The sequence below is a fragment of the Myxococcota bacterium genome (assembly GCA_041389495.1).
In the GTDB taxonomy this organism is placed as follows: Bacteria; Myxococcota_A; UBA9160; order UBA9160; family UBA4427; genus JAWKRT01.
In genome coordinates this window covers 1,827,890-1,943,232 of the sequence record JAWKRT010000001.1, presented here as the reverse complement: position 1 = coordinate 1,943,232, position 115,343 = coordinate 1,827,890, and the positions used below count along the sequence as shown (strand labels likewise).

General features: G+C 74.4%; 91 protein-coding genes (2 of these 91 running past the window's edge). 41 read left to right on the top strand and 50 right to left on the bottom strand.

What is annotated here, in order from left to right; all coding sequences use genetic code 11:
- The 4 genes in view from R3E88_08580 to R3E88_08565 are tightly spaced (at most 46 nt apart) and all read right to left on the bottom strand, a layout consistent with a single transcriptional unit that may run on beyond the window.
- Nucleotides 1-1,373 carry the 5' portion of a lactate utilization protein B gene (locus R3E88_08580; protein ID MEZ4216519.1) on the bottom strand. 61 nt of this gene lie to the left of the window's left edge, so 1,373 of the gene's 1,434 nt are visible here — the first part of the coding sequence; the start codon lies at nt 1,371-1,373; the stop codon falls past the left edge of the window.
- Complete coding sequence (locus R3E88_08575) at nt 1,370-2,197, bottom strand: (Fe-S)-binding protein (GenBank protein ID MEZ4216518.1); 828 nt, start codon at nt 2,195-2,197, stop codon at nt 1,370-1,372. Before R3E88_08575 ends, R3E88_08580 begins: the two co-directional genes overlap by 4 nt.
- Before the next feature lie 46 nt (nt 2,198-2,243).
- Entirely contained in the window at nt 2,244-3,011 is a 768-nt protein-coding gene (locus R3E88_08570; protein MEZ4216517.1) for an ABC transporter permease, read from the bottom strand.
- A gap of 4 nt (nt 3,012-3,015) precedes the next feature.
- Nucleotides 3,016-4,008: an ABC transporter ATP-binding protein gene (locus tag R3E88_08565; GenBank protein MEZ4216516.1), complete on the bottom strand. Its 993-nt coding sequence runs from the start codon at nt 4,006-4,008 to the stop codon at nt 3,016-3,018.
- 167 nt (nt 4,009-4,175) lie between these two features.
- On the opposite strand from R3E88_08565, the gene R3E88_08560 reads away from it, so the two are divergent.
- Nucleotides 4,176-4,712, top strand: coding sequence for a hypothetical protein (locus R3E88_08560; GenBank protein ID MEZ4216515.1), 537 nt, complete (start codon nt 4,176-4,178; stop codon nt 4,710-4,712).
- A complete protein-coding gene (locus R3E88_08555) occupies nt 4,709-5,890 on the top strand; it encodes an NAD-dependent epimerase/dehydratase family protein (GenBank protein MEZ4216514.1) in 1,182 nt (393 codons plus the stop codon). The genes R3E88_08560 and R3E88_08555 overlap by 4 nt, the downstream gene beginning before the upstream one ends.
- On the opposite strand, the gene R3E88_08550 is transcribed toward R3E88_08555, so the two are convergent.
- The 4 genes from R3E88_08550 to R3E88_08535 form a co-directional block, all read right to left on the bottom strand.
- Nucleotides 5,883-6,956 carry a Zn-dependent alcohol dehydrogenase gene (locus R3E88_08550; GenBank protein MEZ4216513.1) on the bottom strand — a complete coding sequence of 358 codons (1,074 nt, stop codon included), beginning with the start codon at nt 6,954-6,956 and terminating at the stop codon, nt 5,883-5,885. The two genes, R3E88_08555 and R3E88_08550, sit on opposite strands and share 8 nt — an antisense overlap.
- A 124-nt stretch (nt 6,957-7,080) precedes the next feature.
- Nucleotides 7,081-8,298 (bottom strand): cytochrome P450, encoded by a 1,218-nt coding sequence (locus R3E88_08545; protein ID MEZ4216512.1) that lies wholly within the window; start codon nt 8,296-8,298, stop codon nt 7,081-7,083.
- A gap of 8 nt (nt 8,299-8,306) precedes the next feature.
- Nucleotides 8,307-10,037, bottom strand: coding sequence for a D-aminoacylase (locus R3E88_08540; protein MEZ4216511.1), 1,731 nt, complete (start codon nt 10,035-10,037; stop codon nt 8,307-8,309).
- Between the two features lie 142 nt (nt 10,038-10,179).
- The gene (locus tag R3E88_08535) at nt 10,180-10,791 is read right to left on the bottom strand and encodes a hypothetical protein (GenBank protein MEZ4216510.1); all 612 of its coding nucleotides are present in this window, start codon (nt 10,789-10,791) and stop codon (nt 10,180-10,182) included.
- A 219-nt stretch (nt 10,792-11,010) separates the two neighbouring features.
- On the opposite strand from R3E88_08535, the gene R3E88_08530 reads away from it, so the two are divergent.
- Entirely contained in the window at nt 11,011-12,108 is a 1,098-nt protein-coding gene (locus tag R3E88_08530; protein ID MEZ4216509.1) for a DUF2889 domain-containing protein, read from the top strand.
- Nucleotides 12,105-13,328, top strand: coding sequence for a cytochrome P450 (locus R3E88_08525; protein ID MEZ4216508.1), 1,224 nt, complete (start codon nt 12,105-12,107; stop codon nt 13,326-13,328). Before R3E88_08530 ends, R3E88_08525 begins: the two co-directional genes overlap by 4 nt.
- A gap of 7 nt (nt 13,329-13,335) precedes the next feature.
- Here the strand turns inward: R3E88_08525 and R3E88_08520 are convergent, their stop codons facing one another.
- The 13 genes from R3E88_08520 to R3E88_08460 all read right to left on the bottom strand — a co-directional run bounded on the left by R3E88_08520 (nt 13,336) and on the right by R3E88_08460 (nt 29,722).
- Nucleotides 13,336-15,747: a TonB-dependent receptor gene (locus R3E88_08520; GenBank protein MEZ4216507.1), complete on the bottom strand. Its 2,412-nt coding sequence runs from the start codon at nt 15,745-15,747 to the stop codon at nt 13,336-13,338.
- 193 nt (nt 15,748-15,940) lie between these two features.
- Complete coding sequence (locus tag R3E88_08515; GenBank protein MEZ4216506.1) at nt 15,941-17,149, bottom strand: acyl-CoA dehydrogenase family protein; 1,209 nt, start codon at nt 17,147-17,149, stop codon at nt 15,941-15,943.
- Between the two features lie 67 nt (nt 17,150-17,216).
- Nucleotides 17,217-18,296, bottom strand: a complete 1,080-nt coding sequence (locus R3E88_08510; GenBank protein ID MEZ4216505.1) for an acyl-CoA dehydrogenase family protein — start codon at nt 18,294-18,296, stop codon at nt 17,217-17,219.
- A 107-nt stretch (nt 18,297-18,403) separates the two neighbouring features.
- Complete coding sequence (locus tag R3E88_08505; protein MEZ4216504.1) at nt 18,404-20,353, bottom strand: DUF3604 domain-containing protein; 1,950 nt, start codon at nt 20,351-20,353, stop codon at nt 18,404-18,406.
- Nucleotides 20,350-20,745: a hypothetical protein gene (locus R3E88_08500; protein ID MEZ4216503.1), complete on the bottom strand. Its 396-nt coding sequence runs from the start codon at nt 20,743-20,745 to the stop codon at nt 20,350-20,352. Before R3E88_08500 ends, R3E88_08505 begins: the two co-directional genes overlap by 4 nt.
- 6 nt (nt 20,746-20,751) lie before the next feature.
- The gene (locus R3E88_08495; GenBank protein ID MEZ4216502.1) at nt 20,752-22,497 is read right to left on the bottom strand and encodes an amidohydrolase family protein; all 1,746 of its coding nucleotides are present in this window, start codon (nt 22,495-22,497) and stop codon (nt 20,752-20,754) included.
- Between the two features lie 55 nt (nt 22,498-22,552).
- Complete coding sequence (locus R3E88_08490; GenBank protein ID MEZ4216501.1) at nt 22,553-24,832, bottom strand: DUF3604 domain-containing protein; 2,280 nt, start codon at nt 24,830-24,832, stop codon at nt 22,553-22,555.
- A gap of 84 nt (nt 24,833-24,916) precedes the next feature.
- Nucleotides 24,917-25,570, bottom strand: a complete 654-nt coding sequence (locus tag R3E88_08485) for a hypothetical protein (GenBank protein ID MEZ4216500.1) — start codon at nt 25,568-25,570, stop codon at nt 24,917-24,919.
- A 69-nt stretch (nt 25,571-25,639) separates the two neighbouring features.
- A complete protein-coding gene (locus tag R3E88_08480) occupies nt 25,640-26,554 on the bottom strand; it encodes a 3-keto-5-aminohexanoate cleavage protein (GenBank protein ID MEZ4216499.1) in 915 nt (304 codons plus the stop codon).
- Between the two features lie 48 nt (nt 26,555-26,602).
- On the bottom strand, nt 26,603-27,448 hold the full coding sequence (locus R3E88_08475; GenBank protein MEZ4216498.1) for a thioesterase family protein: 846 nt from the start codon (nt 27,446-27,448) through the stop codon (nt 26,603-26,605).
- A gap of 2 nt (nt 27,449-27,450) precedes the next feature.
- Nucleotides 27,451-28,278: a crotonase/enoyl-CoA hydratase family protein gene (locus R3E88_08470; protein MEZ4216497.1), complete on the bottom strand. Its 828-nt coding sequence runs from the start codon at nt 28,276-28,278 to the stop codon at nt 27,451-27,453.
- A gap of 11 nt (nt 28,279-28,289) precedes the next feature.
- Nucleotides 28,290-28,751: a TIGR03618 family F420-dependent PPOX class oxidoreductase gene (locus tag R3E88_08465; protein ID MEZ4216496.1), complete on the bottom strand. Its 462-nt coding sequence runs from the start codon at nt 28,749-28,751 to the stop codon at nt 28,290-28,292.
- Nucleotides 28,752-28,819: 68 nt separating this feature from the next.
- Complete coding sequence (locus tag R3E88_08460; protein MEZ4216495.1) at nt 28,820-29,722, bottom strand: MBL fold metallo-hydrolase; 903 nt, start codon at nt 29,720-29,722, stop codon at nt 28,820-28,822.
- Between the two features lie 335 nt (nt 29,723-30,057).
- Here R3E88_08460 and R3E88_08455 point away from each other — a divergent pair, with 335 nt between their 5' ends.
- The 3 genes from R3E88_08455 to R3E88_08445 all read left to right on the top strand — a co-directional run bounded on the left by R3E88_08455 (nt 30,058) and on the right by R3E88_08445 (nt 32,835).
- Nucleotides 30,058-30,705, top strand: a complete 648-nt coding sequence (locus tag R3E88_08455) for a DUF3313 family protein (protein ID MEZ4216494.1) — start codon at nt 30,058-30,060, stop codon at nt 30,703-30,705.
- The gene (locus R3E88_08450; protein ID MEZ4216493.1) at nt 30,702-31,613 is read left to right on the top strand and encodes an alpha/beta fold hydrolase; all 912 of its coding nucleotides are present in this window, start codon (nt 30,702-30,704) and stop codon (nt 31,611-31,613) included. The genes R3E88_08455 and R3E88_08450 overlap by 4 nt, the downstream gene beginning before the upstream one ends.
- Before the next feature lie 280 nt (nt 31,614-31,893).
- Nucleotides 31,894-32,835, top strand: coding sequence for a sigma 54-interacting transcriptional regulator (locus R3E88_08445; protein MEZ4216492.1), 942 nt, complete (start codon nt 31,894-31,896; stop codon nt 32,833-32,835).
- Nucleotides 32,836-32,866: 31 nt separating this feature from the next.
- Here the strand turns inward: R3E88_08445 and R3E88_08440 are convergent, their stop codons facing one another.
- Genes R3E88_08440 through R3E88_08430 form a run of 3 tightly spaced genes read right to left on the bottom strand, consistent with a single transcriptional unit; the run spans nt 32,867 to nt 35,503 of the window.
- Entirely contained in the window at nt 32,867-33,673 is an 807-nt protein-coding gene (locus R3E88_08440; protein ID MEZ4216491.1) for an SDR family NAD(P)-dependent oxidoreductase, read from the bottom strand.
- Nucleotides 33,674-33,686: 13 nt separating this feature from the next.
- Nucleotides 33,687-34,208, bottom strand: coding sequence for a nuclear transport factor 2 family protein (locus tag R3E88_08435; GenBank protein ID MEZ4216490.1), 522 nt, complete (start codon nt 34,206-34,208; stop codon nt 33,687-33,689).
- 29 nt (nt 34,209-34,237) lie between these two features.
- Nucleotides 34,238-35,503, bottom strand: a complete 1,266-nt coding sequence (locus tag R3E88_08430) for a cytochrome P450 (GenBank protein ID MEZ4216489.1) — start codon at nt 35,501-35,503, stop codon at nt 34,238-34,240.
- Nucleotides 35,504-35,583: 80 nt separating this feature from the next.
- Between R3E88_08430 and R3E88_08425 the strand changes: the two genes are divergently transcribed.
- Nucleotides 35,584-36,444, top strand: coding sequence for a class I SAM-dependent methyltransferase (locus R3E88_08425; GenBank protein ID MEZ4216488.1), 861 nt, complete (start codon nt 35,584-35,586; stop codon nt 36,442-36,444).
- On the opposite strand, the gene R3E88_08420 is transcribed toward R3E88_08425, so the two are convergent.
- The 7 genes from R3E88_08420 to R3E88_08390 all read right to left on the bottom strand — a co-directional run bounded on the left by R3E88_08420 (nt 36,441) and on the right by R3E88_08390 (nt 45,831).
- Nucleotides 36,441-37,505 (bottom strand): dihydrodipicolinate reductase, encoded by a 1,065-nt coding sequence (locus tag R3E88_08420; GenBank protein ID MEZ4216487.1) that lies wholly within the window; start codon nt 37,503-37,505, stop codon nt 36,441-36,443. The genes R3E88_08425 and R3E88_08420 overlap by 4 nt on opposite strands.
- Before the next feature lie 47 nt (nt 37,506-37,552).
- Nucleotides 37,553-39,196 carry an acyl-CoA synthetase gene (locus tag R3E88_08415; GenBank protein ID MEZ4216486.1) on the bottom strand — a complete coding sequence of 548 codons (1,644 nt, stop codon included), beginning with the start codon at nt 39,194-39,196 and terminating at the stop codon, nt 37,553-37,555.
- 43 nt (nt 39,197-39,239) lie between these two features.
- Nucleotides 39,240-41,201, bottom strand: a complete 1,962-nt coding sequence (locus R3E88_08410; GenBank protein ID MEZ4216485.1) for a pyrroloquinoline quinone-dependent dehydrogenase — start codon at nt 41,199-41,201, stop codon at nt 39,240-39,242.
- Nucleotides 41,198-41,851, bottom strand: a complete 654-nt coding sequence (locus tag R3E88_08405; protein MEZ4216484.1) for a PaaI family thioesterase — start codon at nt 41,849-41,851, stop codon at nt 41,198-41,200. The genes R3E88_08410 and R3E88_08405 overlap by 4 nt, the downstream gene beginning before the upstream one ends.
- A gap of 128 nt (nt 41,852-41,979) precedes the next feature.
- Nucleotides 41,980-43,638 carry an amidohydrolase family protein gene (locus tag R3E88_08400; GenBank protein ID MEZ4216483.1) on the bottom strand — a complete coding sequence of 553 codons (1,659 nt, stop codon included), beginning with the start codon at nt 43,636-43,638 and terminating at the stop codon, nt 41,980-41,982.
- Between the two features lie 12 nt (nt 43,639-43,650).
- Nucleotides 43,651-44,883 (bottom strand): amidohydrolase family protein, encoded by a 1,233-nt coding sequence (locus R3E88_08395; protein MEZ4216482.1) that lies wholly within the window; start codon nt 44,881-44,883, stop codon nt 43,651-43,653.
- Between the two features lie 48 nt (nt 44,884-44,931).
- Nucleotides 44,932-45,831, bottom strand: a complete 900-nt coding sequence (locus tag R3E88_08390) for a 3-keto-5-aminohexanoate cleavage protein (protein ID MEZ4216481.1) — start codon at nt 45,829-45,831, stop codon at nt 44,932-44,934.
- Nucleotides 45,832-45,945: 114 nt separating this feature from the next.
- On the opposite strand from R3E88_08390, the gene R3E88_08385 reads away from it, so the two are divergent.
- Together R3E88_08385 and R3E88_08380 are read left to right on the top strand one after the other, a co-directional pair.
- Nucleotides 45,946-47,691 (top strand): amidohydrolase family protein, encoded by a 1,746-nt coding sequence (locus R3E88_08385; protein ID MEZ4216480.1) that lies wholly within the window; start codon nt 45,946-45,948, stop codon nt 47,689-47,691.
- A gap of 26 nt (nt 47,692-47,717) precedes the next feature.
- On the top strand, nt 47,718-48,377 hold the full coding sequence (locus R3E88_08380; GenBank protein MEZ4216479.1) for a TetR/AcrR family transcriptional regulator: 660 nt from the start codon (nt 47,718-47,720) through the stop codon (nt 48,375-48,377).
- A gap of 7 nt (nt 48,378-48,384) precedes the next feature.
- Here R3E88_08380 and R3E88_08375 read toward each other — a convergent pair whose 3' ends face one another.
- Nucleotides 48,385-49,866 carry a tail fiber domain-containing protein gene (locus R3E88_08375; GenBank protein MEZ4216478.1) on the bottom strand — a complete coding sequence of 494 codons (1,482 nt, stop codon included), beginning with the start codon at nt 49,864-49,866 and terminating at the stop codon, nt 48,385-48,387.
- A 152-nt stretch (nt 49,867-50,018) separates the two neighbouring features.
- Between R3E88_08375 and R3E88_08370 the strand changes: the two genes are divergently transcribed.
- Nucleotides 50,019-52,424, top strand: coding sequence for a tetratricopeptide repeat protein (locus R3E88_08370; GenBank protein ID MEZ4216477.1), 2,406 nt, complete (start codon nt 50,019-50,021; stop codon nt 52,422-52,424).
- Nucleotides 52,425-52,428: 4 nt separating this feature from the next.
- Here the strand turns inward: R3E88_08370 and R3E88_08365 are convergent, their stop codons facing one another.
- On the bottom strand, nt 52,429-53,205 hold the full coding sequence (locus R3E88_08365; protein MEZ4216476.1) for a hypothetical protein: 777 nt from the start codon (nt 53,203-53,205) through the stop codon (nt 52,429-52,431).
- A 418-nt stretch (nt 53,206-53,623) separates the two neighbouring features.
- On the opposite strand from R3E88_08365, the gene R3E88_08360 reads away from it, so the two are divergent.
- From R3E88_08360 to R3E88_08350, 3 genes are all read left to right on the top strand, one after another.
- Complete coding sequence (locus R3E88_08360; GenBank protein MEZ4216475.1) at nt 53,624-55,243, top strand: tail fiber domain-containing protein; 1,620 nt, start codon at nt 53,624-53,626, stop codon at nt 55,241-55,243.
- A 100-nt stretch (nt 55,244-55,343) separates the two neighbouring features.
- A complete protein-coding gene (locus R3E88_08355) occupies nt 55,344-56,702 on the top strand; it encodes a tail fiber domain-containing protein (protein ID MEZ4216474.1) in 1,359 nt (452 codons plus the stop codon).
- Nucleotides 56,703-56,785: 83 nt separating this feature from the next.
- Nucleotides 56,786-57,451, top strand: coding sequence for a hypothetical protein (locus R3E88_08350; protein ID MEZ4216473.1), 666 nt, complete (start codon nt 56,786-56,788; stop codon nt 57,449-57,451).
- Between the two features lie 228 nt (nt 57,452-57,679).
- On the opposite strand, the gene R3E88_08345 is transcribed toward R3E88_08350, so the two are convergent.
- Nucleotides 57,680-58,441: an SDR family NAD(P)-dependent oxidoreductase gene (locus tag R3E88_08345; GenBank protein MEZ4216472.1), complete on the bottom strand. Its 762-nt coding sequence runs from the start codon at nt 58,439-58,441 to the stop codon at nt 57,680-57,682.
- 137 nt (nt 58,442-58,578) lie between these two features.
- On the opposite strand from R3E88_08345, the gene R3E88_08340 reads away from it, so the two are divergent.
- Entirely contained in the window at nt 58,579-59,436 is an 858-nt protein-coding gene (locus R3E88_08340; GenBank protein MEZ4216471.1) for an SDR family oxidoreductase, read from the top strand.
- Nucleotides 59,437-59,474: 38 nt separating this feature from the next.
- Here R3E88_08340 and R3E88_08335 read toward each other — a convergent pair whose 3' ends face one another.
- From R3E88_08335 to R3E88_08325, 3 genes are read right to left on the bottom strand one after another with little or no spacing between them, the layout of a single operon-like run.
- Entirely contained in the window at nt 59,475-60,857 is a 1,383-nt protein-coding gene (locus tag R3E88_08335) for an amidohydrolase family protein (GenBank protein ID MEZ4216470.1), read from the bottom strand.
- Complete coding sequence (locus R3E88_08330) at nt 60,854-62,035, bottom strand: epoxide hydrolase (GenBank protein ID MEZ4216469.1); 1,182 nt, start codon at nt 62,033-62,035, stop codon at nt 60,854-60,856. The genes R3E88_08335 and R3E88_08330 overlap by 4 nt, the downstream gene beginning before the upstream one ends.
- Before the next feature lie 16 nt (nt 62,036-62,051).
- Nucleotides 62,052-62,708: a class I SAM-dependent methyltransferase gene (locus tag R3E88_08325; protein MEZ4216468.1), complete on the bottom strand. Its 657-nt coding sequence runs from the start codon at nt 62,706-62,708 to the stop codon at nt 62,052-62,054.
- A gap of 154 nt (nt 62,709-62,862) precedes the next feature.
- Between R3E88_08325 and R3E88_08320 the strand changes: the two genes are divergently transcribed.
- The 6 genes from R3E88_08320 (at nt 62,863) to R3E88_08295 (ending at nt 68,307) form a co-directional block, all read left to right on the top strand.
- Nucleotides 62,863-64,029 carry a thiolase family protein gene (locus tag R3E88_08320; GenBank protein MEZ4216467.1) on the top strand — a complete coding sequence of 389 codons (1,167 nt, stop codon included), beginning with the start codon at nt 62,863-62,865 and terminating at the stop codon, nt 64,027-64,029.
- The gene (locus R3E88_08315; GenBank protein ID MEZ4216466.1) at nt 64,026-64,475 is read left to right on the top strand and encodes a Zn-ribbon domain-containing OB-fold protein; all 450 of its coding nucleotides are present in this window, start codon (nt 64,026-64,028) and stop codon (nt 64,473-64,475) included. The genes R3E88_08320 and R3E88_08315 overlap by 4 nt, the downstream gene beginning before the upstream one ends.
- Nucleotide 64,476: 1 nt before the next feature.
- Nucleotides 64,477-65,265, top strand: coding sequence for a hypothetical protein (locus tag R3E88_08310; GenBank protein MEZ4216465.1), 789 nt, complete (start codon nt 64,477-64,479; stop codon nt 65,263-65,265).
- Between the two features lie 69 nt (nt 65,266-65,334).
- Nucleotides 65,335-65,805, top strand: a complete 471-nt coding sequence (locus R3E88_08305; GenBank protein MEZ4216464.1) for a RidA family protein — start codon at nt 65,335-65,337, stop codon at nt 65,803-65,805.
- Between the two features lie 113 nt (nt 65,806-65,918).
- Nucleotides 65,919-67,130: an acyl-CoA dehydrogenase family protein gene (locus tag R3E88_08300; protein MEZ4216463.1), complete on the top strand. Its 1,212-nt coding sequence runs from the start codon at nt 65,919-65,921 to the stop codon at nt 67,128-67,130.
- 37 nt (nt 67,131-67,167) lie between these two features.
- Complete coding sequence (locus tag R3E88_08295) at nt 67,168-68,307, top strand: acyl-CoA dehydrogenase (protein MEZ4216462.1); 1,140 nt, start codon at nt 67,168-67,170, stop codon at nt 68,305-68,307.
- Here the strand turns inward: R3E88_08295 and R3E88_08290 are convergent.
- Both R3E88_08290 and R3E88_08285 read right to left on the bottom strand, forming a co-directional pair.
- On the bottom strand, nt 68,301-68,879 hold the full coding sequence (locus R3E88_08290) for a GNAT family N-acetyltransferase (protein ID MEZ4216461.1): 579 nt from the start codon (nt 68,877-68,879) through the stop codon (nt 68,301-68,303). The genes R3E88_08295 and R3E88_08290 overlap by 7 nt on opposite strands.
- Entirely contained in the window at nt 68,834-69,703 is an 870-nt protein-coding gene (locus R3E88_08285) for a TIGR03619 family F420-dependent LLM class oxidoreductase (protein MEZ4216460.1), read from the bottom strand. Before R3E88_08285 ends, R3E88_08290 begins: the two co-directional genes overlap by 46 nt.
- Nucleotides 69,704-69,787: 84 nt before the next feature.
- Between R3E88_08285 and R3E88_08280 the strand changes: the two genes are divergently transcribed.
- The 4 genes from R3E88_08280 to R3E88_08265 all read left to right on the top strand — a co-directional run bounded on the left by R3E88_08280 (nt 69,788) and on the right by R3E88_08265 (nt 76,513).
- Complete coding sequence (locus R3E88_08280; protein MEZ4216459.1) at nt 69,788-70,219, top strand: VOC family protein; 432 nt, start codon at nt 69,788-69,790, stop codon at nt 70,217-70,219.
- Between the two features lie 3 nt (nt 70,220-70,222).
- Nucleotides 70,223-71,593 carry a DUF839 domain-containing protein gene (locus R3E88_08275; GenBank protein ID MEZ4216458.1) on the top strand — a complete coding sequence of 457 codons (1,371 nt, stop codon included), beginning with the start codon at nt 70,223-70,225 and terminating at the stop codon, nt 71,591-71,593.
- Nucleotides 71,594-71,693: 100 nt separating this feature from the next.
- Complete coding sequence (locus R3E88_08270; protein MEZ4216457.1) at nt 71,694-75,251, top strand: indolepyruvate ferredoxin oxidoreductase family protein; 3,558 nt, start codon at nt 71,694-71,696, stop codon at nt 75,249-75,251.
- Entirely contained in the window at nt 75,248-76,513 is a 1,266-nt protein-coding gene (locus tag R3E88_08265; protein ID MEZ4216456.1) for an amidohydrolase family protein, read from the top strand. The genes R3E88_08270 and R3E88_08265 overlap by 4 nt, the downstream gene beginning before the upstream one ends.
- Nucleotides 76,514-76,543: 30 nt before the next feature.
- On the opposite strand, the gene R3E88_08260 is transcribed toward R3E88_08265, so the two are convergent.
- On the bottom strand, nt 76,544-77,968 hold the full coding sequence (locus R3E88_08260; GenBank protein ID MEZ4216455.1) for an amidase family protein: 1,425 nt from the start codon (nt 77,966-77,968) through the stop codon (nt 76,544-76,546).
- A 194-nt stretch (nt 77,969-78,162) separates the two neighbouring features.
- On the opposite strand from R3E88_08260, the gene R3E88_08255 reads away from it, so the two are divergent.
- The 6 genes from R3E88_08255 to R3E88_08230 all read left to right on the top strand — a co-directional run bounded on the left by R3E88_08255 (nt 78,163) and on the right by R3E88_08230 (nt 87,161).
- Nucleotides 78,163-79,386 (top strand): hypothetical protein, encoded by a 1,224-nt coding sequence (locus R3E88_08255; GenBank protein ID MEZ4216454.1) that lies wholly within the window; start codon nt 78,163-78,165, stop codon nt 79,384-79,386.
- Nucleotides 79,383-80,627, top strand: coding sequence for a patatin-like phospholipase family protein (locus tag R3E88_08250; GenBank protein MEZ4216453.1), 1,245 nt, complete (start codon nt 79,383-79,385; stop codon nt 80,625-80,627). The genes R3E88_08255 and R3E88_08250 overlap by 4 nt, the downstream gene beginning before the upstream one ends.
- A 122-nt stretch (nt 80,628-80,749) precedes the next feature.
- Entirely contained in the window at nt 80,750-81,445 is a 696-nt protein-coding gene (locus R3E88_08245) for a hypothetical protein (GenBank protein MEZ4216452.1), read from the top strand.
- Nucleotides 81,446-81,479: 34 nt separating this feature from the next.
- Nucleotides 81,480-82,673, top strand: coding sequence for a cytochrome P450 (locus R3E88_08240; GenBank protein ID MEZ4216451.1), 1,194 nt, complete (start codon nt 81,480-81,482; stop codon nt 82,671-82,673).
- A 52-nt stretch (nt 82,674-82,725) separates the two neighbouring features.
- A complete protein-coding gene (mprF, locus tag R3E88_08235; GenBank protein ID MEZ4216450.1) occupies nt 82,726-85,308 on the top strand; it encodes a bifunctional lysylphosphatidylglycerol flippase/synthetase MprF in 2,583 nt (860 codons plus the stop codon).
- Complete coding sequence (locus tag R3E88_08230) at nt 85,305-87,161, top strand: APC family permease (protein MEZ4216449.1); 1,857 nt, start codon at nt 85,305-85,307, stop codon at nt 87,159-87,161. The genes mprF and R3E88_08230 overlap by 4 nt, the downstream gene beginning before the upstream one ends.
- Nucleotides 87,162-87,186: 25 nt before the next feature.
- Here the strand turns inward: R3E88_08230 and R3E88_08225 are convergent, their stop codons facing one another.
- Genes R3E88_08225 through R3E88_08215 form a run of 3 tightly spaced genes read right to left on the bottom strand, consistent with a single transcriptional unit; the run spans nt 87,187 to nt 91,991 of the window.
- On the bottom strand, nt 87,187-87,891 hold the full coding sequence (locus R3E88_08225) for a DUF1003 domain-containing protein (GenBank protein MEZ4216448.1): 705 nt from the start codon (nt 87,889-87,891) through the stop codon (nt 87,187-87,189).
- Between the two features lie 27 nt (nt 87,892-87,918).
- On the bottom strand, nt 87,919-89,475 hold the full coding sequence (locus R3E88_08220; protein MEZ4216447.1) for an amidase: 1,557 nt from the start codon (nt 89,473-89,475) through the stop codon (nt 87,919-87,921).
- Nucleotides 89,476-89,507: 32 nt separating this feature from the next.
- Entirely contained in the window at nt 89,508-91,991 is a 2,484-nt protein-coding gene (locus R3E88_08215) for a CoA transferase (GenBank protein ID MEZ4216446.1), read from the bottom strand.
- A gap of 167 nt (nt 91,992-92,158) precedes the next feature.
- On the opposite strand from R3E88_08215, the gene R3E88_08210 reads away from it, so the two are divergent.
- On the top strand, nt 92,159-93,913 hold the full coding sequence (locus R3E88_08210) for an amidohydrolase family protein (protein MEZ4216445.1): 1,755 nt from the start codon (nt 92,159-92,161) through the stop codon (nt 93,911-93,913).
- Complete coding sequence (locus R3E88_08205; GenBank protein ID MEZ4216444.1) at nt 93,910-94,428, top strand: SET domain-containing protein; 519 nt, start codon at nt 93,910-93,912, stop codon at nt 94,426-94,428. The genes R3E88_08210 and R3E88_08205 overlap by 4 nt, the downstream gene beginning before the upstream one ends.
- Here the strand turns inward: R3E88_08205 and R3E88_08200 are convergent.
- The 3 genes from R3E88_08200 to R3E88_08190 form a co-directional block, all read right to left on the bottom strand.
- The gene (locus tag R3E88_08200; protein ID MEZ4216443.1) at nt 94,395-95,762 is read right to left on the bottom strand and encodes a phosphotransferase; all 1,368 of its coding nucleotides are present in this window, start codon (nt 95,760-95,762) and stop codon (nt 94,395-94,397) included. The genes R3E88_08205 and R3E88_08200 overlap by 34 nt on opposite strands.
- Before the next feature lie 42 nt (nt 95,763-95,804).
- The gene (locus tag R3E88_08195; GenBank protein MEZ4216442.1) at nt 95,805-97,577 is read right to left on the bottom strand and encodes a histidine kinase N-terminal 7TM domain-containing protein; all 1,773 of its coding nucleotides are present in this window, start codon (nt 97,575-97,577) and stop codon (nt 95,805-95,807) included.
- Between the two features lie 89 nt (nt 97,578-97,666).
- Nucleotides 97,667-98,890 carry a hypothetical protein gene (locus tag R3E88_08190; protein MEZ4216441.1) on the bottom strand — a complete coding sequence of 408 codons (1,224 nt, stop codon included), beginning with the start codon at nt 98,888-98,890 and terminating at the stop codon, nt 97,667-97,669.
- 148 nt (nt 98,891-99,038) lie between these two features.
- Between R3E88_08190 and R3E88_08185 the strand changes: the two genes are divergently transcribed.
- Nucleotides 99,039-100,559 carry a sulfatase gene (locus R3E88_08185; GenBank protein MEZ4216440.1) on the top strand — a complete coding sequence of 507 codons (1,521 nt, stop codon included), beginning with the start codon at nt 99,039-99,041 and terminating at the stop codon, nt 100,557-100,559.
- 29 nt (nt 100,560-100,588) lie between these two features.
- On the opposite strand, the gene R3E88_08180 is transcribed toward R3E88_08185, so the two are convergent.
- On the bottom strand, nt 100,589-101,887 hold the full coding sequence (locus R3E88_08180; GenBank protein ID MEZ4216439.1) for a thiolase family protein: 1,299 nt from the start codon (nt 101,885-101,887) through the stop codon (nt 100,589-100,591).
- Nucleotides 101,888-102,052: 165 nt separating this feature from the next.
- On the opposite strand from R3E88_08180, the gene R3E88_08175 reads away from it, so the two are divergent.
- The 3 genes from R3E88_08175 to R3E88_08165 are packed head-to-tail and all read left to right on the top strand — an operon-like array spanning nt 102,053 to nt 104,963.
- On the top strand, nt 102,053-102,922 hold the full coding sequence (locus tag R3E88_08175; protein ID MEZ4216438.1) for an SDR family oxidoreductase: 870 nt from the start codon (nt 102,053-102,055) through the stop codon (nt 102,920-102,922).
- Nucleotides 102,919-104,082 carry a heparan-alpha-glucosaminide N-acetyltransferase domain-containing protein gene (locus tag R3E88_08170; GenBank protein MEZ4216437.1) on the top strand — a complete coding sequence of 388 codons (1,164 nt, stop codon included), beginning with the start codon at nt 102,919-102,921 and terminating at the stop codon, nt 104,080-104,082. Before R3E88_08175 ends, R3E88_08170 begins: the two co-directional genes overlap by 4 nt.
- 35 nt (nt 104,083-104,117) lie before the next feature.
- Nucleotides 104,118-104,963 (top strand): phytanoyl-CoA dioxygenase family protein, encoded by an 846-nt coding sequence (locus R3E88_08165; GenBank protein ID MEZ4216436.1) that lies wholly within the window; start codon nt 104,118-104,120, stop codon nt 104,961-104,963.
- A 33-nt stretch (nt 104,964-104,996) separates the two neighbouring features.
- Here R3E88_08165 and R3E88_08160 read toward each other — a convergent pair whose 3' ends face one another.
- Both R3E88_08160 and R3E88_08155 read right to left on the bottom strand, forming a co-directional pair.
- Nucleotides 104,997-106,061, bottom strand: a complete 1,065-nt coding sequence (locus R3E88_08160; GenBank protein MEZ4216435.1) for a transglutaminase domain-containing protein — start codon at nt 106,059-106,061, stop codon at nt 104,997-104,999.
- Between the two features lie 249 nt (nt 106,062-106,310).
- Nucleotides 106,311-108,392 carry an EAL domain-containing protein gene (locus R3E88_08155; protein ID MEZ4216434.1) on the bottom strand — a complete coding sequence of 694 codons (2,082 nt, stop codon included), beginning with the start codon at nt 108,390-108,392 and terminating at the stop codon, nt 106,311-106,313.
- 234 nt (nt 108,393-108,626) lie between these two features.
- Here R3E88_08155 and R3E88_08150 point away from each other — a divergent pair, with 234 nt between their 5' ends.
- The 4 genes from R3E88_08150 (at nt 108,627) to R3E88_08135 (ending at nt 115,163) form a co-directional block, all read left to right on the top strand.
- Nucleotides 108,627-110,111: an acetyl-CoA acetyltransferase gene (locus tag R3E88_08150; GenBank protein MEZ4216433.1), complete on the top strand. Its 1,485-nt coding sequence runs from the start codon at nt 108,627-108,629 to the stop codon at nt 110,109-110,111.
- 67 nt (nt 110,112-110,178) lie between these two features.
- Nucleotides 110,179-110,616: an HIT family protein gene (locus R3E88_08145; GenBank protein ID MEZ4216432.1), complete on the top strand. Its 438-nt coding sequence runs from the start codon at nt 110,179-110,181 to the stop codon at nt 110,614-110,616.
- Between the two features lie 48 nt (nt 110,617-110,664).
- Entirely contained in the window at nt 110,665-114,069 is a 3,405-nt protein-coding gene (locus R3E88_08140) for an efflux RND transporter permease subunit (GenBank protein MEZ4216431.1), read from the top strand.
- Nucleotides 114,066-115,163, top strand: a complete 1,098-nt coding sequence (locus R3E88_08135; protein MEZ4216430.1) for an efflux RND transporter periplasmic adaptor subunit — start codon at nt 114,066-114,068, stop codon at nt 115,161-115,163. The genes R3E88_08140 and R3E88_08135 overlap by 4 nt, the downstream gene beginning before the upstream one ends.
- Here R3E88_08135 and R3E88_08130 read toward each other — a convergent pair.
- Nucleotides 115,150-115,343 carry the 3' portion of an MAPEG family protein gene (locus tag R3E88_08130; protein MEZ4216429.1) on the bottom strand. The gene runs 193 nt beyond the window's last position, so only the last 194 of its 387 coding nucleotides appear in the window; the start codon falls outside the window, past its right edge — the gene reads right to left on this strand; its stop codon occupies nt 115,150-115,152. The two genes, R3E88_08135 and R3E88_08130, sit on opposite strands and share 14 nt — an antisense overlap.

Here is a 115,343-nt window from a genome sequence, read left to right as displayed (position 1 = left end):
CGCTGCCACCAGCTCCGGAACGACGCGCGCGGAAGGTCGGGGAGCGCGCGGTGGCGCGTCCAGGCATCGCGCCCGACGAGCGCGCGGGGGAGGCGCGCGACGAGCGGACGCGCCGCGCGCCGCAGCCAGTCGAGCAGGCGCGGGCGCGCGAGCATCCACGCGCCGGCGCGCGCGCCGAGCCGCTTCGCCGACGGCGCCGAGCGCGCTTGCGCGATCTCGGCGCGGAGGACGAGCAGCTGGCTCGGGAGGTCGATCTTCACCGGGCACACGTCCGCGCACGAGCCACACAGGCTGCACGCGCCGGGCAGGCTCGCGTGCGCGCGCGCGTCGCGCGCCGGGCCGAGCACCGACCCGATCGGCCCGGGCACCGGCGTCGCGTAGCTGTGGCCGCCGCTGCGCCGGTACACGGGACACGTGTTGAGGCACGCGCCGCAGCGGATGCAGGAGAGCGCGCTCGCGAGCTCGGGGCGCGCGGCGAGCGCGCTGCGTCCGTCGTCGACGAGCACCACGTGCAGCTCGCCGCCGGGCGCCGGGCCGCGGAAGTGCGACGTGTACACGGTGAGCGCCTGGCCCGTCGCCGAGCGCGCGAGCAGGCGCAGGAAGACGCCGAGGTCGCGCTCGCGCTCGACGAGCTTCTCGATGCCGACGCACGCGATGTGGAGCGGCGGCAGCGCGGTGCCGAGATCGGCGTTGCCCTCGTTCGTGCAGACGACGATCTCGCCCGTCTCGGCGACCGCGAAGTTCGCGCCCGTGATGCCCGCGTCGGCGCCGAGGAAGGCGTCGCGCAGGTGGGCGCGCGCGAGCGCGACGAGGCGCTCGGGGTCGCGCTCGCCGGCGGGGCCGCCGAGTGCGCGGTGGAAGAGCTCGCCCACCTCCTCGCGGCGCAGGTGGATCGCCGGCATCACGATGTGGCTCGGCGGCTCGCGCCGCAGCTGCACGATGCGCTCGCCGAGATCGGTGTCGACGACCTCGATGCCCGCCGCCTCGAGGAACGGGTTGAGCCCGCACTCCTCCGTGAGCATCGACTTGCTCTTCACGACGCGCCGCGCGCCGCGCGCGCGCAGGAGCCCGAGCACCGTCTCGCACAGCTCGCGCGCATCGGCCGCCCAGTGGACGTGCGCGCCGCTCGCGACCGCGCGCGCCTCGAACGCCTCGAGGTGCGCGCCCCAGTCCGCGCGGACGGCGGCCTTGAGCGCGGCCGCGGCGTCGCGCAGCGCCTCCCACTCCGGGACGCTCGCCGCCGCCGCGTCGCGCCGCTTCCGCACGCCGTACACGGCGGCGTCGTGCCAGGTGACGCGGGCCGCGTCGCGCGCGAACGCGCGCGCGCGCGCAGGGTGGCCGGCGTCCGCCGCGCCGGGGCCCGGCGCCGTCACGCGCCCTCCCCGCTCCGCGCCGCGCGCGCGGCGCGCGGCGCACGGCCGAGCACGCCGTCGCGGAGCACCTCGGCGACGTGCGCGAACGCGAGGGGTGCCGCGCCTCGCGTCGCCGCCGCGCGCGCCGCCAGACCGCGCAGGTGGAGCAGACACGACGCGTCGGTCGACGCGACGACGTCGGGCGCGGTGCGGCCGAGGTCGGCGAGACGGTCGGACCCCATGCGCGCGGAGACCGCGTCCTCGGCGACCGCGAACGTCCCGCCGAAGCCGCAGCACTCGTCCGCGCGCTCCTGCGGCGCGAGCGCGAGCCCGTCGAGCCGCTCGAGCAGCGCGCGCGCGCGATCGACGGGCGGCGCGGCGTCCATGCGCTCGCTCGCGGGGCCGAGGCGGAGCTCGCGCAATGCGTGGCAGCCGCGGTGGAGCGCGACGCGGGCCGCATAACGTCCGCGCACATGGTCGGCGCCGAGCACGTCGACGAGCCACTCGCACAGCTCGCGCGTGCGCTCGGCGAGCCCGTCGAGGAGCGCGCGCTCGCGCGCGTCGCGCGCGAGCGCGGGCGCGTGGCGACGCACCATCGCCGCGCAGCTCGCCGACGGCGCCACGACGTGGTCCACCTCGCACGCGGCGAAGGCCCGCGCGAGGCCGAGGGCGAGCGGGCGGGCGTCGTCGCGGCAGCCGAGGTTCGCGAGCGGCTGTCCGCAGCACGCCTGCGCGAGCGGGAAGACGACGTCGACGCCGAGCGCCTCGAGCAGCTCGACGGTCGCGATGCCGACCTCGGGCGCGAGCTGGTCGACGTAGCAGGGGATGAAGAGCGCGACGCGCATGGACGGACGAGCCTACTCCTCCCGCCGCGCGGGAGCGACGACGCGCTCAGCTCTCGAGCCGTTCGCGCAGCCGCACGCGCGTCCACGCGAGCAGGCCCGCCGTCGCGGCGAGGACGTAGGCCACGTCCCAGAGCGCGATCGGGCGGAAGCTCCCCTCGAACGCCATGTGCGCGAGCCGCACCGGGTGGAGCAGCGGCGTCGCCTCGGCCACCCAGAGCCACGCGCCCGAGAGCCGCTCCTCGATCGGGAAGAAGACGCCGGAGAACAGGAAGAGCGGCGTCAGGAAGAGCGTGAAGTAGAAGCTGAAGAGATCGATCGTCGGGATGCGCAGCGTGAACGCGAAGCCGAGCGCGCCGAAGAGCAGCCCGGTCAGCGGGATCACGCCGAGCATCGCGAGCGAGTGCGGGAGGGGCGCGAGGCCGAACGCGATCGTCACGAAGTAGAAGATCCCCCCGTAGAGCATCACGCGCGTCATCGCCCAGAGCAGCTCGCCGGCGAGCACGTCGTCCGCCTCGATCGGCGCGGTGAGCATGAGGTCGTACGTCTTCTCGAACTCGAGCCGCACGAACGTGTTGTACGTGACCTCGAAGCTCGCGCCGTTCATCGCCGCCACGCACACGAGCCCGGGCGCCAGGAACTCGGCGTACGAGCGGCCTCCCATCTCCGTGATGTACGCGCCGACGCCGATGCCGAGCGACGCGAGGTAGAAGACCGGCTCGAAGAAGTTCGGCAGCAGGTTCCACTTCCAGCTCTGCGCGTACATGGCGAGGCTGCGGCGCCAGACGGCGAGCGCGTGTCGGGGCGAGAGGCTCACGCGCTCACTCCGCGTCCGCCTCGAGCGTCGTTCCCGTGACGCGCAGGAAGACGTCCTCGAGGTTCGCGGGCCGCACGACGAGCGGCCGACGATCGCCGCCGTCGTGCGCGCGCAGCCACTCGGCGACGGCCGCCGCGTCGTCGGCGAAGAGCATCGAGCGCGACTCGACCCGCAGCGAGGCGCGCACGCCCGGGGCGTCGCGCTCGAAGCGCGCGGCCTCGTCGGCACTCGTCTCGAGCTCGACCACCTCGCGCGCGAGCTCGCGCTCGATCAGCGCGCGCGGCGCGCCCTCCGCGACGGCGCGCCCGTGCGAGAGGATCGCGACGCGGTCGCAGAGCCGCTCGGCCTCGTCCATGTAGTGCGTGGTCAGGAGCACGGTCGTGCCGGACGCGCGCAGGCGCCGCACGCGCGCCCAGAGCGCGAGGCGCACGGCCGGGTCGAGCCCGGTCGTCGGCTCGTCGAGGATCAGGAGCTCCGGCGAGCCCATCAGCGACAGGCCGATCGCGACGCGGCGCTGGTAGCCGCCCGACAGATGGCGCACGGCGAGCCCCGCGTGCGAGCGCAGCTCGAGGAAGCCCATCAGCTCGTCGACGCGCTGCGAGAGGGCGGGCTCGCGCAGCAGGTGGTAGCGCCCGAAGACGCGCAGGTTCTCCTCGGCGGAGAGCGTCTCGATCAGCACGTTCTCCTGGAGCGTGACGCCGAGGCGCGCGCGGATGGCGCGCCGTTCGCGCTGCGCGTCGAGGCCGAAGACGCGCAGCGCGCCGCGGCTCGGGCGCGTGACGCCGTAGATCATCCGCAGCGTCGTGGTCTTGCCGGCGCCGTTCGGACCGAGCAGCCCGAAGCACTCGCCCGCGCGGATGCGCAGCGACAGCGCGTCGACCGCGACGCGCGCGCCGAAGCGCTTGCCGACGGCGTCGAGCTCGACGACGACGTCCTCGGCGACGGAGGTCGCGGCGCCGGGCGCGGCGGCGGAGGAAGGCGCAGCGGCGGACGACATGCGCGCACACTAGCAAGGCGACGTGTGCGGCGAGCCGTTGCCACCCGCCCGGGTCGGCGGTATCGAGCGCGACGCGATCCGGCTCCCGGCGCCGACGCAGACGGCGGGCGCCCGCGGCCGACACCGACGGCCGACACCGACGGCCGACACCGACGGGAGGGTGCGACGTGATCCTCGACATCGAGCGCACGTGGGACGGCGGCGCGGCGCTCCCCGGCGAGCGCGTGCGCATCGCGCTCTCCCGGAGCGCGCGCGGCGCGCGCGACGACTGGCGCATCGAGGTCGACGCGCCGTTCCACGGCGACCCGGCGCCGGCCTCGCCGCCCGGCCCGACGCCGCGGCTCTTCGAGCACGAGGTCGTCGAGGTCTTCCTGCTCGCCCCGCCCGACACCTACCTCGAGGTCGAGCTCGGCCCGCACGGCCACCACCTCGTGCTCGCGCTCGAGGGCGTGCGCAACGCCGTCCGAGAGGAGCTCGCGATCGCGTACGCGGTGGCGCGCGAGGGCGCGCGCTGGCGCGGGGTCGCCGTCGTTCCCGGGTCGCTCGTGCCCGCCGGCGTGTCGCACCTGAACGCCTTCGCGATCCACGGCGCCGGCGCGGCGCGGCGCCATCTCGCCTGGCGGCCGGCCGCGGGGCGCGCGCCGGACTTCCACCGGCTCGACGTCTTCGCTCCGTTCGACGCAGAGGCGCTGCGCGTCGGGTGAACGTGCACGCCGCGGGCGCGGCGGGCGCGCACGCGCGAGCGCGGGTGATAGGCTCGGCGTCCGCACCGCGAGGGCGAGCGCGACGCACGCGCCACGGCCCCGCGACGCAGGGGGGACGGCGTGCGCATCCTGGTGACCGGCGCGACCGGCATGGTCGGCAGCCACGCGTGTGCCGCGCTCGCGCGCGCGGGCCACACGCTCCGCATCCTGGCGCGCGACGACGCGAAGGCGCGGCGCGTGCTCGGCGCACTCGGCCTCGACGCGCGCGCGCTCGACGTCGCACCCGGCGACGTCACCGATCGCGCGAGCGTCGCGCGCGCGATGGGCGGCTGCGACGCCCTCCTCCACGCGGCCGGCCTGCTCACCTTCGACCGCGACGACCACGAGCGCATGATCGCGACGAACGTCGGCGGCACGCGCACCGTGCTCGAGGAGGGCACGCGCGCGGGCTCGACCCGCTCGTCCACGTCTCGAGCCTGTCGGCGCTGTGGGAGCCGGGTGTCGAGGTCGCGACCGAGGACTCGCCCGTCGCCGCGCCGCGCGACCCGTACAGCCGCTCGAAGGCCGACGCCGAGCGCGTCGCCCGCGCGCTCCAGGAGCGCGGTGCGCCCGTCGTCTGCGTGTACCCGAGCGCCGTGTGGGGCCCGGACAATCCGACGCTCGGGAACCAGATCACGACCATCTTCGCGATGGTCCAGTGGAACTACTACCTGTCGGTCGAGGGCGGCATGCCGATCGTCGACGCGCGCGACCTCGCGCAGGCGATCGCGCGCGCGATGGAGCCCGGACGCGGCGCGCGGCGCTACATGCTCGCCGGCCACTTCCTGACGCACGACGAGATGCGCGAGCTGGTCTCGGATCTGCGCGGCGCCGCGCTGTGGCGCGTGCCCTGCCCGGGCGCCGCGCTGCGCTTCGCGGGCCGCGTCGGCGACTGGCTGCGCCGCTTCACGCCGATCGACCCGGGAGCCGTGACGGAGGAGTCGATGATGCTCGCGACGCGCGGCATCCGCGGCGACGACGCGAAGACGCTCTCCGCGCTCGGCCTCGCGCTGCGGCCGATCCGCGAGACCGTCGAGGCGCAGATGCGCTGGATGTACGAGAACGGGCACCTGTCGGCGCGCGACGTCGGCCGGCTGGCCGACGCCGCGCGCGCGAGCGGAGCGACGCCGACTACTTGAAGTCGATGACCGAGCGGATCACCTCGCCCGCCTGCATGGCGCGGAAGGCGTCGTTGATGTCCTCGATCTGGATGCGGCGCGTGATCATGCCCTCGAGGTCGAGCTTCCCGGCCTTCCACAGGCGCAGCAGCTTCGGCATGAACGTGCGGACCTGCGCGCTGCCGTACATCGAGCCGCGCAGCGTCTTGTCGGCGAAGAAGAACTCGAAGGCGCTGAACTGGATCATCTGCTCCATGCGCCCGACGCCGACGATGCAGGCGACGCCGCCGCGGCGCGCCGCGTCGTAGGTCGCGCGGATCGTCGCGGGGTTGCCGATGCACTCGAGGGCGTAGTCGAAGCCCTCGCCGCCCGTGATCTCGTTGTTGAGGCCGGCGAAGTCGTCGGGCTTGCACACGTGCGTCGCGCCGAACTTGCGGGCCATCTCGAGCTTGCTGTCCATCAGGTCGACCGCGAGGATCTCGGCCGCGCCGGCGATGCGCGCGCCCTGGATCGCCGAGATGCCGACGCCGCCCGCGCCGAACACGACGACCGACGAGCCGGGCGTCACGCCCGCGCTGTTGATCGCCGCACCGACGCCGGTCGTCACGCCGCAGCCGATCAGCGACGCGATGTCGAGCGGGATGTCGTCGTCGATCTTCACGACCGCCGAGTCGGGCAGGATCATCTCCTCGGCGAACGTGCCGCAGCCCGCCATGCCGGCGACCGGGTTCCCGTCGATGCGGAAGTGCGGCGCCATCATGCGACCCATGTCCATGCACAGGTAGGACTGGCCGCGCAGACAGGCCTTGCACTTCCGGCACGCGGGCGTGAACGACACGATCACCTTGTCGCCCGCCTTCACGTCGGAGACGCCCGGGCCGACCTCGAGCACCGTGCCCGCGCCCTCGTGACCGAGCACGCACGGCGGCGGCTGCGGGATCGTCCCGTTCTGCGCCGACACGTCGGAGTGGCAGACGCCGCTCGAGCCGACCTTGATGTGGACCTCGCCCGGGCCGAGATCGGCGAGGCCGACGTCGTCGCGGACGATCAGATCCTGGTTCAGCGCGGGGAGGATGGCGGCCTTCATGGGCGTTCCTTTCGTGAGCGTCGCGGGCGTGTCGCGCGCTCGGTCGGGTGAGAGGACGGAAGCGGCGGCGCGAGGCCGCGGATCCTAGACGAAAGCGGCGCGGCGCGTCAGCGTGCGGCGCGGCTCAGGCGGACGGGCCCGCCGGCGCCGTCGGCGTGAAGGTGACGGGCATCTCCTCGATGCCCACGATGAAGTTGTTGCAGCGCATCGGGAGCTCGGCCCCGGGCGCGATCTGCATGTCCGGAAGGCGGCGCAGCAGCTCCTCGAACATGATCCGCAGCTCGAGGCGCGCGAGGCTCGCGCCGAGGCAGAAGTGCGTTCCGTACCCGCCGAAGGCGACGTGCGGGTTCGGCGTGCGCAGCGCCCGGAACTCGCCGGGGGCCTCGAAGGCGCCGTCGTCGCGATTGCCCGAGTGGTAGAGCAGGAGGAGGCGGTCGCCCTCCCGCACCTTCTGCCCGCACAGCTCGGTGTCGCGCGTCGCCGTGCGGTTCATGTTCTTGATGGGCGACACCCAGCGCAGCATCTCCTCGACGGCCGTCGGGATGCGCGCCGGGTCCTCGAGCAGGAGACGGCGCTCGGCCGGGTGATCGATCAGCGCCTTCATGCCCTCGACGATCACGTGGCGCGTCGTCTCGTCGCCGCCGACGAGGATCAGGAGGCTCTCCTGTCGCAGCGCCTCGTCGTCGAGCCGCTCGCCGTCGATCTCGGCGTGGACGAGCACGCTGATCAGATCGTCCTGCTCCGGCCGGCCGCGGCGGTCCTCGATGACGCCCTGCGCGTAGGCCATCCACTCGGCGCCCGCCTGCATCGACCGCTCGCGCACCTGCGGGTCGTCGTTCCCGCTCGCGCTGACGAGGTCGTCGGACCAGCGCAGCAGGCGGTCGCGATCCTCGGGGCGCACACCCAGCATGTCGCCGATGATCGCCATCGGCAGCGGCGCCGCGATGTCGCGCACGAACTCGCACGAGCCCTTCTCGCACACGGCGTCGATCAGCTCGGTGCAGATGCGGCGGATCTTGGCGGCGTGGTCCTGCACGCGGCGGGGCGTGAAGCCGCGATTCACGAGGTTGCGTCGCCGCTTGTGCTGCGGATCGTCGAAGTTGATCATCGACGGGATCCACGAGTCGCGGTCGGGGCGCGAGCTCTTCCCCGAGCAGAAGAGCGACGGCGACTTCGACACGGTCTGGATGTCCGCGTGGCGGGCGACGCCCCAGATCTCGCCGACCGGGTCCCAGTAGAGCGGCGCGTTCTCGCGCATCCAGGCGTAGTCGTCGAGCGGAACGCCCTGGTACCAGCGCCCGTCGAGCAGGCGGACCGAGTCCTTCGTCGGGTGGTCGGACATCGAAGCGCCTAACGACCGCCGCCGGGCACCGTCACCGTGTCCGTGTCGCGGCCGGAGCGCAGCACGGTGCCCGGGAACGCGCCGGTGTGCTCGCGCCCGCGCACGATCTCGACGCCGTTCACGAGCACGTGGTCGATGCCGACGGCGTCGGCGTACAGGCGCCCCGCACCGGCCGGGAGATCCTCGCGCACGTACGTCGGGCCCGTGTCGACGGTGGCCGGGTCGAAGACGACGACGTCGGCGAACCAGCCCTCCGCGAGGCGGCCGCGCTCCTTCAGGCCGTAGAGCCGCGCCGGCACGTCGGTCAGCTGCCGGACCGCCTCCTCGAGCGGGATCGCGCCGTGCTTGCGCACGCCGTTGCCCAGCACCTGCGTCGAGAACGCGAAGGTGTCGATCATGTCGAGGTGCGCGCCCGCGTCGGACGCGCCGATCACCGTGCGGTCGTCCGCCCAGGCCTGCCCGCGCAGCCGCCAGGTCTCGGCGTCGTCGAGCCCGGTGGGCGGCATGAACGAGGTCTTGAGGCCGTCGGCGATCGCGATGTCGCAGAGCGTGTCGAACGGCGTCGTGCCGCGCTCGGCCGCCACCTCGCCCACCGTCCGGCCCGCGCAGCCCGCGTTCTCCGGGCTCATCACCTGGTCGATCCGCATCGCGCCCCAGTTCGCGGCGATGCCCCTCATGATGCCCGAGTCCTCGGAGCCGGCGCGCTCGTCGAGCCACTTGCGATAGGCCGGGTCGCGCAGCTTCTCGATCCGCTCCTCGACGGGCAGCCGGAAGAACGAGTCCCAGTCCGCGAGCGCGTCGAACACGAAGCCCGAGTGGAGATTGATGCGGATCGTCATCGTCTGCGGAACGGTCAGCGCGACGATCTCGGCGCCGCGCGCGCGCGCGTAGTCGGACGTCTCGAGCTGGGCCTTCGTGAGGTCGGTGTTGCCGCTGCTCACCGCCATCACGTTCCAGTTCACCGGCCGGTTCGCGGCGAGCGACACGTCGACCATGAGCTCGCGCGAGGCGTCGCTGTGCGGGCCGACGCCGGGGAGGAACTCGACCGTCGTCCCGGGGTGGTCGCGGCAGACGCGCGCGAGCTCGACGTGCTCCTCGCGCGCCGCGTGCCGCGAGGGCACGGGGTTGCCCTCGCCGTCGTTGTGCGTGGGCGAGATGGTCGACGAGAAGCCCATGCCGCCCTCGGCGAGCGAGCGCGCGAGCAGCGCCTTCATCGAGGCGAGCTCCTCCGCGGTCGCCTCGCTGCCGACGGCGCGCTCGCCCATCACGACGCGCCGCAGCGCCGAGTGCCCGACCATGAATCCCGCGTTCACCGCGATGCGACCTTCGAGCCGGTCGAGGTACTCGCCGAAGGCCTGCCAGTCCCAGGGCACGCCCTTCTCGAGGCTCTCGAGCGGCATGCCCTCGACGCGCGCGAGCATGCGCATGAGGTAGCCGCCCGCGTCGGGGGAGAGCGGCGCGATGCTGAAGCCGCAGTTGCCGCCGAAGATCGTCGTGACGCCGTGGAAGGGCGACGGCGAGAGCGTGCCGTCCCAGAACACCTGCGCGTCGTAGTGCGTGTGGACGTCGATGAAGCCCGGCGCGACCACTCGGCCCGTCGCGTCGATCTCCTGCGCACCGCGCTCGGCCACGTCGCCGATCGCGACGATGCGGTCGCCGCGAATGCCGACGTCGGCGCGGCGCGCGGGCGCTCCCGTTCCGTCGACGACCGTTCCGCCCCGAATCACGACATCGAGCATGGCGCTGCCTCCGCGGGCCCCGGGAGATGGGGAAAGGGCGCGGCGCCGCGCAGCGGCGCCGGACGCCCCCGATATACGCGGGCGGCTCGGGAAGGTCAATCGCGGGGGCGCGGTGCGGGCGGGAGCGACGCCGCGCGTCCGCTCAGAAGCGCATGCGCAGGCCGGCGATCGCGCCGACGCCCTCGAAGATGCCGGCGCCCATCTCGACGTCCGTCGCGTCGATCACCTGGAACGCCGCGGCCGCGCGGCCCTCGGCGAAGAGCACCGCGTCGCGCGCGACCGGAAGCTGGATCCCGAGGAAGCTCACTCCCCCCATGCGGATACCGAAGTTGTCGACACGCATCTGCTGGATCACCGACTCGACCATGTCGTCGTCGAGACGCATCACGTCGACGCCGAGGCCCGTCCCCACGTAGGGCGAGACGCGGTCGGGCCACGGCACGAACAGGAGCACGGTGCGGATGTTGTAGGACTTGACCTGGATGCCGGGAAGCCCGGCGAGCATCGTCGAGTACTTGCTCAGCTCGATCTCGGCCCCGATCTCGAGCCGGTCGCCGAAGGCGCTCACGAGAGAGCGGCCGAGGAACTTGTAGCGGTGGCCGATGTCGTCGTCGCTCGGCGCGAACGCGCCGCGGACGCCGATCGACGGCAGCGAGAGATCGCCGGCAGTGGCGACGGACGGGAGCAGGACACCGAGCAGGAGCCCGGTCGAGGCGAGCGTTGCAGCGACGAGTGCGCGCGTTCCGCGTCTCATGTCGCGCCTCCCCGCGCCGGCTGCGAGGCGGAGATGCCTCGGCCGACGGCTCGGGGGGCGTTTCGGAGTGGAATACCGCGACCTTGTGCCTCGAGCGCGACGGCCGGGGCACGTTTCGATGACGCGCGCAGCCGACGCGCAGCCGCGCCGCGCGCGCGGCGCGCCCCGCGCGCACGCGAGGCCAGCCGCTATGCTGCGCCCCCCGTCGAGGAGCCCGCGTTGCACGTCGCCGCCGCCGGACATCCCTGCCACACGCGCCTGCTCGAGATCGAGCTCGTCGCGGCCGCGGAAGGGAGGCTGCTCGCGCGCGGCGCCATCGTCGACGTCCGCAAGTGCGGCTTCGTCCCGATGCTCTCGGACATCCAGAACGCCGGCTTCGTGCACCACATGCGCATCGAGCTCGACGTCGACGCCGCCACGCGCCGCGTCGACGACATGCGCGTCGAGCAGCCGTACGTCGCGGTCGAGCCCTCGCCGCGCACGGACGGCGAGTGCTGCCGCGACCCGCGCGAGCGCCTGCTCGCGCTGGCGGGCGAGCGGCTCGCGCCCGGCTTCGAGAAGCGCGCGAGCGCGCTCTTCGGCGGCGGGCTCGGCTGCACGCACCTGCTGACGCTCGCGCAGACGCTCGGCCGCGCCCTGCCCTCCGCGATCGACGCCGAGCAGCGCGCGCGCGGCGCGGACGGCGCGGCCCGCGCCGCGGGCGAGCGCATCTTCAAGCGCACCGTCGTCGTCGACGGGCTCGCGGCGGCCGACGGCGCGAGCCTCGAGCTCGTCCTCCAGCAGGGCGATCTCGCGACGGCGCCGCTCGCGGTCGTCGACGCGCCGCTCGACCGCTTCGGCGCGCAGCACGACGTGCGCGTGCACGCGCGCGTCGAGATGGGCGGCATGAAGCTCGCGGCAGTGCGCTGCGCCGAGCGCGCGCGCACGCGCGCCGATTTCGGGACGGCGCGGGCCGGTGCGTGGAGCGAGCGCGACGACGAGGTCGCGGCGCTCGCGGGCGAGCGCATCATGCCGGGCCTCGGCTCGCGCCTGTTCGCGCTCTACGCGGAGCGGCCCGAGCGGCGGCACGTGCTCGATGCGCTGCTCCACCTCGGGCCGGGCTTCCTGCAGTGCATCGCGGCGCTGTGGGACGGGCCGACCTCCGCGGGCGGCGCGGGCGGCGGCGAGGGCATCGCGACCGTCGGCGGCATGCCCGACGCCTGTTACATGTGGCGCGCGGGCGGCGGGCTCGAGCGCAGGCGCACCGCGTACATCGCCGAGCGCGAGGCCGTGCGGCGCGCCGGCCCGCCGGGCGCCGGAGGGGGAAGCGGCGAGTGATCGAGTACGACCCGTGCTCCGAGGCCGTCTTCGACGACCCCTATCCCTTCTACGCGCAGCTGCGCGCCGAGGCTCCGATCTTCCGGCACCCGCGCTATCGGCCGTGGTTCCTGTCGCGCTTCGACGACGTGCTCGCGGCGCTCCTCGACGTGAAGTCGTTCACCGTGACCGAGGGAACGACGTCGATGGAGCTGCTCTTCCACCCCGACCCGGACGGCGGCGAGGAGACGTACTTCGACCGCTCCGATCTGCCCATGGAGATCGGCGCGGTCGCGACGCTCGACCCGCCCGTGCACACGCGCGTGCGCGCGGCGCTGAGCCCGCCCTTCAAGCCCGCGGCGGCCGAGCGCCTCGAGCCGTTCGCGCGCGAGATCGTGCGCGGCTGCATCGCGCGCGCGCGCGAGCGCGGCGGGCTCGACGCCGTCGCCGACTTCGCGGGCCACCTGAGCGTGCGCGTCGCGTGCCGCGTGCTCGGCGTGCCGATCGACGACGCCGACTTCTACGTGCGCTGCATCAACACGCTCTTCGAGCGGGACGCGGGCACGCCGGGCGTGACGCCGCGCGGCCGCGACGCCTCGATGGAGCTGCACGTCTACCTGATCCAGCGCATCCAGGAGTGGCGCGCGAAGGGCACGCGCCTCGGCGGGCTCGCCGACGCCATCCTCTACGGCGACTTCGAGGGCCGCAGGCTCAACGACCTCGAGGCGTCCTTCCACCTCTCGATGGTGCTCATCGGGGGCACCGAGACGCTGCCGAAGGCGGCGTCGGCCGCGATCTACCGGCTCTGGCAGCACCCCGAGCAGCGCGCGCGCGTCGCCGCCGACCCGTCGCTCGCACCGCAGGCCTTCCACGAGGCGCTCCGCTACGACATGCCGACGCAGATGCTCGGGCGCGTCGCGACGCGCGAGGTCGAGTTCCACGGGCAGACGGTGGAGCCCGGCGAGGCGGTGATGTTCCTGTGGGCGTCGGCGAACCGCGACGAGCGCGCGTTCGACCGCGCGGACGCCTTCGACGTCGGCCGCGGCCTTCCGCGCATCCTGTCGTTCGGACAGGGCACGCACATGTGCCTCGGCATGCACATCGCGCGCATGGAGGGCCGCGTCCTGCTCGAGGAGCTGCTCGCCGCGTTCCCCGAGTACGACGTCGTCGAGGCCGACGCCGTGCGCCTGCGCTCGGAGTTCTTCCGCGGCTTCGGCGCGCTCCCGCTCCGCGTCGCCTAGCCCGCGCCTACTTCTCCCACTCCCAGACGAGCGTGAGCCCGTAGGTGCGCGGGTCGGTGTACGTGTTGACGGCGATGCCCTCGCCGCCGAACGCCCCGAGCAGGCTGAAGCCGAACTCCTTGTAGTCCTCGTCCGTGATGTTGCGCATCCAGGCCATCGTGCGCAGGCGCCCGGTCGCGCAGGGCAGCTCGATGTCCGAGACCTGCAGCATCGCGTTGAGGGTCCAGAAGGGCTTCGTCTGGTCGATGGCCGCGCTCGGCGTATCGCTGAAGATCACCTCGTCCGACCACGACCAGTCGACGCGCGCCATCACCGTGCCCCAGCTGAAGGCGGGCAGCGTGTAGCTCCCGCCGACCGTCACGGAGTGCTCGGGCGTCTGCGCGAAGCCGCGCACGTTGGTGACGTCGCCGAGCACGGGGTCGATGAAGTTCCGGTACTCGGGGTGCGTGTAGCCGTAGCTCGCCTGCACCTCGGCCCCGTCGAACACCTGCGCGAGGACGTCGATCTCGGCCCCCCAGATGCGCGCCTCGGCCGCGTTCTGCACGAGCGTCGTCGCGCCGCCCGTGCCGGGGTCGAAGACGGAGACCTGGATGTCCTCGTAGTCGTAGTAGAACCAGGTCGCGTTCAGGCGCACGCGGCGGCGGAAGAAGTCGCCGCGGAAGCCGAGCTCGTGGGAGAGGAGCTTCTCCGGGCTGTACGGCGTGCCGAAGTTCGCGGGGTTGACGTTGCGCGCGTTGAAGCCGCCCGCCAGGAAGCCCGTGTTCGCCTTGTAGTACGCCATCAGGTCGTCGGTGAACTGCACCTGCACGCGCGCGAGCCACGACCAGTTGTCCCAGGTGTCCTTCGGCTTCGCGACGTTGGGCGTGCCACCGATGCCCGTGTCGATCAGCGTGCCGGCCGCCGAGTTCACGTTGAGGACGTCGATCTCGACGTCCTCGTTCGTGTAGCGGACGCCGCCGCTCAGCGTGATCCGGTCGCCCCACACGGGGAGCGTGAGGTCGCCCTGCGCGTAGCCGGCGAACGACTCCTTCTCGAACTTGTGCAGGAAGTCGACGGTGAAGCCGCTGCCCGCGAAGAACGGGTCCTGGAGGAAGTCCTGGTCGTTGATCGCGCGGCCGTTCTCGTTGAAGTAGTAGAAGCCGGCCACGTACTGGAACAGGCCCTGCGCCGTGTCGCCGTTCACCTGCAGCTCCTGCGAGAACTGCTCGTGGTCGACCTTGATCCCCGACTCGAAGAACTGGAAGCCCGTGCCATCGATGTCGGCGGCCTCGTCGTTCTCCTTCGTCCGATAGGCCGAGATCGACTTCACCGTCACGTCGCCGACGACGGGCAGCGTCGGCAGCTCGAGCGTGCCGGTCAGCGCGTGCCCCTGGATGTCGAGCTTGCTCTCGAGCGGCCGCGGGTTCGCGCCGTCGAAGGCCCCGTAGTTCGCGGCGACGACCTCGGCGCGGCGGCTCGTCAGGAAGGGCGAGAGCAGGAAGGGCGTGCCCGCGCCGCTCACCGCCGAGAGCTGGTACGCCGTCGGCTCCTCGTCGACGTGCGTGCGGTCGTAGATGTAGTCGAAGGTCAGGCGATCGGTGGGCACCCACTGCGTGCGGTGGTGGAGCGCCCAGCGGTCGACGTCGTCGAGGTTCGTCGCGCCGGAGCCCGGCGCGGTCGTGCCGGCGAACGCGGTCGGCGCGACCGTCAGGTTGTCCGCCACGTCGACGAAGCCGTCGCGGTTGCGGTATGCGAAGGTCGTGCGCGTGTTCACGTGGCCGAGCCCGCCGAAGGGGATCAGCGCGTCGCCGCCGTCGCCGAGCAGCGGCACGTTCCACACCGTGCGCTCGTCGAAGAGATCGAAGTTGCCGTACGAGAAGTCGTTGCGGACGGAGAGGACGTCGCTCGGCGCCTTCGTGCGCACCTTCACGGCGCCGCCGTTCGTGTTGCGCCCGTAGAGCGTGCCCTGCGGACCGCGCAGCACCTCGATCGCCTCGAGGTCGAGGTAGTCGATGAGCACGCCCACCATGTTGGACATGTAGACGTCGTCGACGTAGAGGCCGACGACCGGCTCGCGCGAGATGATGGGGTCGCCCTTGATCGCGCCGCGGATGTTGATCGCGAAGCCCGTGTTGCCGCCGGGATTCGTGTGGATCTTGAGATTGGGGACGTAGTCCGAGATGCCCTTCACGTCGACGATGCCGCGGTCGTCGAGCATCGTCTCGCTGAACATCGCGACGGAGCCGCCGGTCTTCTGGAGGTCCTTCTCCGTCTTCTCCGCGGTCACGAGCAGCGTCTCGAGGCCGCCGTCGAGCGCGGCCTCCTCGTCCTCGTCCTCGGAAGCTGCGGTGCCCGGCGCGATGACCGCGACGAGCAGCGCGATCGCGATCGGTCGAACCTTCGAGCCACGCTCGACCCGGCGGAGTGCACTCCGGCTCATCCCGTCCCCTCCCCCTGCGCACCGGTGGGTGCGCGAAGTCCGGGCCGCCATCGGCGGAACGCCGGGGGGAGTTGCGCGGAAAGTGCGTGTGCCCGGGAGCGGGTCAGATGCGCGCCGACGCGTGCGTCCGCACCTCGGGTCATCGCCCGAGTCGCGCGCGCCGCGCGCCGCGCGCGGCGTGGCCCGGAACGCGTCAGCGCTTGCGGTGGCGGAGGTCGCGCGGGAGGCCGAGCCCGCGCTCGGCGATGATGTTGCGCTGGATGTTCGACGCGCCGCCCGCGATCGCGACGGCCATGCCGCTCATGTAGCGCGCGTTCCACGCGCCCGCGGTCGCCGGTCCCGTCGCGATGTACTCGCCGTCGACCGGCGCGACGAGCGCGTCCGCGCCGAGCAGGTCGTGGGCGAGCTCGCCGATGCGCTTGCGCAGGTTCGTGCCGTAGAGCTTGGCCATGAGCGTCGGCAGCACGACCTTCGCAGCCTCGCCGCGCGCGCTCGCGGTCAGCACGCGCTTGCCCGTCCACTCCTGGGAGGCGAGGTAGCCCTCGATCTCCGCGAGGCGCGCGCGCACGATCGGATCCTCGATCGCGGGACGCCCGCGCCGGCGCACCGCCCGCGCGAGCGCGACGACGCCGTCGAACAGGTGCCGCAGCGCGCGCGGGTCGCCGATCATGTTGCGCTCGTGCACGAGCGTCGCGCGCGACACCTGCCAGCCCTGGCCGCGCTCGCCGACGATCCAGTCGCGCGGCGTGCGCACCCCGTCGAGGAACACCTCGTTGAAGAGCTCGCCGCCCGTCATCTCGCGCAGCGGCCGGATCGTCACGCCCGGCGCGCGCATGTCGAGCAGCAGGTAGGAGATGCCCGCGTGCTTCGGCGCGTCGGGCTCGGTGCGGAAGAGGCCGAACATGTAGTGCGCCTTGTCCGCGCCCGACGTCCAGATCTTGTGCCCGTGGATCACCCACTCGTCGCCGACGAGCTCGGCGCGGCTCGTGAGCGAGGCGAGGTCGCTGCCCGCGCCGGGCTCCGAGTAGCCCTGGCACCAGACGTCCTCGCCCGTGAGCGCGCGCCGCACGAAGCGCCGCTTCTGCTCCTCCGTGCCGAGGTCGACGAGCGTCGGCGCGAGCATGCCCGCGCCCTGCGTGAACAGCGGCCCCGGCGCCCCGGCGGCCGCGTACTCCTCCTGGATGATGCGATCGCGCAGCACGTCGGCCGGCGCGCCCGCCCCGCCGTACGCCTTCGGGATGTGGCGGTACACGTAGCCCGCGTCGATGCCGCGCTGGCGGAAGAGCGACTCCCGCTCGGCGGCGGGAAGCGCCGCCTCCGCGCCGCCGAGCGGCCAGCCCGCGAGGAAGGCGCGCAGCTCGGCGCGGAAGGCGTCGTACTCGGGCCCGTACCGGAGATCCATGCTCGCCTCGTCCCTCCGCGCGATCGCGGTCGCGCGCCACGCGCGGCGCGCCCGCCGACCGGAACGCCTACCAGCCCGACAGCTCCGCGAAGCGCAGCCGGTGCTCCTCGGGCGCGCCGAGGAAGGCGCGGTCGAACTGGATGCGCTTGAAGCCCATGTGGACGTCGCACTCCCACGTGAAGCCGATGCCGCCGTGGAGCTCGACGCACTCGCGCGCGACCTGCATCGCGCGATCCGTCACGTGCGCCTTCGCGAGCGCCGCGGCGCGCGGCGCCTCGTCGGGCAGCTGGTCGACGGCGTGCGCCGCGTACCACCACAGCGCGCGCGTCGGCTCGACGTCGAGCGCGCAGTCGGCGATCTGGTGCTTCACGGCCTGGAACTGCGTGAGCGGCGTGTCGAACTGCTCGCGCGTTCCGCAGTAGTCGATGGTCGTGCGCAGCAGCGACCAGGCGGCGCCGAACGCGTCGGCCGCGCACAGCACGAGCGCCGCGTCGCGCACGCCGGGTGCCGCGTCGGCCCCGTGCGCGAGCGGCTCGCAGGGCGCGCCGTCGAAGGCGAGCGCGTGCACGCGCCGCGTGCGGTCGACGCTCTCGACGGCCGTCGCGGCGACGCCCGCGCCGCGCGCTTCGACGAGCGCGAGCCCGCCGCCGCGCGTCCCGACGACCACGACGTCGGCCACGTCCGCGCACGGAACCGCGAGCTTCGCGCCGCGCAGGCGGTCGCCCGCGGCGTCGCAGGTCCAGTCGCCGGGCTGCCAGACGCCGTCCGCCTCGCCGAACGCGACGGTCGCGATCGCGTCGCCCGTCGCGAGCCGCGGCAGCCACGCGGCCTGCTGGGCGGGGCTTCCGGCGCGCGCGATCGCGAGCGCGGCGACGACGTGCCCGAAGAACGGCCCCGGGAGCCCGCCCTCGCCGAGCGCCTCGGCGACGAGCGCGAGATCGAGCACCTCGAGCCCCGCGCCGCCGTGCGGCTCGGGAATCGCGAGCCCGACGGCGCCGAGCTCGGAGAGACCGCGCCACAGTGCGGGGACGTGCTCGCTCGGCGCATCGAAGATCTCGTGCTGCCGCGTCGGCGGACACTCGTTGGCGACGAAGCTGCGCACGGTCGCCTGCAGCATCTCCTGCTCGTCGGAGAGTCCGAAGTCCACGCGCGCGCCGCTCCGTTCCGTGGGTCGCGCGCCGGGGCGGCGCGCGGAGCGCGCAGTCTACCCGGTGCGCGCGCGGCGACCAGCGCCGAACGTCGATGCGCGCGCGATCAGTTCGCGGACGCTCGCGGTGCGGCGTACCACACGGGCGAGGTCCAGGCGCGCTCCTGCACGGTCTTCGGGAAGCGCGCGTCGCAGCACCCTTCGAGCCCGGGCTCGACGGACGACGGGTCGCTGCAGTCGACGCCCGCGCGCGCGCAGACCCAGCCGTTCCAGCGGCACGTCGGCACCTCGACCACGCGCGCGTAGTAGAGCGCGTGGCGCGCCGGGTCGAACCCCGGGTCGCGCCACACCGCGCACAGCGCGTCGGAGCCCGCCTCGCGCGGCGCGCACGTCGCGAGATCGACGGCGCCGTCGGGGGCGGCGACGCGCGCGCCCGCGACGTCGAAGACGCGCGTGTGCGCGCGGCCGTCCTCCTCCCACGCCTTCACGATCTGGATGCGCTCGAGGCCCGCGCCGGGCTCGCCCTCGACGCCCGCGTCGCGCAGCGCGGCGACCGCGATGCGCGGCGCGTCCGCGCCGGGCGGTCGCGCCGGCAGATCGCCGCCCATCGGAACGCCCTCCGCATAGCCTCGCTGCGCGAGCGCGTCGCCCGCGCACACGTCCTCGTCGAACGACCAGCCCGCGAAGAGCCGCACCGTCATGCGCGGGCCGCTCGTCGCATAGGCCTCGCGCCGCCGCATCGCCTCGAAGAGCGCGTCGCGCGAGTTCTCCTCGGCCCAGAGCACGGCGAGGCCGCCGGGGTTGTACCAGAGCGAGTCGGGCATCGGCGGCGTCTCGAGCCGGTGCGTCGTCGTGCCGGCGGCGTGCCCGACGAAGTCGCGCTCGTTCACGAGGCCCGGCGCCGCGAGGTGCGTGTCGGTCGAGCCGACGAGCCCGAACGCGAACGGGTTGGCGCCGAGCGCGCGCGCGAGCACGAGCCCTTCGGCGAGCGCCTCGCGCGCGTACGACATGGGCGGGATCGGCGTCCCGCCGAGCAGGCTCGTCGACTCCTCGCCGAGCTTCGCGAACGGGAGCTTCTCGTAGGCGCAGAGCTCGTCCTCGGCGTTCGCCGCGCACTCCGAATCGCCCTTGTGCTGCGTCACCTCGACGAGCCGCTCGAGCCGCGCGCGGCGCAGCGCGTCCTCGCGACGCAGCGGCGCGCCGTCCTCGCGCGTCGTGCGGAAGAGCAGCCCGTTGCTGACGTTCGAGTTGTGCGGGATCGCGACGACGTCGCAGCCGTCGCCGCGCTCGAGGCACTCGCTCTCGAGCGCGGCCCACAGGCCCTCCGCGGTCGGCGTCTCGATCGAGTTCGTCGGCGCGGCCGGGTGGCGCGCGTTGCGGAACACGACGTTGCGGTGGACGTTCTGGCCGTCCGGCATGCCCGTCCACTCGTAGCCGACGAAGCTCGTGAACGCGCACGCCGACGTGCGGTCGTAGGCGTCCTCGGCGGCGGCGACGATCTCGCTCCACGGCCCGCGCGCCTGCTCGCGGCACGTCGCGCCCGCCTCGCCGCACATCGAGTAGCGCGGCTGCCCGACGGCCTGGTAGACGCGGCTGTTCACGACCATGTACGCGAGCTTCGGGAAGGCGCGGTTCACGCGGCACAGCAGGCCGTCGTAGCCCGGCGCCCCGGGCGTGCTGCACATGTGCGTCTCGCCGAGCAGCTCGGCGTGGTCGGTCACGACGGCGAAGTCGAGCGGGCGGCGCAGGCGGATCGTCTGCGCGGGGCGGTCGTAGGCGTCGAACGGCTGCATGCCGAGCGGCTCGCCCTTCGCGAAGCGGTAGGCGTCCGCCGGGCGGCCGCGCGTGCCCTGCCCCCAGGCGTCGAACGAGAGCGCCGTGTGCACGTGCGTGTCACCGAAGAAGGGGCGACGCAGCGGCTCGTGCGCGGCGCACGGAGCGCGCTCCTCCGTGCGCTCGAACGCGCGCGCCGCACCCGACGCGAGCAGCGCGGCGATCGTCGCGAGCCCCGCGGCCGCGACCCGCGCAGCGGCCGCGCCGCCGGCGCGTGCGCTCACCGGAAGAGCTCCGGGAGCCGCGCGTGCGCGCTCGAGGCGTGGAAGGGCGTCGTGTACGCGTGCCCGTAGCTCGCGAGCGCGACGAGCAGCGTCGCGGCGATGACCGTCACGTGGTCGCGGAGCCGGGACGGCAGCCGCGCGAGCACGAGCCGCGTCGCGAGCCACGCGCCGAGCGCGACCGCGAGGCTCGCCGCGATCGCGTGCCCGCCGAGGAGCACGAGCAGCGTGTCGATCACGCCGCCCCCGCCCTCCTCGACGCGCAGCACCGCGAGGACGGCGGCGAGCTGCGCGTAGCGGACCGCGGGCACGAACGCGTCGAACCCGAGCATCGGGAACGGCACGCTCAGGAACCCGGCGACGAACAGCACGAAGCCGCAGAGGCGCAGCGGCACCGGAGGCTAGGCCGCGGCGGGCGCCGGGCGCGTGCCGCGCACGAGCTTCCCGGGCCGCGCGCCCGTCGGCACGCCGTCGCGCATCACGATCGCACCGCTCTTCATCGTGAACACGTAGCCGCGCGCGTTCTGCAGCAGCCGACGGCCGCCGGCCGGCAGGTCGTGCACCACCGACGGGCGCTCGAGCGCGAGCGCGTCGAGGTCGATCAGGTTCAGGTCCGCGAGCTTGCCGGGCTCGATCGTGCCGCGGTCGAGCAGCCCGTAGAGCGCGGCCGTCTCGCTCGTCTGGATCTTCACGGCCCACTCGAGCGGCACGCGCGGCCCGCGCACGCGGTCGCGCACCCAGTGCGTGAGCAGGAACGTCGGGATCGACGCGTCGCAGATCATCCCGCAGTGCGCGCCGCCGTCGGACAGGCCGAGCCGCGACGCCGGGTGGTGCAGCATCTCGTAGATCGCGTCGCAGCTCCCGTGCGAGTAGTTGTAGAGCGGCATCAGCAGCAGCGCGCGCCCGTCGTCGGCGAGCATCGCGTCGTACATCACCTCGTCGGGGTCGCGCCCTTCGCGCGCGGCGCGCGCGGCGATCGTGAGCTCGGGGCCGGGCTCGTAGTTCGGCGGGTTCCCGATCTCGAAGTACTTCGCGAAGTTCTGGAACTGCGCGGCGATCGGGTCGGACGGCGCGGGGCGCTCGGCGAGGATGGCGCGCCGCACGGCCGGCTCGCGCAGCCGCGCGAGCTTCTCCTCGAACGGCAGCGCCTCGAGCGCTTGATAGGCGGGCCGCATCGAGTAGGGGCTGAACACCTGGAAGCCCGCGAGGATGCCGAAGGGGCGCCCCGCGACCTGCCCCGTCACGTCGGCGCCGACGGCCCGCCCGCGCTCGGCGACGTCGAGGATGCGGAGGTAGTCGTCGGGCGCGGTGTCGACCTGCAGGTGCGCGAAGCTCACGGGCCGCCCGATCTCGGCCGAGAGCCGCACGAACATCTCGACCTCCTTCGTGCGCGCGGGGACGTCCTCGCCGCCCGCGCCCGCGGCCGCGGCCTCGAACAGGCCCTTGCCGAGCTTGCGCATCTCGTGGCCGATCGCGAAGAGCTCCTCCTCGGCGGCGAACGTGCCGGGCACCGGCTCGCCGTCGCGCGCGCGGTGGCCGGTCGTGCGCGAGGTCGAGAAGCCGAGCGCGCCGGCCTCGATCGCCTCGCGCACGATCGCCGCCATCGCGTCGATGTCGCGCTTCGTCGCGAGCTCGTTGCGCGCGCCGCGCTCGCCCATCACGTAGGCGCGCACCGCGCCGTGCGGCACCTGCGTCGCGACGTCGAGGATGCGCTCGTGCGTCTCGAGCGCGTCGAGGTACTCGGGGAACGACTCCCACGCCCACTGGATGCCCTCGGCGAGTGCGGTGCCGGGGATGTCCTCGACGCCCTCCATGAGCTGGATCAGCCAGTCGTGGCGGTCGGGCGCGGCCGGCGCGAAGCCGACGCCGCAGTTGCCCATCACGACGGTCGTGACGCCGTGCTCGCCCGACGGAGAGAGGATGGGGTCCCAGGTCGCCTGGCCGTCGTAGTGGCTGTGGATGTCGACCCAGCCCGGCGTGAGCGCGCAGCCGCGCGCGTCGATCGTCTCGCGCGCCTCCGCCGCCGCGAGCTCGCCCGGACGTCCGACCGCGGCGATGCGCCCGTCGCGGATCGCGACCTCGCCCGGGAAGCGGTCGCGCCCCGTTCCGTCGACCACGATCGCGTTGCGGATCAGGATGTCGTACACGGCAGGCTCCCTCTCGTGCGCGTCGCGAGCGGCGCCGCCGCCCTCGACGCGCGACCTAGCCTCGCGGCCAGTCCACGTAGATCGGCGACGACCAGGCCTTCGGCTCGGCCGGCGCCAGACAGTCGTCGCTCGCGTTGCCGTCGAGCCCGCACAGGTCGACGCCCGTGCACGCGCCCTCGGCGTCGCGCGCGCAGCGCACGCCGCCCGCGTTGATCGTCGGCGTGGGCTCCTCGATCGCGCGCACGTAGTACACGGCGTCGCGCCGGCCGCGCACGTAGTCGGGGTCGGTGAAGACGACCGAGCAGCCCGCGTCGTCGGGCTCGCACTCGAACACGCGCCACGGGTCCTCGATCAGCGGCGCGACGGGCTCGTCCGGCGTCGCCTGCGGCCGCACGCGCACGACCTCGATGCGCGTGATGCGGCGCCGCTCGTCGCTCGGGAAGTAGCACTCGCCCCCGCACACGCGCGCGACGCCGTCTTCGCCGAGCGCCTCGAACGCCTCGTCGGGACAGCCGGGCTCCTGCTCGAACGAGCCGACGGCGCGCGCCTGGAAGATCGGCGGCGCGTCGAGCTCGACCGCGCCCCCCATCGGGAGCGCGCGCCCGCGCGAGCCGGGCGCGTTCAGCAGCTCGAACCAGAGGAGGATGCGCGGGCCCGTGGTGCCGTAGACCTCGCGCCGCTCGAACGCCTCCCAGATCGCGTCGCGATCGCGCCCGTCGGCGTGCACGGCGACGAGGCCACCCGTCATGAAGTAGGACGCCTGGCGCTCCATCTCGAAGAGCTGGAAGCCGCGCAGCGACGTCGTCGCGCGGTCGAACGGCACTGCGCGCGACGCGCGCGCCGTCTCGGGACGGCGGAACACGCCGGCGAGCAGGCCTTCCGGGCGCGGGTTCGAGCGCGATTCGGTGAAGGCCTCGCGCCGCACCTCCTTGAAGCCGGTGCCGGGGCGCGCCTTGTGGTTGTCGCTCGACGCGATGAAGCCCATGCGCGCGCGCAGCGGCGGTGCGGCCGGCGCACCGCCCGCCGGCGCGGGCTCGAAGTGCGAGAGCGCGAGGACGTACTGCGCGGCGCCGCCCGGACGGTAGTTGAAGGCCGGCACGCTGCAGTCGCGGCACTGGCCGGCGTCGAGCCACTCGCTCGGGTCGTAGCCCGGCACCGTGAGGTGCGCCTGGCCGCCCGCGTCGGCCGCGAGCTGGCGCGCCTCGGCCGCGCGCGCGTCGCACTCGGAGGCGTCGCCGCCGTCCTCCATGCAGCGCTCGCGCACGATCTCGCCGGCGCGCTGGCAGCGCGGGAGGTAGTCCGGCCTCGCTTCGGGGCAGCGCACGCTCCCGTCGGCCTGCACGTCGACCTCGCGCCACGTCCGGTACTCCTCCGAGTTGCCGTGGCCCGAGTAGATCTCGATCAGCGTCTGGCGCGCCGGATCGTGCTGCGCGGGCGTGATCTGCTTCTTCCAGTCCGACGCCGCGGGCGTGTACATGCCCCACGTCGTGCCGTGCGGGATCACGATCGAGTCGACGCCCCAGTCGTCGAGCTTCGCGAACAGCTCGTGCGGGTCGGCCGCCGTCTCGATGCAGCCCGGCGGCTGCTCGCGCACCGGCGTCGCCGGGTCGCAGAGCGCGGCGTCGGCGCGCTCCGCGAAGTAGCGCGCGACGTCGTCGTAGCGATCGTGGCCGCCGAAGAGCGAGAGCGCGCCGCGCCGCCACACGCTCGGCGCCATCTCGAGGTTCAGCTCGGCGACCGTGCGCGCCGCGATCGGGCGCGACGGGATCGCGTCGTCGTCGAGCCCGCGCAGCACGACGTTCTTGTGGCCCCAGTGGTCCTCCGGCGTCGTGCCGACCTGCGTCCACTCCCAGCCGAGGAAGGCGACCGTGTCGGGGCTCGCCGGGTCGCCCGCGATCGCGTTGCACGCGCGGATCGACTCGACCGTCTCGCGCCAGTTGCGGCGCGTGATGGCGGCCGCGTGATCGTTGATCGACCAGAAGTCGAGGGCCGAGCAGTGGCGGGCGAAGTCGCACGCGTCGGCCTGCGGGTGCGTGCCCTCCCCGCCCAGCATCGGGACGCTCGTCATGAACGCGTCGAACGAGACGGTCGTGTGGACGTGGAGGTCGCCGAACAGGATCTGCTTCGGCTGCGCGACGCCGATTCCGCGCGCCGCGTCGAACGACGCCCGGCCGCGCGCCTCGACGAGCGCGGGCGCGACGCGCCCGCCGCGGATCGTTCCCGGCCCTTCGTGGCTGCCGAACCAGCCCTCGCCGGCGACGACGAACAGCGCGAGCACGACGACCGCGCCGACGACCGCGATGCCGAGCCCCCACCGAAGCACCGAACGCAGCACGCGAGGCCCCCCGCCCCGGGTTGGCGTGGGGCGCGCGCGCACTCTATCACTCGCGCCGCAGCGCGACCGCCCGCGCGCGGCGCTTCAGCGCGCGGTCGCGGAGCGGACGACGTCCACGGCCTGCTGCACGCGGGCCTGGTCGGCCGCGCGCACCGCGGCGACCTCGGCCGCGACGCCGCCGATCATGGGCAGCGCCTCGGCGTCCGCGTTGCGCCGCCCCTTGCGCAGGACGACGGACGGCGCGCGCGGCTCGACCGCGACGAGCTCGATGGGGCGATCGACCCAGTCGAGCCGCATGATCATCTCGGCGGCCGCGTCGCGGCTCGCCGCGACGAGCAGGTCGCCACCGGCGACGAAGGCGTCCTCGGTCTCGCCCGCGATGCGCGCGTCGTCGACGCCCGCGCGCGCGATCGCGACGCGATCGCGCCCGGCGACGAGCACGACGAGCAGCGGCTCGCGCACCGCCGCGCCCGGGAGGGCTCCCGCGAGCAGGTCGAGCCACGACCGCTCCGCGCCGGCCGCGCCGCCGCCGTCGTCGGCCGCCGCGAGCGCGTCGAGGCCGGCGCCGCCTCCGGCGAGCAGCTCCTCCACGTCGCCGGTCACGACGCGCGCGCCGTCGGTCGCGTAGATCCGCTCGACGGCGCTCGCGCCGCCGCCACGCGGCGCCGGCAGGCCGTACCACGCCACGGCGATCGCGGCCGGAACGAGCATTCCGAGCATCAGGAGGTTCGAGCGCATGGGGACGCGCATCGCCGCGCCGCGGGCCGCGCTTGAGGGCCCGGCGATCGCCGGCGCGTGCGCGTGCGACTAACGAGGAAGGTCGAGCAGCGATCCGACCTCGTCGGGGCGCGCGACGCGGCGCCCGGCCGCGCGCACGCGCGCGGCCGCCTCGCGCACGAGCTCGACGTTCGACGCGCGATGGGCTCCGGCGTAGTCCTCGAGCCCGACCCGCAGGTGCCCGCCGCGCTCGAGCGCGCGCTCGGCGACGCCGCCGTCGAGCGTGTTTCCCGAGACGACCGCCACCGACCACGGGATCGCGAGCCCCTCCGCCTCGAGCATGTCGACGTAGGTGTCGACGCTCGCCGGCGTCGCGGGCAGGCCGAACAGGAGATCGGTCCGCCCCGCGCCGCGGTAGCTCGCCGCGCCGCCGAGGTAGAAGCGGAGGAACGCGCCGCGCGGCATGCGCCCCGCCTTCGCGTACGCCATCGCCGCGCGCAGGAACCCCGGCTCGAAGATCGCCATGCCGGGCCCGAGGCCGAGCCGTTCGCAGAGCGCGAGCTTGTACGCGATGTCGCCGAACGAGTTCGCGTAGACGATGCCCATCGGCGACGGGACGCCGTCGTCGTCGGTCGGCCCGAGGTTGAGCGAGCCCGGGTCGACGAAGCCCATGCGCAGGCGCATCGCCTCGGCGAGGAACGGGATGTGGCTCGTCTTCTCCTCGATCGCCGCCGCGAACACGAGCGTCGGGTAGAGCACGACGTCGGGGTGGCGCTCCAGCACGGGGCGGAAGTGCGCGAGGTAGAGCTCCGCGCCCTCGCGGCCGCCCTTCGTGATGTCGGGCGCGTGCGTGTGCACGATCGACGCGCCGGCCTCGATGCACGCGAGCGCATCCTCGACGAGGCGCTCCTGTGTCTGCGGCGCGTTCGCGTTCACTTCCGGGCGGGTCGCGCCGTTGAGCGCGACCTCGATCACGACGGGCGCGTCGGAAGAGCGTGCGGCCATGGAGCCTCCTCGTCCCCGGCGCGCGTCGCCGCGCGGCGGCGGTGCGGCCTAGCGAAGGGCCTCGGGCGCGGGCGCGACGCCGACGATCGCGACCACGCACAGCCGATCCTCGTGCCCCGCGTCGCGCAGCTCGACCCGCGCGACCGCGGTGTCGGCGGTCGCGCGCAGGATCTCGACCGCGGAGCGGATCGGCCCGACCTTCGACATCGCGAGGTAGTGCGCGGCGACGTCGCACGCGACGAGCGGGCGCCCCGCGTGCGCGCGCGCCGCCATCTCCGCCGCCTTCGCGGCGAGCCCGACGACGACGCCCCCCTGCATCGCGCGCAGGCTGTTGCGTTGATAGTCCGCGACCGGGCAGTCGAGCACGCCCGCCCGCGCGTCGACCTCGCGGACGCCGAGCTGCGCGTACCAGGGCGCCTCGAAGCCGTCGCCCGCGCCGCCGAACTCCGTGCGCGCCGGCGGCTCGGCCAGGAAGCGCGGCGTGTCGTCGCGGCGCAGGACGCGCGTGAAGCCGAGGTGCGCGAGCGCGACGGGACGCGCATCGCCCTCCGCCGCGATCCGCGCCTCGAGCACCATCGTGTTGCGGCCGGCGCGCAGCACGCGGCTCGTGCCGACGAGCACGCCTCCGCGCACGCCGCCCGCGAGGTGGGCCGTGATGTCGGACGTGACGGCCCAGTCGGGCTGCGCGGCCGCGACCGCGTCGCCCCCGCCGAGCATGTCGAGCAGCGTCGTCGCGACGCCGAGGTCGAGCGTGCCGGCGTCGGAGAGCAGCTCGGGCACGAGGGGCACGCGCATCTCGCGCACGCCGTCGCGGCGCTCGAACACGACGCGCAGGTCGCGCATGAAGTGGCGCGCGGGCGGATAGCTCGGGGGCGTCGCTTCGCGATCCGACACGCCTAGCGCCCCCGGAAGACCGGCTCGCGCCGCTCGACGAAGGAGGCCACGCCCTCGCGCGCGTCGTCGGTGCGCGACAGGCGCGCCTGCTCGCGCGCGAGCGCGCTCGCGCAGGCGTCCTCGCCCTCCTTCGCGTACAGGAGCGAGCTCGCCTTCGTCGCCTGCACGGCGAGCGGCGCGAGCGCCGCGATGCGCTCGGCCAGCTCGATCGCGCGCGCGCGCTGCGCGCCGGCCGGCACGACCTCCTGCACGAGCCCGCAGCGCAGTGCCTCCGCGGCGTCGAACTCGTCGACGAGCAGCAGGTGGTACATCGCGTTGCCCCACCCGCCGCGCTCGACGAAGCGCATCGTCGCGCCGCCGCTCGCCATGATCCCGCGCTTCGGCTCGAGCTGGCTGAAGCGGCAGTCGTCGGCCGCGATCGCGACGTCGCCCGCGAGCATGAGCTCGATGCCGAGCGTGTACGTGATGCCCTGCACGGCGGTCACGATGGGCTTGCGGCAGCGGCGGCCGAGCGCGACCGGATCGACGCGGCGGCTCGCGGGCTCGCGCGCGCCGGGCGCGCCCGCGTCGCCTCTCGCGAAGCGCTCCTGCCAGAGCGGGAGGTCGAGGCCGGCGGTGAAGTGGTCGCCGTGCGCGAACACGACGCCCGCGCGCAGCGCGTCGTCCTCGTCGAGCCGCGTGAGCGCGTCGGCGAGCGCGTCGTACATCGCGGGCGTGAAGCCGTTGCGCTTGGCCACGCGGTCGATGCCGACGAGCAGCAGCGGCCCGCGCACCTCGGTGGTGATGCGCCCCTCCGGCGGCGCCGGAGCGGAGGCGTCGGGAGCGTCCATCGCGCGCCGGCTCAGTAGGCGACGTCGAGCTTGGTGTGGTCCCAGCTCACGATCTTCACGGGCTCGATCACCGCGGCGACGCGCTTCTTCGCGCCGTGCTGGGCCGCGAGCTCGAGCGTCTTCTCGTCCATCTCGTGGTTGCGCGCCAGCACGAGCTTCATGCACTTCACGACCTCGGCCGGGTCGGTCACGAGCGACGCGCGCCCCTTGATCTGCACGCCCTTCAGCTGGTTGTACTCCGTGCCCGACTCGAGCAGGCACGTGAGGCGCGGATCGCGCCGCAGGTTCACCGCCTTCTGCGATTTCTCGAAGGTCTCGATCACGATCTTCCCGTCGAGGATGCCGTACCACATCGCCACGAGGTGCGGGGTGCCGTCCTTGTCGATGGTCGCGAGCTGCAGCGTCTTCTGCCCCTCGATGAAGGCGGCGACCTCGGCGTCGCTCATGCGGATCATGTCTCGTCGGCTGGGCATCGGTTCCTCCGGGTGACGGGTGACGGGGCGGCTCCGCGCGCGCGGGCGGCCCGGTGCGGGGCGCGCGCCTAACGAGGGCTCGCGCGGAAGCGGAAGCCCGCGTCGGTGCGGACGAGTCGGCCCGAGCACGGGTCGGCGTAGTGCGTCCCGATCACGAGCAGGTCGCCGTCCGCGTGCTCGGCGAGCAGGCGCCGGCGCGTCGCCGCGGCCTGCGCGCTGTCGCTGTCGGCGGCCATCTTCCAGTCGACCTCGGCCCACTGGATCGGGTGGTGGGTGAGGTCGCCCGTGATCATCGCGCGCGCACCGCGCGACGCGACGTGCACGGCGACGTGGCCCGGCGTGTGGCCGGGCGTGGGCTCGAGCCAGACCTCGTCGGTCACGCGGTGCGGCACCTCGACGAGCTCCGCGAGGCCGGCCTCCACGACGGGCTCGACGGCGTCCCCGAACGTCGCCGCGAAGCCCGCGTCCTCGGCGCCCTTCCAGTGCTCGTACTCGACGCGCGCGAACAGGTAGCGGGCGTTCGGGAAGGTCGGGATCCAGCGGCCGCTGCCGTCGGGCGCGCGCATCGTGTTCGAGCCCACGTGGTCGAAGTGGAGGTGCGTGCACAGGACGACGTCGATCTCGTCGCGCGCGAAGCCCGCGGCGGCGAGGTCGCGCACGAACGCGTCGCCCATGGCGAGGTCGGGGAATGCGGGCACCTCGCGGTCGCCCATGCAGGTGTCGACGAGGATGCGCCGGCCGCACGACTCGACCACGAAGCCCTGGATGGCGAGCGGGAAATGGCCGTCGGCGTCGAGGAAGTGCGGCGCGAGCCACGACGCGTGACGCGCGACGGCCTCGGGCGTCGCCTCCGCGAAGAAGCCCGCCGGCGGCACCGGCGCCACGCTCTCGAGGATGCGCGTGATCGTCGCGTCGCCGATGCGCCACGTCCGCCGACCCGCTCGCTCGTCGCCGCGTTCCGCGCGCTCCACACCGCTCCTCTTCGCCCCGGAGCCCGAGGTCGTTCGCACCGCGCGGCCGGCATCGGCGCGCGTTCGTCCGCTCGCTCGCCGCCGCAAAGGGGGCGACAAGGGCGGCGCGCACTCTATCACGCGCGCGCGCGCGCTCCGTCCGGGCGATCGGCGCCGCTGTGATAGATTCGCGTCCCGTCGCGAGGAGGAGAGGCATGCGCGAGCCCGGTCTCCCAGGCGATCCGACACCCCTTGCATCGCAGAGTCCGCCACCCGCTCGGAGCGCCTCGCTCGTCCTCCTGCTCGCGTGCGCCGCGCTCGGCTGCGCCGCGGACGGCGACCCGACGCACGGCGCGATGCGCCTCGACCTGCGCAGGACGCCCGACGGCCTCGTCGAGTACGAGCGACCGCTCCGCGGCACGCTCTACCTCGCTCCGTCGCACGGCATCTCGCTCCACCACGCCTACCTGCTCTCGCAGGTCGTGCTGAGCTACGAGAGCGACTCGCTGCGCCTGTTCGACAGCGAGGAGCAGCGCATTCGCGAGCACGTCGCCGAGGGCTTCACGCAGCGCCTGCGCGACCGCGGCGTGCGCGTCGTCGACGAGGCGGGCCCGTGCACGCTGTCGATGGGCATCGGCGTCGTCGACATCGCCGTGCATCCCGGCACCGAGAACACGCAGTCGACCAACATGCTCGCGTCGTGGGGCGCGCTCACCCTCGTCGTCGACCTGCGCGATGCCGCGACGGGCGAGCCGCTCGCGCGCTACGGGCGGCGCCTCGCGCTGCCGGGCGGCATCCAGTGGCAGGACGGGCACCCGCCGTGGAAGGACGTGCAGCGCGTGCTCGACAAGCTGCTCGGCGACACGCGGCGCGTGATGACGGACCTCGTGCCGACGACGGGCGTCCCCGACCCGGCGTGTGCGCCCCCCGCCGCGGCGCCGCCCGAACGCGACGCGCCCGCGGCGACCGCGCCGGCCGCAGCCGCGAGCCGCGCGCGCGCGTGACACCGGCCCCGATCGACGTCGAGCTCGCCGGCTTCGACGGCACCCGCCTTCGCGGCGAGCTCCACCGGCCGCGCGGCGACGCGCCGTTCCCGGCCGTCGTGATGACGCACGGGTTCTCGGCGACCGCGGCGATGGGGCTCGCCCCGTTCGCGCGCGCGCTGTGCGACGCCGGCATCGCGGTGCTGGTCTACGACCACCGCAACCTCGGGCGCAGCGATGGCGAGCCGCGCGGCGAGATCAACCCCTGGGCACAGATGCGCGACCAGCGGCGCGCGCTCGACTGGCTCGCCGCGCGCGAGGACGTCGACGCCGCACGCCTCGGCGTCTGGGGAACGAGCTTCAGCGGCGGCGAGGCGCTGATCCTCGCGGCGTGCGACCGGCGCGTGCGCGCCGTCGTCGCGAACGTGCCGTTCGCGGCGCTCGCGCCGTCGTACCCCGACGCCGACGCGCGCTTCGCGGCGACCCGCGACGCGCTGCTCGACGAGAGCGACGACGCCCTCTCCGTCCGCGCGCGCGTGCGCACGGGGCCGATCGCCGTCGTCGTCGAGCCCGGCCGCGAGATGCGCGCCTATCTTCCGCAGCCCGAGTCGACCGAGTGGTTCCTCGCGAGCGGCGCGCGCGCCGGCGCGGGCTGGCGCAACGAGGTCGACGTCGTGAACGCGTTCGGGACCGACCCCTCGTTCGACCCCGGCCCGTGCGTCGAGCACGTCGCGCCGACGCCGGTGCTGTTCGTGGTGGCGAGCGAGGACCGCCTCGCCGCGACCGCGCTCGCACTCGCCGCCTTCGAGCGGGCGCGCGAGCCGAAGCGGCTCGTCGTGATCGAGGGCCACCACTTCGCGCCCTACGCGGGCGAGGCGCTCGAGGTCGCGTCGGGCGCGGCCCGCGACCACTTCGTCGCGCATCTCTGAGCGGCGCGCGGATGCGCGGACGCGGGTGGAGGCCCGGTCGCGCAGAGCAAGCCCGCGCTCCGCGCACAGGCCTCCTCCCGAAGCGACACCGCGCGCGCCCGCCGCGCGTCCGGCCTTCTCCCCAAGCCACCTGCGACCCGCTCGCGATGCGCGCCCGAGCGCGCGGCGCGCGCTTCGGCCGCGCGCGTGCCGCGCCGATAGCGCGCGCATTCCGTTCGCAGCGGATCCGTCGCGCCGGCGCGCGAGGCGCCGCGATCGACGTGGGACGAGGACGCGGCCGGTGGCGGCTCCGCACGACGCACTCGCGCTGGAAGCGCCGCGCTTCGAAGCCCTCGCGGCGCACAGCGGTGCGCTCGCCCGCCTGCTCGACGCGGCCGCGGCCGTCGCGCACTCGCGCCACCCCATCCTCCTGCAGGGCGAGGCGGGCACGGGCAAGCGCTGGCTCGCGCACGCGCTCCACGAGCGCGGACCGGCACCGGCGCGCCCCTTCCTGGCGATCGACTGCGCGAGCGACCCCGACGCGCCGCTCGCCGCGCTGCTCGACGCACCGACCGACGCCCCCGCGCCCGCGACGCTGCTCCTCGAGCACGTCGACCGCCTGTCGCGCGCGGGACAGGCGTCGCTCGCGCACGAGATCGAGGACGCGCCGCGCGCCGCGCGCATCGCGGGCGCGCCGGCCCCGCCGCTCGCGCGCGCGCGCCTCGTGTGCACGAGCGAGCGACCGCTCGCGGCGGCCGCGCTCGCCGGCCGCTTCCGCACCGATCTCTACTACGCGCTGAGCGTCGTGACGCTCGAGCACCCGGCGCTGCGCGAGCTCGCGAACGACCTGCCCGCGCTCGCCGCCGCGCTCCTCGCGCGCCACGCCCACGGCCGCGCGCTGCGCCTCGCACCGCGCGCGCTCGCGGCTCTCGCCGCGCAGCGCTGGTCGGGCAACCTGCGCGAGCTGGATCGCGCGCTCGCGGCCTCGAGCGCGCGTGCCTCCGACGGCCTCGTCGACGTCGCCGACCTCGACCTCCCGCCGGCCGACCCCGACGGCGCGCTCGCGCACCGCCTCGCCGGCGCGGCTGCGCTCGTCGAGCGGACCGCCGCGTTCGAGCTTCCGCTGCGCGCGATCGAGGACCTCTACGTGCGCGCGACGCTCGCGCGCTTCCGCGGCAACAAGTCGCGCGCGGCGCGCGTCCTCGGCGTGAACCGCACGACCCTCTACCGCCGCGGCGAGTGAGCGCGCAGTGCGCGCCGCGACCGCGGCGCGCTCACTCCCGCGCGAGCGCGTCGAAGCCCGCGAGCACGCGCGCGAAGCGCTCCTCGAACAGGCCGCGGAAGACGTCGTGCGTGAAGATGTACGGCTCGGCGCGCTCGATGCCCCGCCGCACGATCTCGCCCACCTCGTCGGGCTCCATGCCCTCCGCGATCATCCCGAACAGCGGCGCCGACGTCGCCTTGCCGCCCGCGTGCTCGGCCGGCCGCAGCCGGTCGGACTCGGCGAGCCGCGTCTTGATCGGGCCCGGACAGAGGATCGAGAGGCCGACACCCGACGGCGCGAGCTCGTCGCGCAACGCCTCCGAGAAGCCCACGACCGCGAACTTGGTCGTGCAGTAGATGCCCATGCCGCCGCCCGACAGGAAGCCGCCGACGGACGCCGTGTTGACGATGTGCCCCTCGCCCTGCTGCACGAGCAGCGGCGCGAACGTCTGCGACCCGCGCACGACGCCGCGCAGGTTCACGGACAGCGACCAGTCCCAGTCGCTCTCCGCCATGTCGAGCAGCGGCCCGCCCGTGTAGATGCCCGCGTTGTTGCAGACGACGTGCACGGCGCGGTGCTCGCGCAGCACGGCGTCGCGCAGCCGCTCGAACGCGCCGGCCTCGGCGACGTCGACGCGGTGCGACGACGCGCTGCCCCCCGCCTCGCGGATCGCCGCGGCCGTCGCCGCGGCGGCGCCTTCCTCGACGTCCGTGACCACGACGCGAGCGCCGGCCTTCGCGAGCGCGCGCGCGATGCCGCGCCCGATGCCGCTGCCCGCGCCCGTCACGACGGCGACCCTGTCCCGGAGATCCTCCATCCCTTCGTCCTCCTCACCGTGCCGCGGGCGCGCGCCCTCGGAACGGATGGCTGTAGTGCGTCTCGTGGCTCGGCACGTCCTTCCACAGGAACGTCTCGTCGAGCACGTACTCGTGGCCCGTGTGGGAGATGAGCCAGCGTCCTTCGTGCACGCGGAACTCGTCGTGGTAGAACGCGAGCAACCGGTGCGAGAGGTCGAGCTCGGGGTTCCACATGGGGTTGTAGAGACGCGACGTCGAGCGCGCGTGCGTCTCGCTCACGAACTCGATCTCGATGCACTCGGCCGCGTGCACGGTGACCACCGGGTTCGCGGGCTTCGCGAACGGGGTCTTCGCGAGGAAGGCCATGATCGCGTCGCGGCCCTCGAGCACGAGCCGCCCGTCGAGCCAGCTCGTCGTGCAGTCCGGATGATAGGTCTCCGCCATCTCGTCCCAGCGCTTGAGGTCGAGGCAGCGGAGGTTGCGCCACTTCACCTGCCGGATCTGCTCGCGCGACCACAGCTCGCGCACCATCGCCTCGGCTCCCGGAAGCTCCATCGCCCCTCCTGCGGTGCGCGTCGCGGCGCTCACGAAGGCCGTCGCCCGCGCGCGGGCGCGAAGCGCACCGGCAGCGCCGCGAGGCCGTTGCTCAGGTTCGAGCGCTGCCACACCGGCGCGCCCGCGAGCTCGACGCCGCCGAACGCGTCGAGCAGCTCGTCGAAGAAGACGCGCGCCTCGAGGCGCGCGAGCTTCGCTCCCAGACAGAAGTGCTCGCCGAACCCGAAGGCGAGGTGCGGGTTCGGGTCGCGGCCGGCGTCGAAGCGATCGGGCTCGGTGAAGACGCGCTCGTCGCGGTTCGCGGACGTGTACATCATCACGACCTTGTCGCCCTCGCGCACCCGCGTTCCGGCGAGCTCGACGTCGCGCGTCGCCGTGCGTCGGAAGCCGTGGAGCGGGCTCTCCCAGCGCAGCATCTCCTCGACCGCGGTCGGCAGGAGCGCGCGGTCGCCGCGCAGCCGCGCGAGCTCGTCGGGGAAGCGCAGCAGGCCGAGCAGGCCGTTCGCGAGCAGCGTGCGCGTCGTGTCGTTGCCCGCCGTCACCATCTGCACGAAGAACGCGCCGAACTCGGCGTCGCTCATCGTCCGTCCCTCGACGCGCGCGTTCGCGATGCGCGTGGTGAGGTCGTCGCCCTCGCGGCCCCTGCGATCGCGCGCGAGCTCGACCGCGTAGCGCTCCATCGGCGAGGTCTCGAGGTCGCGGCGCGCGCGCGGCGCCTCCCCCGGTGCGCCGTCCGGCTCCGGCGGACCGGTGCTCCGCTCGGCCCAGGCGTGGACCTGCGCGCGGTCGGCCGCGGGAATCCCGAACAGCTCGCCGATCACCTCCATCGGGACGCGCGCCGCCACGTCGTGCACGAACTCGAGCTCGGGCTCGTCGCGCGCGCGCGCGAGCGCCGCGCGCGCGATCGCGCGCACGCGCGGCTCGAGCCGGTCGACGCTCCGCGGCGTGAACGCGTGCAGCACCATGCGCCGGTAGAGGCCGTGCCGAGGCGGGTCCATGACGAGCAGCATGCGCCGCATGCGCGCGAGCGCGGGCGGCGACAGGTCCTCGATCATCACCGAGCCGCGCTCGGACGAGAACGTCGCGATGTCGCGTGCGACGGCCAGCACGTCGGCGTGGCGGAGCACGGCCCAGTAGCCCGGCCCCTCCGGCTCGGGCTGCCAGTGCACGGGGTCTGCGCGGCGCAGGCGCGCGAACGCCTCGTACGGCGCCCCCTCGGCGTACCGGTCGGCGTCGTACAGGTCGATGTCGGCGAGCGCGTCGGCCCGCGTCGCTGCGTCGTCGGCGACGGCCACGGGCCGCGCATCCTCTCGCACGCGCGCGCGGCGGGCAAGCGCGCGCGCGGCCGCGCGTCTCCCGCTCGTATACTGCGCGCGTGATCGAAGGCCAGCCGAGCCAGACCGCCCTCGCGACCGCCGCGCTGCGCGCCGCGCACCGCCTCCACGATCGGCCCGTCGTCTTCGACGACCCGCTCGCGCGCGACCTGACGAGCGACGAGTGGCGCGCGCAGCTCGACGCGGGCGCGATGCCGCGCGTCGTCGCGCAGCTCGGCCTGCGGCCCATCCAGGGGCAGCTCGTCGGCCGCGCGCGTCACGTGGACGACCGACTCGACCGCGCGATCGCCGACGCCGGCGCCGCGCAGGTCGTGCTGCTCGGCGCGGGCCTCGACAGCCTCGCGTGGCGGCGCCCGTCGCTCGGCGTGCGCGTGATCGAGCTCGACCATCCGGCGACGCAGGCCTGGAAGCGCGAGCGGCTCGCAGAGCTCGCGCTCGACGGCGCAGTCGACGTCGCGCTCGTTCCGGTCGACTTCGAGCGCGAGGCCGTCGACGCCGCGCTCGCGAGGGCGGGCTTCGATCGCGGAGCGCCGGCCTTCTTCGCGTGGATGGGCGTCGTCGGCTACCTCGCGCCCGCGAGTCGCCGCGCGACGCTCGCGGGCGTCGCGCGCTGCGCGGCGGCCGGGAGCCGCGTCGTGTTCGACTACCCGGCCGCGCTCGAGGCGCTCGACGACGACACGCGCGCGATCGCGCGCCGCGTGGACGAGGGGACGGCGAGCCTCGGCGAGGCGCGCATCGGACGGCCGCACCCCGCCGCGCTCGAGAGCGAGGCGCGCGAGCTCGGCTTCGACGTCGTCGAGCACCTCGGGCCCGCCGACCTCGCCGCCCGCTACTTCGCGGGGCGCGACGACGACCTCGGGCCCAACCCCGAGACGCGCATCGTCGAGCTCGCGCTCCGCTAGCGCATGTTCCCCTTGCCCGGGATCAGCGGGAGGTCGAGCGCCGAGAGCATCCCCGGCTTCGCGGCCACCACCGCCGGAATCGCGTGGATGGCGCGCATGCCCGTCGACAGGCAGCCGCCCGAGTTCGAGTCGCCGTCGTAGGCGCCGCGGAAGGCCGTCTCCTGCGTGATGTTCGGGCTGCCCTCGATGATCACGCGGTAGCAGTCGTCGTCCTCGATCTTCGTGCGCGGCCAGTCGGGCGCGGCGGCCTTCGTGATGCGGTTGACGTGCTCGATCACGATGCGCGGCTCGCCCTTCACGATGCCCATGATCTCGAAGCGCACCGCCGCGCAGCAGCCCTTGCGGATCACACCGTTCATGTGGTGGATGTCCTCGGGCGCCTCCCACTTCTGGTAGGTCGAGTCGTAGCGCTCGATCTCGACGCCGAGCGCGTCGGCGATCATCGGGATCGTGTGACCCCACGAGAACACGAGGATCTTCGTGTTCTCGAGCAGCGCGGTGAAGTCCATCGGCTCGCCGATGCCCATCGTGCGCGCGTAGTCACCGGTGTAGCTCTGGTAGTCGAGGATCTCTTGGATGCGCACGCGGTCGACGCGCCCGCACAGGCCCATCAGCGTCAGCGGGAAGAGGTCGTTCGCGAAGCCCGGGTCGATGCCGCTCGTGAAGCAGCTCGTCCCGCCCTCCTGGCAGGCCTTCTCGAGCGCCTCGATCATCGCCGGCGGGCACGCCTTCGGATAGACGAGCGGCGTCATCGACGTCGACACGACGTCCTTCCCCGCGCGCAGCGCCTTCGCCATGTTCTCGATGTTGGCGGCGGCGTACTCGGCCGTCGGCCCGAAGTACGCGACGACGTCGGCGTCCATCGCGAGCACGCGATCGGCGTCGCGCGTGCAGACGATGCCCGTCTCCGGGAGGCCGAGCAGCTCGCCGAGGTCCTTGCCTTCCTTCTCCGGGTCGCTCACGAGCACGGCCACGAGGTCGAACTCGGGGTGCTCGAGCAGCTCGCGCGCGACCATCTTGCCCGTGAAGCCCGTGCCCCACTGGATCACCTTGTACGCCATCGGATCGTTCCTCCGTTCCGCCGGCCCCTGCGAGCGCGGCGTCGATGCTAGTTCCCGGCCTCCGCCCGCGCCTTCGCCCAGCGGTAGTCGGGCTTGCCGCTCGGGCTGCGCTGCACGACCGGCACGAAGACGAACGCCTTCGGCAGCTTGTAGCGGGCGACGTGCCGCTCGCACTCCGCGAGCAGCGACGCCTCGTCGGGCGCCGCGCCCTCGCGCAGCGCCACGACCGCGACGACCTCCTGCCCCCAGCGCTCGCTCGGGCGCGGGGCGACGACGACGTCGAAGACGTCGCCGTGCGCCTTGAGCGCCGCCTCGACCTCCTCGGCGAAGATCTTCTCGCCGCCCGAGTTGATGCAGACCGAGTCGCGCCCGAGGAGATCGATGCCGCCCGCGTCGTTGTAGCGCGCGCGATCGCCGGGCACCGAGTAGCGCCGCCCGTCGATCTCGGGGAAGGTGCGCGCCGTCTTCGCGGGGTCGCCGAGATACCCGAGCGGCTTGCGACCGGCCATCGCGAGCCAGCCCTCCTCCCGCTCGGACGGGTCGAGCACGCGCGCGAGGTCGTCGGACACGACGACGGAGTCGACGGCGGCCGCGAAGCTGCCCGACGACACGTTGCCCCTGGTCGCCACGGCGCCCGCCTGCAGGCCGCCCTCCGAGGAGCCCATGCCGTCCCACACGATCGCGTGCGGGAGCAGGTCGAGCAGCGCCGCCTTGTTCGGCGCCGAGAGCTGCGCGCCGCCCGACCCGACGACGCGCAGCGACGCGAGGTCGTACGGCCGCGCGCGCAGCTCGTCGACGATCGGACGCGCGAAGGCATCGCCCACGATCGACACCGTCGCGACGCGCTCGCGCTCGGCGGTCGCGAGGAAGTCGCGCGCGTCGAAGCGCTTCACCTCGCCCGGCATCACGATCGTCGCGCCGCCGACCATCGCATTGACGAGCACCCACTGCGCGGCGCCGTGCATGAGCGGCGGCCCGATCAGCGCCTTCGCCCCCGCCTGCGAGCCCGCCTTCGCCTGCGCGGCGAGCTCCTCGCGGCTCGCGACGAGCGTCCCGTCCTGGCGCCGCCCGCCCATCGCGGACACGAAGATGTCGTCGCTGCGCCAGAGCACGCCCTTCGGCATGCCCGTCGTGCCGCCCGTGTACAGGACGTAGAGGTCGTCGGGGCTCGGCGTCGCGGCCGGCTCGGCCGGCGAGGACGCCGCGAGCGCCTGCTCGTAGTCGACGGCACCGTCGAGCAGCGGCTCGCCCGAGTCGTCGGCCACCTGCACGAGCAGCTCGAGCCGCGGCAGCTTCGAGCGGATCGCCGCCACGCGCGGCGCGAACTCCGCGTGGTAGACGAGCGCGCGCGCCTGCGCGTTCTCGAGCAGGTAGAGGAGCTCCTCCTCGACGTAGCGATAGTTGACGTTGATGGGAGCGACGCGCGCCGCGAACGCGCCGAACATCGCCTCGACGTACTCGTTGCCGTTGTACAGGTAGAGCGCGCAGTGCGCCTGCCCGGACTCGTGGTTCGCGAGCCCGTCGCGCTCGCGCTCGAGCCCGAGGCCGCGCGCGAGCAGGAGGTTCGCGAAGCGGCGCTCGCGCTCGGCGAGCTCGCGGTAGGTGAGGCGACGGTCGCGGAAGACGAGCGCCTCGTGATCGGGGATGGCCGCCGCGATCGTCGCGGCGACGTCGGCGAGCGAGAGCGCCATGCTGCGTCTCCTTTCCGTGCCCGGGCCCCTCGCGGCGCGCCGGCTAGTCCTGCGGCAGCGCGAACGCGACGAGCGCGTCGCCCATCGTCCCGAGCGGGTTCCCGCCCGCCGCGACGACGACGAACTGCCTGCGATCCGGCCCGAGGCGATAGGTCATCGGCACCGCGGTGCCGTCGGCGGGCAGCCGCGCCTCGAACACGACGCGCCCGTTCGCGACGTCGAAGGCGCGGAAGGTGCGGTCGACGGTCGCGCCGATGAAGTAGACGCCGCCCGCCGTCACGAGGCCGCCGCCGAAGTTCGGAACGCCCATCTCGAGCGGGAACGGGGCGAGGTCGCGCGTGTTGCCGAGCGGCACCTTCCAGACGACCTCGCCGCTCGCGAGGTCGACGGCCGTGAGCGAGCCCCACGGCGGCGGGCTGCACGGCGCGCCGAACGGCGAGAAGAGCGGGAAGCGCCGCACGCCGTACGGCGTGCCCGTCATCGGGTAGAACTCCTCGGGATAGGTCACGTCCGCCTTGTCGATCGCGTCCGCCTCCGCGCGCGGGACGAGCTGCGCGACCATCGCGACGTGCAGCTGGTTCACGAGCAGGAGCCCCTTCGCCTCGTCGATCGCGACGCCGCCCCAGTTCATGCCGCCGCTCGTGTGCGGATAGACGATCGAGCCCTCGAGCGACGGGGCCGTGTAGAGGCCGTCGCGCCGGTAGCGCGCGACGAGGTCGCGGCAGGCGCGGCGGTCGAACGGCGTGAACCCGAACACGTCGTCGGGGCCGATCGCGTAGTCGTGGAGCGGCTTCGGGTGCGTCGGGAAGGGCTGCGTCGGCGCGGGCGTCTCGCCGGGCGCCGCGGCCTGCGACACCGGCCGCTCCTCGACCGGGTACAACGGCTCGCCCGTCTCGCGATCGAGCAGGAAGACCATGCCCATCTTCGTCGACTGCGCGAGCGCCGGACGCCCGCCGCCGACGCCCGGGTGCGCGAACAGCGCGGGCGGGCTCGGCACGTCGTAGTCCCAGACGTCGTGGTGCACGACCTGGAAGTGCCAGCGCACGGCGCCCGTCGCGGCGTCGAGCGCGACCACCGAGCTGCCGTAGTAGTCGATGCCGTCGCGCTGGCCGCCGTAGAGGTCGGGCGACGGGTTGCCGGTGGGCACGAACACGAGCCCGCGCTCGGCGTCGCCGCTGATGATCGACCAGACGTTCGGCGTGCCGCGCGCGTAGACGCGGCCCGTCGCCGGGTCGGGCGCCTTCGCGAAGCCGGGCGGCACCGGGTCCCACGCCCAGCGCAGCGCGCCCGTGCGCAGGTCGAACGCGCGCACGACGCCGCTCGGCGCGTCGACGCGCACGTTGTCGGCGACGAGCGCACCGAGCACGATGACGTCGCCGATCACGTAGCCGGGCGACGTCGGGTAGTACTCCCAGACGGCGGCCTCGCCGATGCCCTCGCGCAGCGCGACGCGGCCGTGCTCGCCGAAGCCTTCGCAGGGCGCGCCCGTGCGCGCGTCGAGCGCGATCAGCTCCGAGTCCTTGGTGCCGAGGTAGAGCCGCCGCGCGCACGCGGCGCCCTCCTCCGCCTGCGGGTCGCGCCAGTACGAGAGGCCGCGGCACGCGAGCGGGTACGGCCCCGCGCCCTTCACCGCGCGCAGCTCGGGATCGAACACCCAGCGCTCCGCGCCCGTTTCCGGATCGAGCGCGAAGACGCGCTGGAACGGCGTGCAGTAGTAGAGCGTGTCGTCGACCACGAGCGGCGTCGCCTGGTGCGCGGTGACCGCCGAGCGGCCGCTGCCGTCGTAGACGTCGCCGCTGTGGTGCGTCCACGCGACCTCGAGCGCGTGCGCGTTCCCCGGCGTGATCTGCGTGAGCGGCGAGGCGTGGAGCGAGCCGCGGCCCGCGTAGAGCGGCCAGTCGGCGACGGGCCCACCCGCTTCGATCTCGACGGGCGCGCGGCCGCACGCCGCCGCGGCGAGCGCGGTGGCGAGCGCCAGCGCGCGCGCGGCCGCGGCGCGCTTCACGCGCCCTCCGCGAGCGCGCGCCGCACGCGCTCGAGGGGCGACTCGCTCGGCGCGATGAAGACGCCCTCGGCCTCGGCGCACAGCACGTCGCCGCAGTGCATCGTGCCCTTCGCGAACGTCTTGCGCCCCTCGCGCCGCTCGATCCAGCCGCGCATCGCGATGCGCTCGCCGACCGGCGTGAGCGAGCGGTACCGCACCGTGAGCGTGCCCGTGAAGCCGCCCGCGTCGTTCACGACGTTGACGCAGCCGAGCAGCTCGTCGAACACGAGCGCGACGATGCCGCCGTGCACGGCCGTCGGCGGCCCGCAGTACGGCGCGTCGAACACGTGCTCGGCGACGAGCTCGTCGCCGCGCTGCTCGAACACGACGGGCGGCGCGATCGGGTTGTGCGGGCCGACGACCGGGCTGTACGGGAAGAACACCGCCGGATCGCGCGCGCCGGGGATGAAGCTCCCCTCGCCCATGTCGAGGATGCCCTGCGCGTAGGGGCCGGGGTGGTCGTACGGAGCGAGCCGCGCGTGCAGCGCGTCGAGCTCGCGCGCGACGTCGGCCAGCAGCGCGGCCGGCGCCTTCGTCTTGCGCAGGTTCGCGAGCACGCGTCGCAGCGCGTCGACGGCGCCCGCGAGCGCCTGCGGTTCGGGATCGGGCATGGAGCTCCTCGGTGGTGGCGCGCGCGGCCGGCGGGCGCGTGCGCGCGCCGGCCGCGCGGCCCGGATCGCGGGGCGCGCACCGACGCGCGGACGGCACGGGCCGACGGCGCGAGGCGCCGGACGATGGCTCAGGCGATCGCGGGCCGCATGCCCGGGCGCGCCGCGACGCCCTCCGCCTCGACCTTGCCGTCCACCTGGATGGGCGTGCCGTTCACGAGCACGTGCGCCATGCCCGTCGGCTGGTCGGCCGTGAGCCGCGCCGAGTCGCCGGGGAAGTCGCGCACGCGTCGGATCGGCCCGGGCGCGACGGTGGCCGGGTCGAACACGACGACGTCCGCGCGGTAGCCCGGGCGCAGGTAGCCGCGCTCCGCGAACCCGAAGATGTCGGCCTGCCGGCCCGAGAGCCGCCGCACCGCGTCCTCGACGCTCATCACGCCGCGGTCGCGCACCCAGTTGCCGAGCAGGTCGGTCGCCTGCGGCGCGTCGCACAGCTGGCCCACGTGCGCGCCCGCGTCCGAGAGCCCGAGCGTCACGCCCTCGCGTGTGAGCAGCCACGCGACGCCCTCGGTGTCGTCGTTCGCGAGCACGGCGTTGAAGCGCGTGCCGAGATCGTCGGCGAGCCCGATGTCGAGGATCGCGTCGAACACGCTCGTGCCGCGCTCGCGCGCGACGTCCTCGACACGCCGTCCCTCGAGCGCGGGCTGCGTCGGGCTCTCGGCGACGACGAACGTGTGCCAGCGCGGTCGCATCACGTGCGCGTCGAGCTGCGCGAGCGCGCGCTCGCGGAAGGCGCGGTCGCGGTAGGCGGCGACGCGCGCGTCGCGCGTCCCGCGCATCAGCGCCGCGAACGCCTCCGCGATGTTGAACGTGAACGGGTCGTCGAGCGTGAGCTGGAACTGCAGCGGGCGCGGCGACACCTGCGGCCAGACCGAGGCGCCCTTCGCGTGCCCGGCGTCGTTGAGCGCGACGAGCTGCTTGTAGCCGTCGCCCGGGAAGGTGAGCAGCGCGCCGTATGTGAATGGCCGCCCGACCTTCGGCTGCAGCTCGTAGAGATCGGGGATCGAGACGTTCTCGCCCGGTGCGACGGCGACGACGCCCCGCCCCGCCGCGGCCACCGCCGCGCACAGCGCCTCGAACTCGCGCCGCTCGGCGAAGCGCGACGGCACGGGCTTGCCGTCCATGCCGACGTGCGTCGGCGCGAAGCTCGTCGCGAAGCCGGCCGCGCCCGCGCGCACCGCCTCCGTGACGATCGCCGCCATGCGCTCGATCTCTTCGTCCTTCGCGGCGCGCTCGTAGGCGGCGTCGCCCATCGCGAACAGGCGCAGCGCGGTGTGCCCGATGTAGGCCGCGTAGTTCAGCACCGTGCCGCGGCGCTCGACCGACGCCAGGTACTCGGGGAAGGTCTCGAACTCCCACGGGATGCCCGCGTCGAGCGCGGCGACGTCCATGTCCTCCACGTTCTCGAGCGTGCGCGCGATCGTCGTGCGGTGCTCGGGGCGCGTCGGCGCGATCGAGAAGCCGCAGTTGCCCGCGACGACGGTCGTCACGCCGTGGAAGCACGACGGCGTGAGCTGCGGGTCCCAGAAGACCTGCGCGTCGAAGTGCGTGTGGATGTCGATGAAGCCCGGCGCCACGACCTTGCCGCGCGCGTCGAGCTCGCGCGCGCCGTCGAGGCCCTTCCCGATCGCGCGGATCGCGCCCCCCTCGATCGCGACGTCGGCCTCGATGCCGGGCGCGCCGCTGCCGTCGACGACCGTTCCGCCGCGGATCACGATGTCTGCGCTCATGGAGCCTCCTCTTCAGGCGTGGGCGTCGGGCGCGCGGTCGGGCGCCTCGACGCGGTAGAGCTTCGCGGCGTTCTCGAAGAGCACCTTGCGCCGGACGTCCGCCGGCTTGCCGGCGAGCCCGGCGTCGATCTTCTCGCGCACGTTGCCGTACAGGCAGATCGGGTGCGGGTAGTCCGTCTCGAACAGCACGCGCTCGACGCCGATGTCGTCGAGGAGCTGCTGCGGCGCGTGCTCCTCGAAGAAGTAACAGCCGTAGACCTGGCGCGCGAAGTACTCGGACGGCTTGAGCGCGAACTCGGGCCGCTCCTGCCGGATGCGCGAGTACTCGAACGCGTAGTCGCAGCTCTCGAGCACGAACGGGATGAACCCGATGCCGCTCTCGACGGAGACGACGCGCAGCGCGGGGTGCCGCGCGAGCACGCCCGAGAGCAGCAGGTCGACGAGCTGCTTGCCGTTGTCGAGGAAGAGCTGCACGGCGGTGCGCGCGTTGGTGGCGCCGACGCCGTAGTCGCGCAGCGAGTCGGGCGAGAAGCCGTTCGTGAACTCGCCGTTGCCGAGGTGGAAGCTCACGGGCAGGTCGTGCGCGACGGCGGCCTCCCACAGCGGCGTCCAGTGCGCCGATGCGAGCCGCGGCATGCCGTGCGTGTGCGGCTCGCCCGTGAACAGCAGGCCCTTCGCGCCGAGCTTCGCCGTGCGCTCGATCTCCGCGACCGACGCCGCGACGTCCCAGAACGGGAGCGACACGATCGGGATGAAGCGCCGCGGGTCGGGCGCGACCCAGTCGAACAGGAAGTCGTTGTACGCGCGCACGCACTCGCGCTTCAGCTCCTCGTCGCGGAGCTGGAGGAAGGCCTGGTTCCCGAAGCCGCCGACGTTCGGGTAGAGCGCGGTCGCCCAGACCCCGATCGAGTCCATGTAGGCGAGGCGCGCGGTCGCGTCGTACGACGCGGGCGGGCACTCGGCGAAGCCCGACGGCGCGGCGGGGAACGGATCGGGCCAGCCGGCCACCGCGGTGTGTCCGACCGGCACCGCGGCCGCGCCGTCGCCGACGCTCCAGAGCTCCATCTTCCCGCGGCCGTCGGGCCGCTCGATCGTCACGATGCGCGGCGCCTCGGCGCGCATGCGCGCGGGCAGCCGCGACGCCCACAGGTCGGGCGGCTCGGTGATGTGCGTGTCGACGTCGATCACCCAGTCGAGCACGCGCGCGGGCGCGGTCTCGCGCGCGGATGCGGTCGCGGGCGGCATGGCCGTCTCCTCCTGGCGTCGCTCCGCGCGGGCCGGGGCGCGCGCAGTCTACTCCCCGGGCAACGCGAGCAGGCGCGCCGCGTCGGCGCACGTCGCGAGCGGGCGGCCGACCTCGGCGCAGAGCGCCGCCGCCTCCCGTACGAGCTCCTCGTTCGTCGGTGTGCGCGCCGGGTCGAGGTGCTCCTCGAGCCCGACGTGCAGGTGGCCGCCGCGCTCGAGCGCGAGCCGCGCGACCTCGGTCTGCATCAGGTCGCCGCCCCACACCGAGACCGACCACGGGATGCGCGTGCCCTCGAGCATGTCGAGGTAGGCGAGCAGCGCGTGCCGCGTCGGCGGCAGCCCGAACGTCACGCCCGGCGTGCGCGACGCGAGCCCGCACGGCCCGCCGAAGTAGAGCTTCGCCATCGCGCCGCGCGGCAGCCGCCCGAGCCGGTGATAGGCGAGCGTCGTCTGCAGGAAGCCCGGCTCGTAGATCGCGAGCTGCGGCCCGAGGCCGCGCGCCGCGTGGAACTCCATCGCATAGCGGATCGCGTCGTACGGGTTCGCGTAGACGCCGCCGACGGGAACGCCGTCGGGCCCCGGAAGCCCGATGTTGGTCGAGCCCGGGTCGAACAGGCCGAGGCGCAGCAGGCCGTCGCGGTGCAGCAGGTCGACGTGCTCGAGCATGCGCGGCGCGTCGCCGGCGGCCGCGCAGAGCGTCGGGTACCAGAGCGCGTCGGGACGCGCGTCGAGCACCGGCCGCCACGCCTGCGCGTACGCCTCGGCCGCCTCCTTGCCCCCGAGCGCGATGTCGTGGTTGTGCGCGTGCACGATCGAGGCGCCCGCCGCGTAGCAGGCGAGCGCCGTGGCCGTGACCTCGGCCGGCGTCGTCGGGATGTGCGGGTTGCGCTCCTTCGTCCCCATTCCGTTGATGGCGGCCTCGAGGATCACGGGCGTCGCGTCGGGCATGGGGCCTCCCGGGGCGACCGGCGCCGGCCGGTCCGCGGCGCGAAGTCTCACCGGCCTTCGTTGACAAAGTCAACGAACTTCGGCCATCGTCCCGCGCCGAGGAGACCACCACCCATGACCTACGACCTGATCGTGCGCGGCGGAACCATCGTGGACGGCACCGGCCGGGCGCCCTTCCGGGGCGACGTCGCGGTGCGCGACGGGCGCATCGCCGCCGTCGGCGCGCCCGGCGAGATCGCGGGCGAGGCCGCGCGCGAGGTCGACGCGACGGGCCTCGTCGTGACGCCGGGCTTCGTCGACGTGCACACGCACTACGACGCGCAGGTCACCTGGGACCCCTACCTCACGCCGAGCTGCTTCCACGGCGTCACGACCGCCGTGCTCGGCAACTGCGGCGTCGGCTTCGCGCCCGCCCGGCCGGACGAGCGCGAGTGGCTGATCGAGCTGATGGAGTGCGTCGAGGACATCCCGCGCGCCGCGATCTCGGCCGGCATGAAGTGGGACTGGGAGTCGTTCCCGGAGTACCTCGACGCGCTCGAGCGCGCGCCGCTCGCGATGGACATCGCGACGCACGTGCCGCACACGTCGCTGCGCACGTACGTCATGGGCGAGCGCGGCGCGAGCAACGAGCCGGCCACGCCCGCCGACATCGCCGAGATGGCGCGCCTCGTGAAGGAGGGCATCGCGGCCGGCGCGCTCGGCTTCTCGACGTCGCGCACGCTCGCGCACCGCGCGCCGAACGGCGAGCCCGTGCCCGGCACGTTCGCATCGGAGGACGAGCTGTTCGGCATCGGACGCGTCCTCGGCGAGCTCGGCACCGGCATCTTCGAGGTCGCGAACAACGGCGCGGCCGGCGAGGACGTCGAGGCGCCGAAGGCCGAGGTCGACTGGATGCGGCGGCTCTCGAAGGAGATCGGCCGCCCCGTGTCGTTCACGATGCTGCAGGTCGACGCCGCGCCGAACCTGTGGCGCGAGCTGCTCGCGACGGCGAAGGCCGCGCGCGCCGAGGGCGCGGACCTCCATCCGCAGATCGCCGGCCGCCCGTTCGGCATGCTGATGGGCCTGCAGACGGAGCGGCACGCGTGGCGCGGCCGGCCCGCGTTCGAGGAGATCGCGGGGCTCCCGCTCGCCGAGCTCGCGGCCGAGCTGCGCACGCCCGAGCGGCGCCGGCGCATCCTGTCCGAGCCCGCCGACACGAACGGCTTCGGGGCCGTCTGGGTGCAGTACGACAAGCTCTTCCCGCTCGGCAACCCGATGAACTACGAGCCGAGCGACGAGGACTCGATCGCCGCGATCGCGAAGCGCTCCGGCCGCGACCCGCAGGAAGTGCTCTACGACGCGATGATCGCGGAGGACGGCCGCGCGATGCTGCTCGTCCCCGCGCTCAACTACTCCGAGCGCTCGTGCGACCCGATCTACGAGATGATGCACGAGCCGCAGACCGTGCTCGGCCTCGGCGACGGCGGCGCGCACTGCGCGCTGATCTGCGACGCGAGCATCCAGACGTTCATGCTCACGCACTGGGTGCGCGACCGCTCGCGCGGCCCGCGCCTCCCGATCGAGTTCGCCGTGAAGCGCATGACGCACGACCCGGCGCGGCTCTACGGGCTCGAGGATCGCGGCACGCTCGAGCCCGGCATGAAGGCCGACCTCAACCTGATCGATCTCGAGCGGCTCGCGCTCGAGCTGCCCGAGGCCGTCGCCGACCTGCCGGCCGGCGCGCGCCGCCTCGTGCAGCGCGCGCGCGGCTATGTCGCGACCTTCGTGTCGGGCGTCGAGACGATGCGCGACGACCGGCCGACGGGCGCCCTGCCCGGCGCGCTCGTGCGCGGCGCGCAGCCCGCGCCGAGCGCGGCCTAGCGAGCGCGCGGCAGAGCGCAGCCACGATGGCGAGCCCGGGTTCGGAGGGCGCCGCGCGCCCGGCGAGAGCGCCGCGGCGCGGCGTCGCCGCGAGCCGGCGCGAAGCGCAGCGGCGCGACACGCGCGAGCAGCTCTACGCGCTCGCGATCGCCGAGTTCCGCCGCGTCGGCACGCAGAACGCGCGCGTGCACGACATCGCGCGCGCGGCCGGCGTCGTGCCCGGCACATTCTACTTCCACTTCCCGACCAAGGACCACGTCGTCTTCGAGATGTGGCTGCGCAACGCGCAGCGCTTCATCGAGCGACTCGAGGCGCTCGCGCCGGCGGGCGGCGAGCCCGGCCTCGCGCACTTCCTGCGCGCGGTCGCCGACGCGATGATCGACGTCGAGGAGGAGCTCGCCGCGCCCGACCTCGTGCGCGATTCCCTCGGCCTGCTCCTGCGGCCGCCGGACGGCACGTCGCTCGACGACGACCCGATCGGCCGCGCGATCGCAGGCCACCTCGCCGCGGCCGCCGCGCGCGGCGAGCTGCGCGCCGGCGCGCTCCCGCCCGACGAGCTCGCGCAGATCCTGCTCACCTCGGCCTTCGGCGCCCTCGCCGCCGCGCCCGACGACCCCGCCGAGCGGCGGCGCCGCCTGCGCCGCACGCTCGACTTCTTCGCCGAGGCGCTGGCTCCCGCTCGTTAGGTCGCGCTCACTCGCGATCGGCGAGCCGATCGCGCAGCTCGTCGATCGCCTTCGCCTGATCGCGGATCGCGAGCTCCTGGCGCTGGATCTCGCGCAGGAGCATCGGCGTGAGCAGCTGGTACCGCACCGAGTACGGCGCGCCCTCGCCGTCGACCACGACGAGCTCGGGCGCGACCTTCGCCACCTCCTCCGCGATCAGTCCGTACTCGATCGTGGCGCCGTCGCCGCCCGCGTCCTCGCGATACACGAACGACACCGGGCGAAGCCGCATCAGCACGTCGCGCGGGTCGGCGAGCGTCTCGACCTTCTCCTTGAACTTCGCGGACGAGGTCGTGGTGCCGAGCTCGTGGGACGCGTTGATCAACACCGGAACGCCGCCCGAGACCGTGTTGCCCGAGATGCCCGTGATGAAGGCCTCGGTCTGCGAGGCCGTCCCGATGCGGATCTTCCCGCTCTCGAAGTTGTTCCCCGTGTTGGCGATGTAGACGTTGTCGCTCCCGGTCACGAGACTCGATCCGCCGCCGAGCGCGACGTTGTTGTTCCCGGTCCCGAGCGACCCGAGGGACGACGACCCGACTCCCGTGTTTCCGCTCCCGGTCGCGCCGTCGAGCGCCTGCGACCCGACGGCGGTGTTGTTCGACCCGACGACGTTCGCACGCAGCGCGTGCATCCCGACCGCGGCGTTGTCGCCGCCCGTCGTCAGGAACTGGAGCGCGCGCGTCCCCACCGCCGTGTTGCGCAGCGAGTCCTGCGTGCTCTGGAGGGCGGCGTATCCGACGGCCACGTGGTTGTCGCCGGTCGTGTTGTAGGCGAGCGCCTGGAAGCCGACCGCGGTGTTCGACGTGCCGTTCGTATTCGAAGCGAGGGCTGCGAAGCCGACGGCGGAGTTGGTGATGCCGACGTCGTTGCTCGCGAGCGCGCCGTATCCGAACGCCACGTTCTGCGAGCCCGTCGTGTTCGCCGTGAGCGCCCGGGTACCGAACGCCGAGTTGAAGTAGCCGGTCGTGCTCGACATCAGCGCATCCGCGCCGAACGCCGCGCTCCCGCCGACCGTCGTGTTGCGCAGCGCGTTCGCACCGAAGGCCGAGCTCTCGTTCCCGCTCACGTTCGCCGCGAGTGCGTACTTGCCGAACGCGGAGTTGCGCCCGCCGAACGGCTGGCCGTACGTGCAGCAGCCGCCCGACGTGCTCTGCAGTGCGCTGTGTCCGAATGCGGTGTTCGCGTCTCCCGAATCGGCCGGCGTCGCCGCTTCGGTCGCGAGCGCGTCGAACCCGACCGAGAGGCTCTGCGGAGTCGTGTAGACGAACAGCGCGCCGCTCCTCGACACGTTGCCCGTGTCGCCGTCGATGCGCAGGTGCTCGACCGGGCCCGCACCCTCGACGACGAAGTCCTCGCCCGCGCCGAGCGTGAACGTCACGTCGGCCGCGCCGACGCCGGGAAGGAGGACGGCGAGAAGCGAGACGAACGCGAACGAGCGACGACACGCCATGGGAGCCTCCACGAGTACCCGCCGACGCATCGCGGCGGGAACATCTGCCGCCCGTCCGAGCCTACTCCTCGCCCGCGGCCGGAATCCAGCGTTCCCGGGGAGGACTCCCGTGTCGCTTGCAGGGGATTCGACCTCCCGAGTAGCGTCGAGACATGGATGCGAGGCGGCGGCGCGCCGCACTCCCGGCCTTCCTTGCGCTCGCCTTCGCCCTCTCGGGCTGCGGCATGAGCCACGCCGGCGACACCCCGCGCGCCGTCGTGATCGGCATCGACGGCGCCGACTGGCGCATCGTCGACCCGCTGATCGAAGCCGGCCGGATGCCGAACCTCGCCGCGCTGCGCGAGCGCGGCAGCTCCGGGCCGATCCGCACGCTCGTCGACTACCCGCTCTCCCCCGTCGTGTGGACCTCCGTCGTCACCGGCAAGACACCGGCAAAGCACGGCATCACCTGGTTCCTCGTCGATCGGAAGGACGGGAGCCGGGTTCCCGTGCGCAGCCACAACCGGAGGGCCAAGGCGCTGTGGAACGTGCTGGCCGAGCGCGGGCTGCGCGCGGTCTCGATCGGCTGGTGGGCGAGCTACCCGGCGGAGGACGTCGGCCCGGGCGTGATGGTCTCGGATGGGCTCGGCTTCCACGGCTTCGGGCGCACGGCGCGCGAGGGCGACGACGCGCGCAAGGTGTGGCCGAGCGAGCGCTTCGGCGAGTTCGATGCGCTCGTGCCGCCCGAGCAGAGCGTCTCCTACGACTTCACGAAGCGCTTCCTGCACCTGTCCGAGGAGCAGTTCCGCAACGCGCGCTTCGACCCCGCGCGGACGGCGCGCGCCGACCCGGACAATCCGCTCCACCTCTTCCAGCAGTACGCCGTCACCGCGCAGGGCTATACGTCGATCGCGGAGAAGCTGCTGGGCGAGCCCTACGACCTGTTCCTCGTCTACTTCGAGCAGGTCGACAGCTTCTCGCACCTGTTCATGAAGCACGCCGCGCCGCGCCTCGAGTGGATCTCGGAGGAGGATCACGCGCTCTTCGAGGACGCGGTAACCGAGTGGTACGCCTATCAAGACGAGCTGCTCGGGCGCCTGCTCGCGAAGATCGACCTCGACACGACGGCCGTCTTCGTGCTCTCCGATCACGGCTTCAAGAGCGGCGAGCGGCGCATCCACAGCGAGCACACCGTCGACATCAACGCGGCGCACCTCGACCACGAGCCGGAGGGCATCCTCCTCGCGGCGGGCCCGGGAATCCGACGCGGCGCGAAGATCGAGGAGGCCTCCGTGCTCGACCTCGCCCCGACCGTGCTCCAGTACCTCGGGCTCCCGGTCGGCAAGGACATGGATGGGAAGTCACTCGCCGGCGTCTTCGAGCCCGAGCTCCTCGGAGCGCGCCCGCTCGCCTACGTGTCGACCTACGAAGGCGAGCCGAAGGCGAAGCCGACGGGCGAAGACGTCGCCGAGCTCGGCGCCGACGAGCTGGCCGAGAACGAGGAGCGCCTCGCAACGCTCGGCTACGTCGAGAAGTCCGGCGGCGAAGCCGACGCGGGCGCCGACGACGAGTCGTCGCCCGAGATCCACGACAACCTGGCGCGCATCCACGCGCGCGCGGGCGAGCTCGACCAGGCCGTCGCCGAGTTCGAGAAGGCGCTCGCGCTGGCGCCCAACGACGCCGACGCGTTGTTGGGTCTCTCGGCGATCGCGGCACAGCGCGGCAACGGCGCGCGCGCCGAGCAGCTCGCCAAGATCGCGCTCGCCTCGAACCCCGACTTCCCGCCCGCGCTCGCGCAGCTCGCCGACCTGCGCCGCGAAGCGGGCGACCCGCGCGAGTGCGCCCGCCTCTACGAGCAGGCCGTCGCACTCCACGACGCGATGCCCGGCCTCTACCTCGGGCTCGGCGACTGCCAGCAGCGCGCGGGCGAGTTCGCGAAGGCCGAGGCCGCGTTCACACGCGCGAGCGAGCTCGACCCCGACTCGATCGCCGCCGTCTACAACCTCGGCGTCACGGCCTTCCAGCAGGGACGCGAGGAGGACGCGATCGCGCTGTACGAGCGCGCGCTCGCGATCGACCCGAAGAGCGCGCTCGCCGCCGCGATCCTCAACAACCTCGGCACCGTGCACCTCGACCGCGGCGAGAAGGAGAAGGCGATCGCGCGCTGGAAGGAAGCGGTCGCGGCGTCCCCTGCACAGCTCGAGAGCCGCTACAACCTCGCGGCGCAGTACCTCGAGCAGGGCAAGCTCGACGACGCGCTGCCGCTACTCGAGGAGGCCGCGCGGCTCGCGCCGAACCACGAGCTCGTGCACACGCGACTCGCGAACGTGTACCTGCAGAAGGGGCGCGGGCAGGACGCGTACCGCGTGCTGACGCTCGTGCACCGCCTCTATCCGGAGAACTGGTTCGCGCCGCTCGGGCTCGCGGTGCTCCACGCCGCCAACGAACGCGAGAGCGAGGCGCGCGCGCTGCTCGACGAGGCGCTGCGGCTCGGCGGCGACGATGCGAAGCGCGCGGCCAAGGGATATGCGGCGCTCGCGCCGCTGCTCGGGGGTGGAGCCGAGGCTGGCGCGCACTGACGGGTCAAGGCACCTGCGGCGGCCCCATCGCCCCGGGCATCCTGCCCACGCCCGGCCCTCGCATCATCGGATGCGGCGGCATCGCGCGCGGGCCCGCGGACGGCTGCTCGGCCTCCGCCTTCGCGATCGCCGCCTCGTCGATCTCGATCTTCGCCGCGGCGCGCAGCTCGTCGCCCAGCTTCGAGAACGCCTCGGCCGCGCGCTGCGCGCGCAGCTCGGCTTCGAGCTGCTCGCGCACGGCTTCGAAGGGCGGCGGCTCGGGCGGGAGCACTTCGACCAGCTCGAGCAGGGCCGGCGCGCCTTCGCGCTCGATCACGACGCGCTGTCCCGGCTCGCGAAGGCGCATGACGCCCAGGATCCCGCGCTGGAGGAGCTCCTGCATCGAAGCCGGGCCGATCTCCTCGCTCGACTCGACATCGAGCCGCCCTTCGCTGCCGAGCCGCACGTCTTCCGCGCGCGCCGCCTCGGCCGACTCGAACGTCTTGCGGCGAAGTCGCACGCGCCGCTCCGAGAAGCGCGCCCTGGTCATCTCGTAGTGCGCGCGCAGCTCGTCGTCGGAGACCTCGATCTGCTCGGCGAGCGCGACCTGGAGCGCGTGGGCCAGCAATGCCTCCTCCCGCGCCGCCGCCTCGCTGCGCACCGCGCGGAGCTGCTCCTGCACGGCGTCGCTGGCGTCGAGGCCGCGGCGGCGCGCCTCGTTCGAAGCGAGGCGTCGAGCAATCGCGAGGTCGAGCGCGGCGCGCGAGCCGCCGGCCCGGAACCACGGACCGCCGCCGCTCACGTCGTCGACCGTGATCGGCGAGCCGTCGACGCGCGCGACGACGCCGGCCCCGCCGGAAGCGGAATCGCCCGCCCGCGACGGTGCGGCTTCCGGTCGCTCGCATCCGACCCCGATAGCGATCGCGACCACACAGATGCCCATGCGAAGGACATCGATCCGGCCACCGGCCTCGCCACGCATCGCGGCTCCTCCCTCGGCGACGAAATCTCCACGGACGCGGCCCACTTGCGCAGGCCCCGTGCTCACCCGTCGCTACGTCGAAGCTGCCGCGCACGCTATCCGGGAGCGGGCCGGCGCGGCAAGCCACCGCCCGCTTGCTGCGAAGGCGGCTGGCAGGCCGCGGCACCCGCGCCGTAAGCTAGGCGGTGCGGCAGTCGTTCCCGCCGCATTGCGCCGGCGGGTTCTCGCGGAGGCTCCCATGGCGGCTCGTTCGTTTGCGGGTCGTTCTCTTCGGTCGATCTCGTTGCTCGCCCTCCTCTCCTGCTTCCATCCAGGCACCGGTGCGGCCGACGTGACGGTCACGCTCGGCGCCGCCGAAGACTTCGTCGTCGAGACGAACGGCGGCCCGCCCGCCGAACGCCTGCGCATCGACGAGGCCACCGGGAACATCTCGCGCAACGGTGCCTTGTTCGTGCACACGACCGGTGCGAGCAGCGTGTTCGTCGGGCCCGGATCCGGGAACACGAGCTCGTCGGGCAGCCTCAACGCGGCGATCGGCGCCAGCGCACTCGCGGCGAACACCTCGGGCTTCGGGAACACCGCCGCGGGAGCCTACGCGCTCCACTTCAACACCTCGGGCTACGGAAACACCGCGACCGGATTCAACGCGCTGCGATACAACACCACGGGCCGGCACAACACCGCGGCGGGAGTCAACGCCCTGCAAGGGAACGGAACGGGCGAGGCCAACACCGCCGCCGGGCATCAAGCGCTCTCCAGCAACTCCGTGGGCTCGCGAAACACCGCGGCGGGTGCCTCCGCGCTCCTGCTGAACAGCTCGGGAAACGACAACACCGCCGCGGGAAGCACCGCCCTGTTCCTGAACACCACCGGCAACGACAACACCGCGACCGGAAGCAGTGCGCTCTACACCAACACCACGGGCAACCACAACACCGCGACGGGAGCCAACGCTCTCAGGTACAACAGCACCGGCTCCTACAACACCGCGTCGGGCTTCCAATCCCTACGCAGCAACACGATCGGCGCCAGGAACACCGCGAGTGGAACCAGTGCCCTGCACTCCAACACCACCGGCGACAGCAACACCGCGGCCGGGTTCCAATCGCTGGTCGCGAACACCACGGGCTTCTTCAACACCGCTGCGGGAGCCTACGCCCTCCGCGACAACACCATCGGCGTCCGAAACACGGCGGTGGGATTCCAATCGATGCTCAACAACACCACAGGGGGCTTCAACACCGCGGTCGGCAGGCGAGCGCTGGCCAACAACACCACCGGCGCCTACAACATCGCGGTCGGGCAGAACGCGGGCGCCCTCCAGACCAACGGGATCGAGAACATCTATCTCGGGAACGTAGGCGTCGCCGGCGAGAGCCGGCAGATCAAGATCGGCACGATCGGTGCGCAGACGGCCGCGCACATCGCCGGAATCCACGGCGCGACGTCCTCGGGCGGCATCGCCGTGCTCGTGAACGCCTCGGGCACGTTGGGCACCACGACCTCGTCCGCCCGCTTCAAGCGCGACATCGCCGACATGGGCTCGGCGAGCGACGTGCTGATGAAGCTGCGACCCGTCGTCTTCCACTACACCGAGGAGACCGTCGGCAAGGAAGCGAGCGGCGAGCTGCAGTACGGCCTGATCGCCGAGGAGGTCGCCGACGTCGCACCCGAGCTCGTCGCGCCCGGCGCCGACGGCTCGCCCTACTCGGTCAAGTACCACGTGCTGCCGGCGCTCTTGCTCAACGAGCTGCAGAAGTCCGAGCTCCGCAACGACGAGCAGCAGCGCACGATCGAAGAGCTGCTCGCCCGGCTCGCTGCGCTGGAGGCGCTGCAGGGGTCCGCGGGAAGGGAGTGATGGAGTCCCACCGCGATCGCCGCGCGGGTTAGGCTTCTTCATCAGGTCGAGCCACTCACGAGCGTCGCCCGCCGGGAACTCCGGACGCGAGAGGATGGACATGCGAGATCGCTCCCGCACCGGTCAGGCAACCCTGCTCGCGGTCTCCATCAGCGCGGGCATCGCGCTGGCCTCGCCCAGTATCGCTGCCGATCTCACCGCGACGCTCGACGCCGGAGCCGGCTTCTCCGTGCGCGACGACACGGGCGCGATCGAGCGCCTGCGCGTCGACGAAGCCACCGGGAACCTGTCGCGCAACGGCGCACTCTTCGTGCACACGACCGGGAATCACAACCTGTTCGTGGGAGCGGGTGCCGGAAGCCTGACGACCACCGGATTCACAGGCGCCAACGCGGCGTTCGGCGAAGCCGCACTCGGTGCGATCACGACGGGCTTCTGGAACGCCGCCCTCGGATATCGCGCCCTCGCCGCCAACACCAGCGGCGATCGCAACGCCGCGCTCGGAACCCGCGCCCTCGAGCACAACACGACCGGCTTCTTCAACACGGCCACGGGACACCGTTCCCTGGGCTCGAACACCACGGGCTACTACAACACCTCGACCGGAACGTACGCGATGGGCCTGAACACGACGGGCACTCGCAATACCGCGTTGGGAGACGCGGCCCTGCAGAGCAACCAGAACGGCTCGCGCAACACGGGCTCGGGATTCCTCGCCCTGACTTCGAACACGGTCGGCTTCCAGAACACCGCCGCCGGAAGCGGTGCCCTCGCCTACAACACGTCCGGCTCCAAGAACACCGCCGCGGGCGCGGAGTCCCTTCGCTCGAACACGACCGGCTCCAACAACACCGCGGCGGGATACGGCGCGCTCTACTCGCTCACGTCCGGGTCGTCGAACATCGCGGTCGGGTACACCGCCGGAGCCGGTCTGACCGCGGGAAGCAACAACATCTACCTCGCGAACCAGGGTGCTGCGGCCGAGAGCGGCCAGATCCGGATCGGGACCCTCGGTACCCACACCCAGGCCACGATCGCCGGCATCCACGGACGAACCTCGACGGGCGGCATCGCCGTGCTCGTGAACGCCTCGGGCACGCTGGGCACCACGACCTCCTCCGCCCGCTTCAAGCGCGACGTCGCCGACATGGGCTCGGCGAGCGACGTGCTGATGAAGCTGCGCCCCGTCGTCTTCCACTACACCGAGGAGACCGTCGGCAAGGAAGCGTCCGGCGAGCTCCAGTACGGCCTGATCGCGGAGGAGGTCGCCGACATCGCACCCGAGCTCGTCGCGCCCGGCGCCGACGGCTCGCCCTACTCGGTCAAGTACCACGTGCTGCCGGCGCTCTTGCTCAACGAAGTCCAGCAGCAGCGCGCGGAGATCGCTCGGTTGCGGTCCCGGGTCGCCGAGCTCGAAGACGTGCGCGATCGCGCGCATGCGAAGGGAGCCTCGCGATGAACCACTCTCCCCGACTCGCAGCCGCTCTCGCACTCCTCGCCATCGCTGCGGCTCCCAGCACGACGCTCGCCAGCGATCTCACCGTGGGTTCGGGCAGCGCGCTCGCGCTCGGTACCTCGAACCTCGATCTCGGCTGCGCCGATCTCGCGATCGCGGGCGCACTCGACGTCGCGAACGGCTCGATCGATGCCGCGCGTCACGTGGTCGTCCAGCCCGGTGGCTCGATCGACGGAGGCACCGGCGTGCTCCAGGTCGCCGGCGACTGGACGAACTCCGGCACCTTCGTCGCCAGCATGGGCACGATCGCGTTCGCCGACGGATGCGGCGTGACGACCGCCACGATTTCGAGCGACAGCACCTTCTCGACGCTCTCGCTCACGAGCTCGACGGCGAAGACCTATCAGTTCGCCGAGGGCAGTACGCAGACGGTCTCGACGCACCTGCACATCAGCGGCGCGCCGGGCAACCTTCTCGCGATCCGAAGCAAGACCGACGGCGTGCAGGCGAACATCGACCTCCAGGGCACGCAGCTCGTCGACTGGGTCGACGTCAAGGACAACCACGCGATCGGGAGCTCGATCGGCTATCCCGGCAACTCGGTCTCGTCGGGCAACACCACCGGCTGGTTCGCGATCGCGGCGGTGCCGGCGCTGCCGCTGGTCGGGCTTCTCGCGCTGATGGCGACGATGGCGCTCGGCGCGCGGCGATTGCTGGGCCCGCGCCCACCCAACCGCGTCAGCGCAGCGTGAACGCCTTCGACGCGATGCCGCGCGGCCGCCGGTGCCCGACGAGAAGCGCTCCGCGTCCTTCTACGCGGCGCGAACCTCTGCGGGACGAGTGAGCAGCCAGAAGCCGTTCTTCGCGTCCAGGTGCACCGGGTCTTCGCGCCGCAGGCGCGCGAGCTCGGCCTCGAGCTTCGCCGGGTCGGCGTCGACGTCGTCGATGTCGAAGCTCGCCGCGCGAATGCTGGGCCGCGTCTACTTCGGCGCGAAGCGCTGCCCGGCGTCGAGGCGGATCGTGCCGCCGTTGAGCATCGGGTTCTCGATGATCGCCTTCGCGAGCAGCGCGTACTCGCCGGGCTTTCCCATGCGCTTCGGGAACGCGGCGTCCTTCGTGAGCGCGGCGGCCATCGCCTCGGGGACGAGCTTCGTGATGCCCGTCTGGAAGAGGCTCGGCGCGATCGCGTTGACGCGGATGCCGAGCGAGCCGAGGTCGCGCGCGGCGACGTAGGTCATGCCGACGATGCCGGCCTTCGCCGCGGCGTAGGCGACCTGGCCGATCTGCCCCTCGAAGGCCGCGATCGACGCGGTGTTGACGATGACGCCGCGCTCGCCGTCGGCGTTGGGCTCGTTGCGGCTCATGACGTCGGCCTCGAGCCGCAGCAGGTCGAAGGTCGCGACGAGGTTCAGGTCCACGACGCGCCGGAAGTCGGCGAGCGGGTGCGGCCCTTCCTTCGTGAGCGTGCGCTTCGCGATCCCGCCGCCCGCGACGTTGACGCCGACGTCGATGCCGCCGAGCGCGTCCGCCGCGCCCGCGATCGCGGCCGCGACGCTCGCCTCGTCCGTGATGTCGACGGCGAAGAACGAGCCGCCGATCTGCTTCGCGACGCTCGCTCCCTCGGACGCCGGGAGGTCGAGCACCGCGACCTTCGCTCCGCCCTGCGCGAGCAGCTCGGCGGTCGCGCGCGCCATTCCCGATGCGCCGCCGACGACGACGGCCCGTGCGTTCTCGATCTGCATCTCGCTCCTGCTCCTCGTCCCGGCGACCGCGCGGGCGCCGGCGCGCACCGCCCCCGGCGCGCCGGGCGTACGCGGGGGGGCGCAGTGTACCCGCGCGCCGCGCGCGCGGGTCTAGGATGCGCGCGGGAGGCATCGCCATGACGACGCAGCGAGAGAGCGACGTTCCGCGCATCGACGACTGGTCGAAGCTGCTCGACGGCCGGGTCGCCGTCGTGACCGGCGGCGGCGACGGCATCGGCGGCGCGATCGCGCGCCTGTTCGCCGCGCACGGCGCGCGCGTCGAGATCGCGGAGATCGACCCCGCCCGCGCCGAGGCGAAGGTGAAGGAGATCGAGGCTTCGGGCGGCGCCGCGCGCGCGCACGTGGTCGACGTCCGCGAGCTCGCCGACGTCGAGCGGCTCCGCGAGGCCGTGCTCGACCGGCACGGCGCGATCGACGTGCTCGTCAACAACGTCGGCGACTACCGGCCGCTCGTGCCGTTCCACGAGTCGACGCCCGAATCGTGGGACGCGATGTTCCGCGTGAACCAGCTCCACTTCTACGCCGTCACGCGCGCGTTCCTGCCGTGCATGATCGACCGGCGCCGCGGGTCGATCGTGAACGTGCACTCCGTCGAGGGCATGCGCGGCTACCCGGGCGAGCCCGTCTACGGCTCGATGAAGGCCGCGATCGCGCACTTCACGACGTGCCTCGCCGTCGCCTACGGACGCAAGGGCATCCGCGTGAACGGCGTCGGCCCCGACCTCACGCAGACGCCGCAGGTCGACTACATCGCGGGCTGGGAGGAGCACGAGCACCTGTGGGAGTCGTGGGCGCCGGTCGGCCGGCTCGGCTGGCCCGAGGAGACGGCGCGCGTCGCGCTCTTCCTCGCGTCCGACCTCTCGACCTACGTCACTGGCCACAACGTGCCGGTCGACGGCGGCAGCAAGGCCGGCGCCGGCTGGTTCTGGTCGCCGAAGGCGAAGCGCTTCATGAACCGCCCGCTCGGGCTCTGAGGGCGCGGCGCGGCCGGCGCGCGCCGCGTGCGGCGCGGCTACTTCGTCTTCACGTTCCAGTGCTTCGCGGCCGTCGCGGCGGCGTCCGCGCCGCCCGCCGGCTTCGACGCGTCGCTCTCGAAGGGCGTCGCGAAGGCGGTCGCGAGCTGCTTCATGACGTGCGCGATGGTGACGAACGGCGCGTCGGCCGGCGCCGGCGCCGCGCCGCCCGCCGACTTGAGCGAGAGGTCGACGCCCGACGCCTGCGCGCGCAGTGCGCCGACCGTCGCCTGCTCGCGCGGGACGTGCGCGAAGGGGTCGTAGCGGAAGTGGCGCATCGCATTCAGGTGCGTCATCGCGTCGACTTCGGCCTTCGGAACGCCTTCCATCGACCGCCACAGCCGCTCCGGCGCGTCGGGCCAGGTCGAGTCGCTGTGCGGGTAGTCGCACTCCCACGTGATGGTCTCGAGCCCGACGAGATCGCGGTCGCGCACGCCGACCGCGTCGTCGATGAAGCACGTCACGAAGTGGCGGCGGAAGACGTCGCTCGGGAGCTCGCCGCCGAAGTCCTGGTGCGTCCACTTGTGGTGGTGCTCGTAGACGTAGTCGACGCGCTCGAGGAAGTACGGCACCCAGCCGATGCCGCCCTCCGAGAGCGCGATGCGCAGGTCGGGATGGCGGCGCAGCACGTTGCTGAAGACCCACTCGGTGGCGCACGAGAAGAGCGAGATCGGCGTCGACGCGATCATGATCTCGACCGGCGCCTCGGGCTCGCTGAAGTTCATGCCCGTGCCCGAGCCGATGTGGATCGCGACGATCACGCCCTCGTCCGAGCACGCCTTCCAGAAGGGCTCCCAGTAGTCGTTGTGCAGCGACGGGAAGCCGAGGCCGACGGGGTTGTCCGGGAACGTGACCGCATGGCAGCCCTTCCGCGCGACGCGCCGGACCTCCTCGGCCATCGCCTTCGGGTCCCACAGCATCGGGAGCGCGAGCGGGATGAAGCGGCCGGGATGCGCGCCGCACCAGCCGTCGATGTGCCAGTCGTTGTAGGCCTGGGTCATGGTGCGCGCGAGCGTCTTGTCGTCCTGGCGCGCGAAGAGCTGGCCGCAGAAGCCCGGCACGGACGAGAAGCACATCGAGCCGAGGATGCCCGCCGCGTTCATGTCGCGGACGCGCTCGTCGACGTCGTAGTGCCCGGGGCGCAGCTGCGAGAGCGCCGTCGGCTCCATTCCGTATTCCTCGGGCGGCCGGCCGGAGACGGCGTTCAGCCCGACGTTCGGGATCTGCTGGCCGTTGAACAGCCACACGTCGGTGTCGTCGGGCTTGTGCACGAGCTTCGGCGCCTTCGCCTTCCACTCGGGCGTCAGCACGCCGTCCCACATGTCGGGCGGCTCGACGACGTGGTCGTCCACGCTCACGAGGATCATGTCTTCGAGCTTCATGACGGGGTCTCCTGTCGCAGGATGCGCGCGAATGCGCGCAGGTCGCGCACGAACGCCTCGGGCTGCTCGAACGCGGCGAAGTGCCCGCCGCGCTCCATCTGTGCGAAGTGCACGAGCCGGTAGCGCCGCTCCATCCACGCGCGCGGCGTCTGCAGGAGCTCGCGCGGATAGCGCGCGAAGCCGGTCGGCACGTCGACGCGGCCGCGCCACGGGTCGGTCGCGGCGGTGCCGGCGCGCGCGCTCTCGCAGTAGAGGCGCGCGGCCGACGCCGCCGTGCCCGTCCACCAGTACTGCATCACGTTGGTGAGCAGATCGTCGAGCGCGTACACGCTCTCGAGCCGCCCGTCCGGGCGCAGGTCGCTCCAGGCGTGGAACTTCTCGAGGATCCAGCCCGCGAGCCCGGCGGGCGAGTCGTTGAGCCCGAGGCCGAGCGTGTTCGGCTTGGTGCTCTGGATCGCCATGTAGCCCGTGCCGTCGGCGATGCGCGCGCCCGCCTCGGCGAACGCGGCCTTCTCCTCGTCCGTCACGCCCTCCCACGCCTCGGGCGCGGCGAGGTCGTCGGGCATCGCGAAGCCCATGTTGAGGTGCACGCCGAGCAGCCGGTCGGCGTAGGCCTCGCCGAGCCGGCGCGTGACGAGCGCGCCCCAGTCGCCTCCCTGCGCGACATAGCGTTCGTAGCCGAGCTGCCGCATCAGCGCGGCGACCGCGTCGGCGACGCGGTGCACGTCGACGCCCGGCCGCGTCGTCGGGCCCGAGAAGCCGTAGCCCGGCATCGACGGGCACACGACGTGGAAGGCGTCGGCCGGGTCGCCGCCGTGCGCGCGCGGGTCGGCGAGCGGGCCCATCACGCCGAGGAACTCGACCGGCGAGCCCGGCCAGCCGTGCGTCAGCACGAGCGGAACGGCGTCGGGCTCGGGCGAGCGCACGTGGAAGAAGTGCACGCGCTCGCCCGCCGCCTCGGTCGTGAACTGCGGGAACGCGGCGAGCCGCGCCTCCTGCGCGCGCCAGTCGTAGCCGTCGCGCCAGTAGGCGAGCACGTCGCGCAGCGCCGAGCTCGGCATGCCGTAGCGCCAGCCGGCGTCCTCGAGGTCGTCCGGGAGGCGCGCGCGAGCGAGCCGCACGCGCAGATCGTCGAGGTCGGCCTCGGGGATCGCGATGCGGAACGGCTCGATCGCCACGAGGCCGCCTCCCGCGCTAGCGCTTGCGCGCGAGCAGGAGCCCGTCGCCCACCGGGATCATCGACGTCGACACGCGCGCGTCCGCGGCGACGAGGTCGTTGAACGCGCGGATCGCCTTCGTCTGCTCGTCCTGCGCCGCCGGGTCGACCACCGCGCCCATCCACAGCACGTTGTCGCACACGACGAGGCCGCCCTGCGGCATGCGCGCGAGGATCTCCTCGTAGTACACGGGGTAGTTCGGCTTGTCGGCGTCGATGAAGGCGAAGTCGAAGAGCGGCTCGCGCGGGAGCGCGCGCAGCGCGTCGACCGCGGGCCCGAGGCGCAGCTCGATCTTGTGCTCGAGGCCCGCCTTCGCCCAGTAGCGCCGCGCGATCGCCGTCCACTCCTCGCTCGTGTCGAGGCACAGGAGCCGCCCGTCGTCGGGCAGCCCGCGCGCGATCGAGATCGACGAGTGGCCGGTGAACGTGCCGACCTCGACGGCGCGCCGCGCGCCCGAGATCGCGACGAGCATCTGCATGAACGCGCCCTGCTCGGGCGCGATCTCCATCAGCCACAGCCCCTCGACGCTGCGCTTCGTCTCGGCCGTGAGCTCGCGGAGCAGGTCGTCGTCGGGGTCGCTGTGCGCGACGAGGTACTCGTGGAGCGCTTCGGTCAGCCATGCGGACTTGGGCATTCGATCGGCCTCGCTGTTCCCGCGCGCCGGCGCAGCGCCGCCCGGGGGCGGCGATCGATCTGCGTCGACGGGGGCGGCTCGGGGCGCGCGCGGTGGTAGGGTACGCGCCGGCCGACAGCGGTGTCGACCGGGAACCGAGGAGCCGCGACCCCGCATGGCGAGCACGCCGGCCCGCAACCCCCTCCACGACGTCGCGATCGTCGGCGTCTACGACACGCCGCAGGCCAAGAAGCTCACGGGCTGGACGGAGCCCGCGCTGCTCGTCGACGCCATGCGCGGCGCGCTCGCGAACGCGGGCCTCGCGCCGACGGACGTCGACGGCGTGAACGCGCACAGCTGGGTCTGGCGGCTCAGCTCGCGCGAGGGCGCCCACCTGCTCGGCAAGCAGCCGTGCTGGACGGGCCAGGAGCCGGGCATCGGCGGCGTGCTCGAGGCCGCGGCCGCGATCGCGACGGGCCAGTGCCACACCGCGCTCGTCGCGAGCGTGCAGTGCGGCGAGTACACCGACCACTCGGCCACCGTGTCGTGGACGCGCCCGACGAACGAGTTCGTCGAGTGCTGGGGGCTCTACACCGCCGCCGAGTTCGCGCTGATCGCGCAGCGCCACATGCACCTGTACGGCACGCCGCAGGAAGCGCTCGCCGAGGTCGCCGCCGCGATCCGCAGCAACGGCGCCCTGAACCCCGAGGCCGTGATGTACGGCAAGGAGGTGTCGCGCGAGACGGTGCTGCAGTCGCGCATGGTCGCGTCGCCCTTCCACCTGCTCGACTGCTGCATCAACTCGGAGGGCGGCGCCGCGCTCGTGCTGACGACGGCCGAGCGCGCGCGCGACCTCGACGCGACGCCCGTCTTCGTGCTCGGCGGCTCGACCGACCGTCAGGGCATGTCGTACGTGACGGCGCCGGTCTGGGACCGCTACGGCACCGTCGGCCGGCGCGCGGCGCGCCTCTGCTACGCGCAGAGCGGGCTCGGCCCGCGCGACGTCGACGTGCTCGAGCTCTACGACCCGTTCTCGTTCGAAGTCATCCGCCAGCTCGAGGCGTTCGACTTCTGCAAGGAGGGCGAGGCCGCCGACTACGTGCTCGACGGCCAGGTGCGCATCGACGGCGCGACGCCCGTCGCGACGAACGGCGGCCTCCTCTCGTTCAGCCACGCGGGCCTCGCGCAGCTGCTGCAGAAGCCGATCGCCGCCGTGAAGCAGCTTCGCGGCGACGTGCCGGACGCGCTCCGCGTGCCGGAGGCGAAGGTCGCGATGGCGAGCAACGGCGGCGCGGGCGCGCTCTTCTGCGACGTCATGATGCTGGGAACGGAGCGGCCGTGAGCGACGCGACGACACCGACGAGGCCCCACGAAGGAACGCCGCTCCCGCGGCCGACGCCGCTCTCGCAGCCGCACTGGGACGGCTGCCGCGAGGGCGAGCTGCGCGTGCAGCGCTGCACCGCGTGCGGCGCGCTCGAGTTCATTCCGCAGCCCGTCTGCACGGCGTGCTTCACCGAGGCGCTCGAGTGGACGCGCGTCTCCGGGCGCGGCGAGGTCTACAGCTTCAGCGTCGTGCACCGGCCGCAGCGGCCCGAGTTCCGCGCGCCCTACGTGGTCGCGATCGTCGCGCTCGAAGAGGGTGCCCACATGCTGACCAACCTCGTCGACGTCGCGCCCGACGACGTGCGCATCGGCATGCCCGTCGAGGTCGCGTTCCACCGCGCGAGCGACGCGATCACCCTGCCCTACTTCCGGCCGCGCGCCGCGCCCGCGGCGGGCGCGCGCTGACGTGGCGGACGTCCCGCCCGTCGAGCTCGGCCACGCGCTCGTCGGCTTCCTCGAGCCGCACGCGGGCCACGAGCGCGCCTTCCACCGCTGGTACGCGCGCGACCACCTCTATCGCGCGGGCGTGTGCGCGCCGGGCACGCTCGCCGCGCGCCTGTGGATCGCGCCGCCCGACCTGCGCGCGTTGCGCGAGCCGCGCGGCGCCAACCCGATCGGCGGCGACGCGGCGCGCGGCACGCACCTGTCGACCTTCTGGGTCCAGCAGGGCGCGCTCGACGAGCAGCAGCGCTTCGTCGCCGCGAGCATGGAGGCGCAGCGCGCGCGCGGCGAGTCGTTCCCGCACCGCGACCACCTCTTCACGCACCGCTACCGGCACGCAGGCAGCGTGCGGCGCGACCCGGACGGCGTGCCGCCCGAGCTCGCGCTCGACCATCGCTATGCGGGGCTCGTCGCCGCGTGGGTCGACTGCGCGCCCGGCCAGCCGCTCGCCGGGCTCGAGAGCGCGCTCCGCGAGCGCGCGCTGCCCGCGCTGCTCGCGGGCTCGCCGGCCGAGCTCGCCGTCGTGCTCGCACTGATGCCGAAGCCGCCCGAGTGGCCCGCCGACTTCCCCGAGCCGCCCGGCCTCGGGCAGCGCCTGCTCGTGCTCTGCTTCGTCGCGGGCGACGTGCGCGACGCGTGGCCCGCGCACTTCGCGGGCCTGGCCTCGCGGCTCGCCGCGCACGGCGCGGGAACGCTCGCGCTCGCCGCGCCGTTCGACGCCGACGTGCCCGGCGTCGACCCCGACTTCCTCTGACCCGCGCGGCGGCGCGCGGCGCCGCCCGCCCGCCGCGCGCCGCCGCGCGCGAGTGCCAAGGAGAGCCCCGTGTCCTCGCGCATCGACCGCCGCCTCGCCGACCTCGCCATCCAGCTTCCCGAGGCACCCGCTCCGGCCGCCAACTACGTGCCGTGGGTCCGCACGGGCGATCTCGTGTTCGTCTCGGGCCAGGTGCCGTTCGAGGACGGCCGGCTCGCCTACCAGGGGACGGTCGGCGCCGACCTCACGCGCGCGCAGGGCGAGGCCGCGGCGCGCGCGTGCGCGCTCGGCGTGATCGCGCAGGTGCGCGCGGCGTGCGGAGGCGACCTCGACCGCGTGCGGCGTTGCGTGCAGATCCAGGGGTTCGTCCGCTCCGCGCCCGGCTTCGGCGAGCAGCCGGCCGTGATCAACGCCGCCTCGAACCTGATGGTCGACGTCTTCGGCGACGCGGGCCGCCACGCGCGCTTCGCGGTGGGGACGAACGAGCTGCCGTTCGGCGTGGCCGTCGAGATCGCCGCGGTCTTCGAGATCGAGGGCTAGGAGGACGGAGCGCCGGCGAGCGGGCGCTGCGCGGCCGCGCGGGCGGCCCGGCGCGCTCGTGTAGACTGCGCCGGCCCGCGCCGCACGCGAGCGGCGGCGGGGCGGAGCCTAACATGCCTTCCGACTCCCCTTCCGACCTCGAGGCGTTCCGCGCCGAGGTGCGCGCCTTCCTCGAAGAGCACTGCCCGGCGACGATGCGCGGGCCGATCGACCTGATGGCCACCGCGAACTGGGGCGGCCGCCGGCGCGAGTTCTTCGAGCCGCGCGAGGACGGCGAGCGCTGGATGCACGTCATGGCCGAGCGCGGCTTCACCGTGCCGACCTGGCCGAAGGAGTACGGAGGCGGGGGCCTCTCGACCGCGCAGGCGCGCGTCCTCGCGCAGGAGATGGCGCGCATCGAGGCGCGCCCGCCGCACACCAACATCGGCATCACGATGCTCGGCCCGACGCTGCTCGAGTTCGGCACCGAGGAGCAGAAGCGCGAGCACGTCCCGAAGATCGCGCGCGGCGAGATCCGCTGGTGCCAGGGGTACAGCGAGCCCGGCGCGGGCTCCGACCTCGCCTCGCTGCAGACGCGCTGCGAGGACCGCGGCGACCACTACGTGCTGAACGGGCAGAAGATCTGGACCTCGTACGCGGACAAGTCCGACTGGATCTTCTGCCTCGTGCGCAGCGACCCGAAGGCGAGCAAGCACGAGGGCATCAGCTTCGTGCTCGTCGACATGGACCAGCCCGGCGTGCGCACGAGCCCCATCAAGCTGATCAGCGGCTCGTCGCCGTTCTGCCAGACGTTCTTCGAGAACGCGCGCGTCGAGAAGCGCGACCTCGTCGGGAAGCCCGGCCAGGGCTGGACGATCGGGAAGCGCCTGCTCCAGTTCGAACGGCAGTCGATCAGCGGCGTCGGCGCACCGCGCGCGCAGCGCGCCGTCTCGCTCGGCGAGCTCGGCAAGCGCTACCTCGGCGACGACGGCGGCCGCGTCGCCGACGCGCGCCTGCGCGAGGCGATCGCGCACGTCGAGATCGAGCAGCGCGCGCTCGGCGCGACGGTGCGCCGCAGCCAGGACGAGGCGCGCGCGGGCGGCGAGGTCGGCACCGCGTCGTCGATCTTCAAGTACGTCGCGACCGAGACGAACAAGGCGCGCCACGAGCTCGCGCTCGAGATCCTGGGCAGCCAGGGCCTCGGCTGGGAGGGCGACGGGTTCGACGCCGACGAGCTCGCGCTCACCCGGCAGTGGCTGCGCTCGAAGGCCAACTCGATCGAGGGCGGCAGCTCCGAGATCCAGCTCAACATCATCGCCAAGCGCGTGCTCGGCCTGCCCGACTAGCATCGCGCGACCGCGCGCCCGAGAGGTCCGACGCCCCATGTCCCTCGCCCCGACCGAAGAGCAGGAGCTGCTGCGCGAGAGCGCGCGCGGCTTCCTCGACGAGCGCGCCCCCGTCGCCGAGCTGCGGCGGCTGCGCGACACCGCCGACCCCGACGGCTTCTCGCGCGCCGTGTGGAAGGAGATGGCCGAGCTCGGCTGGGCGGGCATCCCGTTCGAGGAGCGCTTCGGCGGCGCGGGGCTCGGCTGGGCCGAGCTCGGCGTCGTGATGGCGGAGTGCGGGCGCACGCTCGCGGCCTCGCCCCTCCTCGCGACGACCGCGCTCGGCGGCGCGCTCGTCGCGCTCGCGGGCGACGACGCGCAGCGCGAGCGCTGGCTCGCGCCGCTCTGCGCGGGAGGCGTGCTGCTCGCCGGCGCGGTGCAGGAAGGGCCCCACCACGCCCCGCACCGCGTCGCGGCGCGCGCCGAGCGCGACGGCGCGGGCTTCGCGCTCCGCGGACGCAAGCACTTCGTGCTCGACGGCCACGTCGCCGACGCGATCGTCGTCGTCGCGCGCACGGCGGGCGGCGAGACGGACCGCGACGGCCTCGGGCTGTTCGTCGTCGACGCCGGCGCGCCGGGGCTCACCGTGAAGCGCACGCTCATGGTCGACGGCCGCAACGCCGCGACCGTCGAGCTCGACGGCGTCGCCGTCGCGGCGGACCGCGTGCTCGGCGACCCGGGCGGCGCGGCCGCGGCCCTCGACGCCGCGCTCGACCGCGCGACCGCCGCGCTCGCGAGCGAGATGCTCGGCGGCGCCGAGGCCGCCTTCGCCAGGACGCTCGACTACCTCCGGGTGCGCGAGCAGTTCGGCGTGCCGATCGGGAGCTTCCAGGCGCTCAAGCACCGCGCGGCGAGGATGTACATCGAGATCGAGCTCGGGAAGTCGCTCGCGCTCGACGCGCTGCGCGCGCTCGACGAGGGCCGCGACGACGCGCCGGCGGCCGTCTCGGCCGCGAAGGCGAAGCTCGACGACGCGCTCCAGCTCGTCGGCGCCGAAGGCGTGCAGATGCACGGCGGCATCGGTGTCACCGACGAGGAGGACATCGGGCTCTTCCTGAAGCGGTTCCGCGTGCAGCAGCGCACGTTCGGCGACGGCGGCTTCCACCGCCGTCGCTATGCGGCGCTGCGCGGCTACTGAGCGCGCCGCCGCGCGGGCCGGCGCCGCGGCGCGGGCGGGTGCAGCGACTTCACGAGCACGAGCTCCGTCTCGCGGAACCCCTCGGACGCGTACAGCGCGAGCGCGGGGTCGTTGCCCGCCTTGACGCCCAGACAGAAGACGGGAACGCCGGCCTCGCGCACGCGGTCCTCGGCCGCGCGCAGCAGCATGCGTCCGATGCCGCGGGCGCGATACGGCGCGGCGACGACGAGGTCGGCCAGGTGTCCGTGCGCGCGCGGGTCGTCGTCGGGCTCGTCGGACACGAAGCGCGTCCACACCGCGGCGTAGCCCGCGACCTCCCCGTCGACCTCGGCGACGATCACCGCACCCGCGAACTCGCGGCAGCGCTCGAACAGCAGCGCGAGGTACGCGTCGGCGACGTCCTCGCCGGCGGGCATCGCGGGGTCGAGCGCGCGCTCCGTCTCCTGCAGCTCGACGAAGCAGCGGCGAATCGCTGGGTAGTCGCGGTCCGGGTCGAAGGCGCGGAGCGCGGCCTTCGCGGGCGCGGTCAGCGGATCTTCGAGAGGACGTTTGCGCCGAACCGTTCGATCCATTCGACCTTCTGTTCGAGCGTCATGCGGTCGTCCGCATACGAGTTGCGGGCGCCGACGAGGATGTCGGTGACGCCCTTGTCCGCGAGCCGTTGGAAGTCGTCGGGACCCTTTGCCCCGAGCGGGATCACGTGGATCTCGAAGTCCGAGCGGTCGCGCCCGTACTCGTCGAGATACCGGTTCAGGGTGTCGAGCTGGCGGTGGAGGAGGTCGGCGTCGAAGCCCGCCATCATCCAGCCGTCCCCGATGCGCGCCGCGCGCCGCAGCGCCGCGTCCGCGTGGCCGCCGATCAGGAACTTGACCGGCTTGCGCGGCACCGGGTCGATCTTGATCGACGGGATCGAGTAGTGCTCGCTCTCGTAGGAGAAGAAGTCGCCGCGCAGCAGGCCGCGGATGATCTCGATCATCTCGTCCATGCGCTTGCCGCGGCTCTTCCAGTCCTGGCCGCAGCCCGCGAAATCCTGCGGCCACGGCGAGAGGCCGACCCCGAACTTGAAGCGGTCGTTCGACATCACGGCGACCGACGCGAGCCCCTTCGCGACGAGCACCGGCTGCCGGATCGGCAGCTTGTACACGAACGTCGCGAACAGGAGCTTCTCGGTCACGGCGGCGAGCGCGGGCACGAGCGTGAACGGCTCGATGAACGGCTTGTCCTCGAGGAACGCGCGCTTGCCGTCCGGCGTGTACGGATAGATGTCGTCCGCGTGCTCGGGGTAGAAGATCGAGTCGGGGACGTTGAAGGTGTCGATGCCCGCCCGCTCGCAGGCGCGCGCGAGCGGGACGTACTGGGCCGGGTCGCACATCGCTTCGCTGAACGAGAATCGCACGGTCGAGGCGGCCTCCCTCGGGTCGACGGCGCGCGCAGGATAGAGCGTCTTGCCAGCGCCGTCCGCGCGTGAGACGGTGCGCGCATGCCCGACCGCCCGTCCGCCGCCGCCGACCGGCCCGCCGCGCCCGGCCCGATCGCCGCCTGCCACCACGTCGCCGTCTGCGTCGGCGACGCCGAGGCCGCCCGCCGCTTCTACGGGGGCGCGCTCGGGCTCGAGGAGATCCCGCGCCCGCCCGAGGTCGCCGTGCCGGGCGCCTGGTACCGGCTCGGCGCGACCGAGCTCCACGTCTTCGAGGCGAAGGGCTACGCGCCGCCGCGCTCGCCGAGCTTTCCGCCGCACTTCGCCGTCTTCACGGCCGACTTCGACGCCTCGGTCGAGCGGCTGCGCGCGGCCGGGGCCCGCTTCGACTTCGGGCCGGGCACGGACGCGCACGGCATCCGCCGCGTCGTGCTCCGCGACCCGACGGGCAACGTCGTCGAGGTGACGGACGCCCCGCTCGGCGAGGCTCGTTAGGCCGTGCGCCCCCTGTCGCGCCGCGCCTTCCTGCGCGCCGGCGCGGCCGCCGGCGCGCTCGCCGCCGCGCCGCTCTCGCCCTTCGAGGCGCTCGCCGCGGGCGCGGGCCCGACCGCGCTCGGCCCGCCCGGGTTCGGCCCGCTCGCGCCGACGCCCGACGAGACGACGGGCGCCGCGCTGCTCGAGCTTCCCGCCGGCTTCCGGCTCGTCAGCGGCGCGTGGACGGGCGACCCCATGGAGGATGGCGAGACCGCGCCCGACCGCCCCGACGGCATCGGCTGCTTCCGCGCGCGGCGCGGCCGCCTCGTGCTCGTCCGCAACCACGAGCGCAGCGCGGGCGCGCCGCTCTCCGCGCGCGCCCCGCTCTACGACGCGCAGGCCGGTGGCGGCACGACCCACGTCGTCTTCGACCCGCGCGCCGGCCGCTTCGGCGCCGCGTGGGCGAGCCTCGCCGGCACGCTGCGCAACTGCGCGGGCGGCATCGCGCCGTGGGGAAGCTGGGTCTCCTGCGAGGAGACGACCGACGGCCCGGGCAACGGGGCGCTCCTGCGCGAGCACGGCTTCTGCTTCGAGGTGCCCGCGCACGGGCGCGCGAGCGCGCAGCCGCTGCGCGCGATGGGCCGCTTCGCGCACGAGGCGGTCGCGTTCGAGGCGGACGGGAGCGCGGCCTACCTGACGGAGGACGCCGGCGCGTCCGGGCTCTACCGCTTCCTGCCGAATGCGCGCGGGCGGCTCGACGCCGGCCGCCTGCAGATGCTCGCGCTGCGCGACGCGCCCGCGGCCGACACGGCGCGCGGCGTCCCGGCCGGCGTGCCGCTCGACGTCGACTGGGTCGACATCGACCTCCCCGACCCGCCCGGCGACCGCAACGCGGTCGCCGCGAGCGCCGTGTACCTGCAGGGCCGCGCGCGCGGCGGCGCGCGCTTCGTGCGCGGCGAGGGCATCTGGCGCGTGCGCGGGCGCTTCCTGTTCACGGCGACGGCGGGCGGCGCGGCGGGCCTCGGGCAGGTCTTCGAGCTCGACCCGCGCGCGCAGACGCTGCGGCTCGTCTACGAATCCGCGTCCGCGGCCGACCTCGAGAGCCCGGACAACGTGACGGCGAGCCCGGGCGGCGGCGCCGTGCTGTGCGAGGACGGCGCGGGCAGCGACCGCCTGCTCGGGCTCACGCGCGGCGGCGACCTCTTCGCGCTCGCGCGCGGCAACGCCGTGCTGGCCGGCGAGCGCGGCTTCGCGGGCGACTTCCGCAGCTCCGAGCTCACGGGCGCGTGCTTCGCGCCGCCCGTGCGCGGCGCGGCGCGCTGGCTGTTCGTGAACCTGCAGGAGCCGGGCATCACGTGCGCGATCGCGGGGCCGTGGCGGCGCGGCGGGCTGTAGGAGGCGCGGACGCGCGCTCGTGCGGCCCGGCCTCTCCGCCGCCGCTATCGTTGCCGGCCGCCCGCCGGCGCCCGCGCGCGCGACGCAACCAGGAGCCTTCGTGAGCAGCGCATCGCCCCAGTTCGACGCCCACTACGCCCTCGACGACAAGTACACGCGCGCCGAGGGCCGCATCTACATCACCGGCGTGCAGGCGCTCGTGCGCCTGCCGCTCATGATGCGCGAGCGCGACGCGGCCGCCGGCCTCGACACGGCGGGCTTCATCTCGGGCTACCGCGGCTCGCCGCTCGGCACCTACGACCTCGCGCTCTGGCAGGCGAAGAAGCACCTCGAGCAGCACCACGTGCGCTTCGAGCCCGGGCTCAACGAGGACCTCGCCGCCACGGCGGTGTGGGGCTCGCAGCAGGCGAACCTGCTCGACACGCCGAAGTACGACGGCGTCTTCGCCATCTGGTACGGCAAGGGCCCGGGCGTCGATCGCTCGTGCGACGCGCTCAAGCACGGCAACTACGCGGGCGCGGCGCCGAAGGGCGGCGTGCTCGCGCTCTGCGGCGACGACCCGGGCGCGAAGTCGTCGTCGATCGCGCACCAGAGCGAGCAGGCGCTCGTGCACCTCGGCATGCCCGTGCTCAACCCGGCGAGCGTGCAGGACTACCTCGACTTCGGGATCTTTGGCTTCGAGCTGTCGCGCTACTCGGGCGCGTGGGTCGCGATGAAGTGCCTGACGGACACCGTCGAGAGCGGCGCGTCCGTCGACGTGGGCCACGACCGCGTGCGCGTCGCGCTCCCCGACGACTTCGCGCTGCCGCCGGGCGGGCTCAACATCGGCTTCGTGACGGGCGGGCTGCTCGGCGTCGAGCAGCGGCTCTTCCACCAGCGCCTCCCCGCCGTGCAGGCCTTCGTGCGCGCGAACGGGCTCGACCGCACGCCGATCGCCGCACCGCGCAAGCGCGTCGGCATCGTGACGACGGGCAAGGCCTACCTCGACGTGCGTCAGGCGCTCGAGGAGCTCGGCATCGACGAGCAGAAGGCGGCCGACCTCGGCCTGTCGATCTACAAGGTCGCGCTCGCGTGGCCGCTCGAGCCCGTGAACGCGCGCGCCTTCTGCGCCGGACACGAAGAGGTGCTCGTCGTCGAGGAGAAGCGCGCGTTCCTCGAGGAGCAGCTCGCGCGCGTGCTCTACGACCTGCCCGCCGGCGAGCGCCCGCGGCTCCTCGGCAAGCGCGACGCGGACGGCGCGCCGCTCGTCTCGGACGTCGGCGAGCTCTCGCCCGGCGACGTGGTCACCGCGCTGCGCCGCTGGCTCGGGCGCGCGGCGCCCGAGCTCGTCGCCGATGCGCGCGGCGCGCAGATCGTCCCGCTGCCGACGATCGCGGGCGGCGGCCTCACGCGCCGCCCCGCGTTCTGCTCGGGCTGCCCGCACAACACGTCGACCGTCGTGCCCGACGGCTCGATCGCGTTCGGCGGCATCGGCTGTCACGGCATGGTCGCGTGGATGCCCGAGCGGCGGACCGTGTCGACGACGCACATGGGCGGCGAAGGCGCGACGTGGCCCGGGCTCGCTCCGTTCATCGGGATGGACCACGTCTTCCAGAACATGGGCGACGGCACCTACTTCCACAGCGGCTACCTCGCCATCCGCGCGAACGTCGCCGCCGGCTCGAAGATCACGTACAAGATCCTCGTGAACGGCGCGGTCGCGATGACGGGCGGCCAGCCGATCGAGGGCCACCCGATGGACGGCGCGATCACCGCGCCGCAGATCGCGCGCCAGCTCGTGGCCGAGGGCGTCGCGAAGGTGGTCGTCGTGAGCCCGGAGCCGGACAAGTACCCGGCCGGCTCGCTCCCGCCCGGCGTCGAGACCTTCCACCGCGACCGGCTCGACTTCGTGCAGAAGCAGCTGCGCGCGGTCGACGGCGTCACGGCCATCGTCTACGACCAGACGTGCGCGGCCGAGGCGCGCCGCCTGCGCAAGCGCGGACAGTTCCCCGACCCCGACCGCCGCGTCGTCATCAACGAGCGCGTGTGCGAGGGCTGCGGCGACTGCAGCGTCGTCAGCAACTGCATCAGCGTCGAGCCCGTCGAGACCGAGTTCGGGCGCAAGCGCCGCATCAACCAGAGCACGTGCAACAAGGACTTCTCGTGCGTGAAGGGCCACTGCCCGAGCTTCCTGTCGGTGTACGGCGCGACGCTGCGCAAGGCGGCGACCGAGTCGGCGGACACGGGCGACGACGCGGTCTTCGCCGGCCTCCCGCTGCCCGCGCCGCCCGACACGAGCACGCCGTTCAACGTGCTCGTCACCGGCATCGGCGGCACGGGCGTCGTGACGGTGGGCGCGCTCGTCAGCATGGCCGCGCACCTCGAGGGCAAGGGCGTCACCTGCCTCGACGTCACGGGGCTCGCGCAGAAGAACGGCCCGGTCACGAGCCACGTGCGCGTCGCCGACCGCCCCGACCAGCTGCACGCGACGCGCCTCGCCGCGGGCGCGGCGGACCTCGTGCTCGGCTGCGACATCGTCGTCGCGAGCGGGCCCGACGCGCTCTCGAAGATGGCGAAGGGGCGCACGGCGGTCGTCGCGAACGACCACGTGGCGCCGACCGCCGACTTCGCGACGAACCCGAACCTCGACCTCTCGCCCGGCCGGATGGAGGAGGCGATCGCACAGGTGGCGAGCGCGGACGACGCGCACTTCGTGCCGGCGACGGCGCTCGCGACGGCGCTCCTCGGCGACGCGATCGCGACCAACCTCTTCCTCGTCGGCTACGCGTTCCAGCTCGGCCGCATCCCCGTCTCGCTCGGCGCGCTCGAGCGCGCCATCGAGCTGAACGGCCAGGCCGTCGCGATGAACAAGCGCGCGCTCGCGTGGGGACGCCTCGCCGCGCACGACATCGAGAAGGTGCGCGCCATCGCGAAGCCGCTCCTGCGCGGCGCGGCCGAGGGCGGCGAGGCGGCGCGCGAGAAGACGCTCGACGAGCTCGTCGAGCACCGCGCCGCGGAGCTGCGCGCCTATCAGGGGCGCGGCCTCGCGAAGCGCTACCGCAGGCTCGTCGACCGCGCGCGCGAGCGCGAGCGCGCGCTCGGCAACGGCAGCGAGGCCTTCGCGCGCGCGGTCGCGCAGGCGTTCTTCCCGCTGCTCGCGATCAAGGACGAGTACGAGGTCGCGCGGCTGTGGACGGACGGGAGCTTCGAGCGCCAGCTCGCGCAGCAGTTCGAGGGCGACTACCGCATCGCCCTCCACCTCGCGCCGCCGCGCATGCCCGTCGTCGACCGCTTCCTGCGCCGGCAGGACCCGGACACCGGACGCATGAAGAAGATCGAGTTCGGGCCGTGGTTCTTCCGCGCGCTGCGCCTCATGGCGAAGGCGAAGCGCCTGCGCGGCACGCCGCTCGACCCGTTCGCGACCGCGCACCGCAAGCTCGAGCGGAGCCTCGCGCCCGCGTACGAGACGACGATCGCCGAGCTCTGCGACGGGCTCACGGCCGAGAACCTCGACACCGCCGTCGCGATCGCCGAGCTGCCGCTCGAGATCCGCGGCTACGAGGACATCAAGGAGCGCGCGATCGAGCGCGCGCAGGAGAAGGAGCGCGAGCTGCTCGCGTCGTTCCGGCTGCGCGCGCCGGGCGGGCCGGCCGGCGCGGGCGCCGGAGCGCGCGCGTGAGCGACGCGCCCCGGCTCGTCTTCGCGAACGCGAACCTGCTCGACGGCGAGCACGAAGCGCGACCGCGCCAGACCGTCGTCGTCGAGGGCGAGCGGATCGTCTCGGTCGGCGACGCGCCGTACACCGCGGCGCCGGGCGACCGCGTCGTCGACCTCGCCGGCCGCACGCTCATGCCCGGCCTCGTCACGACGCACTTCCACTCGACCTATCACGACATCGGCATCTCGCCGCAGCCGCTCGGCCTCGAGGCGCCGCCCGCCGTGCTCGCCATCGTCGCGGAGAAGAACCTGCAGTGCGCGCTCCGCAGCGGCTTCACGTCCGTCGTGTCCGCGGGCGGCATCAACGCCTTCATCGACCCGCAGCTCAAGCGCGCCATCACCGACGGCCTCACCGAGGGGCCGCGCATGGTCGCGGGCGGCCACGGCCTCGACATCGTCGGCGGCTACCAGGACACGGGGAAGTGGTGGTGGGAGCTCGGCAACCAGGGCTCGTGTCGCTATGCGAACGGCCCGGACGGCTTCCGCCACCTCGTGCGCGACGAGGTCCGCCGCGGCGTCGAGATGGTGAAGCTCTTCCCGAGCGGCGGGCACGGCGTCCACGAAGAGGTCGAGACGCTCACGTTCACGCGCGACGAGCTGCGCGCGGCCGTCCACGCCGCGCACCAGCGCGGCGCGCGCGTGCGCGCGCACTGCCCGTGGAAGGAGCCCATGCTCGAGTGCCTGGCCGCCGGCGTCGACGTCATCGACCACGGCGACCGCATCGACGCCGAGGTGCTCGACGCGATGCTCGCCGCCGACGCCACGCTCGTCCCGAGCGCCTACTTCATCCACCTCATGCTGAACGACCCGACGAACGCCGTCGGCGCGACGCCCGTGCAGATGGCGCCCGTCCGCGCCGACTTCGAGAACATGTGCAAGCGCCTGCCCGAGGCGAACGCCGCCGGCCTGCGCATCACCGTCGGCGACGACTACGGCATCCTCCTCCTGCCCCACCGGCCGCACATCTACGCCCGCGAGCTCGCCTTCTACGTCGACCACGTCGGCATCCCCGCGCTCGACGTCCTCCGCTGGGCCACGAAGCACGGCGGCGAGCTGATGCTCGAGGACGTGGGCACGATCGCGACCGGCAAGCTCGCCGACCTCCTCGTCGTCGACGGCGACCCGAGCCGCGACATCGCCCTCCTCCAGGACGACGCGAAGCTCCTCGCCATCGTGAAGGGCGGGGAGTTCGTGAAGGACGCGCTGGCGGGGGAGCGCGGCTGAGCGCCGGCGCGACCGCGCGCCGGCCTTCCGTCACCCGAGCAGCTCCGCCGCGAGCGCGAGAAGCGTCTCCTCGCGGCGGGGTGCGGCGACGATCTGGACGCCGACGGGGAGGCCTTCGCGCGTCTGGGCGAGGGGCAGCGTGATCGCGGGCTGGCCGGTCGCGTTCCAGGGCTCGGTGAAGGCCATGTGCGGGACCATGCGCTCGAGCAGCGCGAGCGGCGCGAGCGCGGTGGGGTCGAGGTGCGCGAGCGGCGGTGCGGGCTCGACCACGGTCGGCGTGACGAGCGCGTCGACCTCCTCGAACCACGCGGCCGTCACCTGCGACCAGCCTTCGACCCACGCGCGCGCGTCGGCGACGACGCGCTCGGCCAGCGGCTCGTCGGCGAGGTGCGCGAGCTCCCACAGGAAGGGCTCGACGTCGTCGGGCCCGACGGCGCGGCCGAGGCGCTCGGCCAGCTCGTCGAGACAGCCGCGGTACTCGTCGTTGCCGAGGATGGCGCCGTAGACCTGGCGCTCGGCGTGGTCGTAGAGCGAGGGCGGCGCGCCCTCGTCGACCGCGTGCCCGCGCGCGGCGAGCGCGCGCGCCGTCCACTCGACCGCGCGCGCGCACGCGACGTCGACGTCGAAGCCGCCCGGCGCGCGCGTCGTGAACGCGACGCGCAGGCGCTTCGCGGCGGCGGCGCGCTCGGCGCAGGCGGCGGCGGCGAAGCGCCCGGGCTCCTGCGCCGCGCGCTCGCTCGGGCGCAGCGCGTCGAGGAAGGCCGCGGTGTCGCGCAGCGAGCGCGCGACGACGAACTCGACGTCCGCGCGCGCGGCGCCGAAGTGCCGCCAGGCGATGCGATCGCGCGAGGGCTTGAGGCCGACGAGCCCGCACCACGCGGCGGGAATGCGGATCGAGCCGGCGCCGTCGCTCGCGTGCGCGACGGGGACGAGGCCCGCGGCGACGGCCGCGCACGCGCCGCCCGACGAGCCGCCCGCCGAGCGCGCGAGGTCGAACGGGTTGCGCGCCGGCCCCGTCGCGAGCGGCCACGTGTTCGACTGGAGCGCGAACTCGGGCGTCGTCGAGTTGCCGACGGCGGCGAGCCCGAGCGCGCGGAAGCGGGCGCCGAGCACGGTGTCGGCGCTCGCGCGGTGGTCGGCCGCGCGCAGCGCGCGGTTGCCCGCGTAGTAGGGGCGGCCGGCCTGGCGCGCGCCGACGTCCTTCATCAGGAAGGGAACGCCCGCGAACGGCGCGTCGCGCGGGGCGCGCGCGGACTCGGCGAGCGCCGCCTCGAACGTGCGCACGGCGACGGCGCCGAGCGCCCCGTCGAGCGACTCGATGCGCGCGCACGCCGCGCGCACGAGCTCGTCGGGCGACACCTCGCCGCGGTGCACGAGCGCGGCCTGCGCGGTCGCGTCGAGGGCGGCGAGCGCATCGTCCGCGCGGATCGGCGCGCTCGGCGGGCCCGGCTGCATTCCGTCGTCCTCCTCGTCCCGCCGCGGCTCGCGCGCGCCCGCGCCCGCGCGCGGCCCGCGCGTGCGGCGGGCGGAGGGTACGCGGGCTTCGCCTCGCGCGCGCCGGGGCCCTATGTTGTCGCGGTGCCGTTCCGACTCCCGTCCCCCGTCGCGCCGCGCACTGCACACCCCGCCCCCGGAGCTCCTCGTTAGGCATGTCGACGCACGAGCCGCCCGGCGCGCGCCCCGCCCCGCTCCGCACCTACGACGTCGACGCCCCGCTCGAGCTCCTCGCCGACCCCGTCGCGCAGTGGCTCGACTGGGAGGAGCAGGCGAACCTCGTCGGCTTCCGCACGAGCACGCAGCCCGTCGAGGTCGACGTCGTCGCCGTGCCGCGCGCGGACGTCGAGGTGTTCGAGCTGCCGGGCGCGCCGCCCGCGATCGTGCGCCGCTTCGTCGCAGACGACCGGGTGCGCATCCCGCGCCACCCGCTGAACCGCGATGCGTCGGTGCGCTGGTCCGATGCGCCCGCGGCCGAGCGCTGGACGGCGCGCTTCACCGCCTCGCGCACGCTCGCCATGCCGGGCCCCGAGAGCGGGAGCGCGCTCTTCTCCGTCAAGCTCGCGACCGACCACCCGCACCCCGACTTCCACCAGCCCGAGAAGACGAAGCTGCGCGAAGAGGCGCTCGACGCCGTGCGCTGGACGGCGGCGATCGACCGCGTCGACGCGCGGCTCGCACCGCTCGAGGTGGCGGTGCTCGTGCGGGAGGTGCTCGTCGTGCTCGAGCGCGGCGGCGAGGCGGGCGTCCTCGTGCGCGACCTGCGCCGCTTCCAGACGGGCGGCTACTTCCTGCCCGCGCTCTCGCTCCCGTGGGTCGGCCGGCAGATCGCCGCTCGCGCGGGCGAGGACTTCGCACCCTTCTGGGAGCGATGCTATGCGGCGCCGATCGGTCGCGCGAAGGCCGAGCTGCTCGTGCGCTACGGCCTGTGGTACGAGACGCCGAACCCGCAGAACGTCGTGATCGAGCTCGACGCGCGGCTCGCGCCGACCGGCCGCATCCTGTTCCGCGACGTGGGCGACGGCCTGTGCGCGACCGACGCGCTCGCGCTCGCGGGCCCCGACGCCCCGCCGTGGACCGTGTTCACGGGCGAGCTGCGCCCCGAGACGCAGACGTCGTTCTGGGCGTTCGCCGAGTCGGCCGACCACAGCGTCGACGCGGCGACGCTCGAGCGCTGGTACCGCGCGCACGACGACGCCTACTACGGCGAGCTCGCGCGCCGGCTCCCGGCGCTCGCGCCGCGCGATGCGACCGCGAGCGGCCGCGCGCCGGAAGCGCTGCGCGCGCACTGGAGCGACGCGCTGCGCGCGCCCGGAGCGGCGGCCGCGGTCGCCGCCCTCGTCGCGCGGCCGGCGCGCGCGCCCGGCGGCGCGCCGTGAGCCCCGCCGCGCGTCCGCGGCGCGCGCTCGTGCTCTCGGGCGGCGGCGCGCGCGGCGCCTACGAGGCGGGCGTCCTGCAGTACCTGTTCGACGAGCTGCCGAAGGAGCTCGGCCACCCGCCGCGCATCGACATCGTGACGGGAACGTCCGTCGGTGCGATCCACGCCTGCTTCGTGGCCGCCACCGCGCACCTCGAGCGCCACCGCTCCGCGCGCCTGCGCCGCGTCTGGCAGAAGCTGCAGGGCGACGTCGTGCTCGGCTCGCCCGCGCGCGAGCTCACGCGCCTCCCCCGCCGCCTGCTCGGCGCGTTCCGCGCGCCGCGCGCGCTCGCGAGCGGCACGACGCCCGACCGCCTCTACGGCCTGCTCGACACGCAGCGGCTCGAGGAGCTCGTCGCGCAGGGCATCCCGTGGTCGCGCATCCCGGCGAACCTTCGCGAGGGGCGCCTCGAAGCGCTCTCCGTCGCGGCGACCGAGGTCGCGACCGGCCGCACCGTCGTGTTCGTCGAGACGGCCGACGTCGAGGGCGAGCCGCGCTGGACGCTCGACCCGAGCATGGTCGCGCGGCCCGCGCACATCCGGCTCGAGCACGCGCTCGCCTCGGCCGCGATCCCCGTCCTGTTCCCGACCGTGCGCGTCGACGCCTCGTACTACGTCGACGGCGGGCTGCGCCTCAACACGCCGCTCTCGCCCGCGCTGCGCCTCGGCGCCGATCGCATCCTCGTCGTCGCGCTGCGCGGCGGCGCGACGGGCGGGCACGAGGGCGACGCCGAGGCGCTGCGCGTCGAGCGCTTCGGAAACCCGCTCTTCCTGTTCGGCAAGGTGCTGAACGCGCTGCTGCTCGACCACGTCGAGACCGACCTCGCGCACATGCGCCTCATCAACGACATGCTGCGCCGCGTCCGCGACGCCGGCGGCAGCGACCTGATGCGCACCGTGAACACGCCCGTCGCCCGCGAGCGCGGCCAGCCGTTCAAGATCGTCGACGACGTCGTCGTGCGGCCGAGCATCGACCTCGGCGAGCTCGCCGGCGACGTCGCCCACGCCTCGCGCGAAGCCAGGTCGACGAGCGGTCCCATCCGCATGCTGCTCGGCGTCCTCGGCCTCGAAGGCAGCGCCCTCGAAGCCGACCTCCTCTCCTACCTCTACTTCGACGCCGCCTACACGGTGCCGCTCATGGAGCTCGGCCGCGCGGACGCGGCGGCGATGAAGGAGGAGCTGGTGCGGTTCTTCGCGGAGTGACGTCGCCCGACGAGCCCGCCCCCGATCCGGGCGCGGGAACGGGTACGATCGCGATCGCACCGCGCGCGGAGCGGCGCCGGACCGGCCGCGCACGCGAGCGCACACGACGAAGGAGGAACGCGATGCGGAGGACGGCGATCGCCTGCGCCCTGGCCGCGGGCGCACTGACGGGCTGCATCACGGTGGCGGGCGACCACCTCGACGACGTCACGCCCGCGCCCGGTGCCGTCGCACCCAGCATCGAGCAGACGGTCGGCGACTTCTCCTTCCATCTCGACGGCGGGAAGATGGTCACGTCGAACAAGATGGGCCGCGCCCTGAACGACGAGATCCTGAAGCGCTGGATCGCGGCGGGCTGGATCTCGGGTCAGACCTACGTCGCAACCGGCGCGTTCTCCGGGGCGACAGGCTACGAGCTCACGCTGAGTGGGAACCAGGAGGGCGAGTCGAGCGTGGCCCTCCAGGTGCTGAGCGGCCTCACGCTCACGGTGATCCCCTACTCGGTCGACTCGCGCATGGAGCTCCGCTACTCGCTGCGGAACGCCGGCACCGGCTGCGTCTTCGCGGCGAGCGTCATGGACTCCTACGACACGATCGTGGGCATCCTGCTGCTTCCGGTCTCGCCCTTCGCGCAAGGCGGCCGCGAGCGCACGTTCGACCGGATCGCCCATCACGTGTACGCGCAGCTGGCCTCGCAGGGCGCGTTCGAGCCGGACGCGAAGTGCCCGGACGAGGTGTCCTCGCACCGGACGCGCGCCGTGCCGAGCCCGTCGTTTGCGGACGCGGGCCCGCACGAGAGCCGAGCGACGCTTCGCTAGGCCCCTCCCCCTCCATCGAGAGCCGCCATCCCCGATGACGCGCCGTCCCTCCGACCCCGACCTCGACGCGATCGACTTCGCGGTCGACGCGCTTCCGGGCGACGCCCTGCACGCCGCGTTGCACGCGTTCCGCGCGCGGGGCGAGCTCGCGGCGACGCGCTTCGCGGGACGGCCCGCGCTCGTGATCGCAGGACGAGCGGCGCTCGAGGAGGCCTTCGTCGACGAGCACGCGTTCCCCGGCCATCGGATGTACGCGGCGTCGCTCGAGCCGGCGATCGGTGCGACGTTCATCTCGGACCCCGACCCGGAGCGGCACCTGCTGTTCCGCAAGCTCGCGACGCCGGCGTTCCGCTCGCGCGCCGTCGCGAGCTACGAGGCGTCGGGGCTCGAGGCGCTCGCCGACGAGCTGGTCGACCGCTTCGAGGAGCGCGAGGAGCTCGACCTCGTCGCCGAGTTCACCGCGCGCTTTCCCTACCTCGTGATCAGTCGGCTGCTCGGGCTCCCGCGCGATCGCGAGAGCGAGTTCCACGCCTGGGCGCTCGCGCTGCTCGGGCATCGCGACGACCCGCAGACGAGCACCGCCGCGCGCACGGCGTTGACGGCCTACCTCGAGCCGATCCTCGAGGAGCGACGCCGCGCGCCGCAGGACGACGTGATCTCCGAGCTCCTGCGCGCCGAGGTCGACGGCCGCCGGTTGCGCGACGAGGAGATCGTCTCGCACGTGCGCCTGCTCTTCCCGACGGGCGGCGAGACGACGCACGGCTCGCTCGGCAACCTGCTCTCGGCGCTGCTGCTGCACGAGGGCGCCTGGGATCGGCTCGCGCGCGACCCGGGTGCCATCCCGCGCGCCGTCGCCGAGGGCCTGCGCTACGACACGCCGATCGCCGTGCTGCCGCGGCTCTCGCGCAGCGAGCCCGTGCGCTTCCGCGGCGTCGACGTGCCGCCCGACACGTGGGTGCTGTTCGCGATCGCGGGTGCGAACCGCGACCCGGCCGTCGTGCCCGACCCGGACCGCTTCGACCCTGCGCGCGAGCCGGCGCCGCACCTCGTCTTCGGGCGCGGCCCGAAGAGCTGCCCGGGCCTCCACCTCGCGCGGCGCAACATGACGGTCGCGCTCGAGGTGCTCGTGCGCCGCCTTCCGCGCCTCGCGCTCGTCGACCGCGAGGCGGCCGCGCCGCGCCGCAGCGTGCTGCGCGCGCCGACTGCGCTGCGCGTGCGGCGGCGCTAGGCGCGTGGACGGCCCGGCGCGCGCCCCCCGGCCTGGAGCGGCGGACCGCGAGGTGCCGCCGCCCGCGCACACGGGGCGCGGCGCGCTCGAGCGGCGGCTCGCGGCCGTCGCGCCCATCGTCGGCATCGCGCTCCTCCTCGCGGCGACCTGGGTGCTGCGGCGCGAGGTCGCCGCCTATCACCTTCGCGACGTCGTGGCCCATCTGCAGGCGATCGCACCCGCGCGCGCGTTCGGCGCGATCGGGCTCACGGCCGTCGGCTATGCGGTGCTCACGGCCTACGACGCGCTCGCGTTCCGCGTGATCGGCGTCGCGCTCCCGTACCGGCGGATCGCGCTGGCGTCGTTCGTCGCGTACGTGATGAGCCACAACGTCGGGCTGTCGGGGCTCGGCGGGAGCGCGGTGCGGTACCGGATGCTCACGTCGTGGGGTGTGCGCGCGGACGACGTGGCGCGCGTGATCGCGTTCGCGGCGCTGACGTTCTGGCTCGGGTTCGCGCTCGTCGGCGGCGTCGCGAACGCGCTGTGGCCGGTCGCGCTGCCGACGGGCTCGATCGGCTTCGCGAGCAGCCGGCCGCTCGGCGTCGCGCTCGTCGGCGCGGCCGCGGGCTACGTCGCGCTCGCCGCGCTGCGGCGCCGACCGTTCGCGATCCGCGGCTTCCGCATCGACGTGCCCGACGCGCGCACGGCGCTCCTGCAGCTCGCGGTGTCGAGCGCGGACTGGCTGCTCGCGGCGTCGGTGCTGTGGGTGCTGCTGCCGGACGGCACGGGCCTCGGCTTCGCGACGTTCGTCGCGGCGTTCCTGCTCGCGCAGGTCGCCGGGCTCGCGAGCCACGTGCCGGGCGGGCTCGGGGTGTTCGAGGGCGCGCTCGTCGTGCTGCTGCGCCCGTGGCTCGCCGCCGACGCGCTGCTCGCGTCGATCGTCGCCTACCGGTTCGCCTACTACCTGCTGCCGCTCGTCGCCGGCGTGCTCGCGTTCGCGGGCTACGAGCTGCGTCAGCGGCGCGCGGCACTCGCGCGCGCGGGCGCGCGCCTGCAGGGCGCGGCGGCGGAGGTCGCGCCGCGCGTGCTGTCGGCGACGACGTTCGCGGCCGGCGCCGTGCTGCTCTTCTCGGGCGCGATGCCCGAGCTGCCGGAGCGCCTCGCGTGGCTGCGCCGCACCCTCCCGCTGCCGTGGATCGAGACCTCGAAGCTCGCGGGCAGCGTGATCGGCGCGCTCCTGCTCGTGCTCTCGAACGCACTGCGCGAGCGGCTCGACGCGGGCTACGTCGGCGCGCTCGCGCTGCTCGTCGCGGGCGCCGTCGCGTCGCTCGCGAAGGGGCTCGACTGGGAGGAGGCGAGCGTGCTCGCCGCGATGGCCGCGGCGCTCGCGCCGTGTCGCGCGTACTTCTACCGGCGCAGCTCGCTGCGCGAGCAGTCGCTCTCGCCGCGCTGGTGGACGGCGGTCGCCGTCGTCGGCCTCGGCTCGGTCGTCGTGCTCGAGCTCGCGTATCGCCACGTCGAGTACTCGAGCGACCTGTGGTGGCGCTTCGGCCCGCACGAGCCCGCGTCGCGCTCGCTGCGCGCGGAGCTCGCGGCCGCGGTCGCGCTCGTCGCGGTCGCGCTGCTCCGGCTGCTGCGCCCCGCGCCGGCCGCACCCGCCGCGCCGAGCGTCGACGACCTCGACCGCGCGCAGGCGATCGCCGCGCGCGCGCCGCGCACGACCGGCTACCTCGCGCTGCTCGGCGACAAGCACGTCCTCTTCGACGACGCGCGCGAGGCGTTCGTGACGTACGGCGTGAGCGGACGGACGTGGGTGGCGATGGGCGACCCCGTCGGGCCGCCGGCCCGGGCCGCCGAGCTCGCGTGGCGCCTGCGCGAGCTCGCCGATCGCCACGGCGCCGATGCGGTCTTCTGGGAGGCGACCGAGGACGCCCTGCCCGTCTACGTCGACCTCGGGCTCGCGCTCCGCAAGGTGGGCGAGGAGGGGAGCGTCCCGCTCGCCGCGTTCTCGCTCGAGGGCAGCGCGCGCAAGGGCCTGCGGCAGACCGAGCGCCGCATGGCGCGCGAGGGCTGCGCGTTCGAGATCGTCGGAGCCGACGGCGTCCCGGCGATCCTCGACGAGCTCGAGGCGATCTCGGACGCGTGGCTCGCGGCGCGACACGCGCGCGAGAAGCGCTTCTCGCTCGGCTTCTTCGACCGCGCCTACCTGTCGCGCTTCCCCGTCGCCGTCGTGCGCCGCGACGGCCGCATCGTCGCGTTCGCGAACGTGTGGACGAGCGCGTCGAAGGCCGAGCTCTCGATCGACCTGATGCGCTACGACGCGCGCGCGCCATCGGGCGTGATGGAGTACCTGTTCACGCAGCTCATGCTCTGGGGACGCGACGAGGGCTACGCGCAGTACGGACTCGGGATGGCGCCGCTCGCCGGTCTCGAGCGCCACCGGCTCGCGCCGGCGTGGAACCGCGTCGGCGCGCTGCTCTTCCGGCACGGCGAGCAGCTCTACCACTTCCAGGGGCTGCGCGACTTCAAGGACAAGTTCGACCCCGTGTGGGAGCCGCGCTATCTCGCGAGCCCCGGCGGCCTCGCCCTGCCGATCGTGCTCACCCGCATCGCGTCGCTCGTCTCGGGCGGCGTCACGGGAGTGGTCCTGCGATGAACGTGCCCTCGTCCGCCGACGCGCCCAACCCCGAGCCCTGGGAGTTCGCAGGCTGGGGGCACGCGGAGCGCATCGCCGACCTCACGCCCGTCGAGGTCGAGCCGACCGACCCCGAGCACCGGCACCGCCACACGCTCGGGACGTGGCGCGCCACCGCGATCTGCGGCAACGACATCACCTCGAGCGTGCTCTACGTGTCGGCGCTGTGCGCGGCGCAGGCGGGCGTGCTCGCGCCCCTCGTGCTGCTCGTGGTGGCGGGCGTGCTCTACCTGTTCCGCAAGGTGTACGCGGAGGTCGGCAGCGCGCTCCCGATGAACGGCGGCACGTACACCGTGCTGCTCAACACGACGAACAAGCGCGTCGCCGCGGCGGCCGCGTGCCTGACGCTCCTGTCCTACATCGCCACCGCCGTGATCAGCGCGAGCGAGGCGATGCACTACGCGCACCACCTCGTGCCCGCGATCGACGTCATCCCGGCGACGATCGCGCTGCTCGGCGCGTTCGCGTTCCTCGGCATCCTCGGGATCGGCGAATCGGCGGCCGTCGCGCTCGGCATCTTCCTGCTGCACATGGCGACGCTCGTCGTCCTCTCGGTCGCGTGCATCGCGAGCGTCGCGCGCGACCCGTCGCTCTTCGTCGCGAACCTCCACCTCCCGAGCCTCGAGAGCATCCCGCGCGCGCTCTTCTTCGGGTTCGCGGCCGCGATGCTCGGCATCAGCGGCTTCGAGAGCTCGGCCAACTTCATCGAGGAGCAGAAGGACGGCGTCTTCCCGAAGACGCTGCGCAACATGTGGCTCGCGGTGGCGGTCTTCAACCCGCTCATCAGCTTCCTGTCGCTCGGCATGCTGCCGCTCGACCAGATCCGCGACGTGCCGCCCGACCTGCTCGCCCGCATGGGCGACGTGGCGTTCGGGCGCCCGCTCGCGCTGCTCGTCTCCGCGGACGCCGCGCTCGTGCTCTCGGGCGCCGTGCTCACGAGCTACGTCGGCGTCACCGGCCTCGTGCGCCGCATGGCGCTCGACCGCTGCCTGCCGCAAGTGCTGCTCGTCGAGAACCGCTGGCGGCGGACGCCGCACTGGATCCTGCTCGGCTTCTTCGCGCTCTGCGTGTCGATCCTGTCGGCGACGCAGGGCCGCATCGAGTCGCTCGCCGGCGTCTACACGCTCGCCTTCCTGAGCGTGATGGCGCTCTTCGCGCTCGGGAACATGCTGCTCAAGCTGCGGCGCGCGCGGCTGCCGCGCGCCGAGCGCGCGGGCTGGCCGACCGTGGTCGTCGCGCTCGTGATGGTGCTCGTCGGCCTCGTCGGCAACGTCGTGCTCGACCCGCTCAACCTCGAGATCTTCGAGGGCTACTTCGCCGCCGCGCTGGCCGTCGTGGGCGTCATGTTCCTGCGCATCCAGATCCTGAAGGCCGGGCTCTACGTCTCGCGCGGGCTCGTCGAGCGCCTGACCGCGGCCGGCCACTGGATCCACGCGGCGGTGATGCGGCAGATCGAGGAGATCAACGAGCGCCCGATGGTCTACTTCACGAAGGGCGACGACATGGTGACGCTGAACCGCGCCGCGCTCTACGTGCTCGACAACGAGCAGACGACGCGGCTCAAGGTCGTGCACGTCTACTGCGACGCGTATCCCGTCCCGCCCGACCTCGCCGAGCACCTGCGCGTGATCGACCACCTCTACCCGCAGCTGCGCGTCGACTTCCTCGCGGTGAAGGGCGAGTTCGGGCCGGCGCTCGTCGAGGCGCTCGCGCGCCACCTCGGCGTCCCGCACAACTGCATGTTCATCGGGACGCCCGGCGACCGCTTCCCGCACCGCATCGAGGACCTCGGCGGCGTGCGCGTCGTGCTCTGACGCGCGCGCCGCGCGCGCCTCCCGCTCAGCCGCGCCGTCCGAGCTCGGTCAGCAGCTCGAGCTGGATCTCCTGGATCTCGACCAGCCGCTCCCACTGGTGCGACAGCAGGTGGTCGACCTTCTCGTGCAGGTGGCGGATCTCGAGCTCGGCCTTGAGGTTCACCTGGTAGTCGTGCTGCGAGCGGAGGCGGTCCTTCGCCTCCTGCCGGTTCTGGCTCATCATGATGATCGGCGCCTGGATCGCCGCGAGGCACGAGAGCACGAGGTTGAGCAGGATGAACGGGTACGGGTCGAGCGGCGGGCGCAGCACGGCCCACGTGTTGGCGCCGATCCACAGCGCGAGGAACCCCGCGAAGCAGAGCAGGAAGGCCCAGCTGCCGCCGAACGTCGCGATGCGGTCGGCGAGGCGCTCGCCGAGCGTCCAGTCGCGCTCGAACGCGACGTCGACGTTCTCCGACAGGAGCTCGTGCTCGCGCAGGCTGTCGACCACCTCGCGCTCGAGCGCGGTCAGGTCGCCGCGCTCCGACTCGAGCAGCTGGCTCACGTAGCGGCCGCGGTAGACCGCGAGGTCGTCGCGGCACACGCGGCTCTCGGCGCCCCATTCGGGGTGGTCGGCGCGGATCGCGTCGGCGACCGAGGGCCGCACGAGCGCTCCCGACACGAGCTGCCGCCGCGGCAGCGTGCGTCCGCACACCGCGCACCGCGCGGACTCGCTCTCCCTCGCCCTCATCCGCGTCCCTCCTCGCGGCTCCGCGTGTCAGAGCGCGGGCACGCGCGCGAACCACGGCCGCTCGGCCTCGAGCTGCGCGGCGAGCCGGAAGAGCGTCGCCTCGTCGCCGAAGCGCCCCGCGAACATCACGCCGACGGGCACGCCGCGCGGCGCCGCCTCGGAGGGCTCCGTCCAGTGGAGCGGCACGCTCATCGCGGGCTGCCCCGTCATGTTGAAGAGCGACGTGAAGGCCGACGCGCGCGTCGCGGGCAGCACGAACGAGTCGTAGTCCTGCGACAGCGAGAGCACGCCGAGCGCGGGCGGCACGTGCGCCATCGTCGGCGAGAGGATCGCGTCGAAGCGCTCGAGGAACGCGCCGAGCGCGCGGCTCGCGCCGTGGAGCGTCGCGCGCGCGCGCACGAGCTCGATGCCCGAGACGCGCGGCGCGCCCTCGACCCAGCGGCGCGTGATCGGCTCGAGCTCGTCGGGCCGCGCGGGGCGCCCGAGCGCCGCCTCGCGCGCCGCGACGGCGATCGCGGTGCCGACGCCCGACGCCGCTCCGTAGGCGCCCCACACGGCCGCGTAGTCGAGGGCAGGCGAGGCCTCCTCGACGTCGTGTCCGAGCGCAGCGCAGAGCGCCGCCGCGTCGTGCGCGGCGCGCACGCACTCGGCGTCGACCGGGACCGGGACGAGCGGCTTCGTCATCAGCGCGATGCGAAGGCGCCCGGGCGCGCGCGCGATCTCCTCGAGGTACGGGCGCTCGCGCGGCGGCGCGGCGTAGGCGTCGCCGACCGCCGGCCCCTGCGTCGCGTCGAGGAGCGCCGCGCTGTCGCGCACGCTGCGGCTCACGCAGTGTGCGGCGGAGAGCCCGCCCCACCCTTCGTAGATCGCGGGCCCGAGCGGCACGCGGCCGCGCGTCGGCTTCATGCCGAAGAGCCCGCACGACGAGGCCGGAATGCGGATCGAGCCGCCGCCGTCGGTCGCGTGCGCCGCGGGCACGATGCCCGCCGCGACCGCCGCCGCCGAGCCGCCCGAGCTCCCGCCCGGGCTGCGCGCGAGATCCCACGGGTTGTGCGTCGCGCCGTGGAGCGCCGACTCGCTGCTCGGCGAGCCGCCGAACTCGGGGCTGTGCGTCTTGCCGAAGATCACGAGGCCGGCCGCGCGGTAGCGCTCGGTGAGCGTCGAGTCGGCGTCGCGCACGGCGTCGGCGAACAGCCGCGAGCCCTCGGTCGTGACCGTGCCGCGCATCCCGATGCCGAGGTCCTTGAGCAGCCACGGCACGCCGCGCAGCGGGCCGTCCGGCAGCGCGCCGCGCGCGGCCTCGCGCGCGAGCTCGAAGTGCCGCACGGTGATCGCGCGGATCGCCGGCTCGACCGCCTCCGCGCGCGCGATCGCGAGCTCGAGCAGCTCGGCCGGGCTCGCGTCGCCGCGACGCACGAGCTCGGCGAGGCCGACGGCGTCGTGCGCGCGGTACGCGTCGAAGGGAAGCGCGCGCGGCGTCGCCGCCACCGCGGCCGTGCGCGACGCGCACGCGGGCCACGCCATCGCGGCGCCCGCGAGCGCGCCCGCCTCGAGGAAGCGGCGTCGCGTGAGAACGGGGTCCATCGTCGGGTCTCCTGCCGCCGCTCGCGCGACGGCTACATGAACGTCGGGCGCTCGCCCACCACCTGCGCCTCGCGCAGCTTCGCGACGTCGTCGTCGGAGAGCCCGAGCTCGTCGCGCAGCACGGCCTCGTTGTGCTCGCCGAGGAGCGGAGCGGCGCGACGGCGCAGCCCGCGCGGGAGCCCCGAGAACGCGATCGGCTGGCCCGGGTAGCGCATGCGTCCGGCCGCCGGGTGCTCCACCTCCTGGAAGAAGCCGCGGTGCGCGAGCTGCGGATTCGGGAAGAGCGCGTGGGGATTGATGCACTCGCTCGCCGGCACGCCGGCGGCGAGCAGCGCCTCCGCGGCCTCGGCGCGCGCGCGCACCGTCGTCCACGCGCGGATGCCCTCGTCGATCGCGTCGTGCGCGGCGCGCCGCCCGGCGGCGCTCGCCAGCTCGGGCGCGCGCGCCCAGTCCGCGCGCCCGAGCGCCGCGCACAGCGCCTGCCACTGCGCGTCGGTCGCGACCGCGATCGCGACGTGGCCTTGCGAGCGGCCCGTCTCGTCGCGGTCGGCGCACGGGTAGACGCCCTGCGGCGCCGCGAACGGGCCGCGATTCGTGAGCCGCTCGAGCAGCGCGCCGTGCGCGCTCTTCTCGAGCACCTGCTCGGCCGCGATCGCGAGCGCGGGCTCGACGAGCGGCACCTCGACGAGCTGCCCGACGCCCGTGCGCCGCCGCTCCTCGAGCGCGAGCGCGGTCGCGAACACCGCGTGCATGCCGCCGAGCGGGTCGCACGCGCCGCGCACGACGAGCGGCAGGTGCGCGTAGCCGGTGAGCCACGCGAGCCCGCTCACCTGCTCGATGTTCATCGCGAAGCCGACGCGGTCGCGCCACGGCCCCTCGAGCCCGAACGACGGCATGCGCAGCAGGACGGCGCGCGGGTTGAGCGCGTGGATCACGTCCCAGCCGAGCCCGAAGTTGTCGAGGACGCGCGCCGAGAAGTTCTCGGCCACGACGTCGGCGCTCGCGACGAGCCGCTTCACGAGCGCGAGGCCCTCGGGCGAGTCGAGCCGCAGCGTCACGTCGCGCTTGCTCGAGTTCGCGCCGTGGAAGATCGGATTGAACTCCCACATCCGGTCGTTGCGCACGGAGCCCGCGAAGCGCATGCCGTCGGGGCGCTGGATCGACTCGACCTTGAGCACGTCCGCGCCGAGCTCGGCCAGGAAGCTCGTGCCGACGGGCCCGGCCCAGAACGCCGTCAGGTCGAGCACGCGCAGGCCTTCGAACGGGAGCGGCCCGCCGCCCTCCGCACCGCGCGCGCCCGCCGTCGCGCCGCGCGCGCGCGGCGCCGCGGCGAGCTCGGCCTCGACCTCGGCCGTGTGTGCGCCGAGCGCGGGCGCGGGGCGCAGCGCGGGCGGCGCGTCGCAGCTCGCGTCGAGCCCGCCCGCTCCGTGCAGGCGGTACGGCGTGCGCGGCTGCTCGAAGCCCGCCGGGTTGCGCACGAACACGCCGCGCGCGCGCAGGTGGTCCATCGCGAGCAGCGTCTCGCCGTTGCCGAGCGGGTTCACGGGAATGCGCATCAGCCCGAGCAGCTCGATGACCTCGTCGGCGGTGTGCTGCTTCGTGAACGCGTGGATCGCGCCGTGGATGAGGTCGAGGTGCTCCATGCGCGCCTTCGCGTCGTAGAAGCGCTCGTCCTCGGCGAGTGCGGGCTGGCCGATCACCGCGCAGAAGTCCTTCCACTGCTGGCCGGTGATGGTGCAGATGCCGACCCAGCCGTCCTTCGTCGGCTCGATCGACGGCGTCTCGATCGCCTGCGGCAGCGGCCCGGGAAAGAACTGCGCGTCGAGGTCGTGGTAGATCGTCATGCACAGGCAGAGCACCTCGAACATCGAGACGTCCGCGTGCTGTCCGGCGCCCGTCTTGCGCGCCGACAGCCATCCGCACAGCCCGCCGAGCGCGGCGTACACGCCCGGCAGCCACTCGCCGAGGCGGCCGCCCGCGCCGACCGGCCCGAGCGCGGGCAGGCCGCGGTGCGCGGTCGAGCCGACCGCCGCCTGCAGCGTGAACTCCGTGCACGGGCGCTCGGCCCACGGCCCGGTGAGCCCGAAGGGCGAGATCGACACGAGCGTGCAGCGCGGATTGCGCGCGCGCACGGCGTCCCACCCGATGCCGCGCGCCTCGGCGCCGCCCGGCCCGAAGCTCTCGATCGCGATGTCGGCGCGCTCGACGAGCGCGAGCGCGAGCGCGCGCCCCGCGTCCGTCGCGAGGTCGGCCACGACGCCGCGCTTCGACGCGTTCAGGTAGTGGAAGAGGACGCCGCTCTCGCCCGGCGCGACCGCTGCGCCCGACGCGCTCCAGCGGCGCAGCGGGTCGCCTGCGGGCGGCTCGACCTTCACGACGTCCGCGCCCGCATCGGCGAAGAGCTTGCTCGCGTAGGCGCCCGTGATCCCGGTCGAGAAGTCGACGACGCGCAGGCCCGCGAGCGGCCCCGGTCGCACGCCCGCGCTCGCTCCTGCGCTCGCCCCTGCCTCGGCCACCGCGGCTCCTCCCGTCCGTCTGCTCGCTCGTGCGAGCACCCGCCGCGCGCGCGGGCGCGCGATCCTCACGGCCCGTCGCGAGCGCGTCAAGCACCGCGCGCGCTTCCGTCGCGCGCGGCGCATCGGGTAGGCTCGGCGCGCGCACGCCGCGCGCACGAGGTTCCCCGATGGCCGATCTGCGCATCCTCAACGCGACGCTCGTCGACGGCACGGGGGCGCCCGAGCGCATGGCCGACGTGCGCGTGGAAGGCGGGCGCATCGCCGAGATCGCGCCGGCCGGCGCGCTCGGCACGGGCGCGGGGCGCGCGATCGACGCGCAGGGGCGCCTGCTCACGCCCGGCTTCGTCGACCCGCACACGCACTACGACGGCCAGGTGACGTGGGACCCGGTGCTCGCGCCGTCGTCGTGGCACGGCGTGACGACGGTCGTGATGGGCAACTGCGGCGTCGGCTTCGCGCCCGCGCGCGCGAGCGAGCGCGCGTGGCTCGTCGAGCTGATGGAAGGCGTCGAGGACATCCCGGGCACGGCGCTCCACGACGGCATCCAGTGGGCGTGGGAGACGTTCCCCGAGTACCTCGACGCGCTCGAGCGCATGCCGCGCACGATCGACGTCGCGACGCAGATCCCGCACGGCGCGCTGCGCGTCTACGCGATGGGCGAGCGCGGCGCGGCGCAGGAGCGCGCCACCGCCGACGAGCTCGAGAAGATGGCCGCGCTCGTGCGCGAGGGCATCCGCGCCGGCGCGCTCGCGTTCTCGACGAACCGCCTCCCGCTGCACACGTCGATCCACGGCGACCCGGTGCCCGGCACGTTCGCCGACCGCGACGAGCTGCTCGCGCTCGCGCGCGCGGTCGTCGACGGGGGCGGGCGCATCGTGCAGTCGGTGCCGGCCGGCTCGATGGGCGACGACCCGGACGGCCCGGTGCGCGAGGTCGAGCTCTACCGCGAGATCAGTCGCGCCACCGGCGCGACCGTCACGTTCTCGACCGTGCAGGTGCACCCGAACCCCGAGCTCTGGCGCGAGGTGCTGAAGCGCGTCGCGGCCGCGAACGCGTCGGGCGCGAAGCTCGTGCCGCAGGTGCTCGCGCGGCCGGCCGGACTGCTCGCGTCGTTCGACACGTTCAACCCGTTCGCCGAGCGCCCGTCGTACCAGGAGGTGGCGGCGCTGCCGCTCGCCGAGCGCGTGAAGCGGCTGCGCGACCCCGCGCGGCGCGCGCGCCTGCTGTCCGACGAGGAGGCGCGGCGCGACAACGCGGGCATGGGCATCATGCGCCACAGCCTGCGCAGCGCGTTCGCGATGGACGCGGGCGTCGTCTTCGAGCCCGAGCCCTCGCAGTCGATCGCCGCGCGCGCCGAGCGCGAGGGCGTCGACCCCGTCGCCAAGCTGTTCGACGTGATGTGCGACCTCGCGGAGGCGTCGACGGGCGGCCGCACGCGCATGCTGCACGTCTACTTCAGCGGCTACGCGCACGGGAGCCTCGACGCGATCGGCGAGATGCTCGCGAGCGACCTCACGGTCGCCGGCCTCGCCGACGGCGGCGCGCACTGCAGCATGATCTGCGACGCGAGCATGCCGACGTTCGTGCTCGCCCACTGGGTGCGCGACCGCACGCGCGGCCCGCGCATCCCGCTGCCGCAGGCCGTCCGCATGCTGAGCAAGGAGCCGGCCGACCTCTACGGCCTGCGCGACCGCGGCGTCGTCGCCGTCGGCCGCCGCGCGGACCTGAACCTGATCGACCTCGACCGCATCGAGCTCGACCTTCCCGAGATCACGCCCGACCTGCCGACGGGAGCCGCGCGCGTGCTCCAGCGCGGCCATGGCTACGACTACACGATCGTCGCGGGCGAGGTGACGTTCGAGGGCGGCGAGCCGACGGGCGCGCGGCCGGGCGGGCTCGTGCGCGGCGAGCGCGCCGCGTGATCGCGGCGAAGTACGAGGTCGCGCCGTCGCGCGTGCCGGGCGCCGGCCTCGGACTCTTCGTCGCCGAGCCGGTCGCGGCGGGCGCCGTCGTCGTCGTGCCCGACGGCATCGAGCAGACCTTCTCGCTCGAGGAGCTCGTCGCGCACCCGGCCGGCGAGCGCGCGCAGGCCGCGGCCGTGCGCTGGTACGAGGGACGTTATTCGGTGACGCTCGACTGGCCGGACGAGTGCTACATGAACCACAGCTTCGAGCCGACCGGCCTGTGGCACCTCGGCTTCGTGTTCGCGACGCGCGACCTGGCGGCGGGCGACGAGCTCACGCTCGACTACCGCCACCTGCTCGCCCCCGGCGAGCGCGAGCCCTTCGTCGACGCCGCGACCGGACGCGCGATCGAGGGCTTCCCGTGGCGCGAGAGCCTGCGGCGCTCGAGCGCGACGCTCGTGCGCCTGCTCGAGGGCGGAGCCGCGCCCGCCGCGGTGGCTCAGTCGAACGCCGACCAGCGTCGCTCCGGGTAGAGCGCGACGGCCGGCGCGTGGAGCCACTCGTCGCGCCACGCCTTGCGCGCGAGCACGCGCAGGAGCGCGGCGTCGTCGAGGCCGCCCGCGCGCACCGCCGCGTCGAGCGCGCGCAGCGCGCCCGCCCCCGCGTCGAAGCGCCCGCCGAGCAGCGCGGCGACGTCCTCGCACAGCGCCGCGTCGAGCGCGGCCGCGTGGCGGCGGCGGCGGTCCATGCAGGCGACGAGCGTCGCGACGTCGCGCGCGCGCGAGGCGGCGAACGGGTCGGCGAGCCGGGGCGCCACGTCGCGCTCCTGCGCGTAGAGCGCCGCGTCCGCGAGCACGTCGCGCCCGCCGTCGCCCTCGCCCTCCGGCATCTCCGGGCGCTCGACCTCGACCTCCATCGCGAGCGCGAGCATCTCGGCCGTCGCGCGGTCGCCCACGTAGCGGTACGCGAGGTACCAGGCGAGCGACTCGCGCGGGTGCGCGTTCGCGCAGACCCAGTGGATCGGGATCATGCCCCGCACGTTCTGGTGCACGGCGTAGTAGCGCGCGCGGAAGCGGTCGTACGGGATGCCCGACTCGCGCGCGTAGAGCGCGAAGAGGCCGTCGAGGCCGCCGCTCGGGTTCCAGAACTCGCGCACGGCGATGTTGCCGAGGTCCTCGAGCGGGTCGCCGTAGTGCCCGAGCTCCCAGTCGACCACCGCGCTCACGCGGTCGTCCTGGAACAGGAAGTTCACCGGCCCCGTGTCGCCCTGCACGAGCGACACGCGCGCCACTGCGTCGGGCGCGAAGCGCTCGAGCCACTGCAGGCCGTAGGTCGTGAGCGGGTCCGCGTTGCGCTCGAGGAAGGGCCGCCACTGCGCGACGACGGCGTCGACCTCGGCGAGCGCGCACTCGCGCGGCGTCTTCGGGCGGTACGCCATCACGTCGTCGAGGCCGAGCTCGTCCGGGTCGAGCGCGTGCACGCGCGCGACGACGCGGACGAAGTCCTCCATCACCGCGCGCTGGCGCGCGCGATCCTCGAGCTTGTCGATGTCCGAGCGGCCGCGGTCGCGCTCGAAGAGCGTCGCCCGCAGCGCGGCGTTCCAGCCGTGCACGGCGGGCACCGGGATGCCGCGCGCGCCGAGGGCCTCGACGATGCGCGTCTCGCGCTCGAGGCGACGCGGGTCGACGCCCGCCTCGCGCTGCAGGCGCAGGAACCCCTCGAGCGTCGTGCCGTCGGGACGCGCGACGTCGACGACCCAGGCCTCGCGCCGCGCGACGTGCCGCTCGAGCCGCGCGACGTCGCCGCCGCCGGTGCGCGCCACCCACTCGAGGAGTCCGTCGGGAAGATCGGGGTCCGAGCTCGCCATGGGCGCGGCAGCCTACCACTGCCGCCCGCGCCGGCGCGCCCGTCAGCGGACGGCGGGCAGCCGCACCGCGAAGTGCGCGCCGGGCTCGGCGCTCCGCTCGAGCTCGAGCTCGCCGCCGTGCTCGCGCACGATGTCGAAGGCGATCGAGAGGCCGAGGCCCGTGCCCTCGTTCGGCGCGCGCGTCGTGAAGAACGGGTCGAAGATCTTGCCGCGCAGCTCCTCGGGGACACCGGGCCCGTTGTCGGCGATGCGGATCTCGACGAAGTCGCCCACGGCGCGCGTCGCCGCGACGACCCGGCCGCCATCGCGCCCCTTGAGCGCGTGCTTCGCGTTCAGGAACAGGTTGAGCAGCACCTGCGTCAGCTGGTTCGCCGACGCCGCGACGCGCGGCAGCCCGTCGGCGAGGCGCGTCTCGAAGTGCACCGTCGCGCTCCGCTCGAGCGACGCGAAGCGCGACGCCTCGGCCACGGCCGCGTTCACGTCGCAGTGCTCGTCGCGCGACGCCGGCATGCGCGCGAAGCGGAGGAGCCCCTGCACGATGCCGTGGATGCGATCGATGCCCGCGAGGCTCTCGACGACGACGTCCTGCACGTCGCCCACCTCCTCGGCGAGCTCCTTCGGCAGCTCGTCGCGGTGATCGTCGATGAGCGAGGCCAGGTACTCGAGGTGGACGAGGTTGGCGCGCACGTACGCGAGCGGGTTGTTGACCTCGTGCGCGACGCCGGCCGCCAGGATGCCGACGCTCTCGAGCTTCTGGCTCTGGTGCAGGCGGCGCGCGGCGCGCCGCTCCTGGCTGCGGTCGCGCAGCACGACGAAGCTGCCGGCGAAGGCGCCCGACGCATCGGCCGCCGCGCCGCCCGCGAGCTCGAGCGTGCGCCCGTCGCCCGTCTCGAGCTCGACGGCGAACGACGCCTCGCCCCGGGCGAGCCCGTCGAGCGCGGCGGCGACGGCGCCCTCGGGCCGCGTCGGCTCGAGCGCGGCGAACGCGCCGGCGAGCCGCGTGCCGACGAGCGCGTCGATCGGCGCCTCGAGCATGCGCGCCGCGCTCGGGTTCGCGTCGACGACGATGCCGTCGACGTCGGCCATCACGACGCCGTCGGTCGACGCCTCGATCACGTCGCGGCGCGCGACCGGCTGCACGTCGAGCAGGCGGTAGCGCTGGATCGCCGTCACGAGCAGCACGCAGGTGAGCGCGAGCGCGGACGGCGTCATCGAGGCGTCGGGCGGGAGCACGCCCGAGACGTAGGCGAAGTGCGCGAAGAGCGGCGCGAGCACGCCCGCGCAGATGAGCAGCATGCGCCGCCGCTCGAGCCGGCTCGGCGACGTCGCCCACAGCCGCAGGGCGATCGCGAGGCCCGCGATCGCGGTGAGGTTCGACCAGACCTGGAAGGCCCAGTAGAGCGGGCCGATGTCGTGCGAGAGGTCGTTCTGCACCACGAGCTGTCCCGGGTCGGCCATCCAGTGGTGCGCGTCGTTCGTCACGAAGCCGAGGAAGAAGAGCGCGAACGGCGCGAGCAGCGCGCCGCCCATGCCGACGCGCTGCTCGAAGATCTCGAAGCGCGCGTAGCGGAGCATGAGCAGGCAGAAGAGCGGCGACATGAAGCACGTGCCGGGGAGCACGAGTGCGGCGGGGATCCGGGGGTCGATGCCGGGGCGCGTCGCGAGGACGCCCCCCACCATCCAGCCGAAGATCAGCACGAGCAGCGAGAGCAGCGTGCGCGGCACGGCGCCGGATTCGCGGCGCATCGCGGTCTCGACGATCAGCGCGAGCACGAGCGGCCCCGCGATGCCGAGCTGGAGGAGCATCGGATCCATCGGCGGGGCTCATCGGCCGCCGCCCCGGCGCCCGTGAGGCGCGCGGCGACCGCGGCGGCGATTCGCGCCGGGGCGCCCGGGCGCCGCCGCTACGGCTCGGACGTCGCGCGGAGCTCGCCCGGCAAGGCGCGCGCGAGGTCGGCGGCGAGCAGCCGCGCGAGCCGCGCGTGGCCCTCGGCCGTCGGGTGCCACGAGTCGCGGAAGAGTGCGCCGCGCCGCACGCCCTGCGGATGCAGCGCGAGGCCGGCCTCGGTGTAGACGAGCTCGCCCGCGTGCGCGGCCGCGAAGCGCGTCAGCGGGCACGCGTGCGGTGTCGAGTCGCGGTACGCGGGGTGGACGAGCGCGAGCGTCGCACCGCGCTCGCGCACGCGCGCGAGCAGCCGCTCGAGGATGCGCGCGCGCTCGTCCTCCGAGACGCGCCGGCCGAGCGCGCGCTCGTCGAGCCCCGCGCGCGCGGGCCTCGCGCCGTCGACGCGCTGCAGGCGCGGCGGAATCCCGATGTCGGGGAGCCCGATCTCCTCGAGCGGGTTCGCGAAGTCGCCGGCGTCGAACGTCTCGACGCGCAGCAGCGCGAGGCGCATGCGCAGGAAGCGCAGCAGCGCGGACGCGCGTGCCAGCGCGAACACTCCGCCGCTGCGCTCGGCCTCCCACCGCTGCCAGTCCGTCTGCAGCACGCCGACCTCGTTGTTGCTCGAGTCGCGCAGCGACGACGGCAGGTAGTCGTTCACCTCGTGGTAGAAGACGACGACGTCGGGGGCGAGCGCGAGGCCGCGCGTCTCGAGGTACCGCAGGCTCTGGAACGACGAGTAGGCGGGCACGCCGGCGTCGATCGCCACGACGCGGCGCGCGCGACCGACGGGCGCGAGCTCGCGCTCGAGCCGCGCGGTGTAGGTGGCGTCGTTCTCGACGCCGGTGCCGAACGTCGTGCTCTCGCCGAGCGACAGGATGCGCAGCTCGCCCTCGGGCTTGGGCCCGGGCGGCAGCGGGGGGCTCCGCAAGCCGAGCGCGTTCGTCGCGACGCGCGCGCCCATGTACGGCTGGTCGAGGCCGGGCGCGAGCGACCAGAAGAGCTCGTCGTCGGGACGCAGCAGGCCCGCCGACTCCGGTGGCAGAGGAAGGCTCCGCAGCGCGGGCGACGCGACGAGCGCCACGCGTGCGACCCCCTCGGCGAGCGCGAGCAGCGCGAGCGCGGGCACGAGGGCGAACGCGAGGCGGCGCAGCGCGCGCGCCCGGCCGCCGCGAGCGGCGACGGCCTCGCGGCGGTCGCGGCCGGCGCCTTCGGGAGTGTCCTCGTCCGGGGGCGTGGGCGTCATGCGCGGGCGTCTTCGTCGGGCGGCGTGGGCGTCATGCGCGGGCGATCCGGGGGAACGGGCGCGCGCCTCGCGCCGCGCGCCGAAGTGGGCGGCGATCATACGCGAGCGCGCTCGCCGCGGCGCGGCACCGTGCGTATGCTCGGCCGCCATGCCCGCCTCCCCGCGCCCGTCGCGTCGCGCCCCTGCGCGGCTCCTGTGCGCCGCGCTCGGGGTCGCCCTCGCGTGCGCGGCGTGCGGGCGCGAGCGCGCTCCGCGCACGCTGCTGCTCGTCACCTTCGACACGCTTCGCGCGGACTTCGTCGGCGCCTACGGCGGCGCGCTCGCGCCGACGCCCGCGCTCGACGCGCTCGCGCGCGAGGGCGCCGTGTTCGAGCGCGCGATCGCGGCGGCGCCGTCCACGATCCCCTCGCACGCGACCCTCATGACGGGCCTTCCCGCGCGGCGCCACAGCGCGGGCGCGCGCAACGGCGACACGCGCCTCGAAGGCGCGACGACCGTGGCCGAGCGGCTCGCCGCCGCGGGCTGGCGCACGGGCGCGTTCGTCAGCAACGCCGTGCTGCAGCGCCGCTCGGGGCTCGACCGCGGCTTCGCGCACTACGACGAGCGCCTGCCCGAGACCGAGGGCACGCGCCTCCTCTTCGAGCGGCTCGCCCCCGACACGGTCGCCGCCGCGCTCGCGTGGCTCGCCGCGCAGGACGACGCCGACGTGTTCCTGTGGGTGCACCTGCAGGATCCGCACGGGCCGTACACGCCGCCGCGCGAGTGGCTCGAGCGCGTCCCGCCCGTCGAGGGCGGCGCGGCGGCGCGCGCGCTCCCCGCGTCGGGGCGCGACAACCCGCGCGACGCGATCCCCGCCTATCAGGTCGTCGGCGACGAGCGCACCGCCGCGCAGTACGTGCGCCGCTACGCGGCCGAGATCGGCTTCGCCGACGCCGCGTTCGGCGAGCTCGCGCGCGCCGTGCGCGCGCGCGGCGAGGCGGCGATCGTCGCGACGGCCGACCACGGCGAGAGCCTCGGCGAGGGGCACTTCTGGTTCCAGCACGGACAGGCGACGACGCCCGAGCTCGCGCGCGTGCCGCTCGTCGTGGTCGCGCCCGGCATCGCGCCGCAGCGGCGCGGCGAGCTCGTCGGACACGTCGACGTCGCGCCGACGCTGCTCGCGCTCGCGGGCGTCGCGCCGTCGGCGAGCGCCTCCGCGGGCGCCGAGCGGCGCGGCCTCGCGCTCGTCGACGCGCTGCGCAGCGGCGCGCCGCTGCCCGAGCGCACGCTCTTCTGCGACGGCGTGGGCGAGACGAGCGCCTACCGGCTGCGCTCGTGGGTGCGCGCGAGCGGCTTCGGCGCGCGCAGCGCCGCGCGCGCGGCGGCCGCCTTCGACGCGGGCGATCGCGGCGCGCTCCACGTCGACGGCGCGCGCGCGCCCGCGACGGGCGGCGAGCCGGGCGCCGGCGGCGGCGGGCGCGCCGACGGCGGCGCGGGCGGACGCTGGGAGCCGGGCGTCGACGCGGCGCTCGTCGACGAGATCGCCGCCTACCTGCGCGACGAGGTCGACGTGGCGCCCGCCTCGATGAGCCCCGAGACGCTCGAGCGCCTGCGCGCCCTCGGCTACCTCGGCGACGAGAGCGCCGCGCGCTCGGCCCGCGACGGGGGCGCCGCGGACGCAGAACGTTAGGCGGGCGAGGCGATCGCGCGCGCCTGCGCTCAGTCCATCCGCTCGACGATCGTCGTGATGCCCATGCCGGCGCCGATGCACTGCGTCGCGAGGCCGTAGCGCCCGCCGCTGCGCCGCAGCTCCTTGGCGACGGTGACGACGAGGCGCGCGCCGGTCGCGCCGAGCGGATGGCCGATCGCGATCGAGCCGCCGTTCACGTTCACGCGGGCCTCGTCGATGCCGAGCTCGCGCAGCGACGGCAGCACCTGCGCGGCGAACGCCTCGTTGAACTCGACGCGGTCGATCTGCGCCGCCTCGAGGCCCGCCTTGCGGAGCGCCTTCTTCGACGAGACGACCGGGCCGAGCCCCATGAGCTGCGGCTTCACGCCGCCGACCGCCATCGCGCGGATGCGCGCGAGCGGCTCGACGCCGAGCTCGATCGCGCGGCGCTCGGACATGAGGAGCGCCGCCGAGATGCCGTCGTTCGTCGGGCACGCGTTGCCGGGCGTGATCACGAGCTCGCGGCCGCCGAAGCTCCTGGTGCCGCGGATCGGCTCGAGCTTCGCGAGCTTGTCGGCGGTGGTGCCCGCGCGCACGCACTCGTCGCGGTCGAACACGACCGTCGGGCCGGTCTCCGCCTCGACCCAGTGGCCCTTCTCGTCGAACACCGGGTCCTCGACCTCGAGCGGCACGATCTCGTCCGCGTACGCGCCCTTCGCGTAGGCCGCGTCGCACTTCGCGTGGCTCTCGGCCGAGAAGCGGTCGAGCTCGTCGCGCGAGAGCCCGTACACCTCGGCCACGTTCTGCGCCGTCTGCACCATGCTCTGGAGCCACGGCGAGTCGAGGACGTACTGCGGGAAGGGAACGGAGAAGTAGTCGTCGTGGTCGGGCGCCATGGCGCGCTGCGCGTCGGTGAGCGCGTCGAGCCGCGGGTTCGGCGCGAGCACCCGGCTCTCGCCGCCCGCGGACGGGAGCGCGCGGCCCATGCGCTCGATGCCCATCGCGACGCCGCACTCGATGTCGCCGACCATGATGCCGAGCGCGATGCGGTGGAGCGTCTCCATGCTCGAGCCGCACTGGCGGTTCGAGTGGAAGGCGCACGCCTCGAGCGGGAGCCCGGCGAGGCGCTGCACGGTGCCGAGGTAGGAGAACTCGGTGCCGCGGCCCTGGACGTTGCCGATGCCGACGTCCTCGATCGCCGCGTCCGGCACCTTCGGATTGCGGTCGAGCAGCGCGCGCAGCACCGTCGCGCCCGCGTCGTCGAGCCGCGTCGCGACGAGCTTCCCGCGCGCCCCGCGCGCGAACGCCGACCGCGCCCCGTCCACCAGCACCACGTTGCGAAGCTCCACGTCCTTCTCCTCCGTCCCGTCCGCGCGCGCCGCGCGGCGGGCGCGCGAGCCTAGGCCCCCGGCGCGCGATCCGCGACGGGGGGGCGGTGCGGCCCGGGCGCGAGCGGCCGGCGCGGCGGCGAAAGTGCGTGCGCGCGAGGCGCCGAGCGGGGAAGATGCGCCGCCATGCACGACCCGAGCGCGCGACCCACCGCCCTCGTCACCGGCGCGAGCCGCGGCATCGGCAAGGCCATCGCACTCGCGCTCGCCGACGCGGGCTTCGACGTCGTCGCCGCGGCGCGCAGCGTCGCGCCGGGCGAGACGCGCGCGCACCAGGTGCGCGACGCGAGCGGTGCGCCGCTGCCGGGGAGCCTCACCGAGACGGTCGCGGCCGTGCGGCGCCGCGGCGTCGAGGCCCTCGCCGTCCCGCTCGACCTGCTCGACCGCGCCTCGATGGACGCCGCCGTCGCGCGCGCGCTCGAACGCTTCGGGCGCGTCGACGTGCTCGTCAACAACGCGATCTACCAGGGAGCGGGGCTCACCGATCGCTTCCTCGACGGCGACTTCGCGGACATGGAGCGCGTGTTCGCGGGCAACGTCGTCGCGCAGGCCTACCTCGCGCGGCTCGTCCTGCCGTCCATGCTCGCGCGCGGCGGCGGCACGATCGTGAACCTCACGTCGCACGCGGGGATGATCGACCCGCCCTACCCCGTCGACCGCGGCGGCTGGAGCTTCGCGCACGGCGCGACGAAGGCCGCGCTCCACCGCATGGCCGGCGTGCTCCACGCCGAGCTCGCCGACCGCGGCATCCGCGCCTTCAACCTCGAGCCGGGCATCGTGACGAGCGAGTCGTTCCTCGCGTCGATGGGCGCCGACGCGCGCATGCTGCGCGAGTTCCCGCACGCGCCCGTCGAGGTGCCGGCGGCCGTGTGCGCGTGGCTGTGCACCAGCCCGGAGGCCGACGCGCTCGCGGGCGGCGCGCCCGTGCACGCGCAGCCGCTCTGCAAGCGCCGCGGCCTGCTGCCGGGATGGCCGCCCGCGCGGAGCGACGCGTGAACCGACGCCTGCTCGCCATCGACTGGATGCGCGGTCTCGTGATGGTGCTGATGACGCTCGACCACGCGTCGATCGCGTTCAACGGCGGGCGCGTCGCGCTCGACTCCGCCTATCCGATCGACCCGTTCACGGGCGCCGGCTGGGTGCCGGGAAGCGCGCTGCCGCCGCTCCAGTTCGCGACGCGCTGGGTGACGCACCTGTGCGCACCGACCTTCCTGTTCCTGTCCGGGACGTCGCTCGCGCTCTCGCTCGAGAAGCGGCGAGGCGAGGCGATGAGCGAGCGCGAGCTCGACCGACACCTGCTCGTGCGCGGCGCCGTCGTGCTCGGCTGCGAGGGCGTGCTCTCGCTGCTCGCCGGCGGGACGAGCGCGATGCTGCAGGTGCTCTACGCGATCGGCGTGAGCCTGTGGTGCATGGTGCCGCTGCGGCGCCTCGACGCGCGCGCGCTCGTCGCGGCCGGGCTGGCGTGGTTCGCGGTCGGCGAGTGGATCACGACGGCGGTCGCGCCTCCCGGCAGCGTCGCCGCGCCGCTCGCGCGCCTGCTCGTCGCGCCCGCGGCCGCGCCGCCGCTCGTCGTCGTCTATCCGCTCGCGGGCTGGCTCGCGATGATGATGCTCGGCTGGGGCTTCGGGCGCGCACTGCTCGCCGCCGGTGCGGCGCGCGACGCGCGCGGCGTCGCCCGACGCTTCGCGCCGCGCTGCGCCGCGGCGGGCGTCGCCGCGCTCGCGCTCTTCGCGCTCGTCCGCGGCCTCGACGGCTACGGCAACATGGGCCTCCACCGCGACGACGGCTCGCTCGCGCAGTGGCTCCACGTGAGCAAGTACCCACCGGCGCTCGCCTACGCGGCGCTCGAGCTCGGACTCATGGCGGTGGCGCTCGGCGGCTTCCTCGCGCTCGAGGCGCGGCTGCGCGCGGGCGCGGCCTTCGCGTCGCCGCGCAACCCGCTGCGCGTCTACGGCGAGACGGCGCTCTTCTTCTACATGCTGCACTTCGTCGGGCTGATGGTCGTCGCCGTCGCACTGACGGGGAACGTCGGGCAGCGCGGGCTCGGCAGCGCCTACGCGGCGACGGCCGCCGCGCTGGTCGCGCTCTACCCGCTGTGCACGGCATGGCGGCGCTACAAGCGCGCGCATCCGCGCGGCTTCGCACAGTACGTGTAGGATCGCGGCCCGCGCGATCGCGAGGAGAGCGAGCGATGGACGAGCGACGCCTCGAGCGGCACGTCGGCGAGATCGCCGACCAGGGCTTCACGTTCGTGGAGGGCGCGATCGAGCCCGCGCTCGTCGCGGAGCTGCGCGACACGATCCGGTCGGTCGCGCGCGCGCTCGGCACGGCGCCGAAGGGCAACCCGGCCGAGGGCTACGCGACGCGGCGCAACTACAACCTGCTCGCCAAGGCCGACGTCTTCGCGCGCATGCCCATCCACGACCACGTGCTGCCGGTGGTCGAGCGCGTGCTCGACCCGGGCTGCCTGCTCTCGGGCATGACCGCGATCGACATCGGCCCGGGCGAGCGCCCGCAGCCGCTCCACCCCGACGACGTGTGCGCCACCGTCCCGCGTCCGCACCCGCCGCTCATGTGCGTCGCGATGTGGGCACTCACCGACTTCACGGATGCGAACGGCGCGACGCGCTACGTGCCGGGAACGCACCGCGCGAGCGCGATGCCCGACTTCGGCACCGCCTACGACACGCTTCCCGCCGAGATGGAGGCGGGCACGGTGATGATCTTCGACGCCGCGCTCTGGCACGGCGGCGGCGCGAACACGACGGCCGACGACTGGCGCCTCGGCGTCAACGTCCAGTACTGCCACGGATGGATGCGCACGCAGCAGAACCACTACCTGGGCGTGCCGCGCGACGCGCTCGCGCGCATGCCCGAGCGGCTGCTCGAGCTGCTCGGCATGAACCTGTACAAGGGCATCATGGGCCACGTCGACGGCCGCAGCCCGGGCGCGGTGCTCGGCGACGCGCGCGTCGCCGAGACGGCCTACGCCGGCGATCGCCCCGCGCGACAGGGGCTCGACGCGCTGACTCGGTAGGCGACCTGCACGCCGGCGCCGCAGCGCGCGCCGCTACGGGCCGAGGAGCTGCGCGGTCGCGAGGTCCGCGAACGGGAAGTGCGTCTCGACGCCGCCGTCGACGCGCCGGCCGTCGACCTCGACGTAGGTCGTCGCGACCGACGGGAGCGGGCGCGCGTCGCGCTGGCCGTCGCCGAGCACGAGGCCGCAGCCCGTCGTCACGTGCAGGCGGTCGAACGCGGCCCCGGGCGCCGCGCCGGCGAGCGCGTCGGCGCCGGCCGCGAGCGCGTCGAGCGGAACCCAGCCCGCCTCGGGCGCGAGCACCTCGACCCACGTGCGCCGCTCGCTCGCCTCGCCCTTCGCGACGCCCGTCGGCACCGCGAGCCCGACCGCGATGCGAGCGGGCACGCCGGCCGCGCGCACGAGCGCCGCCTCGAGCGCGGCGGCGTCGCCCGGGCCGCTGCGCCGCCCGGCCAGTGCCGCGAGCGCGTCGCCCGCGCACGCGTCCGCCGCGCCGTCGCCGGCGGCGACGTGCTCGGCGACCCAGTCGCGCGCCGCGCGCGCGAGCGCGAGCGGCCGCTCGCTGCCCGCGCGCTCGTGAAGCGCGGCGACGACGGCGCGAGCGCGGCGGCATCGGAGGGGATGCCGTCGGACGGCGAGGCGAGCCGCGCGCGCGCCGCCCGTTCGTCGTCCGCTGAGCGCGCGCGCGGGCGGCGCGCCGACGGCGCGGCGCGCGACGACCGCCTCGAGCGTGATCTCCATGGGGAGCTCGGGCGCGGCGCCGGCGCGCCCGTGCCAGAAGCGGTTGCCGCGCGCGTCGCGCACGACGCGCCCCGGCATGCCCGAGCGCACCGAGTACGACTCGACCCCCTGGCGCTCGTCGTTCACGGGAATCGGCACCCAGACGTCGACCGGGCCCGCGCCCTCCGGCACGCCGCGGATCGTGATCTCCGCGCTGAACGCGATGCGGCGGGCGGGCGCGGCGTCGGGCGCCGCGGGCGCGGCGTCCGATGCCGCGGGCGCGGACGGCGTGGCCGGCGCGTCGGCCCGCGCGCCGGGGCCCGCGAGCGCGGCGCACGCGAGCGCGACCGCGAGGCCGACGGCGCGCGCTCTCCGCACTGGGGATCGGCGCGATGCCCGCCGCTCGTCCGCGCCCTCGCCTCGCCGCATCGCCTCGCCTCCTGCGCCTCGCGCCGAGCACCTCGCGCCCGGCGCCGGTAGCCGAGCGCCTCGCGCCCGGCGCCGATGGCCGGGATCCCGCGCCCGGCGGCGCAGTCTACACGCCGGCCGCGCACGCGTCCGGGCGCGCGCGGCCCGCGCGCGGACGGCCGAGCGCGCATGCCGCAGCGGGGTTCGCCGCGCGCGACGTTAGTCGCAGGCGTAGTGGGAGCGGAGGAGCGAGGCCGTGACCGGCGGCGAGAACGCGTAGCCCTGCATCTCGCGACACCCGGTCGCCGCGAGCATCTGGGCCTGCGCGAGCGACTCGACGCCCTCCGCCACCGGCGTGAGCCGCAGCGCGTGCGCCATCTCGACCATCGTCGTGACGAGTCGCGCCTCGGGCGTGTTGGGGTCGGCGTTGCGCAGGAAGCCGCGGTCGAGCTTCAGCATGTCGAGCGGCACGCGCGTGAGGAGCGTGAGCGCCGAGTAGCCCGTGCCGAAGTCGTCGAGCGCGATCCGCACGCCCGTCGAGCGGAGCTCCTCGAGCGCGAGCGAGACGCCGACCTCGTCGCGCAGGAGCGCGGTCTCCGTGATCTCGAGCTCGAGCGCGTCCGGCGAGAGCCCCGTCTCCTTGAGCGTCGTGAACACGGCTTCGCAGATGTCGTCGCGCGCGAACTGGACGGGCGAGACGTTCACGGCGACGCGCTCGATCGACCGGCCCTCCGCCTGCCAGCGATGCGCCTCGCGACACGCGCGCTCGAGCACGTAGCGCCCGAGCGCGACGATCTGGCCCGACTCCTCGGCGACGTGCACGAGCTCGGCGGGCGGCACCGCGCCGAGCTCTTCGTCGTCCCAGCGCAGGAGCGCTTCGGCCGCCACCGCGCGGCCGCTCGGATACGCGACGCGCGGCTGGTAGCAGACGCCGATCTGCCGCTGCTCGAGCGCGCGGTGGAGCCGGTTCTCGAGCGCGAGGCGCCGTCGGACCTGCGCCTCCATGCGCGGCGAGAAGAACTGGTAGGCGTTCCCGCCCTTCGCCTTCGCCTGGTAGAGCGCCGTGTCGGCGCGCTGCAGCAGCGCGTCGATGTCCTCGCCGTCGTCCGGGAAGACCGCGACGCCCGCGCTCATCGTGACCGAGAGCGACTGGTCGCCGAGCGACACGGGCGCGGCGACCGCGCGCAGCACGCGCCCGACCACGCGCTCGGTGGCCTCGCCGTCGTGCACGTCGGTCAGCAGGATCGTGAACTCGTCGCCGCCGAGGCGCGAGACGACCGTGTCCTCGGGGTCGCGGAGCACGATGTCGGAGCTCCGCACGCGCGCGTGCAGCCGCTCGGCGAGCGTGCGGAGCAGCACGTCGCCCGCGCCGTGCCCGAGGCTGTCGTTGACGCGCTTGAAGCGGTCGACGTCGAGGAAGACGACCGCCATGCGCCGGCCCTTCGCGCGCGCGATGCGCAGCGCGAGCTCGGCGCGCTCGCGGAAGAAGCTTCGGTTGCCGAGCCCGGTGAGCGCGTCGCGCGTCGCGCGCGCCTCGGCGTCGCGCAGCGCGCCGGCGAGGGTCGACACGTCCTCGAGCACGCACACGACGCGGCGCGCGCCCGCGGCGCCGAGGGCGGAGCCGCGCGCGCGCAGCTCGACCGTCGCACCGCCCGCCGCCGCCACGCGGAAGCAGGCCGCGACGCTCGCACCCTCGGCGAGCGCGCGCTCGAGCGCGCGCTCGAGCCCGACGCGGTCGTCCGGAACGACGAGCGCGAGGAAGTCGTCGAGGCCGACCGCATCGCGCGGCGCGTCGACGGCCACGATCGAGGCGAGCGCGCTCGACCAGCGGAGCGCGCGCGTCCCGGCGTCGATCTCGAAGTACGCGAGGCCGGTCGCCTCCTCGAGCTCGGCGAGCGCGAGGCTGGCATCGCCGTCCGCGAAGCCCGATGCCGCGGCGGCGCGCGCGGCGGGCCGGCACGCGGCCAGGAGGAAGAGCGCCACGACGTCGACGAGCGGCGCGACGACGTCGTAGCCGCGCCCGCCCGCGACGGGCTCGGCGTCCTCGGTGGGAACGAGCAGCGTGGGCGCGCCGGGGTGCGCGGCGGCGACGAGCTCGGCGGCCGCGCAGGCCTCCTCGTCGCCCGCGATCTCGGCGACGACGACGTGTGCGCGCGACTTCCCGGCGGCGTCGCCGCCCGCCGCGACCTCGAGGCCGTGGCGCTCGAGCGCCGCCCGCACGCGCAGCGCGCGCGGCCCGGCCCCGTGGAGCGAGACGCGCAGCGGTGCGGACGGGTCGTCGAATGCCGCGGCGGGGTGCACGCGGCGGCTATCGGGCCCGGCGCGCTCGGGCTAAACCCCAATTCGGGAGCCGGAGCGGAAGCCGGAGGTGCCGGGGAAAGCCGGGCGCCGCGCGACGCGCGCGGACGGCCGTCGCGCGCGGGCGCCGCCGCGCGGGACGCGCCCGCCGCGCGCCGTCTCCGTGGTATACGAACCGTCCCGCGCGCCCCGGCGCCCCGGCGCGCGGTCGAGGCGCGCTGCGCCGCCGGAGGAACCGTGTCGACCCCGCCCCCGAGCGACCCGAAGCGCACGCCCGTCCTCGTCGGCGTCGGCGAGATCGTGTCGCGAGAGCGCGACCCGCGCCGCGCGCGCGAGGCGCTCGACCTGATGCAGGCGGCGCTCGAGGCCGCCGCCGCCGACGCCGGCGCCCCCGGCCTGCTGCGCGAGGCCGGCGCGATCGCCGCCCCGCGCGGCTTCTGGCGCTACGGCGATCCGTGCCGCGCGCTCGCCCTGCGCTTCGGCTGCCCGAAGGCGACGACGATCGTCGCCGAGATCGGCGTGCTGCAGACGACGCTCGTGGCCGAGGCCGCGGAGCGCATCGCGAGCGGCGAGGCCGAGGTCGTGCTCGTCGTCGGCGCCGAGGCGAAGTTCCGCGCGCTGCGCGCGCAGATCGAGGGCGTCGCGGTCGACGACACGCCGTGCGAGGGCGAGGCCGACCGCGTGCTGCGCCCGCACGCCGACATCCTCCACCCGCTCGAGCTCGCGCTCGACATCGCGATGCCGGTGAAGCAGTACGCAGTGATGGAGAACGCGCTGCGGCGCGCGCTCGGGCAGGACGTCGCGGCGCATCGCGCCGAGCTCGCGCGCCTGTACGCCGCGTTCTCGGCCGTCGCGGCGCGCAACCCGTTCGCGTGGCGGCGCGAGCCGGTCGCGGCCGAGGCGATCGAGCGCGCGTCCGACGCGAACCCGATGCTCGCCTTCCCGTACACGAAGCTCCACACGTCGCAGTGGAACGTCGACCAGGCGGCCGGGCTCGTCCTCTGCTCGCTCGCCGCCGCCGAGCGACACGGTGTCCCGCGCGAGCGATGCGTGTTCCCGCTCGCGGTCGCCGAGTCGAACCACATGGTGCCGCTCGCCGAACGCGCCGAGCCGGAGCGCTGCCACGGCGTCGCGATCGCGGGCGAGCGCCTCGCGGAGATCGCGGGCGTCGCGGCGCGCGACGCCGAGCACCTCGAGCTCTACAGCTGCTTCCCGTCGGCCGTGCGCATGCAGGCGCGCGAGCTCGGCATCGCGCTCGACCGCCCGCTCACCGTGACGGGCGGGATGGCCTTCGGCGGCGGCCCGCTCAACAACTTCGTGCTGCAGGCGATCGCGCGCATGGCGCACGTGCTGCGCGCCGACCCCGGCAGCCGCGGCCTCGTCACCGCCGTGAGCGGCATGCTCACGAAGCAGGGCCTGTCGCTGTGGTCGACCGCGCCGGGCGAGCGGCCGTTCGCGGCGGCCGACGCGACCGACGCGGTCGCGCGCGCACTGCCGACGGTCGCGGTCGACGACGCCTTCGCCGGCCCGGCGCGCGTGCACGGCTACACCGTGCTCTACGAGGGCGGCGCGCCGGCGCGCGTCGTGGCGCTCTGCGATGCGGACGGCGGCCGGCGCGCGCTCGCCGCCTGCGACGACGCCGCACTGCTCGCGCGCGCCGAGCGCGACGAGCTCGGCGGCCTCGCCGTGCGCGTGCGCGAGCGGTGCTTCGAGCCCGCGTGAGGCGCGCCCGCGGCAGCCGGAACGGACGCGGATGCGCCGGCTCGGCGCACCACGAAGGGGAGACGCCGTGAACGCGACCGCCGAGAAGTTCGGATACCCGGGAACGCTCGTCGCCGAGCTCGAGCACTGGCTCGTGCTCGCGCGCCCGGCACAGCCGACGCTCGGGAGCCTCGTCCTGGTCCACAAGGGCGAGGCGACGCGCCTCGGCGCGCTCCCGGCCGCGGCGTCGACCGAGCTCGGCGTGGCGTGCGACCGCATCGAGCGCGCGCTCGCGTCGGCCTTCGCCCACGACAAGGTCAACTACCTCGCGCTGATGATGGTCGACCCCGACGTCCACTTCCACGTGCTCCCGCGCTATGCGGGCGAGCGCGAATTCGCGGGCGGGCGCTTCGCGGACGAGCGCTGGCCGGGGCCTCCGGACGTCACGCACGCGCTCGCGCTCGACGACGCGCAGCGCGCCGCGCTCGTCGACCACCTGCGCGCGCACTTCGCGCGCGCGCGCTGAGCGCGGCCACCGCGGGCGCGGCGCGCGCGCGCGTGGAACCATGAGGCCATGGCGACGCCGCTCCCGCCGACCGACCGCCCCGGCCTCTTCTCGCGAATCATCGACGTCTTCCTGCGCGGGAGCCTCTCGCCCGCGCTGATCGCGGCCTCGCTCGCCGCCGGCCTGCTCGCGCTCGCGCTCACGCCGCGCGAGGAGGAGCCGCAGATCGTCGTGCCGATGGCCGACGTGCACGTCGCGGCGCCCGGCCTCTCGGCCGAGGAGGTCGAGCGCACGATCTCGACGCGCGTCGAGAAGCTGCTCACGCAGATCGACGGCGTCGAGCACACGTACTCGGCGTCGCGGCCCGGCAGCGCGACGGTGACGGTGCGCTTCCGCGTCGGCGAGGACCGCGAGGACAGCCTCGTCAAGATCTACAACAAGCTCTACTCGAACACGGATCGCATCCCGGCGAGCGTCGCGCAGTGGGTCGTGAAGCCGGTCGAGATCGACGACGTGCCGATCGTCGTCGCGACGCTGTGGAGCGAGGACGAGCGCGCGGTCGACGACCACGGCCTGCGCCGCATCGCCGAGGAGCTCGAGGTCGCACTGCAGGGCGTGCCCGGCACGAACCGCGTCGACATCGTCGGCGGGCGGCCGCGCGCGATCCGCGTGGACCTGCTCCCCGACGCGCTCGCCGCGCGCCAGACCTCGGCGCTCGAGGTCGCATGGGCGCTCGGGGTCTCGAACGTGCGCGTGCCGGCGGGCTCCTTCGAGCGCGGCGACGCGCACCTGCTCGTCGACGCCGGCGCGTTCGCGCCCGACGCGGCCGCGCTCCGCGAGCTCGTCGTCGGCGTCGTCGACGGCGTCCCCGTGTTCCTGCGCGACGTCGCGCGCGTGCGCGACGGGCCGGCCGAACGCACGAGCTACGGATGGATGGGCTTCGGGGCCGCGGCCGGGCGCGCCGACCTCGCGCGCCACGGCCTCTTCTTCCCGTCCGTCGCCGTCTCGGTCGCGAAGCAGGCCGGCACCAATGCGGTCGCGATCGCCGACGCCGTCGTCGCGCGCATCGACGCCGTCGCCCCCGAGCTGCTCCCGGCGGGCGTGCACGTCGACGTCACGCGCAACACGGGACACACGGCGAACGACAAGGTGAACGAGCTGCTCGAGTCGCTCGCGATCGCCCTCGTCACGCTGATCGCGGCGATCGCCGTGAGCCTCGGGTGGCGCGAGGGGCTCGTCGTCGCGGTCACGGTGCCGGTCACGTTCGCGCTCACGCTGCTCGTCAACTGGGTCGCCGGCTACACGATCAACCGCGTCACGCTCTTCGCGCTGATCCTCGCGCTCGGCCTCGTGGTCGACGACCCGATCGTCGACGTCGAGAACGTCTACCGCCACCTGCGCATGCGCGCGCAGCGCCCGCTCGACGCCGTGCGCACGGCCGTGAACGAGGTGCGCCCGCCGATCGTGATCGCGACGCTCGCGGTGATCGTCTCGTTCCTGCCCATGGTGTTCATCACCGGGATGATGGGCCCCTACATGCGGCCGATGGCGCTCAACGTCCCGGTCTCGATGGCGATGTCGATGGTCGTCGCGTTCACCATCACGCCGTGGCTCGCCTATCACGCGCTGCGGGGCCGCGCCGAGGCCGCGGGCGACGACGCCGAGGGCGAGCGCGTCGAGGCGACGCGCCTCTACGCGCTCTACCGGCGCGGGCTCGGCGCCTTCCTCGAGCGGCCCGCGCGCGCGCGCGCGCTGTTCGCGACGGTGGCCGCGCTGTTCGCGGGCGCCGCGCTGCTCGTGGGCGTGCGCGCCGTCCCCCTCAAGATGCTGCCCTTCGACAACAAGAACGAGCTGCAGGTGCTCGTCGACGCGCCCGAGGGCACGACGCTCGAGCGCAGCGACGCCGTCGCGCGCCGCCTCGCCGAGGTGCTGCGCGGCGCGAGCGAGGTCGTCGACTTCCAGATCTACAGCGGGCTCGCGTCGCCGATGGACTTCAACGGCATGGTCCGCCACTACTTCCTTCGCCAGGGCCCGAACGTCGCGGAGATCCGGCTCACGCTGCTGCCGAAGGGCGAGCGCGCGCTGCGCTCGCACGAAGTCGCGCTGCGCCTGCGCGGCGAGCTCGAGCGCGTGGCCGGCGAGGAGGGCGTGCGCATCGCGGTGGTCGAGCTGCCGCCCGGGCCGCCCGTGCTCGCGACGCTCACCGTCGAGGTCGCGGGCGACGCCGACACGCCCTACGAGCGCATCCGCGAGGCCGCGCTCGCGGTCGAGGAGCGCCTGCGCGCCGAGCCCGGCGTGCACGACGTCGACTCGACCGTCGAGGCGGACGCGACGCGGCTCGTGTTCGCGCCCGACCCCGAGAAGGCCGCGCGCTCGGGCGTCTCGGTCGCCGAGATCGCAGCGACCGTGCGGCTCGCGCTCGCGGGCGAGACGGCGACGACGCTGCACGTCGCCGACGAGGCGAACCCGCTGCCGATCGAGCTGCGCGTCGCGCGGAGCGAGCGGTCGAGCGAGGCCGCGCTGCTCGCGCTGCCCGTGAAGGGGCGGCCCGGCATCGTGAAGACGCGCGAGGGCGGCGGTGTGCGCGACGGCGCCGTGCCCGTCGTGCGCATCGGCGAGCTCGGCGCGTTCGAGCGCGCGCCCGCCGACCGCGCCATCTACCACAAGGACCTGCGGCGCGTCGCGTTCGTGTACGCGGAGCCGGTCGGGCGCGCGCCGGCCGAGGTCGCCGCCGACGTCGAGGCCGACCTCGCGGACGCGGGCGCGCGCGGCGAGGCCGCGTCGGACGCGCGCGCGCCGCGCGCGCTCGCCGGCCGCACCTACTTCGCGAACGGCGGGGGCCTCCCCTGGCGCCTGCCCGCCGGCACGCGGATCGCGTGGATGAGCGAGGGCGAGCTCGAGATCACGCGCGACGTGTTCCGCGACCTCGGCATCGCGTTCGGCGTCGCGCTCGTCGGCATCTACTTCCTCGTCGTCTACCAGACGCAGAGCTATGCGATGCCGCTCGTGCTCATGATCTCGATCCCGCTCACGCTGATCGGCATCATGCCGGGCTTCTGGCTGCTGCAGCTCTTCGCGCCGCACGACGTCGGCGGCCACGCGAGCCCGACGTTCTTCACGGCGACGGCGATGATCGGGATGATCGCGCTCGCGGGGATCGCGGTGCGCAACGCCGTGCTGTTGATCGAGTTCCTGCACGTCGGGCTGCGCGAGGGCCTCTCGCTCGAGGAGGCGACCGTGCGCGCGGGCGCCGTGCGCACGCGGCCCATCCTGCTGACGGCGGGAACCGCGATGCTCGCGGCCGTTCCGATCACGCTCGATCCGATCTTCTCGGGCCTCGCGTGGGCGCTGCTCTTCGGCCTGCTCGTCTCGACCGCGTTCACGCTGCTCGTCGTCCCCGTCGCCTACTACCGCGTCTATCGCGACGTTCCCGGCCACGGCCTGCCCGTCGCCGGAGCGGAGGACTCGCCATGATCCGCCTCCCGCGCCGGCGGCGCGCGCTCGCCGCCGCGATTCCCACAGCCGCCCTGCTCGCCGCGTGCGGCGAGGCCGTCGCGCCCGCGACGCGCGACCTGCCGCGCGTCGCGCCGCCCGAGGGCGCCGTCGCCGTCGCGGCCGAGGAGCGGGTCGGACCCGAGGTCGAGTGGGCGTCGGGCGCCATCGCCTCCGCGCGCCACACGATCGTCTCGTCGCGCGTGCTCGCGCGGATCGAGGACGTGCGCGTCGCCGCGGGCTCGACCGTGGCGGAGGGCGACGTCGTCGTCGTGCTCGACGCGCGCGACCTGCGCGCGCGCGTCGACGAGGCCGACGAGGCGCTGCGTGCCGCGCGCGCGCGGCGCGAGCTCGCCGAGCGCGAGCACGCGCGCATCGAGGCGCTCTTCGGCGGCGGCGTCGCGTCGCGCAGCCAGCTCGACCGCGCGAGCGCCGAGCTCCACGCGGCGCGCGCCGACGTGAGTGGGCGCGAGGCGGCGCTCGACCAGGCGCGCACCGCCCTCTCCTTCTCGTCGCTGCGCGCGCCGGTCGGCGGGCGCGTCGTCGACCGCCTCGCCGAGCGCGGCGACACCGCGACGCCGGGCGCGCCGCTCTTGCGCATCTACGACCCGTCGAGCCTGCGCGTCGAGGTGCCGGTGCGCGAGTCGCTCGCCGTCTCGCTGCGCCTCGGCCAGGAGCTCGACGTCGAGATCCCCGCGCTCCCGCTCGCGGCGCGCGGCGCGATCGAGGAGATCGTCCCCTTCGCCGACCCGGGCGCGCGCACGCTGCTCGTGAAGGTCGGCTTCCGCGCGCGCGACGAACGCGTGCTCGCCGGCATGTTCGCGCGCGTCGCCGTCCCGAGCGGCACGGCGCGCCGCGTGCTCGTCCCGCGCGACGCCGTGCACGCGATCGGCCAGCTGCGCTTCGTCGACGTCGCGGCCGGCGACGACGCCGCCGAGCGGCGCCTCGTCACGGTGGGCCCCGACGAGCCGCCGGATCGCGTCGAGGTGCTGAGCGGGCTGCGCGCGGGCGAGCGCGTGTGGACGCGGCCCGCGGCCGACGCCGACGCGCCCGCGCCCGCGCCTACGCAGCCGTGACGAAGAGCCCGACCGCGCACACGAGCGCGACGAGGAAGGCGAGCGAGCGGAGCTTGTCGAGGTCCGAGACGTAGAACACGGCGTGCAGCAGGCGCGCGCCGACCCACCCGAGCGCGAGCGCCGAAGCGGTGCCCGCGTCGCCACCCGCGAGATGGTTCACGACGACGGCCGGCGCGAAGA

Coding starts and splice junctions, on each gene's coding strand:
- R3E88_08575 (MEZ4216518.1), bottom strand. CDS start 2,197: ATGCGCGTCGCGCTCTTCATCCCCTGCTACGTCGACCAGCTCGCGCCC.
- R3E88_08565 (MEZ4216516.1), bottom strand. CDS start 4,008: ATGTCGTCCGCCGCTGCGCCTTCCTCCGCCGCCGCGCCCGGCGCCGCG.
- R3E88_08550 (MEZ4216513.1), bottom strand. CDS start 6,956: ATGAAGGCCGCCATCCTCCCCGCGCTGAACCAGGATCTGATCGTCCGC.
- R3E88_08545 (MEZ4216512.1), bottom strand. CDS start 8,298: ATGTCCGACCACCCGACGAAGGACTCGGTCCGCCTGCTCGACGGGCGC.
- R3E88_08540 (MEZ4216511.1), bottom strand. CDS start 10,037: ATGCTCGATGTCGTGATTCGGGGCGGAACGGTCGTCGACGGAACGGGA.
- R3E88_08535 (MEZ4216510.1), bottom strand. CDS start 10,791: ATGAGACGCGGAACGCGCGCACTCGTCGCTGCAACGCTCGCCTCGACC.
- R3E88_08520 (MEZ4216507.1), bottom strand. CDS start 15,747: ATGAGCCGGAGTGCACTCCGCCGGGTCGAGCGTGGCTCGAAGGTTCGA.
- R3E88_08515 (MEZ4216506.1), bottom strand. CDS start 17,149: ATGGATCTCCGGTACGGGCCCGAGTACGACGCCTTCCGCGCCGAGCTG.
- R3E88_08485 (MEZ4216500.1), bottom strand. CDS start 25,570: ATGCGCTCGAACCTCCTGATGCTCGGAATGCTCGTTCCGGCCGCGATC.
- R3E88_08480 (MEZ4216499.1), bottom strand. CDS start 26,554: ATGGCCGCACGCTCTTCCGACGCGCCCGTCGTGATCGAGGTCGCGCTC.
- R3E88_08470 (MEZ4216497.1), bottom strand. CDS start 28,278: ATGGACGCTCCCGACGCCTCCGCTCCGGCGCCGCCGGAGGGGCGCATC.
- R3E88_08465 (MEZ4216496.1), bottom strand. CDS start 28,751: ATGCCCAGCCGACGAGACATGATCCGCATGAGCGACGCCGAGGTCGCC.
- R3E88_08455 (MEZ4216494.1), top strand. CDS start 30,058: ATGCGCCTCGACCTGCGCAGGACGCCCGACGGCCTCGTCGAGTACGAG.
- R3E88_08440 (MEZ4216491.1), bottom strand. CDS start 33,673: ATGGAGGATCTCCGGGACAGGGTCGCCGTCGTGACGGGCGCGGGCAGC.
- R3E88_08435 (MEZ4216490.1), bottom strand. CDS start 34,208: ATGGAGCTTCCGGGAGCCGAGGCGATGGTGCGCGAGCTGTGGTCGCGC.
- R3E88_08420 (MEZ4216487.1), bottom strand. CDS start 37,505: ATGGCGTACAAGGTGATCCAGTGGGGCACGGGCTTCACGGGCAAGATG.
- R3E88_08415 (MEZ4216486.1), bottom strand. CDS start 39,196: ATGGCGCTCTCGCTCGCCGACGTCGCCGCGACGATCGCGGCGGCCATC.
- R3E88_08405 (MEZ4216484.1), bottom strand. CDS start 41,851: ATGCCCGATCCCGAACCGCAGGCGCTCGCGGGCGCCGTCGACGCGCTG.
- R3E88_08400 (MEZ4216483.1), bottom strand. CDS start 43,638: ATGAGCGCAGACATCGTGATCCGCGGCGGAACGGTCGTCGACGGCAGC.
- R3E88_08395 (MEZ4216482.1), bottom strand. CDS start 44,883: ATGCCGCCCGCGACCGCATCCGCGCGCGAGACCGCGCCCGCGCGCGTG.
- R3E88_08390 (MEZ4216481.1), bottom strand. CDS start 45,831: ATGCCCGACGCGACGCCCGTGATCCTCGAGGCCGCCATCAACGGAATG.
- R3E88_08385 (MEZ4216480.1), top strand. CDS start 45,946: ATGACCTACGACCTGATCGTGCGCGGCGGAACCATCGTGGACGGCACC.
- R3E88_08380 (MEZ4216479.1), top strand. CDS start 47,718: ATGGCGAGCCCGGGTTCGGAGGGCGCCGCGCGCCCGGCGAGAGCGCCG.
- R3E88_08375 (MEZ4216478.1), bottom strand. CDS start 49,866: ATGGCGTGTCGTCGCTCGTTCGCGTTCGTCTCGCTTCTCGCCGTCCTC.
- R3E88_08370 (MEZ4216477.1), top strand. CDS start 50,019: ATGGATGCGAGGCGGCGGCGCGCCGCACTCCCGGCCTTCCTTGCGCTC.
- R3E88_08360 (MEZ4216475.1), top strand. CDS start 53,624: ATGGCGGCTCGTTCGTTTGCGGGTCGTTCTCTTCGGTCGATCTCGTTG.
- R3E88_08355 (MEZ4216474.1), top strand. CDS start 55,344: ATGCGAGATCGCTCCCGCACCGGTCAGGCAACCCTGCTCGCGGTCTCC.
- R3E88_08345 (MEZ4216472.1), bottom strand. CDS start 58,441: ATGCAGATCGAGAACGCACGGGCCGTCGTCGTCGGCGGCGCATCGGGA.
- R3E88_08340 (MEZ4216471.1), top strand. CDS start 58,579: ATGACGACGCAGCGAGAGAGCGACGTTCCGCGCATCGACGACTGGTCG.
- R3E88_08335 (MEZ4216470.1), bottom strand. CDS start 60,857: ATGAAGCTCGAAGACATGATCCTCGTGAGCGTGGACGACCACGTCGTC.
- R3E88_08325 (MEZ4216468.1), bottom strand. CDS start 62,708: ATGCCCAAGTCCGCATGGCTGACCGAAGCGCTCCACGAGTACCTCGTC.
- R3E88_08320 (MEZ4216467.1), top strand. CDS start 62,863: ATGGCGAGCACGCCGGCCCGCAACCCCCTCCACGACGTCGCGATCGTC.
- R3E88_08300 (MEZ4216463.1), top strand. CDS start 65,919: ATGCCTTCCGACTCCCCTTCCGACCTCGAGGCGTTCCGCGCCGAGGTG.
- R3E88_08295 (MEZ4216462.1), top strand. CDS start 67,168: ATGTCCCTCGCCCCGACCGAAGAGCAGGAGCTGCTGCGCGAGAGCGCG.
- R3E88_08290 (MEZ4216461.1), bottom strand. CDS start 68,879: ATGGATCGAACGGTTCGGCGCAAACGTCCTCTCGAAGATCCGCTGACC.
- R3E88_08280 (MEZ4216459.1), top strand. CDS start 69,788: ATGCCCGACCGCCCGTCCGCCGCCGCCGACCGGCCCGCCGCGCCCGGC.
- R3E88_08260 (MEZ4216455.1), bottom strand. CDS start 77,968: ATGCAGCCGGGCCCGCCGAGCGCGCCGATCCGCGCGGACGATGCGCTC.
- R3E88_08255 (MEZ4216454.1), top strand. CDS start 78,163: ATGTCGACGCACGAGCCGCCCGGCGCGCGCCCCGCCCCGCTCCGCACC.
- R3E88_08245 (MEZ4216452.1), top strand. CDS start 80,750: ATGCGGAGGACGGCGATCGCCTGCGCCCTGGCCGCGGGCGCACTGACG.
- R3E88_08240 (MEZ4216451.1), top strand. CDS start 81,480: ATGACGCGCCGTCCCTCCGACCCCGACCTCGACGCGATCGACTTCGCG.
- R3E88_08230 (MEZ4216449.1), top strand. CDS start 85,305: ATGAACGTGCCCTCGTCCGCCGACGCGCCCAACCCCGAGCCCTGGGAG.
- R3E88_08225 (MEZ4216448.1), bottom strand. CDS start 87,891: ATGAGGGCGAGGGAGAGCGAGTCCGCGCGGTGCGCGGTGTGCGGACGC.
- R3E88_08220 (MEZ4216447.1), bottom strand. CDS start 89,475: ATGGACCCCGTTCTCACGCGACGCCGCTTCCTCGAGGCGGGCGCGCTC.
- R3E88_08210 (MEZ4216445.1), top strand. CDS start 92,159: ATGGCCGATCTGCGCATCCTCAACGCGACGCTCGTCGACGGCACGGGG.
- R3E88_08200 (MEZ4216443.1), bottom strand. CDS start 95,762: ATGGCGAGCTCGGACCCCGATCTTCCCGACGGACTCCTCGAGTGGGTG.
- R3E88_08195 (MEZ4216442.1), bottom strand. CDS start 97,577: ATGGATCCGATGCTCCTCCAGCTCGGCATCGCGGGGCCGCTCGTGCTC.
- R3E88_08190 (MEZ4216441.1), bottom strand. CDS start 98,890: ATGACGCCCACGCCCCCGGACGAGGACACTCCCGAAGGCGCCGGCCGC.
- R3E88_08185 (MEZ4216440.1), top strand. CDS start 99,039: ATGCCCGCCTCCCCGCGCCCGTCGCGTCGCGCCCCTGCGCGGCTCCTG.
- R3E88_08175 (MEZ4216438.1), top strand. CDS start 102,053: ATGCACGACCCGAGCGCGCGACCCACCGCCCTCGTCACCGGCGCGAGC.
- R3E88_08165 (MEZ4216436.1), top strand. CDS start 104,118: ATGGACGAGCGACGCCTCGAGCGGCACGTCGGCGAGATCGCCGACCAG.
- R3E88_08140 (MEZ4216431.1), top strand. CDS start 110,665: ATGGCGACGCCGCTCCCGCCGACCGACCGCCCCGGCCTCTTCTCGCGA.
- R3E88_08135 (MEZ4216430.1), top strand. CDS start 114,066: ATGATCCGCCTCCCGCGCCGGCGGCGCGCGCTCGCCGCCGCGATTCCC.